The 97081-nt window shown below is 62.7% G+C and carries 69 protein-coding genes, 8 pseudogenes and 2 other annotated features; of the genes and pseudogenes, 28 read left to right on the forward strand and 49 right to left on the reverse strand.

The features are described 5' to 3' along the window. Nucleotides 1-9: 9 nt before the first annotated feature. From QE363_RS00005 to QE363_RS00035, 7 genes are all read right to left on the reverse strand, one after another. Complete coding sequence (locus QE363_RS00005; protein WP_309690479.1) at nucleotides 10-1959, reverse strand: hypothetical protein; 1950 nt, start codon at nucleotides 1957-1959, stop codon at nucleotides 10-12. Next, nucleotides 1956-2891, reverse strand: coding sequence for a rhamnan synthesis F family protein (locus QE363_RS00010; RefSeq protein WP_309690481.1), 936 nt, complete (start codon nucleotides 2889-2891; stop codon nucleotides 1956-1958). Before QE363_RS00010 ends, QE363_RS00005 begins: the two co-directional genes overlap by 4 nt. After that, nucleotides 2888-4201: an exopolysaccharide biosynthesis polyprenyl glycosylphosphotransferase gene (locus QE363_RS00015; protein WP_309690483.1), complete on the reverse strand. Its 1314-nt coding sequence runs from the start codon at nucleotides 4199-4201 to the stop codon at nucleotides 2888-2890. Before QE363_RS00015 ends, QE363_RS00010 begins: the two co-directional genes overlap by 4 nt. A gap of 453 nt (nucleotides 4202-4654) precedes the next feature. Beyond that, a complete protein-coding gene (locus tag QE363_RS00020; RefSeq protein ID WP_309690485.1) occupies nucleotides 4655-5917 on the reverse strand; it encodes a hypothetical protein in 1263 nt (420 codons plus the stop codon). Next, the gene (locus QE363_RS00025) at nucleotides 5871-8078 is read right to left on the reverse strand and encodes a polysaccharide biosynthesis tyrosine autokinase (RefSeq protein ID WP_309690488.1); all 2208 of its coding nucleotides are present in this window, start codon (nucleotides 8076-8078) and stop codon (nucleotides 5871-5873) included. Before QE363_RS00025 ends, QE363_RS00020 begins: the two co-directional genes overlap by 47 nt. 14 nt (nucleotides 8079-8092) lie before the next feature. Beyond that, a complete protein-coding gene (locus tag QE363_RS00030; RefSeq protein ID WP_309690491.1) occupies nucleotides 8093-8788 on the reverse strand; it encodes a polysaccharide biosynthesis/export family protein in 696 nt (231 codons plus the stop codon). 80 nt (nucleotides 8789-8868) lie between these two features. Beyond that, the gene (locus QE363_RS00035; RefSeq protein WP_309690494.1) at nucleotides 8869-10239 is read right to left on the reverse strand and encodes an O-antigen ligase family protein; all 1371 of its coding nucleotides are present in this window, start codon (nucleotides 10237-10239) and stop codon (nucleotides 8869-8871) included. A gap of 279 nt (nucleotides 10240-10518) precedes the next feature. On the opposite strand from QE363_RS00035, the gene QE363_RS00040 reads away from it, so the two are divergent. Both QE363_RS00040 and QE363_RS00045 read left to right on the forward strand, forming a co-directional pair. Then, the gene (locus tag QE363_RS00040; protein WP_309690499.1) at nucleotides 10519-11370 is read left to right on the forward strand and encodes a 2OG-Fe(II) oxygenase; all 852 of its coding nucleotides are present in this window, start codon (nucleotides 10519-10521) and stop codon (nucleotides 11368-11370) included. A gap of 478 nt (nucleotides 11371-11848) precedes the next feature. Continuing rightward, nucleotides 11849-13057, forward strand: a pseudogene (locus tag QE363_RS00045) (IS3 family transposase). Here the strand turns inward: QE363_RS00045 and QE363_RS00050 are convergent. Further along, nucleotides 13005-13795, reverse strand: a protein-coding gene (locus QE363_RS00050) for an IS5 family transposase (protein WP_405053154.1) whose coding sequence is annotated in 2 segments (ribosomal slippage) — nucleotides 13005-13477 and nucleotides 13477-13795 — 792 coding nt in all. Because the reading frame shifts where the segments join, the coding sequence is not laid out codon by codon here. The pseudogene QE363_RS00045 and the gene QE363_RS00050 sit on opposite strands and share 53 nt — an antisense overlap. Nucleotides 13796-14608: 813 nt before the next feature. Continuing rightward, nucleotides 14609-15166, reverse strand: a complete 558-nt coding sequence (locus tag QE363_RS00055) for a site-specific integrase (RefSeq protein ID WP_053058597.1) — start codon at nucleotides 15164-15166, stop codon at nucleotides 14609-14611. 237 nt (nucleotides 15167-15403) lie between these two features. Between QE363_RS00055 and QE363_RS00060 the strand changes: the two genes are divergently transcribed. Continuing rightward, nucleotides 15404-16189 (forward strand): EAL domain-containing protein, encoded by a 786-nt coding sequence (locus tag QE363_RS00060; RefSeq protein WP_309690504.1) that lies wholly within the window; start codon nucleotides 15404-15406, stop codon nucleotides 16187-16189. Nucleotides 16190-16205: 16 nt separating this feature from the next. Here the strand turns inward: QE363_RS00060 and QE363_RS00065 are convergent, their stop codons facing one another. The 3 genes from QE363_RS00065 to QE363_RS00075 form a co-directional block, all read right to left on the reverse strand. Then, nucleotides 16206-17741 carry a family 43 glycosylhydrolase gene (locus tag QE363_RS00065; RefSeq protein ID WP_309690507.1) on the reverse strand — a complete coding sequence of 512 codons (1536 nt, stop codon included), beginning with the start codon at nucleotides 17739-17741 and terminating at the stop codon, nucleotides 16206-16208. Between the two features lie 69 nt (nucleotides 17742-17810). Continuing rightward, complete coding sequence (locus tag QE363_RS00070; protein WP_309690510.1) at nucleotides 17811-19319, reverse strand: hypothetical protein; 1509 nt, start codon at nucleotides 19317-19319, stop codon at nucleotides 17811-17813. 331 nt (nucleotides 19320-19650) lie between these two features. Beyond that, nucleotides 19651-20109: an RES family NAD+ phosphorylase gene (locus tag QE363_RS00075; protein WP_309690512.1), complete on the reverse strand. Its 459-nt coding sequence runs from the start codon at nucleotides 20107-20109 to the stop codon at nucleotides 19651-19653. 219 nt (nucleotides 20110-20328) lie between these two features. On the opposite strand from QE363_RS00075, the gene QE363_RS00080 reads away from it, so the two are divergent. Continuing rightward, a complete protein-coding gene (locus tag QE363_RS00080; RefSeq protein ID WP_309690514.1) occupies nucleotides 20329-20508 on the forward strand; it encodes a DUF5808 domain-containing protein in 180 nt (59 codons plus the stop codon). A gap of 66 nt (nucleotides 20509-20574) precedes the next feature. Here the strand turns inward: QE363_RS00080 and QE363_RS00085 are convergent, their stop codons facing one another. Next, nucleotides 20575-20904 carry a hypothetical protein gene (locus tag QE363_RS00085; protein ID WP_309690516.1) on the reverse strand — a complete coding sequence of 110 codons (330 nt, stop codon included), beginning with the start codon at nucleotides 20902-20904 and terminating at the stop codon, nucleotides 20575-20577. A 259-nt stretch (nucleotides 20905-21163) separates the two neighbouring features. Beyond that, nucleotides 21164-21892, reverse strand: coding sequence for a ZIP family metal transporter (locus QE363_RS00090; protein ID WP_309690518.1), 729 nt, complete (start codon nucleotides 21890-21892; stop codon nucleotides 21164-21166). 203 nt (nucleotides 21893-22095) lie between these two features. Here QE363_RS00090 and QE363_RS00095 point away from each other — a divergent pair, with 203 nt between their 5' ends. The 3 genes from QE363_RS00095 to QE363_RS00105 all read left to right on the forward strand — a co-directional run bounded on the left by QE363_RS00095 (nucleotide 22096) and on the right by QE363_RS00105 (nucleotide 26911). Next, a complete protein-coding gene (locus QE363_RS00095) occupies nucleotides 22096-23268 on the forward strand; it encodes a glycosyltransferase (protein WP_309690524.1) in 1173 nt (390 codons plus the stop codon). Nucleotides 23269-23411: 143 nt separating this feature from the next. Further along, nucleotides 23412-26015, forward strand: coding sequence for a TonB-dependent receptor domain-containing protein (locus QE363_RS00100; protein ID WP_309690527.1), 2604 nt, complete (start codon nucleotides 23412-23414; stop codon nucleotides 26013-26015). A 26-nt stretch (nucleotides 26016-26041) separates the two neighbouring features. After that, entirely contained in the window at nucleotides 26042-26911 is an 870-nt protein-coding gene (locus QE363_RS00105; RefSeq protein ID WP_309690529.1) for a hypothetical protein, read from the forward strand. Between the two features lie 632 nt (nucleotides 26912-27543). Here QE363_RS00105 and QE363_RS00110 read toward each other — a convergent pair. The 5 genes from QE363_RS00110 to QE363_RS00130 all read right to left on the reverse strand — a co-directional run bounded on the left by QE363_RS00110 (nucleotide 27544) and on the right by QE363_RS00130 (nucleotide 36176). Next, nucleotides 27544-28710: a nucleotide sugar dehydrogenase gene (locus tag QE363_RS00110; RefSeq protein ID WP_309690531.1), complete on the reverse strand. Its 1167-nt coding sequence runs from the start codon at nucleotides 28708-28710 to the stop codon at nucleotides 27544-27546. A gap of 161 nt (nucleotides 28711-28871) precedes the next feature. Continuing rightward, on the reverse strand, nucleotides 28872-29888 hold the full coding sequence (locus tag QE363_RS00115) for a phytase (RefSeq protein ID WP_309690534.1): 1017 nt from the start codon (nucleotides 29886-29888) through the stop codon (nucleotides 28872-28874). Continuing rightward, nucleotides 29885-32680 carry a TonB-dependent receptor gene (locus tag QE363_RS00120; RefSeq protein ID WP_309690537.1) on the reverse strand — a complete coding sequence of 932 codons (2796 nt, stop codon included), beginning with the start codon at nucleotides 32678-32680 and terminating at the stop codon, nucleotides 29885-29887. Before QE363_RS00120 ends, QE363_RS00115 begins: the two co-directional genes overlap by 4 nt. Before the next feature lie 299 nt (nucleotides 32681-32979). Continuing rightward, nucleotides 32980-33819: a tyrosine-protein phosphatase gene (locus QE363_RS00125; RefSeq protein ID WP_309690539.1), complete on the reverse strand. Its 840-nt coding sequence runs from the start codon at nucleotides 33817-33819 to the stop codon at nucleotides 32980-32982. Further along, a complete protein-coding gene (locus QE363_RS00130; protein WP_309690541.1) occupies nucleotides 33819-36176 on the reverse strand; it encodes a TonB-dependent receptor in 2358 nt (785 codons plus the stop codon). The genes QE363_RS00125 and QE363_RS00130 overlap by 1 nt, the downstream gene beginning before the upstream one ends. Nucleotides 36177-36405: 229 nt before the next feature. On the opposite strand from QE363_RS00130, the gene QE363_RS00135 reads away from it, so the two are divergent. Then, nucleotides 36406-36933, forward strand: a complete 528-nt coding sequence (locus tag QE363_RS00135) for a hypothetical protein (protein WP_309690543.1) — start codon at nucleotides 36406-36408, stop codon at nucleotides 36931-36933. Nucleotides 36934-37161: 228 nt separating this feature from the next. On the opposite strand, the gene QE363_RS00140 is transcribed toward QE363_RS00135, so the two are convergent. The 8 genes from QE363_RS00140 to QE363_RS00175 form a co-directional block, all read right to left on the reverse strand. Continuing rightward, entirely contained in the window at nucleotides 37162-44514 is a 7353-nt protein-coding gene (locus QE363_RS00140; RefSeq protein ID WP_309690546.1) for an autotransporter outer membrane beta-barrel domain-containing protein, read from the reverse strand. A gap of 240 nt (nucleotides 44515-44754) precedes the next feature. Further along, on the reverse strand, nucleotides 44755-45243 hold the full coding sequence (locus tag QE363_RS00145; RefSeq protein WP_309690652.1) for an RES family NAD+ phosphorylase: 489 nt from the start codon (nucleotides 45241-45243) through the stop codon (nucleotides 44755-44757). Continuing rightward, on the reverse strand, nucleotides 45244-45759 hold the full coding sequence (locus QE363_RS00150) for a transposase (protein ID WP_309690550.1): 516 nt from the start codon (nucleotides 45757-45759) through the stop codon (nucleotides 45244-45246). A 199-nt stretch (nucleotides 45760-45958) separates the two neighbouring features. Further along, nucleotides 45959-46411 (reverse strand): hypothetical protein, encoded by a 453-nt coding sequence (locus QE363_RS00155; RefSeq protein WP_309690552.1) that lies wholly within the window; start codon nucleotides 46409-46411, stop codon nucleotides 45959-45961. A gap of 523 nt (nucleotides 46412-46934) precedes the next feature. Continuing rightward, entirely contained in the window at nucleotides 46935-48137 is a 1203-nt protein-coding gene (locus tag QE363_RS00160; protein ID WP_309690554.1) for a replication initiator protein A, read from the reverse strand. A 76-nt stretch (nucleotides 48138-48213) separates the two neighbouring features. Next, complete coding sequence (locus QE363_RS00165; protein ID WP_309690556.1) at nucleotides 48214-49263, reverse strand: ParB/RepB/Spo0J family partition protein; 1050 nt, start codon at nucleotides 49261-49263, stop codon at nucleotides 48214-48216. Nucleotides 49264-49322: 59 nt separating this feature from the next. After that, on the reverse strand, nucleotides 49323-50513 hold the full coding sequence (locus QE363_RS00170; RefSeq protein WP_056434743.1) for an AAA family ATPase: 1191 nt from the start codon (nucleotides 50511-50513) through the stop codon (nucleotides 49323-49325). A 238-nt stretch (nucleotides 50514-50751) separates the two neighbouring features. Next, nucleotides 50752-51492, reverse strand: coding sequence for a glutaredoxin family protein (locus QE363_RS00175; protein ID WP_309690564.1), 741 nt, complete (start codon nucleotides 51490-51492; stop codon nucleotides 50752-50754). A gap of 45 nt (nucleotides 51493-51537) precedes the next feature. Here QE363_RS00175 and QE363_RS00180 point away from each other — a divergent pair, with 45 nt between their 5' ends. The 4 genes from QE363_RS00180 to QE363_RS00195 all read left to right on the forward strand — a co-directional run bounded on the left by QE363_RS00180 (nucleotide 51538) and on the right by QE363_RS00195 (nucleotide 56149). Further along, nucleotides 51538-51963 (forward strand): MerR family DNA-binding protein, encoded by a 426-nt coding sequence (locus QE363_RS00180; protein WP_309690566.1) that lies wholly within the window; start codon nucleotides 51538-51540, stop codon nucleotides 51961-51963. A gap of 88 nt (nucleotides 51964-52051) precedes the next feature. After that, on the forward strand, nucleotides 52052-53272 hold the full coding sequence (locus QE363_RS00185; protein ID WP_309690568.1) for an SGNH/GDSL hydrolase family protein: 1221 nt from the start codon (nucleotides 52052-52054) through the stop codon (nucleotides 53270-53272). 203 nt (nucleotides 53273-53475) lie between these two features. Then, nucleotides 53476-54801, forward strand: coding sequence for a glycosyltransferase family 39 protein (locus tag QE363_RS00190; RefSeq protein ID WP_309690571.1), 1326 nt, complete (start codon nucleotides 53476-53478; stop codon nucleotides 54799-54801). Further along, the gene (locus tag QE363_RS00195; protein WP_309690574.1) at nucleotides 54791-56149 is read left to right on the forward strand and encodes an AarF/ABC1/UbiB kinase family protein; all 1359 of its coding nucleotides are present in this window, start codon (nucleotides 54791-54793) and stop codon (nucleotides 56147-56149) included. The genes QE363_RS00190 and QE363_RS00195 overlap by 11 nt, the downstream gene beginning before the upstream one ends. Before the next feature lie 69 nt (nucleotides 56150-56218). Here the strand turns inward: QE363_RS00195 and rfbH are convergent, their stop codons facing one another. The 5 genes and pseudogenes from rfbH to QE363_RS19660 all read right to left on the reverse strand — a co-directional run. Further along, nucleotides 56219-57532 carry a lipopolysaccharide biosynthesis protein RfbH gene (gene rfbH / locus QE363_RS00200; RefSeq protein WP_309690577.1) on the reverse strand — a complete coding sequence of 438 codons (1314 nt, stop codon included), beginning with the start codon at nucleotides 57530-57532 and terminating at the stop codon, nucleotides 56219-56221. A gap of 15 nt (nucleotides 57533-57547) precedes the next feature. Next, nucleotides 57548-58648, reverse strand: a complete 1101-nt coding sequence (gene rfbG / locus QE363_RS00205) for a CDP-glucose 4,6-dehydratase (protein WP_309690580.1) — start codon at nucleotides 58646-58648, stop codon at nucleotides 57548-57550. Next, the gene (gene rfbF / locus QE363_RS00210) at nucleotides 58633-59406 is read right to left on the reverse strand and encodes a glucose-1-phosphate cytidylyltransferase (protein WP_309690582.1); all 774 of its coding nucleotides are present in this window, start codon (nucleotides 59404-59406) and stop codon (nucleotides 58633-58635) included. The genes rfbG and rfbF overlap by 16 nt, the downstream gene beginning before the upstream one ends. 12 nt (nucleotides 59407-59418) lie before the next feature. Continuing rightward, a complete protein-coding gene (locus QE363_RS00215) occupies nucleotides 59419-60210 on the reverse strand; it encodes an FAD-binding oxidoreductase (RefSeq protein ID WP_309690585.1) in 792 nt (263 codons plus the stop codon). 30 nt (nucleotides 60211-60240) lie between these two features. After that, a pseudogene (locus QE363_RS19660) lies at nucleotides 60241-60408 on the reverse strand (2Fe-2S iron-sulfur cluster-binding protein); the annotation flags it as partial. Between the two features lie 382 nt (nucleotides 60409-60790). On the opposite strand from QE363_RS19660, the gene QE363_RS00220 reads away from it, so the two are divergent. The 8 genes from QE363_RS00220 (at nucleotide 60791) to QE363_RS00255 (ending at nucleotide 70180) form a co-directional block, all read left to right on the forward strand. Then, a complete protein-coding gene (locus tag QE363_RS00220) occupies nucleotides 60791-61594 on the forward strand; it encodes an aldolase/citrate lyase family protein (RefSeq protein ID WP_309690588.1) in 804 nt (267 codons plus the stop codon). Between the two features lie 4 nt (nucleotides 61595-61598). Then, nucleotides 61599-63455 carry a thiamine pyrophosphate-binding protein gene (locus tag QE363_RS00225; protein WP_309690591.1) on the forward strand — a complete coding sequence of 619 codons (1857 nt, stop codon included), beginning with the start codon at nucleotides 61599-61601 and terminating at the stop codon, nucleotides 63453-63455. After that, a complete protein-coding gene (locus QE363_RS00230) occupies nucleotides 63437-64144 on the forward strand; it encodes an HAD hydrolase-like protein (RefSeq protein WP_309690594.1) in 708 nt (235 codons plus the stop codon). Before QE363_RS00225 ends, QE363_RS00230 begins: the two co-directional genes overlap by 19 nt. After that, entirely contained in the window at nucleotides 64137-65078 is a 942-nt protein-coding gene (locus QE363_RS00235; protein WP_309690598.1) for an NAD(P)-dependent oxidoreductase, read from the forward strand. Before QE363_RS00230 ends, QE363_RS00235 begins: the two co-directional genes overlap by 8 nt. Nucleotides 65079-65222: 144 nt before the next feature. Then, nucleotides 65223-66176 carry a glycosyltransferase family 2 protein gene (locus QE363_RS00240; RefSeq protein WP_309690601.1) on the forward strand — a complete coding sequence of 318 codons (954 nt, stop codon included), beginning with the start codon at nucleotides 65223-65225 and terminating at the stop codon, nucleotides 66174-66176. Nucleotide 66177: 1 nt separating this feature from the next. Then, nucleotides 66178-66561, forward strand: coding sequence for a GtrA family protein (locus QE363_RS00245; protein WP_309690604.1), 384 nt, complete (start codon nucleotides 66178-66180; stop codon nucleotides 66559-66561). 305 nt (nucleotides 66562-66866) lie between these two features. Further along, nucleotides 66867-68546, forward strand: a complete 1680-nt coding sequence (locus QE363_RS00250; RefSeq protein ID WP_309690606.1) for a hypothetical protein — start codon at nucleotides 66867-66869, stop codon at nucleotides 68544-68546. Continuing rightward, the gene (locus QE363_RS00255) at nucleotides 68546-70180 is read left to right on the forward strand and encodes a glycosyltransferase family 39 protein (RefSeq protein WP_309690608.1); all 1635 of its coding nucleotides are present in this window, start codon (nucleotides 68546-68548) and stop codon (nucleotides 70178-70180) included. The genes QE363_RS00250 and QE363_RS00255 overlap by 1 nt, the downstream gene beginning before the upstream one ends. 378 nt (nucleotides 70181-70558) lie before the next feature. On the opposite strand, the gene QE363_RS00260 is transcribed toward QE363_RS00255, so the two are convergent. Next, nucleotides 70559-71790 (reverse strand): IS3 family transposase gene (locus QE363_RS00260; protein WP_309690612.1). Its coding sequence is split into 2 segments (ribosomal slippage): nucleotides 70559-71499 and nucleotides 71499-71790, totalling 1233 coding nucleotides; the frame shifts between segments, so codons are not numbered across the junction. Then, nucleotides 71390-71506, reverse strand: a sequence feature (AL1L pseudoknot). (Overlaps the previous gene by 117 nt.) A 180-nt stretch (nucleotides 71791-71970) precedes the next feature. Between QE363_RS00260 and QE363_RS00265 the strand changes: the two are divergent. Both QE363_RS00265 and QE363_RS00270 read left to right on the forward strand, forming a co-directional pair. Further along, nucleotides 71971-73179: pseudogene (locus tag QE363_RS00265) on the forward strand (IS3 family transposase). Between the two features lie 157 nt (nucleotides 73180-73336). Further along, nucleotides 73337-74459 (forward strand): annotated as a pseudogene (locus QE363_RS00270) (IS3 family transposase). A gap of 102 nt (nucleotides 74460-74561) precedes the next feature. Here the strand turns inward: QE363_RS00270 and QE363_RS00275 are convergent. Then, nucleotides 74562-75038, reverse strand: coding sequence for a cupin domain-containing protein (locus QE363_RS00275; protein ID WP_309690614.1), 477 nt, complete (start codon nucleotides 75036-75038; stop codon nucleotides 74562-74564). A gap of 77 nt (nucleotides 75039-75115) precedes the next feature. Here QE363_RS00275 and QE363_RS00280 point away from each other — a divergent pair. Next, nucleotides 75116-75876, forward strand: a protein-coding gene (locus QE363_RS00280) for an IS5 family transposase (RefSeq protein ID WP_309690616.1) whose coding sequence is annotated in 2 segments (ribosomal slippage) — nucleotides 75116-75449 and nucleotides 75449-75876 — 762 coding nt in all. Because the reading frame shifts where the segments join, the coding sequence is not laid out codon by codon here. On the opposite strand, the gene QE363_RS00285 is transcribed toward QE363_RS00280, so the two are convergent. Then, nucleotides 75870-76253, reverse strand: a complete 384-nt coding sequence (locus QE363_RS00285) for a hypothetical protein (protein WP_309690619.1) — start codon at nucleotides 76251-76253, stop codon at nucleotides 75870-75872. The genes QE363_RS00280 and QE363_RS00285 overlap by 7 nt on opposite strands. Before the next feature lie 522 nt (nucleotides 76254-76775). Between QE363_RS00285 and QE363_RS00290 the strand changes: the two are divergent. The 3 pseudogenes from QE363_RS00290 to QE363_RS00300 all read left to right on the forward strand — a co-directional run. Continuing rightward, nucleotides 76776-76892: pseudogene (locus QE363_RS00290) on the forward strand (IS630 family transposase); the annotation flags it as partial. Between the two features lie 25 nt (nucleotides 76893-76917). Next, nucleotides 76918-77175: pseudogene (locus tag QE363_RS00295) on the forward strand (recombinase family protein); the annotation flags it as partial. A gap of 154 nt (nucleotides 77176-77329) precedes the next feature. Further along, a pseudogene (locus QE363_RS00300) lies at nucleotides 77330-78444 on the forward strand (IS110 family transposase). A gap of 539 nt (nucleotides 78445-78983) precedes the next feature. On the opposite strand, the gene QE363_RS00305 reads toward QE363_RS00300, so the two are convergent. The 3 genes from QE363_RS00305 to QE363_RS00315 form a co-directional block, all read right to left on the reverse strand. Continuing rightward, the gene (locus tag QE363_RS00305; RefSeq protein WP_309690622.1) at nucleotides 78984-80249 is read right to left on the reverse strand and encodes a hypothetical protein; all 1266 of its coding nucleotides are present in this window, start codon (nucleotides 80247-80249) and stop codon (nucleotides 78984-78986) included. A 328-nt stretch (nucleotides 80250-80577) separates the two neighbouring features. Next, nucleotides 80578-81690, reverse strand: coding sequence for a capsule biosynthesis protein (locus QE363_RS00310; protein ID WP_309690625.1), 1113 nt, complete (start codon nucleotides 81688-81690; stop codon nucleotides 80578-80580). Then, a complete protein-coding gene (locus QE363_RS00315; RefSeq protein ID WP_309690628.1) occupies nucleotides 81687-83603 on the reverse strand; it encodes an SLBB domain-containing protein in 1917 nt (638 codons plus the stop codon). The genes QE363_RS00310 and QE363_RS00315 overlap by 4 nt, the downstream gene beginning before the upstream one ends. A 158-nt stretch (nucleotides 83604-83761) precedes the next feature. On the opposite strand from QE363_RS00315, the pseudogene QE363_RS19665 reads away from it, so the two are divergent. Beyond that, a pseudogene (locus QE363_RS19665) lies at nucleotides 83762-83887 on the forward strand (IS3 family transposase); the annotation flags it as partial. An 84-nt stretch (nucleotides 83888-83971) separates the two neighbouring features. Continuing rightward, nucleotides 83972-85203, forward strand: a protein-coding gene (locus tag QE363_RS00320; protein WP_309690612.1) for an IS3 family transposase whose coding sequence is annotated in 2 segments (ribosomal slippage) — nucleotides 83972-84263 and nucleotides 84263-85203 — 1233 coding nt in all. Because the reading frame shifts where the segments join, the coding sequence is not laid out codon by codon here. Next, nucleotides 84256-84372 (forward strand) — a sequence feature (AL1L pseudoknot). Its footprint overlaps the gene before it by 117 nt. Before the next feature lie 375 nt (nucleotides 85204-85578). On the opposite strand, the gene QE363_RS00325 is transcribed toward QE363_RS00320, so the two are convergent. The 11 genes from QE363_RS00325 to QE363_RS00375 all read right to left on the reverse strand — a co-directional run. Further along, nucleotides 85579-87042, reverse strand: coding sequence for an oligosaccharide flippase family protein (locus QE363_RS00325; protein ID WP_309690630.1), 1464 nt, complete (start codon nucleotides 87040-87042; stop codon nucleotides 85579-85581). Continuing rightward, a complete protein-coding gene (locus QE363_RS00330) occupies nucleotides 87043-88020 on the reverse strand; it encodes a rhamnan synthesis F family protein (protein WP_309690632.1) in 978 nt (325 codons plus the stop codon). It abuts the gene before it with no gap. A gap of 72 nt (nucleotides 88021-88092) precedes the next feature. Beyond that, nucleotides 88093-89337 (reverse strand): hypothetical protein, encoded by a 1245-nt coding sequence (locus QE363_RS00335; protein WP_309690634.1) that lies wholly within the window; start codon nucleotides 89335-89337, stop codon nucleotides 88093-88095. Nucleotides 89338-89433: 96 nt separating this feature from the next. Then, entirely contained in the window at nucleotides 89434-90303 is an 870-nt protein-coding gene (rfbA, locus tag QE363_RS00340; protein ID WP_309690637.1) for a glucose-1-phosphate thymidylyltransferase RfbA, read from the reverse strand. Next, on the reverse strand, nucleotides 90300-91187 hold the full coding sequence (rfbD, locus tag QE363_RS00345) for a dTDP-4-dehydrorhamnose reductase (protein ID WP_309690639.1): 888 nt from the start codon (nucleotides 91185-91187) through the stop codon (nucleotides 90300-90302). The genes rfbA and rfbD overlap by 4 nt, the downstream gene beginning before the upstream one ends. Beyond that, the gene (gene rfbB, locus QE363_RS00350) at nucleotides 91187-92236 is read right to left on the reverse strand and encodes a dTDP-glucose 4,6-dehydratase (protein WP_309690640.1); all 1050 of its coding nucleotides are present in this window, start codon (nucleotides 92234-92236) and stop codon (nucleotides 91187-91189) included. Before rfbB ends, rfbD begins: the two co-directional genes overlap by 1 nt. An 11-nt stretch (nucleotides 92237-92247) precedes the next feature. Further along, nucleotides 92248-92814, reverse strand: coding sequence for a dTDP-4-dehydrorhamnose 3,5-epimerase (gene rfbC / locus QE363_RS00355; RefSeq protein WP_309690642.1), 567 nt, complete (start codon nucleotides 92812-92814; stop codon nucleotides 92248-92250). 59 nt (nucleotides 92815-92873) lie between these two features. After that, nucleotides 92874-93704, reverse strand: coding sequence for a glycosyltransferase family 2 protein (locus QE363_RS00360; RefSeq protein WP_309690643.1), 831 nt, complete (start codon nucleotides 93702-93704; stop codon nucleotides 92874-92876). Continuing rightward, nucleotides 93701-94825, reverse strand: coding sequence for a glycosyltransferase family 1 protein (locus QE363_RS00365; protein WP_309690645.1), 1125 nt, complete (start codon nucleotides 94823-94825; stop codon nucleotides 93701-93703). The genes QE363_RS00360 and QE363_RS00365 overlap by 4 nt, the downstream gene beginning before the upstream one ends. Further along, complete coding sequence (locus QE363_RS00370) at nucleotides 94815-96041, reverse strand: hypothetical protein (protein ID WP_309690647.1); 1227 nt, start codon at nucleotides 96039-96041, stop codon at nucleotides 94815-94817. Before QE363_RS00370 ends, QE363_RS00365 begins: the two co-directional genes overlap by 11 nt. 126 nt (nucleotides 96042-96167) lie before the next feature. Then, the coding region (locus QE363_RS00375; RefSeq protein ID WP_309690649.1) for a glycosyltransferase family 2 protein at nucleotides 96168-97081 on the reverse strand (914 nt) is incomplete at its 5' end.

Consider the following 97081-nt stretch of genomic DNA (forward strand, 5'->3'; position numbering starts at 1 on the left):
GAGGAAGGGTCATACGGTTTTCCTCGCCGTCCCGTTGACATAGGCGAGCGCATCCTGGCGACGCTCGAATGCCATAATTTCATAACGGCCGATCTCCACCGTGGATTCGTCGTTACCCGCCCCTAACAGTTCGATATGCAATGCGCCGACTGGGGCGTCGCACCATGTCATGCCGGCGACGCTGCACAAAGTGGTGTGCTCGATGGGAAAGCCTGCAGAGACGCCACTCGTTCCGGTCACGGTCAGCGCCACCGGCGGTCCAGCGGCGAGCCGGCAGTCGATGATCCACGCGACCCAGCGATTGCGTGGGGCATTGCCTTGAGGGAGCAACTGGACATGTTCGCCAGCAGCAACGCATATAGCCTGGCTGGCCGATATCTGTCCTTCGATGATTGCCGAGGAGATGGTAGTGCCGCCCGTCGATGCGATCCGGCCATCGCGATGCGATAACAGCGTCTCCCCGTAGGTTTTGCGCACCGCGCGCCAGTTGCGCGGCGGCATGGCGAACGACAGCGCTCGATTGGGACCGAATTGATACGTGGCCGCGATACTGGCGACCAGTCCCTTGGGAGCAAAAGTGCCGAACCCCCGGGCATCATAATGGACCAGTGTCGACATTCGGTCGGCAGTGACCGATTTCAATAAATCCAATGCGCAGTCGCGCGTCACGACCGTAGCATTCGCCAGCTGCAGGTCGCCGATCGGGGTATCCTCGAACCGGACGAGGCCGGTATCCTTCAGATAGGCATAGACTGGTCGCTGCGGCCGGTCGATCGTGACGGATTCTGCTGTGGCATTCTGCTCGTTCCAACAAGACTGTACCAGCATCCCTGGCACGCCCTCGACACCGTTCAACGCGTTGATATAGAAGACGTAACCTGGATTTAGCTCCATGATGCAATGGTCAAGTGTGATCTGGCCGGTGCCGATAGCGGAGCTGTTCATGAAGAACACGGCCTTGGCTGCCCCCGCGAAGTGACAATCGCGAGCCACCAAATTGCCCGCGTGCATCGGCTCGCCCGGAGTCATCGTACCAACCGAATGAATGTGGTAATCGGCCGCTCCGAACACGCAATTCTGCAACCATAACCCAATCTGGCCATAGGGTCGGCTGATACATGTCTGTAGCCGGTCGAAGCGCACATTGCGGAACACGGTGCGGCCGGCAAATTCATCGAGCGGCTGTCGGGGCAGGTGTCCCGCCCGAAAGCCGATGCCTGTGCCGGTGCCAATGACCGACAGATTGGCGATCTCGACGAGCGACCAGGATCCGGAATTGTAGCCTGCCTCGAGTACCGGGCGATCCGCTGCGATGGGAGTCAGGATCGTCGCACCCATTCCTGCCCCCGCGATACGGACTGTTCGTGAAGTCAACGCCAGCGCGACGTGGTGCGTACCCGCCGCGAAGAACAAGGTACCGCCGCCACTGGCGGCCAACGCATCGTACATTTGTTGGACGCGCTGTGACGCACTGCCTGGAGCGACAATGGTGGTCGCTGGCGGAAAGGGGCCGGAGGGTTCGAAGGAAACTGTGGCGAGGCGGACGCCATCGCCTGTCGGCACGAAGACGAACTGAGCCGCACCGATCAATCCCCCGGTCACCTTCCGGGCTTCCGGTAGCAGGACGTCAACACGCTGCTCGTCGGGGTGTATCAGATACCCCCCCTCCACCAGCGTAAGCGGGACGCCCTTCAGTCGTGCCAGCAACGAGGTGCCGCGGGCATCGTTCAGTCCTGCGATGCTTGGTCTAGGTATGCCGAGATCATCAAGATAGTCCGGAAGTCGGCCCTGACGGATGGCATCAAGCAGAGCGCGTATCGGCACTGTGTAGCGTTGCGATGGCGCTGTGCCTTGCGCTGAGCAGCCGGAACTAAGTGCGGTCGAGCCTCCAATAATGAGCGCAGTGGCAAGGGCAGCACGGCGGTTGATAACACCTGATGTGTTGACCGTATCGTTCATGCCGTCTCCGCCATGTCGGACAGCGGATGGCCACGCTCCGCCAGAGCTTTTTGCAGCAACGTCGCGTCCTGTATCCCCCGGCTACGCCCAAATAGGGACTTTTTCAGGAACGGAAAACCCTGTGCCAGCAACTCGGGGGCGACATAGAGCGACGGATCCCCGCACACCGCGGCATCGGCATACCATAACGCCCCCACCGTCATATGTCGGGCCGCGATCCGCGCGAAGCGCGTCTCTTGCAGGTAAATCACCGAGCGATAGTCTTTGAAGGCCCAGCGACCTGGCATCACTGTGCGCAGCGCTCGCACACGTCGAGGCGTCACGTCGCGCATCTGGAAAGCATAGGACTGGATATGGTTCTCGATCAGCGAAAAAGCCGTGAACCCAGTCAGATCCCAAGGCGCATTAGCCAGCAGCGGCTCCAAATCGGTAAATGGCCCGTAGATGGAGTCGTTCAACACCAGCACGTCGGCATGCGGCGATGCAGTCGCGATCATTCCTAATCCAAGGCGATACGCCGAAAAATCATATCCGCCGAGCCCCTTCCAATACAGCGCATCAGCATAATCACGCAAGGCAAGCGGTACTTGATCGGGCTGAGGCGCAGCGCATATGACCATCAGTGGCTGCGCCATCGCACGCAGGCGTGCCAGGGTGAAGAGATGAGCCTCTGACAACCGGCCCTCAGGTGCGTAAACGAAATAGCAGGTCCAGCGCGGTGCGGGGAAGACTGGCACGATCGTAACGGATCGCGGGCGGCGTTGAAGACCGTTCAGCAGGGAGTATAGGCGGATCGCCTGCACACTGGCGGGCGCCCGACCGGACTTGAACGTCCAGCCCTGCTCCAGGCTATCGAGCGGCGCCTTTTCAAAAGTCTGCGGCGGCTTGCCCCGCCACCGCCTGAGGGCGGCCATCAATCCGATCCGCTTCACCGCGCGCCATAACCCGTCATCATCGTCTTGACTGTCTTGGCGATGATCAAGATGTCCATCCAAAGCGAGAAATTTTTGATGTAATAGAAGTCATAGTGCAGCTTGCTTTGCACGTCCGCCACGTCGGCAACATGGCCCTGCAGCACCTGCGCCCAACCGGTGATACCCGGACGCACGATATGGCGATAGCGATAAAAGGGAATTTGCTCTTCGTACCAGCGTGACAGGACTGCCGCTTCAGGGCGTGGTCCAATCCAGCTCATCTGTCCCTTCAAGATATTCAGGATCTGCGGCAACTCGTCGATCCGCGTGCGACGAAGAATCTTACCTAGCGACGTGATCCGTGCGTCTCCGCTACGCGTCATCGCAGTCTCCCGTTCAGACATCGCGCCACGTTCCGCCACCCGCATCGTGCGGAACTTATACACCATGAACGGTTCGCCTCGGAAACCGATGCGCTGCTGCTTGAACAGCGCGGGACCATTCGAGGTAAGCCGAATGGCGAGGGCGATCGCCAGCAACAGGGGCAGGAGCATAAGCCCCATGATCACGGCCACGATCCAATCTATCAGACGCTTGAGCATCAGAAACGACGTATTAGGGATTAGTGAGCCAAAGCTGTTTTCTGACAGGTGTTCGAGTTCGACGCGGCCGGTCAATGACTCTGCCAGATGCTTCACGTGATATACAGGAGTGCCGGCGAGGGCGAAATCGCTGAGCGTGCGCTCCCATTGATCAGGAAGGTCAATCCTCAGGTCGGCTGCAATCGCATCCAAGCGACCGATGATCGGATCGTGGTTGGAAGGACAGCCATCGGCAGGTAGTTCCACCCAGTTTATATGCGGCACCTGTGGCAGCTTGTCGAACGCTCCGAATGGCAGATAGCCGATGCGCAGCCATTGATGACGGTGCAAAGTGGAATGAACGAAATAAAACCACGCAACGCTCAAGACATAACCAGCAATTAATTGCGTGCGCGCATATTCAAAACGGCCGACTGTCAGCACAATTGCTATCGCGGTGAAGGAGACCGTAAAGGAGGGCAAAAGGAATGCGCTAGCCTCGACGCCTGGATAGATGCTGACGTTGCGGAACAGCCAGTTTCCCAGAATGACTGCACAAGCGCACCACAACAGCGTAAGGTGGAGTTGACGCATTCCAATTTCGTCGTTCGCCACCATCAGTCGCACGACATAAGGAACGAGCGTACTGACCAGCAGTCCGCCAATCGCTTGGTATCGCCATCGAGCCAATACTCCCGCAAGCGAATGAGGACGTGCGACACGGGTGTTGATGGGCGCAATCAACATTAAACGCCTGTGCCGTGCGCCGGAGTCAAAAGCGTCATTATAACCCTCGTCATTCGGTACATGCATCTGCAATCGGCACCGTGGTTCTGTTAGCGGTGCGCTGGAGGCCGCCTGCATGCTGCATGGCAGCGGTGTGATGCAACTCAAAAACGACTAGATACCCTACTGGGACGGCCGACAGCGGTTCTGGCGTCCTCATGTGCCTGTGCGGCCTCATTACCCTGCCCAAGCATGGTTAGCTTTTCACGCGTGATGCGCGTGTCTATCCGCGTCTCACGGCGTGATAAGATCCGTCCAGTCGATACGCGGCCGGTATTACTATTGTCTTGCTCGCTGATCGCTGTCTGCTGACCAAGAGTCGTGGTTTCCTGAGCCTGTCCCCCCTCCGAGGGATAGAATGGTCCCAAGGCGGCAAGGAGGAGCCATGTGGCATAACAAGTACTCATGCGAAACTTACCTCACCCGAACCAAGTCGATATCGCTGACAGCACCAGCAATCCCGTCGGGATCGTCTGTCGCCGCCAGCACCAACTCCAGCCACTGCGCCGGGCACCTGGTCACCGTGACCAGCGCCTGGACACGCTGCGGCGTTCCAGTGACCACAGGCAGCGGCAGTTCCCCTAGATCCTTATTCTGGCCGACGCAGCGCAACCGCCAGACTGGCGCACTATCGCCAGCATGGTTGTTCGACATCACCTTGCTCGACAACCGATAGGTGCCGGGGGGGAGAAGCAGCATCTGGCGGGCGACGACCCCGCCGGTGCCGACCGGCGCGTTATATCCGAGCCGGCGACCATTGCGGTCGTCGATCACGACGCCCGTCGCACTGCCATCGACGTCAAAGGACCAACCAAAGGCCAGGCCTTCGCTGACCATATCCTGAAAACGCGGATTGCGGATGGTATCGCGCCGTGCCGAAGGGAAGGCCGCAGCGAAAAGCGCCCAAGCATGTCTATAATCGCCAGCCTGGATCAACCTGCCCTCCAGCGATTGGATTGCCAAGGGCGTCACCGGATAGCCTGCCGCAAGCAATATCGCAATCAATCGAACCATGTTGCCGGGAGCATTGGAGGTCGACGCCGCCTGCAGAAGGAAGGTGTTGCCCCATGGTGGCTGCCGTACGATCGTTTGCGCAAGCGGCAAGATCAACGCTGGGTCGCTGGTTGCGGCGGTAAGCGGGCCAAACAGGATTTGCGGGGCACGCTTCGACGCGCGCAATGCTATGTCGTAATGCCTCAATGCCTCCGCGACGTCGCCCCGGTTGACGGCATCCTCGATCAGCCACAATTGCGTCTCGAAATCACGGCGCGACAATGCCGCGGCCTGACGCAACAACGGGCGTGCCCTGTTCGGGCCGCGCTCAGCCTCCGTTGCGAAACCGATCTGCCGTAAAGCCGCAGCGGACACGGGTTCGCGGAGATAGGCACGCCGTGCGAAGTCGGCAGAGCGCCGTACGCCTTCAGGTGTCAACGATGCCATCGCCTGCGTCGACATCCCCACCAGCGCTTCAGCATTGTTGGGCGCAATCTTCAGCGCGAATGACGGGGCGCTTCCCGCCGCGACAATGCCTAGGCCGACCCGCAGCACCGCGTAGCATAACGCCAGCAGCAACGCTCCCCAGCCCAGATACCAGATGGCGCCATGCGATGCGCCATCCGCATCTCCTCGATCAGGCCGGGTCGCTGAGCTTCTCGCCATAACCATATCCGTAATCATAGCCCTGGCCGTATTGCGCTTTGTCGGATTCAAACTTGGTCAGGACGACGCCTAATGTCCGGGCATGAGCAGCAGAGAGACGACCCAGCGCGATTTTGACCGTCGTAAAGCGGATTCCGTGGCTTTCGACCGTAAAGAGTACCGCCTGCGAACGGCTGGCGATCAGCGGTGCATCGGCCAGGCCGACTACCGGAGGGGAATCGATAACGATGTGATCGTACCGTTTGCCCAGCAACGATAGGACGTTGCTAAAGCGAGGTCCTGTTAGCAGTTCAGCGGCATTGGGCGGCACCGGTCCGGCAGTCAGCACGTCCATATCGAAAGATTCCGACCTTAGGATTGCGTCGAGCCCGGTTTCGTCGCCGGCAAGATAGTTGCTGAGTCCCTTCTTATTGGGCAGGTCCAGCACATGGTGGACCGACGGCGAACGCATATCCGCGTCGACCAGCAGCACGCGCTTGTCCGACCGTGCCAACAGTACCGCCAGCGACAATGCCGTGGTCGACTTACCCTCGGCAGGCCGCGTACTCGTGACTGCGATCGTCGCCGGCACGCCAGTATCGGTCGAGAAGGCCAGATTGGTCGCAACCGCAAGATAGGCGTCGACCAGTTCCGACTTGCGGTCGTTCAGCACCTGAACCGGGCGGCCATTCTTCAATTTCGGAATGACGCCCAGCAGCGGCATCCCAATCAACCGTTCGGCCTCCTCCGGATCGGTAATTGTCTCGTCGCTCTGCTCAAGGACATAGGCGATGCCTGCACCGATCAGCGCGCCAGCGATGACCGACAGGAGCAGATTGAGCAGCAGACGCGGACTGGAGGGGGCTTGTGGCACCTCTGCAGCATCCACCACCGATATATTGTTGACGCCTATACCGCTGGCAACGCCGATTTCCTTGTAGCGTGCGAGCAGGCCATCATAAAGCGAGCGATTGGTATCCACCTCTCGCTGATAAATATTATACTGGATGCTCCGACGGCGCAAATTCAACAGGCCGTCCTTAAGCGTATCGACCCGGCGACGCAGGCTGTCTTCGCGGCTCGCTGCGGTCCGCAATGCGGTGCCAAACGAATTGGAGACGCGGCGTTCCTCGCGTGCGATGGATTGATCGATATTTGCGATCTGCACCGCAATTTCGCGGGCGCTCGGATAGTCCGGTGTGAACTGGACCATGAGGCGCTGATAGTTTGCAGCGAGTTCCGCTCGGCGCTGCCGCAATGCGTTAATCGCGCCATTTGTCAGAGCCTCGGTAACGGCGCCATTCGCTTTGGAAGCTTCCTGGAACTGCGCCTGAGCTTGGATACGGCTCGCCGTCGCGCGATCAAGCTCTTGATTTAGATCGGCCAGATCCTGCGCAATCAGCGGTCGGCTGCCGGCTCCGCCACCCAGTCCTGGTAATTCGAGAATTTTCTCGCGAGAAGCGAAGGCGACCAGCGAGCGCTCCGAGTCTTCCAGCCGCTTACGCAGCTGGTTGAGGCGCTCTTCTAGGAAGCGTCGGGCATAGGAGCTGGCATCATAGCGCCGCTCAAGCGACAGGGCGATAAAGTTGGATGCCCAAGCATTAACGATCTTCGCCGAGAGTGTCGGATCTGGGCTGGAAAACGAAATCTTGACCAAGCGTGAGGCACGCGCCGGCACGACATCCAGATGCTTGAGCAATATGGCACCAGCCACACGTTGCCGTTGTGCCCGACCTGCCGCCGTAAAGCGACCGTTTGGACCTGTGACGGCGTCTGTGAGCTTGATCGAAAAGGTTTTGAAGAAAGTGGGATCGTCGACGATTCCGGTGCGGACCGCAACGCGCTCTGCGAGGGTGCGCGATTCCAACAAGCCGTATTGCGTCTGATAGAATTCCTGATCCCCTTCGCTCGCCTCTTGCTGGACGCCCTGGATATTCACGATCCGGTTGCTCTCGCGAGCAATCTCGAGCGTGGTTGCCGCCTTATACATCGGGGTCATCAAAAACGTGATAATCAGGCCGACGAGGACGCAAGCGACAATCGCACCTAGAATGTAGCGACGCCAGCGCATCGCGATGCGCAGATACTGACGGAAGATCGACGGCTGCACATCGGCAACGGCCGCCACTTCATGCTGCGGCCGCGTTGCTTCAAAGGTGGTGCCGGATCCGAACCCTAGGGCTGCCGGAATTTTGTTCATGGAGCGGCCTTAATTCAGCGGTTCAGAAGAGCGATAAGTGGCGCGGTGAGGAGAGGCGACACCGCGATCAAGTTACGGAACATGCGACGGGCCGGGGAGTCTCCGACCGTGATGATGTCATTGGCGTAAATCGGAGGATCGCCATATGCACCACGGCGGATCGCATCGAGATTATACAGCCCAGCCACCTTATGGCCGTTCACCATTCGCAGGATGACCACATCGTCCGTCTTCGCATATTCGGTGAGGCCCTTCGCGGATGCCAGCGCGCGCATCAGGGTCATCTGATTGGTGACAGGATACAAGCCGGGTTCGGTTACCTGTCCGTCGATCGTGACAACCTGACTGACCGAGCTGCGAATATTGACGGTCACTTGCGGGTTCCGAAGGTACTTGCCACGCAATGCGTCTTCGATCTTGGCGGCCAGTTCCTCGCGGGTCTTGCCGATGGCATCGATATTACCGACCAGCGGCATGGATATGCGGCCGCTGGCATCCACCTGCAGTTCGCGTGTCAATTCGGGCACGTTGAAAACGTCAACGAAAATCACGTCCAATGGCCCCACGAACGTCGCGCGATCCGGCGGAGTCAGGTCAGCACGCGTTGGCTCGGGCAGCGAAACCGCCTGGAGAACCGTAAGATCGGGAGAGCTTTCGATAGGCTCGCGGTGTACACAGGCCGCCAGCAATAACGCGCTGGCAACTGCCAAGCCAATTGAACGCATGATTAAGTTATCCTGATCTCAGGCTGATCCGAAGCCTATACCGGCTAGCTTCAGCGTGGTAAAGGTCAGCGAGTTAAAGCTGCGTCTTTCCCATTTTCCGGGCCCTGTCGAACACGCGGCTCGTGCAACCAAACCGCGAACAGGGCGAACAGGGCCGCCATCAAGGGGGTCCTCAATGGGTAATCCACGACGCTGGCGCCGAGCATCAGTATCATCAGAACCGATGCGAGGCGGGCGAGGCGTGTGGCGGTACGATTCGGCGGGGATCGCCAAGCAATGACCATCTGGAACGCCAGCCATCCTAGCGCGACGGCCAAAATCAGCGTGCCCAATAAACCACCCTCTAGAACGATCTGGACAAAATCGTCATGAGCTTGATTAAAATATGTAAGCTTGAGGTCATTCAAACCCTCAAAGCGGCGGAACGCCAGGTTGAAAGTTCCAAAGCCCGCCCCCGCCGGGAAAAAGGCTGAAGTCATCTCCACAACGCGAGGGAACAAGCGTGCGCGCGTATCACCGGCAATATCCATGGCCATCAATCGCTGCACGCTTTCAGCACGATTTAGGGTGGAAGTGAGGCCGATTAAGCCAATAAATCCAAATAGCATGCCCGCGACCAACAACTTGCGGGTACGGCGCCTTTTAACCTTCTGAAGGAGTCGCTTTGCCGTGTCCGATAGAAAGGTGAGGGCCATCACCAGTGCGGCAGCACCGAGCAACAAGCCCGTGCGCGAGCCAGTTGCCGGAATTAAGATGATCAGCAATAGGGCACCAGTGGCCGCCGCCCCCCATCTCAGCCAAGGCGTCATGCGCGACAGCTTGTGACCTGTAACCCATACCGCTAGCATCGGAAGTCCGATGACGAACAACAAAGCCTGGTGATTGCGGTTGGCGAAGATCCCGCTACCTCCGCCATCAGTCGATTGCCTCAATGCTATCCAACCACTACCCGACATCAGTCTTGCCAGTACGATAATTATGCTGAAGCCCACGACAGCCAATACCACTGAAAGAAATTCAGCCCGCTGGCGATAATGCATTTTTGTGAGCAGTGCGACCACTGAAATGGGCACGATAAGCGACAGCAGTGCGTTCCAGGTTTGATCGGGCGACAGCGTCAGCGGTCGCCATATCTTGCTCATGCCTATTAAAGAACCCTGTTGTGCATACAGTTCGCGCCCAGAAAGGGACGACCAAATCGAGAATGGCAAGGGAATAAGCTGGACGGCAACTAGGAAGGCCGCCGCGGCCAGACCGACCATGACGGGGCCGGTAGCGCGATCAAGTTTGGCGGGACGGCTGAATATGGCATACATCAATGCGAGGATTGCGCTCATTCGCACAATCACCTGGACGGGTTCGTCAGCTCGCGATGCGCCACCGAACAACATGAGAATGACGAACAGCGCGATCAGAATCAGTTGCTCGGCCGGCATCCATCGGATGCGAGGTGCGCGACGTCTCAACGGCGAAAATCCTTGCTCTTGGCCATATGCCGATTGGGCGAACGGGGGTATCTGCAACAGCGGAAAACGGGCAAATTATGGCGTATGGTGATTACCTTTGAGGGATTAGCATTGAGTCATAAGGTTGGCAACGCAAGCGCCAAGCTTGGCCACCCACAAACTTGCGCGGTACGATAGGCGCATCATATAGTAGCGATTTTGGCATTGGCCGGTATTTCGGGCATGTCGAATAGAATAGAGAGGTAGGTTGTGAGCGATATTACAGCTGAGATTGAGGGCCTAGTTAACCGTAACACGATGGCCGATTTTATCCTCGCACGCCTGGAGAACGAGAAAGATAGAATACAGGAGATGATAATTTCTTCATCTCATGGTATACCTTATTTCTATATTGATGACGTTTTGCCTTTGGAAGTCACAAGATCCATCGGCTTGGCGTTTCCTGCGCCCGAATCCATGCGCCTAAAAAAAACGATCAGAGAGTATAAATATATTGCCGCGCAGATGGATAATTACAATCCTATCCTGGAGGAGGCTGTTTATGCCTTCCAAGATAGTAGGATAGTGAAACTTATTGGAGAAATGATCGGCGCGAACACCCTTTTTCCTGATGAGCATCTGTATGCAGGTGGCATATCTCTAATGGGTGAGGGACAGTATCTTAATCCTCATATCGACAACTCGCATGACAAAGATAGAGAAAAATGGCGGATTCTCAATCTTCTGTTCTATGTTTCGGAAGATTGGAAAGAGGAAAATGGCGGAAATCTGGAGCTCTGGCCTGACGGCGTTGAAGGTAAGCAAATAACGATTTGGAGCAAGTTCAACCGCTTAGCCGTCATGGGGACTCATGATAAGTCTTGGCATTCGGTGAGCCCAATCCGCGTAAATAATTTTCGTCGTTGCGTTTCAAATTATTATTTCTCTGATAATCCTTTGAGAGATGATGACAACTTTCATGTTACGTCATTTCGTGGACGTCCGGAACAACCAGTGATTGATAAGATTCTTCAGGCGGATACAAAACTAAGAACGGGTATTCGTGGTATTTTGTCGCAAGGGATTGGCAATAAAACGCACGTCTACAGGAAAAGTGACTGATATTCTGGCTGGCTGCAGGTCTCCTGGGATTTATGCCCGGCCTGGAGCCAGCTCTGCGGTTCCGGAAATAAGACCTTGTGTTGCATGGCGGAGGGCAATTGTAATGATCATGCGAGAGCGATAGGCTGTCGTTCTCAGATCATGACGTTGAGGATGACGAGGAATTGTCGTGCGATGGCGATGCCAATTGCCTGTGGCGCCTTGGTCCTTGGCGCGCATCCCATTGCGCATGAAAGTGAGGGCGGGGAGCTTGCTCGCTAGAGCGAGCCGAAGTACGGGGAGTTTACCAATCAAGGCGGCCAGGATGGTGGGTTCGGCGCACGGGACGGCGTTCAGCAGGCGGGCCTGCTCGGTCAGGGTCAGATCTCGGGCGACGAAGTCTACAATTTAGGTCTTGTCTGCTGAGCTGGCCCCCATTTCGACCGGACGGATTCAAGCCTAAGAAGGAGGCTTGGGGCTATCCCCTAAGCATAGGCTTATGTCCGTGTCCGAGATCATCACCGACGGCGGTCGTCGCCGTCACTGGAGCACGCCTGAGAAGCTGAGGATTGTCGAGGAGACACTCGACGGTCGCGAGAGCATCTCGGTGGTGGCGCGCCGCAACGGCGTGGCGCCGAACCTGCTGTACCGCTGGCGGCGGCTGATGCTGGAGGGCGGGAGCGTCGCGGTGGCTGGCGACGACGACGTGACCAGCAATCGCCAGGTCCGCGAGATGGACAACCGCATCCGCGAACTGGAGCGCCAGCTCGGCCGCAAGACGCTGGAGGTCGAGATCCTGAAGGAGGCGCTGGAACGGTCGCGCCCAAAAAAAGCGAGCTTACTCATGCACTCGCCGCTGCCGGAGACTATCCGGTGAGCCTGGTCGCCAGCACGCTCGGGGTCGGGCGCTCGACGGTGTACGACCGCCTGACCGGCCGCACCCGGACGCGCGGGCCGTACGCCAAGGCCGGGGACGCGGACCTGCTGCCCCGTATCCGCCAGATCGCCGCGCAGCGGCCCACCTACGGCTACCGCCGCATCGCGGCGGTCCTCAATCGACAGCAACGCGCCGAAGGACTGGCGCCGGTCAATCACAAGCGCGTCTACCGCATCATGGCCGCGGACCGCCTGCTGCTGGCGCGGCGCTATACCGAGCGGGCCGACTATGGCCATGACGGCGTCGTGGTGGCGATCCGCTCGAACCTGCGCTGGTGCTCGGACGGCTTCGAGTTCACCTGCTGGAACGGCGAGGTCGTGCGCGGCGCCTTCATCATCGACGCCCATGACCGCGAGATCATCGCCTGGCGCGCGGTTGCCAATGCGGGCATCAGCGGCTCGGACGTGCGCGACATCATGCTGGAAGCCGTGGAAACCCGCTTCGGCGGTATGCGCGCGCCCGTGCCGGTCGAGATGCTGTCCGATAACGGCTCGACCTATACTGCCCGCGAAACACGCACCTTTGCCCGGCAGCTGGGCCTCAAACCCTGCTTCACGCCCGTCCGCAGCCCGCAGTCCAACGGCATCTCGGAGGCCTTCGTTCATACCCTCAAGCGCGATTACGTCCGCGTCTCGCCGCTGCCTGATGCTCCCACCGCGTTGACATCGCTGGCCAGATGGACCGAGGACTACAACGACAACCCCCCCCCATTCAGGGCTCAAAATGCGTTCACCGCGCGAACATCGCGCACTGGTTTCTGCAACCGCTTGAATCCGTCCGGTGAAACGGGGGCCAGATCATCTGCATTTATCGTATCCAGATCATGGCGCATGCGACGGAAGCGTTTAAGTTTGTTGAAGAAGCACTCGATCTGGTGGCGCTCTTTGTAGAGCCGCCAGTCGATTGCCGGCTTTCGGGTCCGGCTGGGATTAGCCTTGATCTGCGCCGTTGTGCCGAGATCATCGGCAATGAAGATGCGGAGCGGATCGGCACCGCAGGCAGCATCGGCGATGACATGACCGACGCCGCGCAGGCCTTTCAGCAGATCCAGCGCCTGGGGAGCGTCGCCACGTTGCCCCGGCGTCGGGTGAATACGGATCGGCAGTCCGATGGCGTCGACGGCCGCGTGTAGCTTGGTCGTCAGTCCGCCACGCGAACGGCCAATCGCGGCAGCTTCAGCCCCCCTTTTGCGCCGCTTGCATCGGCATGGACCTTCGAGATCGTGCTGTCGATCAGCACGTATTCGAAGTCCGGCGTGTCGGCCATCGCATGGAACAGCTTTTCCCAAACGCCAGCGTGCGACCAACGGCGGAACCGCGCATGGACCCCGCTCCATTTGCCGAACGCCTCCGGCAGATCACGCCAGCGTGCTGCATTGCCCGCCATCCACAAAATCGCATCCACAAACAGCCGATTATCGACCCCGCTGCGCCCACGCAGTCCATCCCGCCCAGGAAGATGTTCCGCAATCCGCTCCCATTGCTCGTCCGTCAGCGTTCGCCTGCTCATGATCTGGCTCGTTCGCCAGCCTTGAATCAGAACTTACCGGCAATGGGAATCCTCAAATGCAGACAGGGCCTAGGGGTCGAGCAGACTGGTCATGACCTTTATAGCTTGGGCAATTTCGAACTGCCCCACGCCCTAGTGATGCAGCTTTTTGGCGTTGCGCATGCGGGAGGGTCGGTCTTGTCAAGCGTACCGGTCGCGCAAATCACCTCGTGCGCCTGACGCGGATTAACGTGGGAGAAGGAATGTCCGTGGGGCGCCATTGAAGTCAAGCCAAACGGCAATGGCGGCCGGCATGTTAGCGATCAAGGGCTGCCGAAGTGCTCGATAATATTTGTTATGTAAAATAGATAATACGGTCAGCCTATTGAGCTTGTTGTTCCCAACACCGTGCACCTCAAAAAAAGAATCAAGGGAATATACCAACGTGGCCACAGCGCGAACCCAGTTTTGGGCCTCCCTGCAAGCAGCTGCGTCAAACTCCCGCGCCAGTTGCCCGTCGGTAACCCTATGACGCAGAGATCGTCCGTGGACGCCCCATACGAAACAGCGAATGAGGGCCCGAATATCCGACCAGGAACGGGACCCATCCGAACGTCGTGCTCGATCACCGACCGCCTGGCGCGGTTTGGGTTTTCTTTTTCGTAAGATTTTGTAAAGAAGCATGGCTAACGCAGGCGAAGCCATTGTTTTTCAATGGTTAACTGAGTTTCAAAATAGCCAAAACTGTAACATGCCGCAATATGATTGTGTAAGTCCTTGACCCTCCAAGGACTTGCCTGGCGCAGTCATGGGCGTCGATACGTCCCGCCTGCCTCAGACTCCGTGCCACATGCGTTTGGCGAGGTTTCGTTCTTCGTGCCCCGTGGCGTGGGTGTAGATCGCGGTCGTCTTGATGTCGGCATGGCCGAGCCAGCGCTGGACCATGTTCAGGGGCACGCCGGACTGCACGGCGTTGACGCCAAAGGCATGGCGCAAGCCTTTGGGGGTCGCATAGCTTCCCCGGATTCCAGCGGCTTGCATGACCTCGCATATGCGGCGATAGCCGGTCATCCGGCACCAGGGGAATAATCGTTCGGGCGGCAGCTGGCCCTTTTCCAGCCCGTGGCGCAACTTGCTGATGATCGATCGTTTGACCGGGACCGATCGGAACATGACTTTATCTCTCTTCTTCAGGCATTTGATGACGATGCACTGTTGATGGAAGTCGATATTGCTTTCCTCCAGCGCCAGCGCTTCGGATATCCGGCATCCGGTATAAGCAACGATCAGGCAGAATATTTCTATCTCGGGAGGATAGCATCGCGTCAGCTTGATGAACGATTGCAGCTCGTCCCGCGTCAGATACTTCCGCTGACCCTTCGCGTCGTACATCGACCAAGGCATGTTCGAAGCCTCTCCCCGGTTTGAAGGTCCCGAAGATAGCGGGATTATGGTTTGAATTCTGTTCAATGGCTGACGACCCGGTTGTTACAGTTTTGGCTATTGCGTCACCGGGCGGCGATCTGCGGCGGATCGCGACGACAGGGGGGGAAGGTGGCGCGACATTCCGACGACGGGCCATGGGCAGACCGCGAAGATACCGGGGCCGATCGCGGCGATGGAGGGGCTATGATGGCATGCCCGTCGGCATCGATGGCGCTGGTGTGGCAACCCGTCCGCGACGTCCGGCCGGGCGGCGCGATCCTGTATCACGAAGGGCTGGTGCGCTTCCCCGAGACCGATGGCTGGGACGCCGCGCCGCACGCGACGCTGGCGATGATCGAGCGTTGCGGCGGAAGCCTGTCCTTCGACCGGCTCATCGTCCGCCGCGTGATCGAAGCATTGCGATCCGATCCCGTCGCGGTCCTCGGCGTCAATCTGTCCGCCGCCAGCACCGATCCCGATGGCTGGAGCGATGTGGTGGCGATGCTGCGGAGCGATCGCGCGATCGCGCGCCGCCTGATCGTCGAGATCACCGAAACCGCGCCCTTTGCCGACATCGACAGGGCTGCCTCATTCTGCGCGCAGCTCCAGGCCGCCGGCGTGCGCGTCGCGCTGGACGATTTCGGGGCGGGGCATTCGTCCGTCGCCACCGCGCTGGCGTTGCAGCCCGCGATCATCAAGATCGACGGCGCGTTCGTGCAGCAGGCCGGGGCGAGCGCCACCGGCGCGGCGCTGTTCCGGCATTTGGTCGGCATCGCCCGGTCGATCGGCGCCCTGACCATCGTCGAAGGCATCGAGACCCGCGAACAGGCCGATATCGCCCAGGACGCGGGGAGCCTATGGCAGCAGGGCTATTTCCATGGCAGGCCGATGCGGCTGCGCCCCGCCAGGACCCAGGCCGATTTCATCGCGTGGAGCGACCCCGCGCATCGCGCCGGGGCGGGACTGTTCACCCCCATCTCCTGGCGATGATGGCGGCGCGGCCGCTTCACGCACCCGAACAGGCAGCAGGCGCGTCGGCCGGTCGCGGCGTGACCGGCGCGGGGCCGGGCGACAGCGCTTCCCATTCCTCCACCGCCAGCCCCGCATGGCGGTCCCCCGCCCCCGACGCGTCCATCACCGCGCGCAGGCAGCGGGTGGTGACGGGGGCGAAGCGCACCTCCTGGAATCGCTCCACCCCGGTCGGATAGGTTCCCGCGATCCGCCGCCAGCTCCCCTGCCCCCAATATTCCAGATGCCAGGCGGCGGGCGGGGCGACGCCTTCGTCCGCGCCGGCGGGATGGTCGGCGAAGAAGCGGATGCGCGCGCCGTTCAGCGTCACCGGCCGGGGCCAGCGATATTCGATCCAGGCGCTCGCCGGATTCTGCTTCGTCCAGTTGCCCCACATATCGGGCGGCAGCGGACTTGCCCGCACCACGCCGTCGTTCAGTGCGGCGATCCAATATTGCACCGGGCCGGGCGCGTTGGAGGCGGTGGCCCAGGCGCTCAGTGCCCGGTTGCGCGTCGGCGGGGGCGGCGGGGCGGGCGCCCTGCTCGGCTTTACGGGGCGGATCGCGGGCGGCGAGACGCTGTCGTCCCACGCCATCGGATCGAGCGCGACCGAGCGGCGGAAATGCCCCCCGCCCTTCGCATCGGCGGTGTGATAGGCCAGATACCAGCGTCCCTTGAACGGGACGGCCCCCGCATGCGAGGTGGTCGACGACACCGGGGGCAGCACCACCCCGCGATAGGTCCAGGGCCCCATCGGGCTCGGCGCCGAGGCATAGGCCTGGCACGCATGATAGAGCGTCGGCGTACAGGCGCTGCCCGGCCCGGTCGTGTTGGCGGCGTAGAGCAGATAATAGGTGCCGCGCCGCTTCATGATCCAGGGCGCCTCGAAGAAGCCGGTCGCGCCGGTCACGACCTGCTCGGGGCCCTTGGGGGTGACCATGTCGGGGGCCAGCTCCATCGCGCGCAGCCGCCCGAACGTGCCCCAATAGATATAGATACGGCCGTCATCGTCGATCAGCACGGTCGGGTCGATATTCTGGATGTCGTTGGCCACCGGCACCGTTTGCGAGATGATCGGGCCCGAGGGGTGCGCGTCGCGCCACGGCCCGGTCGGGCGGTCGGCCACCGCCACGCCGATCGCGAACCGGTCCTTCGCCCCGCCGTCCCGCTGGAGCACCGGCGCATAGAGATAGAAGCGCCCGTCCCGCCCCTTCACGATCTGCCCGGCATAAGCGCGGCCCGGCTCGGCCCAAGCGAAGACGCGCTCGGGCCGGGCGATGGCGGGATAGTGCCGCCACACGCCGCTGGCGGGGTCTTTCGTGGAGAGCAGCTGCCACTCGTTCATGATGAAGTCGTTGACGCCGCTGGGCGCCTCGTCGCGCCCCGCCAGGATCCACAGCGTGTCGCCATCGACCAGCGGCGCGGGGTCGGTGGAATAGTAACGCCCATCGGCGAGGATCGGATTGCCCCGGCTGTGGATGGTCTCGGAGGCGAGCTGGGCGGCGAGGAGGATCAGCGGGATCATGGCGGGCATAGTGGCCGAGCCTGTCGCGTCTGTCGATATAGTATACGGTTTTATCTACCTCGGGAGGGGGAGAAACGGCTATCGATTCAGCAACGCCGCACCCGGACACCCCGCCGCCCCCGCCCCCGCGCCCGGCCGATAGACCAGCCGCACCCGGCTCGGCCCCGTGGGCACGCAGGCGGCCAGGTGATAGTCGCGCGCCAGCACCTCGCGCAGCACCGCGCGGGTCGCCGGGTTGCCGAAGGCGAAGCGCGGATAATCGTCGACGATCGCGCCGGGCCGCGCGGCCAGGATGCGGCGGACCTCGGCGACGGGATCGACGCCGATCGCGGCCGCGCTCGCCTCGTCCCGGGTGGCGAGATGCCCCGGAAACACCCATTTCGACGGCAGGCAGCTATGCGTCAGCAGGTAAAGCGCCGGATAGCCGTCATAGACATAGAGACAGCCGCGCGTCGGCATCGCGGCAACGGCGACGGCCTGCGCCTCGGCCGCGCCGCCCTTGGTCCGCTCGCTGAGGTGCAGCACGATCTGCCCCGCCGCGCCGATCGCCAGCAGGAAGGCCGCGATCCCGGCGCGGCGCCAGCGGGCCAGCGCGGGGGCGGCGACCAGCGTGGCGGGCAGGACGATGGGCAGCGCATAATGCGGGCTGCCGAACCGGCCATAGAGCAGGACCGCCGCGCCCGCGACCGCCAGCCAGACGAGCAGCAGGCGAAAGCCCTCGCGCCGCTCCGCCGGGACATGGCGCCAGGGCCGCCCGAAACCGATCGCCAGCCCCAGCGGCGACAGGATGCCGACACAGGCGGCCAGCCCCTCCAGCTCGTCGGCCAGCGGCCGCGCCGCCTGTCCGCCGAGCGAGACGATATTGGCGAAGAGCCAGGCCTGCCCCTGCCCCATCGCGGCATAGCTGCCCAGGGCGACCAGCGTCGGCAACAGCGCCAGCGCGACCCAGACCAAGGCCATCCCCGCCAGCCGCCCCAGCGGCACCCGCTCACGCCAGCCCTGCCAGAGCAGGATGCAGCCGAACGCGAACCCCTCGGGCAGCACCGAATATTTGACCTGGAGCGCCAGCCCCACCGCCGCCATCGCGACCGCGCCGCAGGAAAACAGCCGCCCCCGCCCCTCGACCGCGCGCAGCACCGCGCTCGCGGCGACCAGCATCGCCGCATTGTAGAAGACCGGGGACTGGCCCCCTTCCCCCTCCATCAGGTTCAGCCAGAGGATATAGAGGATCGCCGCCACGACCGCCGCCCCCGGCCCCGCAAAGCCCCGCGCGACGCGCTGGATACCGAAGGCGGTGGCGATGACGAAGCCGGTCGCGACCAGCTTATAGGCGAGGAACCCGTCCCCCCCCAGCCACCGCGCCCCCGCATAGAGGAGGAACAGCCCGATCGGCTTGCGGTCGAAGATATCGACATAGGGCATCGCGCCATGGAGCATCCGGTCGCCGACCAGCAGATAATATTGCTCGTCGAACCCGATCACCGGATTCCCGAACGTCCGCGCCCGCACCACCAGCGCGACCAGCGTCAGCAGCAGCAGGACTAAAGCCTGCCCCCGCCACCCGCTTTGCCCCTGTCCCTTGCTCATGAAACGCGCGGGTGGGTCGCTTTGCGGGCAAAGGCAAGGATAAAGAGGGCCATGTCGAACGGCCCCGCCCCCGTTTGACGAAGGAAAGGGCATCGATCAGCATCGCGCCATGTCATCCCTCCTCTCGCGATTGAGTCGCGCAGCGATGCGCAAGCCACGGTGGCGAACACCATGGAATATCGCCGCAACAGGACTGGCCTGGCTGTTGAGCCGGTTGTCAGGCTTGAGCCGATGGCCTCTGAACCGCCATGATTGTCTTGTCGCCGCTGCGTTTCTGAGCGCGGGCCTGGCGGTGGATATAGGGGGTTTGCGGTCCGAGAGGCGGTAAGCGTCAGCCTGCGGTGTATCGTTCCAACATCGGCGGTCGATGCAGACACTCCGAGAAGCGGAAAGGTCGGGTGGACAGAGGGGCTATGTCGGCCGCGTCGGCGTGCAGCGGGTTCATCAAAATTATGTCGGCTTCGGGCAGGACGGCGGACTGGACGGCAATGGCGAGCGACCGCCGCTGCTTTGCCCAGGCGTCGACGAAAGCGACCTTTGCCTCGCTGCCCAATGCGTGGGGAACCCGCTCGACATCACAATCGATGGTCGTCCAACCCAAAACGAAATCGTCGTCGGAGAATGCCGGGGTGGCCTGGACATAGCGCAGTGCTACCAAGACCGCTAATCCCGGCTCACTTGCGAAGTTGACCAATGGGACGCCGGGCGATGAATAGCGCCCACCCGATTTCGCCGCACCCGCCCCATCGAGGGCGACATATTGTGGTCGCGTAAGCCGCCATAGTTTCATTCCATCGCGTTTATCAGGTCCGGCGCGATTGTCTCAACACACCAGCCTTGCCGATCGGAAACGACGAGCGAGACGCTGTGGGCGCTCCCGGAATCGATCGGGAAAGGAGAATGCGTGCGGCTTCTCCAAACCCGCGGCGGATAGGGAAATGCGAACTATCGACGCACCGTGATCGTCTGCGATATATGGAACATCCGGTATCGAGACGGGGGTTGCACGGTGAGCAAGGGGTATGATCTACTCGGGCTTTATCATGATGCCGACGATCCCCGCGTGATTGTTCCAAAGCGCGTCAAGGCGCTTGGTTGGACGATCAATGTCGGCCATCAAAGGGGCCGATTGGCTCTTGCCAGTGTCGGCGTGGCGATCCTGATAGCTGCCGCCTTGCAGTACGGATGAAAGCACCTGCCGCGCAGGATCTAATCCCTATCGGGATCGAATATCAGGAACGACCGAGTTCGGTGGTTAGCTGCCGATCCGGTAATCAATTCCCGCTTCGATCTCGCGCCAACGCCTGACAAGATTAAACGGCAACAGGATTAGCAATGCCCAAGGTGGCGTTAGCAAAAGGCCAAAAACGGCGGTAAAGCCGAAGAACGCTGTGGCATCGAAAACGCGGGTGTCCAGGACGGTAAAAACATTCGCAGCCAGTGAAAGCAAGAACGGTAACCCGGCCCATATTACCAAGAGGGTGGTGCGTGCTTTTGACTTCGCCAGAAAGCCGAGGCCGATCCCTACTGCCACTGCGGCAGCGGCGAGGCCGACCAACGTCGAAATAGGCAATTCATCCCACACGGAGCTAGATTAGTTTCATGCCGGAGTGCCTGCTACTGGGTGTTAGCGGAATGTCTGCTCGTGGTAGCTTCCAGCCATTCTCGTTTGGGAATGGCCGCACGGGACGGCGTTGCTCGATGGGCCTGAGCACGCCTGCCTCCGCCGCTGGCGTCTCGCAATCCGGTCCCAATGGCTCTTCCCCGAAATGGTGCCGGATCGACGGGGAAACGGGACGCAACTGCCGTCGTCCACCCCCCAATCGCAACGATGACGCGCAAATTCAGTCCACGACCGCGATCAGCGCCATCAGTGCAAAGCCGAACCAGGGCATGACCCATCGCGCCCTGCCGGACGTGGGCGCGCGGGCGCGATGGCGTTGCAGGCCGAAATGCAGGAAGGTGCCCGCGCCCAGCGCCAGGATGGTCGGCTTGGCCAGGGGCCAGGCCCGTTCCTGCCGTATCGCCACCGCCCCCAGCGCGACGCCGAGCGGCAGCGCGGCGATGAACATGTTCTGCATCGTCAGGGCCCTGCGGCGGGAGAGCGGGCTTTCGGTGAGCACCTGCGCCAGCGAAAACGACGCCGCCCCCTTGTGCGCGATCAGCGCGAGGAACAGCGCCAGGACCGCGGCTTCGCGCGACGTGGCGCCCAGGGCCGCCCCGGCCAGGAAGCTGTGCGCCGCCAGCGCGATGGCGGCCGCGAGCGCGGGGACGGCGGAACGGCCGCTGCCCAAGGCCAGATGCTCGAGCAGGGCAAGGCCCAGGATCGTCGCGCCGCAGATGACGAAGGGCCAGGGATAGCCGGTGCCATAAGCGGCATAGCCCTGCGCCGCGTCCGGCAGCATGTGGATCAGGCCTGCGCCCAGAAAGATACCGGCGGCCAGCGCATCGCCCGTCGCGGCGATCGGCGACCCGTGCAACGGGCGGCTCGTGCGGAACCAGGGTATCGCCGCGACCACCGCCACGACGACCAATGTCCCGGTCAGCAGGATCAGGAGAAGCTCCCGGTTCACGCTGTCACGCCTCCCATCGCCTGCGCATCATGGATCGATGGCGATGTGATGGTGTATCATTGGGGATCGGTCAACATGGCCCGCGTCCGACCGCCGCCCCCCTCATCACGAATACGTCACGACAAGGTATCGTTTTTGCCGTCAGTCATGCTATCGGCCGGAAATATGGGCGGGCTTTCGGTGGATCCTCTGCGGCGATCGGGGTGGACGGCGTTTTGCGCGTCCTGACCTTCCTTCACAGTTTCGAGCCGGGCGGGGTCGAGCGGATCGCGTTGCGGCTCGTCCGGCGCTGGCGGGACAGCGGTGTCGATGCGCCGCTGTTCCTGGGGCGGACCGACGGCGCGATGGCGCGGGATGTCGGGGCGGGGCTGGACTTCGTCACGCCCCGGCGCCGCTGGCCGGGCATCGCGCATTGGGAGACGATCTGGATGGTCGCCACCCTGCCGCGCGCGGTGCGGACGATGCGGCCGGACATGCTGTTCTGCGCGGGCAACACCTATGCCTTTGTCGCGGTGATGCTGAAGCTGATCCTGGGACGCAACTGCCCGCCGATCGTCGCCAAGATCAGCAACAATCTCGATCGCACCGACGCGTCCTGGTTCTACCGGTTCTTCTACCGCATCTGGCTGCGCATCCAGGGGCTGGCGATCGACCATTTCGTCGGCATGGAAAAACCGATGCGCGCCGAGATCGTGCAATGCGTCGGCGTGTCGCCCGCCCGCGTCGCGATCATCCCCGACCCGGCGCTGTCCGAGGCGCAGATCATGGCGCTTCGGACGCCGGTGGCCGCGCGGACGCCTGTGGCGGGGCGGCGCTTCGTCACCATCGCGCGGCTCGCGCCGCAGAAGAATCTCGCGCTGATGCTGCGCGGCTTCGCGGCGGGCAGCGATCCCGCCGACACGCTGACCCTGTTCGGCGAGGGGCCCGAGCGGCCCGCGCTGGAGGCGCTGGCGGCCACGCTCGGCGTCGCGGACCGGGTCGATTTTCGCGGCTATGTCACCGATCCGGCGGGGCGACTGGGGGAGTATGACATGCTGTTGCTGTCCTCCGACTATGAAGGCGTGCCCGCGGTGATCCTGGAGGGGCTGGCCGCCAATATCGGCATCATCGCCACCGATTGCAGCCGGTCGATGGCCGCGCTGTTGCAGCAGGGGACGCTCGGGACGCTGGTGCCGGTCGGCGACGCGGCGGGCTTTGCCGCGGCGATCGCGCGGGCCCGGCCGGGAGCGCAGGACGCGCACCGCACGCTGCACCAGGCGCGGCGCTTCGCCATCGAACAGGGCGCGGACCATTATCTGCGCGTGATGCACGGCGTCCTGCGGCGTCGCGCCGCGCCCGCCCCGCTCTGCGGCGAACCGGTCCTGCCGCTCCTGTAAGTGGCTTCGATCAGGGGGGAATTCCGGACCGGGCGAGAGGCCCCGCCGGATAAGTCAACCCTCCCGAAGAAATTCGCCTTAATTGTGACATCATCGCCACAGTATGAAGGGCCCATCACGTCGGCGATGGGAGTGGCTGGACGATGTTCTACAAGGGGAGCGCGCGGCCCGGGTGTCGCGCGGGATGGTCGACGATCGCGCTGGCCTGGGGCCTGGCGACACCGCTCCAAGCGCAGACCGCGCCGCCCCCCGCCACCACCGACATCCCCCCACCCGAAGTCACCGTCACCGGCAAGCGCATCCCCGGCTCGGTCGTCGGCGCGGTCGAGCCGGTCGCGGTCCTCGATGCGCAGGCGCTCGACGCGCTGGGGGTCAGCAGCCTGAGCGACCTGTTGAAGAAGGTGAAGGCGCTGGCCAGCTCGTCGGGCGGGGGCGATCCGGTCATGCTGCTCAACGGGCGGCGCGTGTCGGGCTTTTCCGAATTCCAGTCGCTGCCCTATGAGGCGATCGAGAAGGTCGAGGTGCTGCCCGAGCAGGAGGCGGCGCGCTTCGGCTATCCGCCCAATGTCCGGGTGATGAACTTCATCACCAAGAAGAAATTCCGCGCGGTCACCGTCCATGTGCTGCCCGGCATCACCACCGAGGGCGGGGGCGGCACCAAATACACCGAAGTTACCTCCGCCCGGATCGACGGGCCGCGCCGCCTGACCTTCAACGTGTCGCATCTGCGCCAGGACCCGGTGCTCCAGAGCCAGCGCGACATCGTCCCCGATCCCGAGACGCTCTATGCGACGACCGGCAATGTGACGGGCGTCGACGGCGCCAGCCTGGACCCCCGGCTCGATACGCTGGCGGGGCGGGCGGTGACGATGGCGGGGGTGCCGGTCGATCCGGCCGCGCGGGGGTCGCTGGCCGCCTATGCGAACAGCCCGGCCGGGGTTACCGACCTGGGCCCCTATCGCACGCTCCAGCCGCTGAGCGACACCATCCATAGCGAGGCCAGCCTGGCCGCGCCGCTCGGCAAGACCATGTCGGGCTCGCTGATCCTGTCGATGGAGGCGGTCCAGTCCAAGGGGCTCAACGGGCTGGCCCCCGCCCTGCTGCGCGTGCCGGGCGGCGCGGGGAGTTTTCCCTTTGCCAACGACACGCTGCTCTATCGCTATCTGCCCGGCAGCGTGCTGCACCAGCGGACGACCAGCATGGCGCTGCATGGCGGGGGCACGCTGACCGGCGATGTCCGGCGCTGGAGCTGGGCGATCACCGGCAATTACGACCGGATGGTGTCGCGCGGCACCTCGGAGACGGGGGTGCCGCTGGGCGCGCTCCAGGCGTCGATCGATGCCGGGGGCGATCCGATGGCGGCGATCGATCCCGCCCTCGCCACCGAGCGCAACCTCAACCGCAGCCGCGCGGTGTCGGACACGCTGGGGGTCAAGGCGACCGCCAACGGCCCGGTCGCCCGCCTGCCCGCGGGCGAGGCGATGCTGACCGTCACCACCGACTATGCGCGGGTCGACAGCGATGCGCGCACCGATCTGGCGCTGCCCGCCGACGGCATCGGGCGCACCACGCGCGGGGCCAGCGTCAATGCCAGCGTGCCGCTCGCCTCGGCGCGCGAAGGCTCGCTGGGCTTTCTGGGCGAATTGCAGCTCAGCGGCATGGCGGGCGTGTCGCAGGTGTCGGGCTTCGGGCGGCTCGGCACCTCCAATCTGGGGCTGAACTGGACGCCGTTCCGCCCCGTGCAGCTCAACGCCTCGGTCAATGTCGCGCAGGCCGCGCCCGCCGTGACCCAGCTGGTCGCGCCGGTCGTGGCGACGCCCAACACGCCCTTTTTCGATTTCGTCACCGGGCGCAGCACGCTGGTCACCACGATCATGGGCGGCAATCCGAACCTGGCCCCCGAAAAGCGGCGGGTGACGACGCTGGGCCTGGCGGTGCAGCCGATCAAGGACAAGGAGATCCGGCTCAGCCTGGACTATCTCGACACGCGGATCGACAACCAGGCCGCCTCGCTGGGCGGGGCGACCCCGGCGTTCCAGCGCGTCTTTCCCGACCTGTTCGCACGCGACGCGCTGGGCGCGCTGACCCGCGTCGACCTGCGCCCGGTCAATCTGGCGTTCGAGCGCGAGCGCAAGCTGCGGCTGACCTTCGACGTGCAGACCCAGCTGGGCAAGAGCCCCCCGCCCCCCGCCGCGCCTCCCGCCCCGGATGCCGCCAAGACCGCGCCCCCGCCCCCGCCCGCGCAAGCAGCCCGGTTTCCTGATGGTGTCGGCGACGACCAGTTACCGGCTGGAGGACCGGCTGACCCTGCGCGACGGCGGGCCGGTGCTCGACCTGCTCGACGGGGCGACGCTGAACGGCACGGGCGGGCGGCCGCGCTGGGATGTCGAGCTGAACGCCCATGTCTCGAAGGGGGTCGCCAATCTGGGCGTGTTCGGCCGCATCCAGGGCCCGACCCGCATCCGCAGCGACATCGCCGCCTCGGACCTGCATTTCTCGGGGCGGACCTGGCTGGTCCTCTACAGCTTCATCAGGGTCGAGAGGATCGTCGACAAGCCCTGGGCCAAGGGGTTGAACGTCAGCATGGCGGTCGAGAATCTGCTCAACGACCGGATCAACGTCACCGACCGCGACGGCCAGACCCCCAACCGCTTCCAGCCCGCCTATCTCGACCCGATCGGCCGCTCGATCCGGATCGGGGTGCGGAAATTGTTCTGAGGGGGCATTGCGGGAAAGGTTTCAGATAAAAGCAAAAATCGGATAGATCGTCGCGATGCTTCTACGTCTCGTCTTCATGGGGCTGACCTTCGCGACCGCGACGGCGGCCATCGCGCAGCCCCCTGCCCCGGACAGTCGATTGCTGCGCGCGTCGGGCCGCTTCGTCGATACGACGGTCGGCTTCTGGGAAATGCACAGTCAGCCGGAATTCGCCAAGGAACCGACGCTTGCCGAGCTGACCCGCGCGGCGCCTCGCGAGGCGGCCGTCGACTTCAGCCTGTCGTTCAATTGCGCCGTCAGGACGAACGGCAGCCTGTCCGATTGCCGGCCGATCTACCTGTCCCCCGAGTCCATCGACAAGGCCGCGTTGGTGCGTGCGCTTACACCGCTATACCGGCTGAGCCGGGCGAGCGCCGCGCTGGCCCATGACCAGGCCTATCGCCTGACGATCGATGTCGCGCTCGACGCCGTCGACAGCTATGGCATGCCGAAGGAATGCCACCCGCCTTTCTGCATGATCGAGGGCGCCACGCCTCCCCCGCCGCCACCGCCCATCCACGACCCGGTGCTGGCCGCTGCCCTGGCACGCACACGGGCCTGTTTCGACCCGGCATGGGAGCGATCGGGAACGCTGAGATTCGCGGCGGAAAAGGCATTGCGGGATCGGTCGGGGCGACCGGCGACCGACGAAGATCGACGGCTGGCGCTCGATTATGTCCATAGCAGGCATGCGATCGTCGCCTGTATCGCGGACCTTCGTGCGACGGCCCGGCTCTTGCCCCTCAATGCCACCGACAGCAAGTCCGTCCAAGGCGCCATCGACGGGATGACCAGCGGCTATGAGGGCCAGACCCGCTATGAACTGGCGATTCTGATCGGCTTGCTGGACCCTGCGGCCGCCAAAGTCGAGGCGTCCATTCAGTGAGTCCTGACGCCCCCCCGCTTTGATCGGGACACCCCGCCTGGCGATGTCACCGCAGTCGCACGCGAGGTGGCGACGGAGCGCGCCTGAGGCGTGCCCGCGTCTCCAACCCGACATTCCTGAACGCCAGAGAACAACCGCGTTCAGCCTCGCGAAGCACGGCGCGTGATACGTCCGTGCCATGCCCGGTGATGGGCATGGAGGGACCAGTCATGAAGGTGACGCGTATCATTGTCGCCGGCCTCGCGATCGCAACGCTGGGGCTCAGTGCAAATGCCAGTGCGCAGGAATGGGGACCGCCCCCGCCTCCGCCGCCTCCGGGCTGGGGTCCCCCACCCCCGCCCCCTCCGCCGCCTCCGCCCCCGCATTGGGGTGGCTATGACGGGGGTTATGGCTGGCGCGATGCGGGCTATGGCTACCGGCCCTATCGGCCGTATCGCCCCTATCATCGCTGCTGGACCGAATATCGCGGCTGGGAGCGGGTGCGGATCTGCCGGTGATTGAATTCCTCCCCTGCAAGGGGAGGGGGACCATGCGCAGCATGGTGGAGGGGTGTCCCGCTCGCGAGAGGGTGACACCCCTCCGTCAGGCCTTCGGCCTGCCACCTCCCCTTGCAGGGGAGGAATGGGGGGCGATCAGTCCGAGCCGAAGATGTCCCGCGTGAACAGCTTGTCCGCGACATCGGCCAGTTCGGGGTCGTTGCGATTGGCGATGATGACGTCGCAATCGGCCTTGAACGCGGCCAGGTCGCGGACCACTCGCGAGCCGAAGAACGCGTCTTCGTGCAGGGACGGCTCGTACACCACGACCTCGATCCCCTTGGCCTTGATCCGCTTCATGATGCCCTGGATCGAGGATTGGCGGAAATTGTCCGACCCCGCCTTCATCGTCAGGCGGAAGATGCCGACGCGGCCGGGCTTCCTGGCGATGATCTGGTCGGCCAGGAAATCCTTGCGGGTGCGGTTGGCGTCGACGATCGCGCGGATCAGGTTCTGCGGCACGCTGGTATAGTTTGCCAGCAGCTGCTTGGTGTCCTTGGGCAGGCAATAGCCGCCATAGCCGAAGCTGGGATTGTTATAGTGCGTGCCGATGCGCGGGTCGAGGCCGACGCCCTCGATGATCTGGCGCGTGTCCATGTCGCCCGCGATCGCATAGCTGTCGAGCTCGTTGAAGAAGGCGACGCGCATCGCAAGATAGGTGTTGGCGAACAGCTTGATCGCCTCGGCCTCGCGGGTGCCGGTGAACAGGACCGGGATGTCGGCCTTCTCGGCGCCCTGGACCAGCAGCTCGGCGAAGATCCGCGCCCGCTCCGACTGTTCGCCGACGATGATCCGCGACGGGTGGAGATTGTCGTGCAGCGCGCGCCCCTCGCGCAGGAATTCGGGGCTGAAGATGACCTGTGTCGTATCCAGCCGCGCGCGGACATCGTCGACGAAGCCGACCGGGATGGTCGACTTGACCACCACGGTGGCCTCCGGTGCATGGGTCTTGGCCAGGGTGATGACCGCCTCGACCGAGTGGGTGTTGAAGCTGTTGGTGTCGATGTCGTAATTGGTCGGCGTCGCGACGATGACGTAATCGGCGCCCGCCAGCGCCTCGGCCGCGTCGGTCGTGGCGGACAGGTCCAGGTCGCGGCCGGTCAGGAAGTCCTGCAACTCGGCATCGATGATCGGCGAGGTCCGCGCATTCACCATCGCGACCCGCTCGGCCGAGATGTCGACCGCGACGACCCGGTTGTGCTGGGCCAGCAGCACGGCATTGGACAGTCCGACATAGCCCAGGCCGAAAACGGCAATCTTCATTTCAACATCCCCAGACGGGGCGGGCCATCGGTCCGTCCGTCAGCTTGCGTTGCACCTTGTCCCGCGTGCCATGCATGAGCGGTCCCGCAATCGCAAATGCCGTGGCGAAGGAATGGCCCCCCCTTTTCTCCCCTTACGGGGGAGGAATGCTGCGCCTTCCCCTACAACCCCAGCGCCTTCCGCACCTTGTCCCAGCCGACATATTTGAAATTCTGGGTATCGGGCGCATTGTCGCCGTCCTGCGCGACGAACAGGCCCTTGGGGTAAGCGGGGCCGAAATCGCCCAGCGCCAGCTCGATCCCGTCGGTGTCGCTGGTCCCGTCGATCGCCCCTCCGCCGATGCGGAAGCGCCCGGCATAGATCACGCCGGGCAGGCGATAGAGCGTATAGGCATTGTCGCCCTGGCTGGAGACGACCAGATAGCCGCCCTTCGCGCCCCGGGGTGCCAGCGCCAGCCCCTCGGCATCGGCGACGAGGGTGCGGCCGTCGACCCGCGCGATCGGGGTGGCGGTGCCGGGTGCGGCGGGGTCGGCCGCGAAGCGCCACAGCCCGACATCCTCCTCCGCCACATAGAGCAGCCCGGTCCGGTCATCGACCACGCACCCCTCGGCCTGGCTGCCCAGCTTCATGCTGCGCACGGTCTCGACGCGCGGGGCCGCCCCGGACAGGTCGATGCGGACCTGATCGATCCGCCCGTCCTTCAGCACGACAAAGCCGAACAGCGCCTTGTCACTGGCGCGGGTCCACAGGCACATGCCATACGCCTCGCCCGCCCCCACCGGATAGCGGCCCATCGGCACCAGCCGACGCGCCACGGTGTCGAGGGTGAACAGCGCGACATGCGCCTGCGCCTTGTCCGCGCGGTCGCTGGCCGCGACGATCACCCGCCCCCCCGTCTCGCGCAGATCGACATTGTTCAGCCGCGCGGCCGGGGTGAAGGACAGCCGCCTGCCCGCCAGGTCATAGACATGGATGCCCGCCTGCTTGTCGGTGCCGATCACCAGGCTCGCGGCCGGATTGGCGGCGTTGCGCCAGATGGCGGGATCGTCGGCCGCATCGGAGGTGCTGTCGACCGGATCGGTCTCGGCGCTGGCCGCCACGGTCGGCGCGGCGATCGGCGTCGCGCCGGGCACGCTGGCGCACCCGGCGAGCAGCAGCGCCGTCAGCGCCGCCCTCACAGCTTCACCCGCACGCCACCGAACACGGTGTAGCCGAACTTCTCATATTCATAGGTCCGGTAACGCTGCCCGAAATAGCGGACGCCCGGCGTGTTGGTCAGGTTCTTGCCCTCGGCGAACAGGTTGATGCCGCGTGACAGCTGCACGCTGCCCGTCACGTCGAGCTGGCCGCGCCCTTCCCAATACAGATCCAGCGCGGGATTGTCGGCGTTGATCTCGTCCAGATAGTCGCTGCGCTTGGTATAGGCGACGCGCAGGTTCACCGGCCCGCGCTCGTAGAAGACGCTGGCATTCCACATATGCGTCGACTGGCCCGGCAGCGCGAAGCGGCTGCGCCCGGCATAGGTCCCGTCGAAGCGCGCGCTCCCCTTGGTATAGGTGTAATTGGCGAACACGCCCAACCCGCCCAGCATGCCGGGCAGGAAGCTCAGCTGCTGCTGCCAGTTCAGCTCGACGCCGTACAGCTCGCCACGCCGCGCATTGACCGGACGGCTGAGGATCGCGCCGCCCACGCCATTGTAAACGCCCGTGCTGGTCAGCGTGTAGCGATAGTCGGACAGGTCCTTGTAGAAGCCGTTGACCGAAATCACCCCCAGCGGCCGGATGTAATATTCCAGGCCCGCATCGACATTGTTCGACAAGGTGGGCTTCAGGTCGGGATTGCCGAACTCGACCCGGACCGTGTTGCCCTCGGTCGTCTCCAGCACGCGCGGGGCGATCTGCGGGAAATTGGGGCGGTTGATCGCGCGGCTGAGCGCGGTGCGCAGGATCAGGTTGGGGGTGAAGGCCTGGCGCAGCGTCAAATTGGGGAAGACATCGGCATAGCCATTATGCCCCCGCGCGGTCGTCACCGCCCCGGTGCGCGAGACGCTGGGCGCGCTGCTCTCGAAATCGGTGGTCTCGACGCGAAGCCCGGCGATCAGGGTCGTGCCGTCCTTCACATATTTGGCCATGCCGAACAGGCCGAGGATCTTCTCCTCGGCGGTATAGTCGGCGGTCAGCGATTGCGGCAGGCGACGCTCCGAGGCCGCCTTGGTCGCGTCGAAATAGGCATCGACCAGCCCGGTGTCGAAGCGCTGGCCCAGGTCATAGCCGAAATTGCGCGACTCCTGGTCGGACAACAGCCCCGCCAGGCTCCGGCTCGGTGCGGCGGACGAACGGCGATCGCGGAACCGCTCCTCATCGGCATTGATATGCCGCGCGCGATATTTGCCCCCGGTCGAGAAGGTCACGAGATCGCCGACCGGCAGGTCGGAGCGGACGGCGACGGTGAATTCGTCATTCTTCGTCGTGTTCGACCGATAGGCATTTTCGCGGAAGCTATAGGTGCCGAGCTGGAGATGCTCCTTCGAGGTGAACAGCGAATAGCCGGGCAGGTCGGAATCGCTGAAATCATAGGACAAGGTCGGCCGCAGCGACGATCGGAACAGCAGTTCGTCGCGACGCGGATAGGTCTGCGAGCTTTCGCTATACGCCACGTCGGCGCGGATCGTGCCTTCGCCCAGCCGCTGCTCGATCCCGGCGGTCGCCGACCAGATCTCGTTGACCTGCTTGCGGTGGCGGACCTGCTTTTCGATGCGGGTGTTGCGGTAGGTCGCGGCGCGGTCGGTCGATCCCGACAGGAGCGTGCCCTCGCTCCACAATATGCCGATACGGTCGCGATATTCGTCATCCTCGAACCGGGCATAGGTGCCGCGCACCCAGGCATGCGTCGCGTCGGTCGGGCGCCATTCGAACGCGCCGGTGCCCGCGATACGCTGGCGCTTGGTGTCGTAATCCTTGAACAGCGTCTCGGTGACGCGCAAGCCGGCGGGCGTCTGGCTCCAGGTATTTTCGACATTGTCGGGCCGGCGATGGGTCATCGAATAGCTGCCCGAGAGCAGCAGGCCGAACTGGCGATCCGGGCCGAAGGTGTCGCTGACCGAGGCCGACCCGCGATAGTCGCTACCCTTGCCATATTGGTTGTAGCTGGCGCCCGCCATGCCGGTCAGCGCAAAGCCCTTGCGGTCGAAGGGCGAGCGGGTGGTGATGTTGACCGCGCCCGCGATCGAATCCGCATCCTGATAGGGGAGCAGCGACTTGGTGACTTCGAGGTTCGCGACGATGTCCGAGGGCAGCGTGTCGAGGTCGACGGCGCGCGTCGTCGGATCGACCGAGGGGATCTGGATGCCGTCGACCGAGACGGCGGACCATTCGCTCGGCGCGCCGCGCACGTTGATATAGCGGCCCTCGCCCTGGTCGCGCTCGATCCCGACGCCGGGCGCGCGCTGGAGCGCCTCGGCGATGTTGGGATCGGGGAAGCGGCCGATCGCGTCCGACGAGATGATGGTGACGGTGTTGTCGGCGGTCCGCTGCTGGTTGAGTGCGCGCGCGGTATTGTCGAGCAGCGAGGCGCCGGTGACGACGACCTCATGGTCCGGGCCAGCGGCGGGCGGCATGGTCAGCACCACCGGGCGTCCGCGATCGGCCGCGGGTACGACATGGGTCACCGACGCGCGGCCGAGATAGTCGATGCGCAGCGTGACGTCGCCCGCCTCGTCGGGGGTGACGATGCTGAACGCGCCCTGGAGATTGGTGGTCGCCTGCGCCTCCGTTCCCTCGACGGTGACGCGCGCACCGGGCAGCGCGACGCCGGTCGCGTCATAGAGGCGGCCCGACAGGATCGGCCCCGACGCAGGAACGCCCGCCGGCGCTCCGCCAGGAGCCTTGGCCAGAACGGGCGAGGCGGCAAAGCCCAATGCGATGAGCGAGGCCCCCGCGAAACCGCGGATGCCGAAACGGATGGCGTGCATGATGCTTCCCCTGGGCGCTTGGTCATGCCGACACCCCCCGGCGCCGGTCGTTCCCGCCCCCGTGGCGGGGGTTTGTTACGAAGCGATGTGAAAGGGATGACGATTGGGTGACGCGGGCGTCACGCAATCGTTTTTCGAGGCGCATTCGCCAAAAGCTTATTCCTCCCCTGCAAGGGGAGGGGGACCGGCAAAGCTGGTGGAGGGGTGTCACCCGCCGTGAGGTGTCCCGACCTCTCCGACCGGGACACCCCTCCGTCGCGCTGCGCGCGCCACCTCCCCTTGCAGGGGAGGAATGACGGTCACCCCCGCGTCAGGTACAGCGCGCGCAGCTTCGCGATCTTGGCCGCGTCCAGCCCCAGCTCGTCCTTGAGATACCCCATCGTCCCGCCCGGATGGCGGTCGGTCATCGCGAACACCGCGTCGATATAGCGGCGGTCGACCCCGGCAAAGGCGCGCGCCGCCTCGGGCGAGAGTTTCGCCCAGAAGCCGGTCGGGTGGGCGGGCGGCGGGGCCATGTGCTGGTTGGAGAGTAGGTAATCCTCGACGATCGTCGCCCTCGGCACGCCAAGCGCGGTCAGCAGGAGGGCGGCCGCGACGCCCGTCCGGTCCTTGCCCGCCGTGCAGTGAAAGGCCAGCGGCACGTCGCCCGCCAGCAGCTCGGCGAACATGCGGGCATACTGGCCGCGAAACTGGTCGAGCAGCTTTGGATAGGTCGCGGTCATCGCCGTGACCACCTGCTCATGCGTCCAAGTCGACGGATCGCCGGGCAGCATCATGCCGCTCATGTCGAGCGCATAATCGTCGCTCAGCAGCTTGGGCTTGCGACCCGCAGGCCAGAGCGTCGGCTCGCCCGCCCGCTCGCGCGTGTCGCGAAAGTCGCAGACGGTGCGGATGCCCAGCCTTTGCAGATAGGCATAGTCCGCCGGGGTCAGGTCGTGCATCTGCCCCGAGCGATAGAGCAGCCCCCATTTCACCATCCGCCCGTCGGCGGTGCGATAGCCGCCCAGATCGCGGAAATTGCGGCCGCCCTGAAGCGGCAGCACGCGCCGGTGCACCGCCCCCGCCACCGGGGCGGGCGCCGAAGCCCCCACCCCCGCCGGGACCGACAGCAGCATCGCCAGGGCGACCGCGCGGCGCATCAGAACTTCACCGTCGCTTCCAGGCCATAGGTGCGCGCCTCGTTGAAGAAGCCCGACACGCCGGTCGCGGTGTTCAGCGTCTTGTAGAACAGATGCTGCTCGTTCAGCAGGTTGCGCGCCCAGGCCGACACGCTCAGCCGCGCGCCGGTGTCGTTCAGCGCGATGTCGGTCACGCCGATCCGGCCGTTGACGATGAAGCCCGGATCGCCCTTGGGCTGGTTCACCCCCGGCGCGGGGTCGTTGTAATTGGCATAGAAGCCGCTGTCGTAATTGGCGTCGAGATGCGCGACCAGGCTGTAATCGCCCATCGGCCGCTCATAATCGATCGCGCCGCTGGCGGCGTGCGCGGGGGTATAGACCGGATAGATCTTGATCGGCGTGGCGACGACCGTGCCGTTCACCCCCTGCGGGAAGGGGTTCACCGTCGCCGGGATGGTCAGGTCGTTATAGGAATAGCTGGCGGTCAGCGTCAGGCCCGCCATCGGCGCGACGGTCAGCTCCGCCTCGATCCCCTTGGCGCGGCCGGTGCCGGGCGCATTGGTCGTCTCGATCGTGGTGCGGGTGGTCTCCAGCAGCTTGCCGTTCGCGTCGAACTGCAGATAATTGGCCTGGAAATCGATCTGGATCGACTTGTAGGCGCCGGTATAGGCGGCCAGGTTCAGCCGGACGCGGCGGTCGAGGAACTCGCTCTTGGCGCCGATCTCGAACATCGACAGCGTTTCCGGGTTGAACGGCGCATAGGTCAGCGAGCGCGAATTGGCGCCGCCCGACTTATACCCCTCCGACCATTTGCCATAGACATGCACCGCCTGGGTCACGTCATAGGCCAGCGTCACCAGCGGATCGACCCGCGACCAGGCCGCGTCCAGCGCGCGCGGCGCGACCACGCCGTTGACGCTGGGGGTCTTGCCGTTGACGATGAACAACTCGCCCCGCTTCATGTCGCGGGTATAGCGCGCGCCCGCGGTCAGGTGCAGCCGGTCGTCGGCGATTCCCGGAGTCCAGGTCGCTTGGCCGAACGCGCCGATGCTGCGCGTCGTGATCCGGCTGGCGCGGTCATAGGGGACGGTGGCGATATTATAGGTGGCGACCGTGGCGGCGGTGCCGTCGGCGTTCCACAGCATCGAGTTGAACGCCTGGGCATTGTCCTCGGTATGCTCGCGGTACGCCATTGCGCCCAGCACATATTTCAGGCGCGGCGTGTCGCCGATCAGCTGGATTTCCTGGCTGAACTGGTTCTGCGCGAACCCGGCCAGGCTGTAGCGGCTGAACGCGCCGTTCGGCTTGTAGGTCGAGCTGTTCTGCCCGCCATTGTCATATTGGCTCTGGTTCAGCTCGCGATAGGCGGTGATCGACTTGAGCTGAAGCCCCGGCGCGATGTCCAGGCCCAGGGTCAGGCGGTGGCCATGGGTGCGCCCGATGCTCTCCTGCTGCGGCACGCCGATGCTGGCGGTGCGGACGCGGTCGGGCTGGAGCGGCAAGGCGGGCGCGCGGGCCAGCGTTCCGGCCGTGATCGCCTGGAGATAGAGCGGGGTCGAGGCGTCATAGGATGTGTCGAAGGCATAGTCGGCACTGACGCCGCTTTCGGGCTTCCACAGTATCTCGACATGCGCGCCGTGCCGGTCGAAGCCGTTGAAGTCCGACTGGCCGGGCAGCGGGTTGGCGACCAGGCCGTCGCGCTTGGTGACGATGCCGTCCAGCTTGACGCTGAAATTATGCCATTCGGGCAGGTTGAGATGCGCCTCGGCCTTGTGGCTGCCGAAATTGCCGATGCCCGCGGTCGCGGTGAGGCCGAACTGACCGGTGGGCTTTTTGGTCACGATGCTGACCGCGCCGCCCTCGGTATTGCGGCCGAACAGCGTGCCCTGCGGACCCTTCAGCACCTCGATGCTCTCGATATCATAGAGCGCGGTGCCCAGCCCCTGGGCGCGGCCCAGATACACGCCGTCGATATAGACGCCCACGCCCTGGTCGCGCGCGGGCTGGTTGCTGTCGGCCAGCACGCCGATGCCGCGGATGTTCATGATGAGCGCCGAGTTGCGCGAATAGAAGGGCGCGACGCGAAGCGAAGGGATTGCGCCGTCCTGAAGGTCGACCAGCGACTGGACGTGGCGGTTCTGGAGATCCTCGGCGGACAGGACCGAGATCGCGATCGGGGTCTTCTGCAGGCTCTGGGGGCGCTTCTCGGCGGTGACGATGACCTCGTTGAGCGAACCGTCGGCATTGGTCTTCTGGTCGTCGGGCGCGGCGGTCTTGGCCGGTTCGGGCTCGGCCGCAAAGGCGGGCGTGGCAAGCAGAAGAGCCAGCGCGCTGGACGCAAAGAGCCGCCCCGCGAAACGCAGGTTGAACGAGGTCATGATATGGATTCCCCCCAAAGGATTATGCGGCCGTCCCTTGGTGCCGGATCATTGCGGCTTGATGACGTTTTGGGGGAATGCGGCGGTTTTTATGATGACAATGGCGTCATCTGGGGTGGCGAACCGCCATCCGCGCCAACTTGAAATCGAGGGGCGCGACCTTCAGAATGTGCGATGACCATGCACGGCCCTTTATCTGCCTTGCACGACAAAGCGTATGATCGGCAACATGGACGAGATCGAAGTCGATGGCGTTTTAAGAGATCTGCGGCATCTTCGCAGTTTTGTGGTCACCCTGCCCGGCAAGGGTAAGGATGGGGCGGATCTGCGGATCCGTATTTGCCTCGGGTTGCATACCATTTCGCAAGGGTGTGAGCGAGGCGAGCACCATCTGGAAGATGAGAACGGCAAGCCACGGCGATTCTGCGAGGATCGCTACGCCTTTTCGCTTGGACTACCCGAACTGTCGAAGCGAATGGTTGAGCAGAATTATTTTTGTTGGGATTCCGTCGATCGCAACCGGGCGATGAATTATGCAATTATCGATATCGCGCCCGGCCGTGTTCGCGAACTGACGGACGGAGAGCATCAGGTAGTATTCTTCTATCTATACCCCGGCAAGGGGCACGAAGCCGATGTGAACCTGATGATTACGAGCTGTTACGTACGCAAGGTGATCTTCAGGCACGTCAAGCGACGCTATAACCTGCACATGCTCTTACGCACCTGCCTGTATAAAGGAAAGAGACTGCCATAACCAGAAAGGGCCCCCGCTTTAGGCGGAGGCCCTTCAAAGGTGCGGGTGTGCCTTACCGTGGTGTACCGGCCCTATAGGCGCACATGCTGCGGCGACCGTGTTACCGGAAGCCCCGCTGTCCGTAGCTGATCCTTCAATGCCACAAGGTGGTAAAAGGTTCAATGAAAAGTTGGGGCACAACCGAGGAGCAAGGGGTGGAGCAACATGGCCCGCTCCACCCCCGGTCGATCAGAAGCGCAGGCGCAGGCCCGCCGCGATCGTTTCCTGATGATCGTCGCGGCCGGTCTGCGCGCTGCCGGTCGCATAGAGGTCGATCCCGTTGCGGAAGCGATAGGCGACCCCGCCCGTGGCCGTGCCGACCAGCGGCGCGCGCGCGGCGCCCAGCGCGACCAGGCCCAGGCCGCCCCCGGCATAGCCGCCCAGCGCGACCGCGCGGTTGCCCTCGATCTGGTAGCGCGCGCCCAGCGTCACGAACGGGCGGAACGGCGCGTCCGACGCATCGCTGCGCCCGACCGTGATCCCGGCATCGGCAAAGCCCGCGACCAGATCGCGCCGCGCGACGGTGAGCGCGAAGGGGCTGCCCCCCGTCTCGCCCACGCCTGCCCGGCGGGTGCGCAGATAGGTGATCCCGGCGCGCGGGGTCAGCGCCCAGCCCTCCGGCATCTCGGCGGCATAATGGACCGACAGATCGCTGGTCCAGGTGTGCAAGTCATAGCGGCCGAAGCCGGAAGCCGTGCCCGGCAGCGCGCGGGTGGTCCGCGCCTGCGCACCGTCATAGACGATCGACGCGCCGAAGCCGAAGCCGTTCGGCATCGCATAGCGGCCATGCACGCCCGCGACCACGCCATCGGCCCTGGTCGAGGCGGCGAGCGGGGCGATCGACTGACGCGTGTCGAGCCAGCCGCCGAACGCGCCGATCATCCACTGGCGATCGCCGTAACCGACCCCGCCCAGGAAGCCATAGCCGCGCGTCTGCGCCGTGCTGGTCCCCTGCGCCCGGTCGGCGCCCAGCGTGTGCCACTGGCCGAGCGTCTGGGCGAAGGTGAAGACGCCCGCATCCTCACGCGTGGTGGCGAAGGCGGGCCCGCGCGCCGCCTGGACCAGCCCCAGCGCATTGTCGACGCCAATCTGCGCTGCCGAGGCATAGGCCTCCGGCGTGATCTGCGCGAACCCGCGCGGATTGGACGCGCCCGAGGCGGTCAGCAACGACGGGAGCGCGGCGAACAGCGTGCTGGTCGCGGGCTGCTTGGCCAGGGTCGCATTGGCATAGTCGATGCTGCGCGCCACCTGCGGGCTGAACCCGGCATCGCCCAGGAACTGGCCGAGCAGCTGGATGCGGTCGGCGCGCTGGACGATGAAGCCGAACAGGTCGGCGGGCTTCAGCACATTGGCATAGCTGCCCGAGATTCCGCCGCTGGCGACGATCAGGTCGTAGGAGGTGCCGGGGCGCAGCGCGCCGCTGGAGACGATCTGCAACGTCGATCCGCTGCCGATCGTCATCGCGCCGTTGACGATCAGCTTGTCCGACACGGTCGGGGTCAGCTCGAAATAGGACAGCGAGCCGCTGGCCAGCGTGACGTTGCCGTTGACCGTCATCGTGCCGGGCGACGCGCCGGGGCTGAGGATGCCCGCGACCGTCACATTGCCGTTGACCGTCCCCGCCGAACCGAAGGTCGCGCCCTGGCGGACCAGGAACTGCGCGGCGCTCATCGTCGACCCGGCGAAACCGACCAGGCGACCGCTCGTCATATCGACCGAGCCGAAGGCGGCGTTGCCCGACACGGTGGCATAGCCGCCGGTCATCGCCAGCGCCTCGACATTGGCGACGTTGGTGAAGGCGACCGGCGCGGCAGCGGTGCCGCCCGACAGCGCGATCGTGTCGGTGCCCGCCCCGCCATCGACCGCGCCCGCAAAGGTGCCCGCGATGGTGAAGCGCTGGTTTCCGCCGGTGAAGGCGACCTGGCCCGCGGTCAGGCTGCTGCCCGAGGCGATGGTCAGGTCGATCGCGGCGTTGACCTGGGCATAGCTTTGCGCGCCCGTCAGGGTCAGCGCGCCGGTCCCTTCGGTCGCCAGCGTCTCGAACCCGGTCAGCGTGCCCGCCGCCAGCATCTGGTTGCCCGCCAGCTCCAGCGTGGCGGTGTCGTTGCCCGCGCCGCCCGCGACGCTGCCGATCAGGACCGAACCCGCCGCCAGACGGAAGCTGTCATTGCCCGCGCCCAGGTCGATGACCCCGGCCAGCGTGCCGCCCTTGGCGACGGTCAGCGCCGTATCGCCGTCACCGAAGCCGAGCGGCGCACCCTGCGACCCCAGCGAACCGGTGACGGTCAGCGCGTTGCCGGTCAGCGACACAGTCTCGAATCCGGTCGCCACCCCGCTCAGCACCACCGGCGCATTGGCGGCGAAGCGCAAGCTGTCGGTGCCCGCGCCGCCATCGTAACGGCCCGCCGCATTGGTCGTGCCCAGCGCCAGCAGGTCGTCGCCCGCGCCCAGCGAAACGCTGGCGATGTCGCCATCGACGCGCAGCTGCTCGGCCGCGTCCGAGCCCGTGACCGATCCGATCCGGTTGCCCGCCAGCGCGACGTTCAGCCCGGTGCCCGCCAGCGCGACCGTGTCGAAGCTCTGGTCGAGCGTCAGCGACAGCGTGCCGGTGCCGGTTACCGCCAGCTGCTGGAAATTGCTGCGCTGGCCGATGCCGCTGCGGTCGCCCGCCAGCAGCACGCCGTACAGGTTGGTGCCCGTGCCGCCATCGAGAGTGCCCAGGACGCGCGAATTGGGCCCCTCGACGAAGCTGTCATTCCCGCCGCCCAGCGCGACCGAACCGGCGATGATGCCGGAATTGACGACCGTCTCGTTCGCATCGGTGCCGGTGATGGTGACCGGGCCGGTGCTGGTCAGCGTCTGGCCCGCCGCGACGGTCACCGTTCCGCCCGCGACCCCGATCGTGTCGAAGCGGAAAGTGCCGGCATAGGTGACATTGCCCTGCCCGACCTGGTTGAAGCGCTGGAAATTGACGAACTGGTCGCCATTGACCGTCCCGCCCCCGGTCGCGTCGACGATCAGGCTGTTCGTGCCCGTGCCGCCATCGACCGTCCCGACCAGCGTCGCGCTGGCGCGGTGCAGGAAGGTGTCGTCGCCCGCGCCGAGGAACACATTGCCCTCGATCCGGCCGTAATTCTCGATCCGGTCATTGCCGTCGCCCAGCGCGATCGATCCGAAGATGCTGCCGGTGTTGACGATCCTGTCGTCGGTCGCGCCGATGCTGTGGATCGCCCCCGCCAGATAGGGACTGCCGATCTGGCGGACGAGGGTGTCATTGGCGGCCAGCGTGGTGCCCGCCCCGCCGCGAATGGTCCCGGCATTGGTCAGGTCGAGCGCGGCGCCGTTGGTCCTGACCGCGACGGACAGCGGCCCGGTCGCCTCGATCGTGGCGGTCGCGGCGTTGGTGATCGTGGCGGTCGCGGTGCCGTTGCCGAAGACCGACACGGCCGCGGCGATATAGGTGGTGGGTGCGGTGGGATCCTTCGGGACGCTGGCGCCCGCATAGGGATCGGTGATCGTCACCCCGCCGCCATTGGCGCGGATCGTGCCGCTGTTCGTGATGGCGATGCTCTGCGCGCCGGTGGTGGCGGTGCCGGAGCCGTTGAAACCGGCGCGGACGCCATAGGCCGAGGTTCCGCTGGCGTCGATCGTGCCGCTATTGTCGAGGCGGATCGAACCGCCCGTGCCCCGGTAATCGTCGATCGTCAGCAGGGCGGCCGACCGGCCCTGCCCGGTCGCGGTGATCGATCCGCTGTTGGTGACGGCGATCGCATAGGAGCGCGCGGCGTCCGATACCGGCGTGCCGTAATAGCTGTAGCGGCCCGCATAGGCGTTGACGCCCTGGGTGACCGTGCCGCTGTTGTCGAACTGGATCGACCCGCCCAGATCATTGTTCATCTGAAGCAGGACGCCCGATCGACCCTCGTCGGTGGAGGCGATGGTGCCGCTGTTGGTCAGCGCGATCTTCTGCGGCTGCGGCGCGTCCGGAGGCGTCGTACCGTAATAGCTGTAATCGCTGGCAAAGGCGTTGAACCCCTGGGCGATCGAGCCGCTGTTGGTGGCGGTGATCGCCCCCCCATTGACCGACAGGTTGACGCCGCGACGGCTGGCGTCGTTCAGGATGCTGCCCGAATTGGCGAAGCTCAGGTCGCCGACCGCATAGACGGAAACGGCGGTGCGCTTCAGCGCCGCATCGCCGACCGTGCCGGTGTTGGTGAAGCGCGAAACCTGGCCCGAAATGGCGCCCTTGACGACAGCCTGGTTGGTCAACGCCGCCAGCATGGCCTGCGGCTGCGCCTGGTAGTAGTAATAATTGGCGTCGCCGATGGTGACGTCGCCATCGACATTGGCGGTGTTGACGATCTGGCCATCGCCCCGGAGGCCGAGCGACGTCAGCGTAGCATCGGCTCCGATGGTCACGACCGTATCGGCGCCGATCGCCTGGACGTCTTCGCGCTCGAAATTGATGGCGGTCAGCTTGCCCAGTGCTGCGCTCGCCGATTTGGTGAAGGCGTGACGGTACGTGTCCGTCCCGCCGCCCCCATCGATTGTCCCGGTCACGCCGGTCTGGCCGTCCGTCTCGACGAACAGGTCATCGCCGTCGCCGAAGCGCAGATTGCCGGTCAGCGTGCCCCCATTACCGGTATAGACCGCGCTGGCGTAGGAACGACCGCCATAGGTGGTGTAGCCCAGATCAACGTCGCCGGTGATCGTACCGGCATTGACGATCTGGCCGCCCGCCACTTGGATCGCAGACCGGCCCGTCGCTCCCGCGATCGTGCCACCGGCCAGATTGCGGATCGTGATGCCGTAACCGGAATTATAGCTCTGGGCGATCGCGACGCCGCCCGTACTGGCGATCCGACCACTATTCTCGATCACCGTGGCATAGCCGCTGTAATCGAGCAGGACGACCGAGCCTCCCACCTCGATCGTGCCGCTGTTGACCAGCGTGCCGATGCCGGTGACGCCGGTTGCCGCGCGGCCATTCGTGGCCTGGACGATGCGCCCGCTGTTCGTAAGGCTCTGCACGCCCTGGGCACCGACCGCGCCGTCGAGCGTGATCGTGCCCTGGTTGGTCACGGTCTTGCCGCCCGAGATCGCCGCGATCGGGTTATAGCCGTTGGTGGCCCGCCCGCTGGCCGCGATGGTGCCGATATTGGTGAAGATATCGGTGCTGCCGAGCAGGACGACCCCGCCCAGATAGAGATTGGTGTTGGCCGGGACCAGCGACAACGTGCCGCGGCTGATGATGGTCAGGGCGTTGGCGGCATAGCTCTCGCCAGGTGCCGTCGTGCGCGAGAGGGTGGAGATCGCCGCCCCCATGGTGGTGGCGATATCGGCGGTGACGTCCACCGTCCCCTGCCCGGCCAGGGTCAGCGCCCGACCCGAGGGTGTGCCGGTCAGGGTCAGCGTTGCCTTGTCGAACAGCTCATAGCCGACTTTGGCGAATGTGGTGGAGGTCGGCAGCGTCGTGCTCGTGTCGTTGCGAACACGCAGGCGCAACCCCGCCCCCGAACCCGACACCGTGCCGTTGATCCCCGCAAAGCGGTCGCCGCTGGTTCCCGCCAGTTCGGCGACCAGCAGGTCGCTGTTCGACAGCGTCAGATCGCCGTTCAGGATACCGCCGGGCAGCGCGTAATAGATGTTGGTGCCGTAGAAATAGTCCGACGACGTCCCGCCGAAGGTCACGCTGCCGTTGATCGTGCCCGCATTGGCGATCTCGGCGCTGAACACGGTGAAATTGCCGTTCGGCCCGATACCGCGCGTGCCCCCGGTGACGACGCCGCCCGCCTGGTTGTTGAGCCGGCCATAGGCGTTGATGAACAGACCGGTTCCGGTCGCGGTGATCGTGCCGCTGTTGTTCAGGCTGCTCGACAGCTGGACCCCGGCGGTCGCCCCCTCGATCCGGCCGCTATTGGTCTGGGTGGCCCCCGACGAGGCCGACAATATCGCACCGATCCCGCCGGTCGAGCGGATCGTGCCCGAATTGGTGAAGCTTCCGATCAGCGACACGGCGGTCCCGCCTGCCGTGATCGTACCCGAATTGACGGCCGTACCTTGCGAAGAGAACGAAAGGCCGCCCATGGTCGCGGTGATCGTGCCGCTATTCTCGAAGCTTTTCACCGAACCCAGCGATACGGCAAAGCTGTCGACCTGCGATCCCGTGCCGCTGATGCTACCGGCATTCTTCACGATGGCCGCGCTGTACGAGGCATATTCGTCGGCCAGGACCGTGCCGGTGCCGCTGAGCGCGGTATTGTTGACCAGCGTGCCGTCGCCGCCCACGCGCAAGGTCCCCGTCGTTGCAAAGCCGCCGGCCAGCGTGGCGGTCATCTTCGCATCGGTAACCAGGGTCAGCTGTTCGAAATTGGTCGGCAGTGTCAGCGCGGAGGACAGGCTGGTGTCGCTCGTCAGGCGAACGCGCAGCGTGTCCGTGCCCGCCCCACCGTCGATAGCGCCGCTGATTCCGGTACGGATCGCGCCGTTCGCATAGCCGACGGTCAGCGTGTCGTTGCCGGAGCCCAGGCGAAGATCGCCCGTGATCGTGCCGAGCGTGTTGTCGACCGTGCTGGTATCATAGCCATATTGGTTGGCGGTCGTCGTGATGCCACCGACGATCGTGCCGCTGTTGACCAGATTGACCCCGCCACTACCCTGAATGGCGATGGTGCCAGCGGTGGTGATCTGACCACCGGTCTGGTTGACGAGCGACACGCCGATGCCGGTGATGGCCGCGCCCGTGCCCGTATTGGCGATCGTGCCGCTGTTGGTCAGCGTCGAGGTACGGACATTGGCCAGCGTCGCTGTGGTGCTGGCGCTGCGGATCGCGCCACTGTTGGTCCAGTTGAAACCATAGACTACAGAACTGTAGGTCGCCCCCACATCGATCGCGCTGCGGCTGCCGCCATCGATGGTGCCGGCATTGGTCAGCGTGCCGACGGGGCCGCTGATCGCGCCGATCGTGCCGCCTGCGCGGTTGGTGATCGTCTGGAAGCCCGCATAGGTCGGGTTGCTCGACAGCAGCGCATAGCCGTCCGAGCCGGTCCCCGTGCCGCTGATCGTGCCGCTATTGTCGATCGACGCGGTCGTGCTGCCATAGCCGTTGCCGGTCTGGCCGATGACGATGCCGTTCGCGCCGCTGATGCTGCCGCCCGCGCGCACCGTCACCGACAGCTGGCCGCTGGAATAGCTGTTGGCGGTGGTCTGGCGGACGAACTGCACGCCGGTCTGGCCTGCGCCATCGACCCGGCCGCCCACGGTCAGCACCCCATAGGGATAGCTGGTGGCCGAGGTCGGGATCGCGAAGGCGATGGCGGGCGCGCCGCTGTTCGTCACCGTCGCCCCGGTCGCCACATCGACCGTGGTGCCCGAGGTCGTGACGGTCAGGCCATTGCTGTCGGTGCCGCTGCACGTCGTGGTGGTGTTGGCCTGGGTCGGATCGGGGGTGCATTGGGCAAAGGCCGGGCCCGCCACCATCACCGCAAGCAGAATGGCACTCGATTCCAGAGCGCGCGCCTTCACCTGCCGAGCGCGCGACATTGCCTTCACCATTTTTCGAAACCCCCAATTGTCGGACGATTCCTATGATGAAGCCGAGGTCATGTCACGTGAAATCATGACATAATCGTCATGACGAAATAAAGTCATTTCTCTTTTCTTGGTGCGACCGGGGTTACCGAATTTCCATCATTGACGGCTCGGGGGTCGCAAAGGATCGGGCGATCCGATCACTTGCGCGGCCAGTTGCCGATCGACGGCACCGAAGCAAATCGGCGCCGCTCAGGGATGCGGCGTCAGTACATGGTCCGGATCGAGCAGTTCCAGCGCCGCGCCCTCCCTCGATTCGTCGGCCCCCATTTCGTCCGCACGGTGCCAACGCCACAGGATCAGCGCGGTGCCGCCCGGATTTTGCGCGGAGGGGACCAGCGCGCCTTCCGCGCCGCTCGCGATCAGTTCCTGCGCCAGCGCCCAGCTCGGCGGGAGGCCGCCTTCGATTCCGGCGATGGCCTTCCAGGGTGCGGCCATAGCCCGGGCGATCCGCTCGTCGGCCGCGCGGCCCTGTCCGTCGGTCAGGTCGGCGATCGCGGTCGCGTCCAGCCGATAGGGGGCAAGGGTGCCGGGCTTGGCGATCTTGCGACGACAGAGCGTGCCGAGTTCGGGAAGTTCACCGAGCAGGGTGGCGAGGACGGTGGGTCCGATGCCGGGGGCGGCGTTCAGCAGCCGCGCCTGTTCGGACAGGAGCTGGTCCTGGGCGATGAAGCCTGCGATCTATCGGTCGAGCTCGGCAATCTGCTGGCCGAGCAGGTCGATCATGGCCTCGATGGCTTGCGCGATATCGGGCTGACCTGTGCTGTGGCGATGCAGCTTTTCGGCTTTTCGCATGTCGACCAACTGCCTGCGACGGCGTACGAAATCGGCTAGGCGAGAACGCGTCGGGCTGAGCGGGATGGTAGCCGGCAGGTCGAGCGCCGCGCCCATCTGCGCGAGCACCCGGGCATCGACGCGGTCGGTCTTGGCGAGCGTGCCGGTGGCTCTGGCGAACTCGCGCGCCTGACGCGGATTGACGCGCGAGAAGGGATGGCTGCGGGTCGCCAGCGCGGCGATCAGGTCGCCGCCGCAGCCGCTGGTGGCTTCGAAGACGACACGGACATCATGGTCGAGCGTGTCGAGCCAGGCGTCGATGGCATCCGGTGTATTGGCGATCTGCCCGATCCGGCCGGATGGCAGCTCGCAAATGTCGATGAGAGCACGCGAAAGGTCGCAGCCGATGACGGCTTGTGGCATGGTATAGGCTCCTGTCCATGTCGTGCGGGATCAGCAGTCCCAAGCAACGGTTCAGGGTTGTGACCAACGCGGAAGGGACCCTTGCTCCCTATCGGGCTCCAGACCTTCGGGGGGGGACGGGCTCCCTTCCGCAACACCGTCAGACCAGCATCACATCAGACAAGGGGGGGCATTGCCTTTTGGAAGGCTCGCTGCCCGCTCAGACAAAAAGATCGCGAATGGCGCTTCCCCGGAACCGGTTGCGCAGCCGCCGCCTGCGATGCTCCCCCGCGTCATGGCGCATGTGACAGGCCTGGCACAGCGCCGCCAGGTTGCGCGGCCGGTTGTCGCCGGGGTCGTGGTTCAGGTGCGCGCTGGCCAGGATCACGCGGGTTCGGCGGAACGGTAGGGGCGGGGCGATGCCGGCCAGGCCCGGTTGCGCGCGGATCATGGCGGTGGGGCTGGGCAGCGCCCTTACCCCCCTGCCCCGGCCGTCGCGCCAGCGGGCGCGGGTGTCGTCCCACCAGGTTCCGTCGCCCAGATGCACGATGTCGCGTCCGTGCGGCCGCCCGCAATGCTCGCACCGCCCCTTGGCGCGGTCGAAGCGGATCAGCGCGGACAGCTCGCGCCAGTCGATCGGGTAGAGCCAGCGATGTTCGCGTGCGATCGGCATGGCCCTTTGTGAATCGATGGGCCGCAAACCCAAAGCGAAAAGGCGACTGATTCAGAAAACTCATCAAGCTCTTCAAAAAAGCTCAAAAAAACATATCCGGAAGGGTTAGAGCGTTAGAAGGGATTTAAAGGGTTAAGCCGTGTTTTCCACAGGCTAAAATGCCGGATTCGCTCGCTTTTTTAGGTCTCTCGCGTTCCCGACATATCGAGTGTCCGTTCCCGGAGTATCGTTATGGGCGTTCCCGATGTATCGCCCGACCGTTCCGGGAGTATCGTTGCCCGTTCCCGATATATCGAAAAGGCGTGACGGACGCCGTTGGAGCGGGTCGGATTGAATCAGTTTTCGACCGATCCCGCGTGGTGAGGTTCAAAGTGGCGACCCGCCGGGACACGCGATCGTAGCGACGATCGAACACGCGATATTTCGGGAACGCGTTTGCGCTGCGCATCCCTCCTGCGTCCCAATTCCAGCGGCTGAAATGGTGGGAAGGGAGCGCCATTGCCGCGCCCCCCCTCCCCTCTCGTCAGCGCAGCAGGTGCCGGTTCTTCGCGTCGAAGCGGCGCACATAGCCGATAAAGGCGTTCTGATAGCTGACCGGCGTGCGGGCCGGATCGCCCTCGACCCAGGCTTTGAATTCGGCGTGCAGGGTCTGATAATCCCAGCCCGGACATTCGGATCGCAGCAGGGCCAGGGTCGCGTCGGTGATTTCTCCGAAGGTCGAGCGGGTCGACAGGCTCTTGACGCTGCGACGGATCAGCCCGCTGGCATCCATGTGCTGGTCAGAGGGGGGCGGCGGAGTGTCCTCCGGCGTCGGTGGCTTGGGTGCTGGCGCGGCAGCGGCCCGGGACTTTCTCGGGGGCGCAGGGACGGCTGGGCCAGCCCCCTCCCCTTCCGCCCGCCGACGCATCCTGAGGCTCGGCTCGCGCTTGCCCTCCGCCTGCTCGAGCGTCAGGGTATAGCCGGGCAGTTCGTTGCGCTCGGCGATCTTGGCGATCTCGAACTTGAAGCGGCGATATTGCCCCTCGGCCCCCGATTTCTCGAACAGGGTCGGCATGGAGATGGCGAAGCCCCCCTCCCCTGCCCCGCCGGCATGTTTGCGCGCGACCTTGTACAGCCAGCGTTCGCGGCCGCCCGAAATGTCGAAATAGGCGCGGTCGATCGACAGCACGCCGCCCGTCATCATCACGCCTTCATAGAACCAGCTCGACAGCTCGATCGTCATGCCGCGCGAGCGTTCGGTCTTTTCGTCGACCAGCTGCGTCCAGCCGTCGAGCCAGCTGAACGTCGCCTCGCGCCTATTCTCGGCGCGGATATTGGTCTTGACCGTGGTCGACACCAGCCGGTCGAGCGCCTGGCCGAGCAGCTCATAGGCACGCCCCGTCGGCTGGCGCCCGATCGCGCGCAGCAGGTCGTACGGCATCAGGTGCAGCTTGCGCGGCACGTCGTTGATCCCCCGCCGTGCCATGTCGGCCAGCATCGAGGCGCAATAGATCAGGATGTCGGCATCCCAGATCGTCGCCATGCCATAATCGGGATTGCCCGAGACATGGACCCACAGCTTGCCGTCGGGCGAGCGATAGTCGATCGGCTTGACCCGTTTCGACTTGGCCAGGCTGAAGAAAGGCCGCTCCATCATCTCGCGCTGGTCGCGCAGCGGCAGGTCGGCGAGATAGGGCAGGAACAGTTCGAACTGTTCGGCCGATCCGTCCTTGGGCTTGGTGCTCATGCGCGCATGTCCCGGCGCATGTTTCCCCGGGGAAACATGCGAGGTGAGCGGGCAAGCGTGTTTCCCCGGGGAAACATCAGGGTTGAAGCCCCCTGCCCGTCTGCTCGAGATGCGCCAAAGCACCACGCAGCGCCGTCACGATTTCCTCGACATCCGCACCCGAACCGGCATGAAGCCGCACCGTCACGCCCTGGCGATTGGCCGACTGGACCGACAGCACGGGGCGGCCATAGCGGTTGTGATAGCTGTAGCGCTCCGGCTCGCCATCCTCGCCCAGCATCATCTTGCGCGCGGTCAGCAGGCGGTGGAGCACCTCGCTGGCCGGGATGGGCGGCTGCCCCGCCTCGCGCCGCTCGGCCTGTTGGCGCGTGATATACTGGGCCACGCTCATGATGGCCGACGCCTCGCCCTTGTCCTGCATCGCCTGCGCCAGCGCATAGCCGGGCTTGAGCTGCACCTCATGCGGCGAGGCGAAGGCGGCGATCACTTCGTCGGGCAGCGCGGCGACCTTCAGCATCTTGGACAGCCAGCCCTTGGACAGCTTCAGCCGCTCGGCCATGCGGGTCTGGTGGTTGCCATAATGGGTGGTCAGCGCGGCCAGGTAGTTGCGCGCCCGCTCATAGTCCGAGACATCGGCGCGCGCCCGGTTCTCCAGATCGGCGAGGCGGAACGCGGCCTCGTCGTCCAGCTGCGCGACCTGCGCCACGAAGACCATGTCGGGATAGCTGTTGGCGCGCAGCCAGCTGATCGACCAGTGGCGCCGCGTGCCCGCGATCACCTCATAGTCGTGATCGGGATCGCCCTCGATCCGGCGGACCACGGCGGGGACCTTCTGCCCCCCCTCGGCGATGATCGAGTCGATCAGCTCGCGGCAATGCGCCTCGGTCAGCAGGTCGTAATTGCGGGCATTGCCGGGCCAAATCTTCACCCGCGCCGGATCGAGCAGCAGCTGCGTGACCTGTCGCACCTCGCCGCTGGCGACGCGGGCGAGCGCGGACTCGCGGCCGAGCAGGGTCGTGCCCCGGCTGCGTTCCGCCACGGGCTCGCGGGCCGGGCTGGGGGAGGGGGCGTCGCCCTCTTCCTCCGCCAGCAGGGCCGCGAGATAATCGGATTGTTTACGCGCCATCTTATGCCTCCGGCCCGGAACATAGGCAGAACATTGTCGTGTAGGAAAGAGGAAGCCGATCAAGCCGCGGCATGGATCACCGCTTCCTCGCTCAGCGGTTCGACCCGGCCCCAGCTCTGGCGGACCAGCTGCTCGACCTGGCGCATCGCCTCGTCCAGATTGGCGCGGCAGCGCTTGTGCGTCTTGGGCGTGCCGATCGGTTTTTCCAGCTCATAGACGGTCATCATCCGCATCGCGGCATGGCTGATCTCGGCCGATTCGAGGATGGGGACGGGGAGGAGCGCGGGGCCGAAGCTCTGCTCCATGATCGCGCGGACCATGGCGTGGCTGGGGTCGTTGCCGTCGAACTTGGAACAGATCAGCCGGACGAACTGGTAATCGACCTCGATGCCCGCCCCGGTCAGCTGGTTGAGGACCTGGTCCATCATCGACAGGAACTGGACGGTCGAACAGAAATCGGGCGTGGTCGCGGCCATCGGCACCAGCAGCGCATTGGCCGCCTGCATCACCGCCAGGCTGATCGTGCCCAGGGCAGGGGGCGGATCGAGCAGCACCACGTCGTAATTGCGCGCCAGATCGGCCAGGCCCCGCTTCAGCTTGCGGAACCGCGCGGCCAGCACCGATCCGCCATCGCTGCCCGCCGCGGCCAGCTCATATTCCACGTCGAACAGCTCGAGATTGGACGGGATCAGGTCGACATTGGGCCAGGGGGTGGGCTTGACCGCATAGGCCAGGTCGGTCTGGGTCGGGTCGATCGACAGATAGGGGTAGAGTGTTTCTTCGCGCGTGACGTTGAAATGCGGGTTGAAGCCGAACAAAGTCGTCGTCGTCGCCTGGCTGTCGCAATCGACGACCAGCACGCGGTAGCCCTGCACGGCGAAATAATGGGCGAGATGGGTGGTGACGGTCGACTTGCCGACGCCGCCCTTGAAATTCTGGACCGCGATGATCGCCGGAATGTCGAGCGGCGCGCGCGCCGGGGAGGCGCCCAGCACCTCGCGCATGTGGAGCAGTTCCTCGACCGTATAGCCCTGGCGACGGCCATTGTCGGTCGTGGGAGCAGGGGGGAGGCGGCCATCCTCCTCGGCCATGCGGATGCGGTTGGTCGAACAGCCGAGCAGCTGCGCGGCCTCGGCGATCCCGAAGCGGACGTGCAGGCCCTTGCGGCTCTCGGGCAGGAACGCCTTGCGCCGCAGCCGCTCGATCATCCGCTCGCCCGCGCTGGCCAAATCCCCGATCTGGGACAGCATTGCATGATCTTCCGCCACTCGCGCACCCCTTGAAGCTTTTGGGGTTGGTTAATGGCAAAGTTCATTCAATCGGGCAAGGTGGGGGAGGGGGGAAGGATGTTTCCCCGGGGAAACTTCCATTCCTCCCCTGCAAGGGGAGGTGGCAGCGCGCAGCGCTGACGGAGGGGTGTCGCGCTATCGAGAGGGGGACACCCCTCCGACGCGCTACGCGCGCCACCTCCCCTTGCAGGGGAGGATTCTACCCGCCCACCACCATCCACACCGCCATCCCGATCATCATCAGATTCTCGGTCAGCGACAGGAAGCCCAGCGGCACGTTGCTCGATCCGCCGACACAGGCGCATTTGAGTTCGCGTCGGTCGATATAGACCGCCTTCACCACAGACACCGCGCCGATGCCCCCGATGAACAGCGCGATCGGGACGGACAGCCAGGTCAGCACCCCTGCGATCATCAGCACCCCGGCCAGCCCCTCGGCAAAGGGGTAGATATAGGAATAGGGGACCCAGCGCTTGGCGAGCAGGTCGTAGTTCAGGAACATGGTCGCGAAGCTCTCGACATTCTGGAGCTTCAGAAGCGCGAGCACCGCCATGCTGAACGCGATGAACCATTCGGCCGCGCGGGTCGTGAAGGGGGTGGCATAGACCGCCTGCGATGTGGCCAGCGCCATCAGCGCGGTCATCGCGAAGAGCGCGGCGACCGGGCGATAGCTGGTCGCCTTGGGATCGGCGACCCGCTTGCCGAAGAAGCGGCGCAGATCGTCATAGCCGCCCACCCGCTCGCCCCCGACGAAGATTTGCGGGGTGGTCTTCACGCCATGCTGGGCCTTGAAGGCGTCGGTCTCCTCGCGGGTGCGCAAGTGATGGTCCTCGACCTCGTAACCCTGGCGGCGGAGCAGGTCCTTCGCCTTCAGGCCGTAAGGGCAGGTGTGGGTCGGCATCACCATGCGGTAGAGAATGGCTTTGCGGGTGGCGGTCATGGTCCTTCTCCGACTGGGGTCCATGCGCCATATGGCATCCGTACCATGGTACGGAGTCAAGACGTGTCGGAATGGACCATCGCCGGATTGGCGCGCGAAGGCGGGGTGGGGGTGGAGACGATCCGCTATTACCAGCGGCGCGGGCTGCTCGACACGCCCGAACGCCCCGCCGGGGCGAGCGCGGGGGGGCGGGTCCGGCGCTATGGCGCGGAGGATCTGGGGCGGCTGCGCTTCATCCGCTCGGGCCAGGCGGCGGGCTTCACGCTGGAACAGATCGGCGAGCTGCTGGCGCTCGACGCGACCGACGACCGGGCGCGGGTGCGCCAGCTCGCGCGGGAGCGGATCGTCGCGCTGGATGCGCAGATCGCCGCGCTCGAACAGGCGCGCGCCTTGCTCCACGCGCTGGCCGAGCGGTGCGCGGGCGAGGGGGCGGGGCCGTGCCCCATCCTCCGGTCGTTCGAGGGGGCATGACGCGGGAATGAAATTCCGCGTCACATTTAATCTATATTGATGGTTAATGGCGCAGGGCCGCCCCGCTCCCCCCGCCATGAGTTGATCCGTGACCGATACGCCCTTTCCGAGCCGACGCCGCTTCCTGACCGGCACCGCCTGTACGATCGCATTGCCGCTGATCCCCGGTTGTGCCGACGACAAGGCGCCGTCGGACCTGATCATCCCGACGCCCACCCCGACCCCGCAACCCAGCCCGACGCCCACCCCCACACCGACTCCCACCCCCACACCGACACCGACACCGACACCCGCGCGGCCGACCACGCTGGCGGCCGACCGGTTGACCATCGCCTTCGCCGGGTCGAGCAGCAGCGCGCAATATCTGTCGAATTATGACGGCCCGGCGACCAGTTCGGCGGTCGTGTCGACCGGCGACGGGATCAGCTTCGCGCCGCTCGGCCGAGGGGCGTTCGGCAAGACGGCGGGGCTGGCGATCAACGCGGCGACCGGGCGGACGGTGCGCTATGTCCGCGGCGGGGTGGGCAGCACGACGCTGATCCAATGGGCCGCGACCCACTCGACGATGCGCGCCGATCTGGTCCGCGCGATCGTCGCGGCGGGCGGGGTCGATGCGGTGCTGTTGCAGGTCGGGCGCAACGACGTCGCGGACCGGCTGACCGGCGATCTCGCCACCCAGCTGGGGCTGATCCGCACGCTGATCGCCGCGCTGCGCAGCGAGACGCGGCTGCCCGACCTGACCGTCTTCATCGGCGGGTCGCAGAATATCGGGGGCAGCGACGCTGGCCTGCACCGGATGCAGGCGATCCAGCGCCAGGCGGAGATGACCGTCGCGCTGGGCGACCCCCATGTCCGCTATGGCTTCACCACCTATGACCTGCCGGTGGTCGACGGCATCCACCAGAGCGAACAGGGGCAGATCCGGTCGGGCCAGCGCTTCGCCGCGCAGGTCCTGGCCTGGTTGCAGGGGCAGCCGGGCCCGCGCGGACCGCGCCTGGCCTCGGCGCGCGCGGTCGGGGCGAGCCAGACCGAGGTGACGCTGGCGCTGGCGGACGGCGTCGACTTCACCCCGACCAGCGCGATCTTGGGCTTTCAGGTCACCGACAGTGGACAGGCCGTGCCGATCACCGCCGCGGTGCGGACCAGCCGGACGACGATCCTGCTGTCGCACGGCGCGATCGGGACCGGCGCGCGCGGCGTCTCCTATGGCCTGGCCACCGATCCCGACGATCTGAACGGCGTGCATGACGGCAGCGCCGACCGGCTGCCGATGGAGCCGTCATTGGGGATCGTCGCCGTCACCGGCTGACGAACCGGGCGCGGTCGGCCATCCCGCCCCGGCACAGCGCCCCGAAGCCGTCCCCTTGTCCCCGGCGCCCCCGCCATCCTAAGCCGGATCGCCGTTCCGATCCGCGGCCGCCCTCGCCTGTCCCGTGGGGGAGGCTTGGGGGAGGCATCCGGGGGAAGCGGGGGACGGCGATGGGGACAGGGTCGTCACGGGGGGATCACGCCATGCCATATCCTGCGCGCGCGCCGTCCGGCCTTTGGCACGGCTTCGCCACCTCGCGCCGGGTGATCCCCGCGATCCTGCTGATCGCCATCGCGTTACGCCTGGGGCTGATCCTCGCCTTTCCGATCGCGCCGCGCGGCGACTCGCTCTGGTATCTGATCCGGGGGCGCGAGATCGCGCAAGGGCTGGGCTATCAGGAAGGGGGCTTTCCCACCGCCTTCTGGCCGGTCGGCTATCCCGCGCTGCTGGGGCTGGCGACCGCGCTGTTCGGGCCGTCGCTGGTCGGCCCGATCCTGGTCAACCTGATCGCGCAGGCCGCCACGCTGGCGCTGATCCTGTGGTTCGCGCGGCATCTGGGGGCAGGGGAGGGGGCGGCGCGGCTCGCGGCGCTGCTCTATGCCGTCTATCCCGCGCATATCGCCTATAGCGGCGACACCGCGGCCGAACCCAGCTCGACCGCGATCGTCATGGCGGGGACCGCGCTGATGCTGAAGGCGCGGGGGCGGATCGGTCCTGCGCTGCTCGCCGGGCTGGTGCTGGGGGCGGGGGCGTTGATGCGGCCGCAGATGATGCTGTTCCCGGTGCTGCTGGCGCTGGTCCTGCCGATGGCGTGGCGCGGCCACGGCGTGCGGCGGGCGGGGCTGACGCTGGCGCTGGTGCTGGCGGGCATGGCGGCGGTCCTGCTGCCCTGGAGCTGGCGCAACCAGGCGATGCTCGGCGCGCCGGTGCTGGTGTCGAGCAATGGCGGCGTCGCGCTGCACGCCGGGGCCAACGACCTGGCCGATGGCGGCTATTTCCAGGTCGAGCGGTCGCCGCTGTGGGATCAGGTCGGCATCCCCTTTGCCCAGCGGGTCGAGCGCCAGATGGAGATGGAGCGCCGGTTGAAGACGCTGGCGATCGACTGGATCGCCGCGCATCCGCTGCGCTGGGGGCTGCTCGGCCTGCGCAAGATGGGGCTGCTCTGGTGGAAGGACAGCGACGGCTTCTGGCCGCTCGACGCCAGCCATCCCGCGCGGCGCGGGCTGTGGCGCGCGATGCAGGGGGGGAACCAGCTCTTCTATCTGGCGGTGCTGGCGCTGGGCCTGGTCGGCACCGGCCGGGCGGCGCGCGCGGCGTGGCGGGGGGCGCCCGGCGCGGCGATGCTGATCCCCGCCGCCATGCCGGTCTTCTGCACCGTCCTGGCCTTCGGCTTCACCGGCCAGACCCGCTATCACTATCCCGCCATGCCCTTCGTCATGATCCTGGCGGGCTGGGTCGCGGCAAGCGTGATCGCCGGGGCGACGGAACCAAGCCGCCCGCCCGCCGCTATCCCGGATCATGGCCGATGACGACAGCAATCCCCCATCCCAGCCCGGGCAGGAGCCCCGGCACCGCGCCGTCCCCAGCGGCCGCTTCGCACGCGCGGGCGCGTTCGGGCGGCTGGCGGGCGGGGTCGCGGGCGGGATGCTGGCCGAGGGCGCGCGGCGACTGGCCAGCGGCGAGCGGCCCAGGCTCGGCGACCTGATCCTCACCCCCGGCAACGCCGCGCGGGTCGCCGACCGGCTGTCGCATTTGCGCGGCGCGGCGATGAAGCTGGGCCAGATGATCTCGATGGACGCGGGCGACCTGTTGCCGCCCGAGCTCCAGGCCATCCTCGCGCGGCTTCGCGACCAGGCGTACCGGATGCCGCCCGCGCAGCTCGACAAGGTGCTCCGGGCCGAATGGGGCCCCGACTGGCGACGCCGCTTCCGCCATTTCGAGGCGGCCCCCATGGCCGCCGCCTCGATCGGGCAGGTCCACCGCGCGACCCTGCCCGACGGCCGGGTGCTGGCGATCAAGGTGCAATATCCCGGCGTGCAGGGCAGCATCGGGTCGGATGTCGACAATGTCGCGACGCTGCTGCGCGTGTCGAACCTGATCCCGCCCTCGGTCGACCTGAAGCCGCTGCTGGAGGAGGCCAAGCGGCAACTGGCCGAGGAGGCCGATTACCGGCGCGAGGCCGATCGGATGCGTAGCTTTGGCGAGCGGCTGGCGGGCGATCCGCGCTATGTCGTGCCCGCGCCCGAGCCGTCGCTGACCACGTCGCTGGTGCTGGCGATGGACTATCTCCCCGGCCAGCCGATCGAGACGCTGGTCGAGGCCGACCAGGCCACCCGCGACGGCGCGATGACCGCGCTGATCCAGCTGGTCCTGCGCGAGCTGTTCGAGTTCGGCATGATGCAGACCGATCCGAACTTCGCCAATTACCGCTGGCAGGCGGAGACCGGGCGTCTGGTCCTCCTCGACTTCGGCGCGGCGCGCGACGTGCCGCCCGAGACCGTCGCCTCCTATCGCCGGTTGATCGAGGCGGGGCTGGCGCATGACCGCGACCGCATCCGCGAGATCGCGGTCGAGACGGGTTTCCTGGGCGAAAGGGCGGTGGCCGCGCACCGCCCGGCGGTCGACCGGATCATCGCCGCGATCGACGACACCATGGCGAAGGCAGGCCCCTTCGACTTTGGCGACCGCGCCTTCGTGCCGGTGGTGCGCGAGGAGACACGCGCCATGATCGCCGACCGCGACACCTGGCACGTGCCCCATGTCGAGACGCTGTTCGTCCAGCGCAAGATCAGCGGCACGGCGTTGCTGTGCGCCCGGCTGAAGGCGCGGGTCGATATACGCGGGCTGGCGGCGCAGGCGATTGGGGCGGTGAAGTAGGGTTCAACCCCTGCGGGCCATTCGAGGCCTCATCATGCCGCCACGTACATGATGAGGCCCCTCGGGATTTTAGAAGTTCAGGCCGAAGAATTCTTCGAGCTTTTCGCCGACAAAGTCGAAATGGGTTTCGCCCAGCGCCGGGAAGACGCCCAGCCAGAAGGTGTCGTTCATGACCCGGTCGGTCCGGGTCAGGTCGCCCTCGACACGGTAGTTCACATGCTGGAAATAGGGCTGACGGGTCAGATTTCCGGCGAACAGCAGCCGCGTCCCGATCTTGTTCTGGTCAAGGAAGCGCGTGACGTCGACGCGCTTGGCATCCACGCCTTCGCGCAGCATGACCGGATAGCCGAACCAGGACGGGTCCGAATTCGGCGTCGCCTCCGGCAGGATCAACACTTCCTCGAGGCTCTTCAGGCGTTCGGTCAGCAACCGGAAATTGCGCCGGCGTGCCTCGATGAAATCCTGTGCGCGGTCGAGCTGCGCCAGGCCGCATGCCGCCTGCATGTCGGTGATCTTAAGATTGTAACCGAGATGCGAATAGACATATTTGTGGTCGTAACCATAGGGCAGCGAACCGTGCTGCTGCGAGAAGCGCGAGCCGCAGGTATTGTCGCAACCCGGCTGGCAATAGCAGTCGCGACCCCAGTCGCGGATGCTCTCGATGATCGGCTTGAGTTCCGCCGAACGCGTGAAGACCGCACCGCCTTCACCCATGGTCAGATGATGCGCCGGATAGAAGGACAGGGTGGCGACGTCGCCGAACGTGCCCACCCACTTGCCGTCATAGGTCGAGCCGAGCGCGTCGCAGCAATCCTCGACCAGCCACAGGTCATGCTCGTCGCAGATACGCCGGACCTCGGCGAGGTTGAACGGGTTCCCCAGCGTATGGGCGAGCATGATCGCACCGGTCTTTTCGGTGATCGCTGCTTCGATCAGGCTGGCGTCGATATTGTAGGTCGGAATGTCGACATCGACGAAGACCGGCACCAGGCCATGCTGGATCGACGGGTTGACCGTGGTCGGAAAGCCGGCCGCGACGGTGATCACTTCGTCCCCCGGCTTCAAGCGGCGGTCGCCGAGCTTGTGGCTGGTGAGGCACGACAGCGCCAGGAGATTGGCCGACGATCCCGAGGTCGTGGTCAGGACATGCGGCACGCCCAGCATCTTCGCCAGACCGGCCTCGAACAGCGAATTGAAGCGGCCGGTGGTCAGCCAGCCGTCAAGCGACGCCTCGACCATCAGCTCGATCTCGGGCGCGCCGATCACCTTGCCGGCGGGCGGAATGACGCTTTCGCCGGGTACGAACGGCTTGGGGGCGAACTGGGCCTCGGCATATTGGCCGACAAGCTGGCGGATTTGCTTGCGGAGATCATCAGCGGTCATAGAAAATCGATCCTGTCAGGAAGAATGGGGAGCGCTGGCGAAGCGTTCCAGTTCGGAAAGGCAATAGGCGCGCATGTCCGCACCGGACAGCCAGGCGCGGTGCCATGCGACGATGCGCTCCAGCGCCTCGGCCAATGTCCAGCGCGGCCGCCAGCGGAGCCGGTCCTGCGCCTTGGAGATGTCGAGCTTGAGGTAGCGTGCTTCATGAGGCTGGACGCTTTCGTCCCGCACCCAGTCGGCACCGTCGCCCCAGGCGGCACACATATGCTCGACGATCCATTGGACGGGACGGGCATCCTCGTCGCGCGGACCGAAATTCCAGGCCTGGGCGGCCGAGGGATCATCCCACAGGGCCTGTGCCAGGACGAGATAGCCGGATACGGGCTCGAGGACGTGCTGCCACGGGCGGATTGCCAGGGGGTTGCGGATCAGCACCGGATCGTTCGCGGCGATCGCCCGCAAAATGTCGGGGACCAGCCGGTCGACCGCCCAGTCGCCCCCGCCAATGACATTGCCTGCCCGGCCGGAGGCGATCGCCGTCTTGCATTCGCCATCGAAGAACGAACGCCGATAGGCGGAGGTGACGAGCTCGGCGCATCCCTTGGAGTTGGAATAGGGGTCATGACCGCCCATCGCTTCGTCTTCGCGATAGCCCCAGACCCACTCCCGGTTTTCATAGCATTTGTCGGTCGTCACCACGACACAGGCGCGGACATGGCCCGCCCGGCGTACCGCCTCGAGCAGATGTACCGTGCCCATGACGTTGGTGGCATAGGTGCCGACCGGATCGTCATAGCTGGCCCGCACGAGGGGCTGGGCGGCCATATGGATCACGATCTCCGGATCGGCCGCCACCAGCGCCTGTTCGAGCACGTCGCGATCGCGAATGTCGCCGATGATCGAGGTGATGCCGTCCGATACGCGCGCCACGTCGAACAAGGCGGGTTCGGTAGGAGGAGCGAGCGCGAAGCCCGTCACGTCCGCGCCCATCTGCTGGAGCCACAGCGCCATCCAGCTGCCCTTGAATCCGGTATGCCCGGTCAGGAAGACGCGCTTGCCCGCCCAGAAGGCGGGGTCGACCATGCCGCGCCGATCGGCGCTCATCGCCAGACGCACCACGGAGCCTTGCCGCTTTCCCAAAGCGTATTGAGCATCTGCTTCTCGCGCAGCGTGTCCATCGGCTGCCAGAAACCATGATGCTCGAAGGCCATCAGTTCGCCGTCGCTGGCCAGGTTGCGCAGCGGTTCCTGCTCCCAAAGCGTATGGTCGCCCTCGATATAGTCCAGCACCTTGGGCGACAGAACAAAGAAGCCGCCATTGATCAGGCCACCGTCGCCCTGGGGTTTTTCGAGGAAATTGGCGACCCGGCCCTCCTCGATCTGCAGCGCGCCGAAACGGCCTGGCGGATAGGTCGCGGTCAGGGTCGCCGCCTTGCCATGACTGCGGTGGAATTCCATCGTCGCGGTGATGTCGATGTCGCCGACACCATCGCCATAGGTGAAGAAGAACAGTTCTTCATCCTTCACATGCTCGGCCACGCGCTTGAGCCGTCCGCCGGTCTGGGATTCGTCGCCCGTATCGATCAGCGTCACCCGCCACGGTTCGGCGCGGCGTTCGTGGACGATCATCTCATTGGCCTTCATGTCGAAGGTCACGTCCGACATGTGCAAGAAGTAATTGGCGAAATACTCCTTGATCACATAGCCCTTGTAGCCGCAGCAGATCACGAAATCGGTAACGCCATGCGCCGCGTAGATCTTCATGATGTGCCACAGGATCGGACGCCCCCCGATCTCGATCATCGGCTTGGGCCGAAGGCTGGTTTCTTCGGCAAAGCGCGTGCCAAGCCCACCGGCCAGAATGACTGCCTTCATGAATGAAAAACCTCAGTTCGAGCTGACGAATGCGTCGGAAAAAAAGCGCCGGGTCGGTAGGCCCAGCGCAAGAAGAGCGTTGCGGGCCGAGGCGATCATGCTCTGCGAGCCGCAGGCATAGACCACCGTGTCGCCGGCATCGATGCCAGCGGCGATCGCCGCATCCTGAACATAGCCGCGCTTGCCTGGCCAAGCCGCCTGGCGATCGGACAGAAGATGGTGAACGCCGATATCCAGCCCCAGGCCGACGGGATCCCAGCAGAAGCTCTCGGCCGCCCGATTGCCCCAGAACACGCTGATTCGATGGCGCGCGGCGCGTGCCGGGTCGGCTGCCAGTTCTTCAAGCAGCGCCTTGACCGGCGCGATCCCCGTCCCCGTCGCCAGGAACAGGATGTTGGTCGGTGCCTCGTCGCGCAGGAAGAAGGTGCCGAACGGGCCTTCGATACGGATCAGGTCGTTGGGCTTGGCCCGCTCGAACCAATAGTCGCTCAGCCGGCCACCCGGATAGCGCTTGATGATCAGTTCGAGCAGGGCGTTTTCACGCGGCGCGTTGGCCAGCGAATAGCTGCGCCGGACGCCGTCTGCGAGGACGTCGATATATTGGCCGGGCAGGAAGCGCATCGGCGAGGCGGGCGGCGTCTTCAGGATGACCTTGACGATGTCCGGCGCCAGCCGGTCGATCGTGACGATCCGGCTGGGCATGGTGCGGATCTCAAGCCCTGCGACCCGGTCGAGCGGCTCGATGTCGAGGCTGACATCGTCGGTAGCAGACCGACAACAAGTAAGGATAAGTCCTTGCGCCACTTCATCGCCCGTGAGGCTTTCGTCTTCCGAGCGGAGTATGAGCGTCTCACCATTCAGAACGAGCGATTTGCAGATACCACAACGTCCTGTCCGGCAGCTATACTCGAGCGCGACGCCAGCAGCGCGAGCTGAGTCAAGGATAGACGTCGCGGAATCCGCTTCAAAGGAACGTCCATTGCTAAGGCGTATGATAGGCATGGGCGCTACGCTGATACTTGTTTATGCGTACTAGTCCAGCACATAAAATGACGAACGCCGCCCTATTCGCGGTGGTCGGGCATTGACACGGCTTGCCAAAGCCGAGCAAGGGATTTTTTAAAGTGAGACCATGCATGGCTGGCTTTTCCATCTTGCTCGAGGGATGTGTTGGTTGATATGTCGGTGTCGACTGCGAATGCCTCGCATCTTAAAAATCGCCTCTGCAAGGCGGACAGATTAATCGCCTTCATCCTGCCTCTTTGCCTAAGGTGAGAACAGCCGTGGTCGAGTTTGCCTTAAGCAGGGCGGCAGTCGCTCAATTGCCTGAACGACAACATTCCTAAATCCATCAACAACCTAACGGATCATCGGGGGACCCGACGTGAATCAGTACGAAAAGCGGATGCAGGCCATCCTTGAAGAAGGTAAGGCGAAGTACGGCATTCTCGCGGTCAAGGCGGAATTCGAGGCCGAAGGAACGCGGGTCGACGAGTTGCTCCGGCTTCTTGAGATTGCCCGACGTGCAGGGGTGAAGGTCGCGATCAAGATCGGCGGATGCGAGGCCATTCGCGACCTGATCGAATGCCGTCTGTACGGCGTCGACTATATCATCGCTCCGATGGTCGAAACCCCTTACGCGCTCAGCAAATATGTCGCGGCCAAGGACAAGGTCTATCCGCGCGAAGAGCAGGCCGACGTAAGCTTCTTGTTCAACGTCGAAACCTATCAGACTTATGAGCAACTCGACGCCTTGGCCAAGGTCGCGCAGGAAGGCCGCGTCGGCATGGTGTTCGGCCGCGTCGATTTCGCCGGTTCGATGGGCCACAGCCGCGATTTCGTGAATTCCGACGAGATGCGCGGTTACGTCGCGAAGGTCGGTGAAGCCGCGCGTGACGCCGATGTCGAACTGGTTGTTGGTGGCGCCGTCAGCCCGGATTCCATCCCGTTCCTGGCGCATGTCCATGAACGCCGACTGGACCGGTTCGAGACGCGCAAGGTCATCTTCGACGGTGCGATCGCCAACACGCCCGACGCGGCGCGCGCCGGCATGGAGCTGGCAATCGAGTTCGAACTGTTGTGGCTCAAGAACAAGCGCGATTACTACAAGACGATCGCGGCCGAAGACGAAGCCCGTATCGCCATGATGGAGAAGCGCCAGCAGACCACGATCAAGGCGGCTGCCTGATCCCATGGCCAAGATGCGCGTTGCCGACCTGATCGCTCGCCTGCTCGTGGAGCAGGGCGTTACCGACGTCTTCATGCTCACCGGCGGTGGGGCCATGCATCTCAACGATGCGCTTGGCCGGGCGAAGGGCCTGAAGAAGGTCTTTGTCCATCACGAGCAGGCAGCATCGATCGCGGCGGAAAGCTATGCCCGGCTATGCGGGCGGCCTGCGGCGGTCAATGTCACCACCGGACCGGGTGGGGTCAACGCGCTGAATGGCGTCTATGGTGCCTATGTGGACTCGATCCCGATGATCGTCGTCTCGGGACAGGTGAAGCGCGAAACCTGCGCCTTCAACTATCCCCTGCCCCTGCGCCAGCTGGGCGATCAGGAGGTCGACATCGTCGGGATGGTCCGCGGCATCACCAAATATGCAGTGGTGCTCGACGATCCCAAGGACGCGAGGCGCGTGGTGGAGAAAGCGATCCATCTCGCACGGCGGGGGCGGCCGGGGCCGGTCTGGATCGATGTGCCGATCGACGTGCAGGCAGCGCCGGTCGATTTCGACACGCTTGCGCCTTATGATCCGTCCCAGGACGATGACGCGCATGAAGCCGCCAATACCCGGGCGGAAACGGGCGCGCTGACGGGCACGCCACTCGATCAGGAGGTCGCGGCGACGCTGGCCGAACTGTGCGCGGCGGAGCGCCCGGTGGTTCTGGCGGGGGCGGGCGTACGCCTGTCCGGGCAGCATCAGGCATTCCTCGATTTCGTCGAGCGATTGGGCGTGCCGGTCGTCACCGGCTGGAACGCGCATGACGCGATCCCCAACACCCATCCGCTATATGTCGGACGCCCGGGTTCGGTCGGCGATCGCGGCGGAAATTTTGCCGTGCAGACGGCGGATTATGTGCTGGTGCTGGGCTCGCGGCTCAACATTCGTCAGATCAGCTACAATTGGAAGAGCTTCGCACGCAATGCGCGGGTCGCGATGGTCGACATCGATCGGAGCGAGCTGGAAAAGCCGACCCTATCGCTGCACCGTCCCATCCACGCCGATCTGGCCGACTTCTTTGCGGCTGCGGCCCGTGCCACCCTGCCCGAGGGCGATCGGCACGAGGCACGCGCCGATTTCCTGAAGCGCAGCGTCGAGCGCGCCGCGCGCTATCCCGTCGTGCTACCCGAATATCGATCGGTAGAAAGCCCGATCAATCCTTATGTTTTCGGCGAGGCGCTGTTCGCCGAGCTGGAAGAAGGCGATATCATCGTGACCGGCGACGGTACGGCCTGCGTCACCATCTTCCAGGCGGCCTATCTAAAGCCCGGTCAGCGGCTCTATACCAATTCCGGCTGCGCCTCGATGGGCTATGACCTGCCGGCCGCGATCGGTGCCTATTATGCGGGCGGCGGCCGGCGCATCATCTGCCTCGCCGGGGACGGCAGCATCATGATGAACCTGCAGGAACTTCAGACCATCGTCGGTCAGAAGCTGCCGGTGAAGGTCTTCGTCCTCAACAATGACGGCTATCACTCGATCCGCCAGTCCCAGCAGAACCACTTCCCCGACAATATCGTTGGCTGCGGTCCCGACAGCGGGCTGAGCTTCCCCGAATTCGCGCGGCTTGCGGAAGGGTTTGGGTTGCCCGCATCGAAGGTGGACAGTCACGCGGGTCTTTCCACGGCGATCCGTGCGACGTTGGACAGCGACGGTCCTCAGCTTTGCGAGGTCATGATCGACAAGCGGCAGGAATTCGCGCCCAAGCTCAGTTCGCGCCGCCTGGAGGACGGCACCATGGTTTCGCCGACCCTGGAGGACCTGTCCCCCTTCCTTCCGCGCGAGGAACTGGCGGAGGCCATGGCACCGTGCGTCACGAACGACTGAGCCCGGTCGGTTCTGATAGCCCGCCGATCGCCCATGTCATCTTCGACCTGGACGGCACGCTGGTCGACAGCTGTGCCGTCTGCATCGATATCCTGTCCGAAATCCTCGTCGAGCGTGGTTCGGTACAGGCAATCGATCCGGTCGGAGCGCGGGCTTATATGAGCCGTGGCGGGCTCGACATGGTGTCGGGTTTGCTTGGCGACGCATGTCGCGATCCGGCAGCGGATCTGGCTGAGTTCCGGGCGCGCTATCAACTGCGTCAGACGCCGGTCGAAACGTTGTTTCCTGGCGTATCGGACGGCTTGGCGCGTCTACGTGAAGGGGGATTGACCTTATCGATCTGCTCGAACAAGCCGCAGATCCTTTGCGAGAAGGTGCTGGCCGATACAGGCTTGGCGGATCATTTCGCCGTCGTGGTCGGCGGACAGCCTGGCATGCGCCCAAAGCCTGCTTTGGATTTGCTTCATGCCGTGTTGAACCGCGTGGACGATCCAGCCGAAGCGTGTCTGTTCGTCGGCGACAGCGAACTAGACCACGCGGTCGCAGCCGCAGCGAACATACCATTTCACTTCATGACCTATGGCTATGCCGAACCCGGCTGGGCGCTGCAGCAAGGCGTCGCCTTCGACTGTTTTCAAACCATGGCCAGTGCGATCCTGGCGCGCACATCAACCTCGCCCCATGCCTGAGGCTTCCATCGGCCATGACCTGGCCTCCAGCGATCGCCACATCGCGATAACCGGCGCAAGCGGTTGGATCGGTCTGGCGACACTTGATCTGCTGGAGCGAACGCTCGGACCAGATTTCTCATCACGGGTAAGTTGCTACGGCTCCACCGCTCGCCTTCTTGATTTAGGGGGGGGGAGGACGGTGCAACAGCGCGCCTTGACCGATCTAGAGACACTCAAAGCGAAGCGGATATCAGTCCTCCATTTCGCCTTCCAGACGAAGGACCGGGCGGAATTGATGAGCGAAGCGGATTACCGCAGCGCCAATCGTGCCATTGCCGATACCGTGCTGATCGCTTTGGATAAGATCGATGCGGAGCGCCTATTCATAGCTTCATCTGGCGCCGCGACCAAAATTGATGATCCCACCGCCAGTCCGGCGATGCGACTATACGGGCAGTTGAAGTACGATGACGAAAACCGTTTTTCGGACTGGGCTGATTTGCGTGCAAGGCGTGCAGTCATAGGGCGGATTTTCAATATTACTGGGCCTTACATCAACAAACATCAGGCCTATGCCATGGCCAGCTTTATTCTTGATGCCCTAGCCCGCCGACCAATTACGGTAAAAGCACCGCGTGAAGTCATCCGCGGCTATGTCGCCATTCGAGAACTGATGGCTTTAATATGGGCGTTGCTCAATGAGGCAGCCGACGGGGTGGCCAGGTTCGATAGCGGAGGTGAGGCGCAGGAGCTTGGTGAAGTCGCCATGGTTGTTGATCAGGCCCTGGGAGGCAACGGCGTGATGCGGGCTGCAATTACTGAATCTGTAGCCGATCATTATGTTGGGAACGGAGTGCATTATGCAGAGCTTTTGTCCAAGCATTCCATTGCCCCCATTCCGCTTGTCCAACAGATTAATGAAACTGCTGCTTATCTTCGTCGGCAAAACTGACATATTCAAAAGTATATATTGCTAATGAGATGTTCCGCATTGCTAAATATATCGTCAATTATTGGAAATTGATCAATTAGCAATAAATTTTATCTATTGAGGCTCTATTGAGCTTTTTTCTTTCCAAAGAGCGCTGGTGTGACTATGATTGAGATTCAAAGCCAGCGACCTGATATTTCGGTCGTGATCCCTTGTTACAACGAAGAAGACAATGTCCAGGCGATCTGCGCTGCGGTTATCGCGCAGCTTGAACCGCTTGGTATATCGTTCGACGTCATCTTCATTGATAATGACTCGACGGATCGCACTGTCGATCTCGTCCGTGGCCTGTGCGCGGCAGATGCTCGAGTCCGGCTGATCGTCAATACCCGCAATTACGGGCAGATGCGGTCGCCGACCCATGGTATCTATCAGGCGCGGGGACGTGCGGTCATCGGCATGTGCGCCGATTTCCAAGACCCGCCCGAATTATTGCCTGAATTCGTACGCCGTTGGCAATCGGGAGTGGATATCGTTCTGGCTCTCCGCAAGTCGGAGACCAAGAACGGGCCGATGCTGCGCATGATGCGTGGTTTATCCTATTGGCTGGCAAGGAATTTCGGCGACTATCCGATCTTGCCTGATGCTACTGGCTTTGGCTTGTACGATGCACGGGTCGTGCAAGCGACGCGTCTTCTGTCCGAGCCCGAACCATTTTTCCGCGGTATGCTGGTTGAAACTGGCTACAAACTAGAAACCATTGCATTTTTACGCCCACCCCGGGCTGGCGGAAAGTCCAAGAACAATTTCTTTGCGCTGCTGGATTTTGCCATGTCTGCACTGGCAGGATCATCCAAGCGCCTTTTACGTGTACCTCTGTATATTGGCGTCTTTGGAGCATTGATGACGTTGGTCATGCTGCTGGGAGGGACGCTGGCCTTTTTCCTCGACAAGCCAATTGCCGGCTGGTTCATTGCGGCAATTGTACAGGCTGAGCTGGCGTTGCTGTTCGGTTTCTTGGGCCTTCTTGGCGATAATGTCCGCATCATTTCCGAGCGAACGCGTGGCACGCCTTTGGTTTTGGAGCGTGAGCGTGTCAACTTCCCGTCGGATTATTGATATGAAGTTTTCACGCGAACGCGTTCGCGAATTATGGCGCTATTATCAAGCAGGCGTAGTCAACACAATTTTTGGCTTGGGGGCATATTCAGCGCTTGTATGGCTTGGACTTGGTATGTTCATGGCGCAATTCATTGCCCATGCAATGGGTGTTGCATTCAACTATCTTACCTATAGTCGTCATGTATTTCGCGATGCGAACCCATCCCCAGGCCGGTTTCTGCTATCCTATGTGGTCAATTATCTGATCGGACTGATCACGTTGGCACTCGTATCGCAATTTATCATTTCTCCTTACGGCACGGGGATCGTGTCTGCCGGCGCTGTATCGGTAGTCAACTATTTTATCCTGAAGCGTTTTGTGTTTTTGACTGGAGCGACTTAATCGGTTGTGATTGGCAGAAATCCGGCAAGGAAGCACTGCGGATTTCTGATGGCGGTGACGGCTATCGATGCCAATCTGACGATGGTGCAGATTTCGTATCGGCTACGCATGCGTGTCTCGACGGTTTTCTGGTTGGCACAAAACTATCCGGCCATGTCACTCATGGGAGCATACATGGCCCCGCATCGACCGATCTTTTGGCTTTTTGGCACTATCCGTACGATTGGCTAGTGATACCGGGTGGTTTGATCTTCAACCAATGCCACGGCAGGACGAGAAACCATGCTGGTTATGAAAGGCCTACGTTGAAGCATGACATTTCACGCCGTGCGCTGCTGCCCGTAGCGACTGGTATAGGATGGGGAGCAGTCGGGCTATTTGCTGGTAGCGCGCCTGCACAAGCCAACCCGCAATCGCTAACCGACACACCTCCAACCGTACTCACGCCTGGTGTCCACCGCGTTGACATCAATCTAACGATCCGTGGCGACCTCATGGTCCCGTCTGGCACGACGATCGAGATCGCGGAAGGCCGGACCCTTACCCTTCTGGGCAGCTTCATGGCACCGCTCGCTCATGTTTTTACCGGAACTGGCACGGTGGATCTCAATCGCAGTCGGATGGTCGAAGCCCATCCCGAGTGGTGGGGTGCCGCCCCAGGCGATAGTAGGCGAGATAGCCTGGCTGCGCTGAAAGCATGCTTGGCCGCGCATCCTGTCATGCGACTGCTCGCAGCGGACTACTTCATATCGGCTACGTTTGCAGTTGAACGCTCCTTCTGTCGGATCATCGGCAGCGGTTTCCGGGGAACGGAACCGGGGCAGGGGACGCGCCTGATCATGACAGGGGGACGTGCCGACGTTCTACGCGTCGGGCCTGCCAGTCGCCCGAAGACGGTCAATGATTTCCTCCAGAATGTTGACGTTCGCGGCATCGCGCTGGCGCGCACGGTCGCACCCGATACCAGCGGGGAGGCCCAACCAGCGGGCCTGCGGGCACAATTCCTTTTGTTTGGTCGCATTGACGACGTCAGCGCTGCTGAGCACGCGGTTGGTTTCGTGGCGCGTGGGCTGGTGCGAACGACTTTTACGAACTGTGTCGCTTTTCGTTCCATGCGAGGAAAGCAAGACAACCAATATTGGCGTGGCTTTTTGCTGGACGGGTCCGTCGACATTGGCTTGGCAGGCGGCAATGCTTCGCTGTCGCTCATCGAATGCAATGCATCGATTGGAGGAGACCCCAAGATTGGGGATGGCGTTGGGCTGTTGCTCGATGGCGCTTTTGCCGACAGTTTCATTCTTGGCTTCGAGACGACGGGCATTGCCACCGGCATCCGTGTGGATGGCCGCGCCGATGCCCTTGCTGCGCGTGGCCGTAACGGTCATGTCAATCTTCACCTGACGATGCCCATCATCGATCAATGCGGGACGATAGGGATCGAAATCCGCAATACCTCCACCCATGCAATGATCGATATCACCGAACCCTACGTCGCCGTCGCCCCTTCTGCCACAGCGGCCCTGCGGTTCGATCGGATGAGAGGCGCGGCGACCCTGACAGGTGGCCAGTGTGTCGGCAACATGGATATGGCTGCAGGGGGCCATGCTGCGGGACTGGAAGCGCTGGATAGTCATGGCTTGCAAACGACTGGGCTCAAGATTTTGGAGCATTCACGCCCAGTGGTCGTGACGAGATGCAACGGCTTGTCACTCCGTTTGCTGATTGCGAATCCCTCCTCGCGGCCTGGGGGCGATGCTATCAGCGTCAGCAACTGCACGGCCGGAACGATCGCTCCCCTGATTTCGGGACAGGACGGTGCGTTTGCCACGGGCGTACGATTCGTTGGAGGGTCGGTGCAGATGCACGTCGATGCTAGCGGGATAATGCCCGCCGCGCTGGACGGAAATGGCCCGCGCGTCATGAACGGCGATCGGCCGTTTTCGCTACCATCCCGTGAAGCATACATCACGGTCGACGGCATCTGATGAACGCCTTGGGCAAACGTCATGGCTGGTATCTCCCAGCCATATTGATGGCGGCGCTGATGATGCGACTGGCAACCATCAGGTTCGGCTTGCCCGGACTCAATGATCCCGACGAATTGATGTTCGAGATGGGTGCGATCCGGATGCTTACGGGACCGACGCTCAATCCAGGCTGGTTCGGCCACCCGGCAACGACCACCATCTATTTGCTCGCCGTCATCAACATAATGGTTTTTGGCGGTGGCTGGCTGAGTGGCCTGTTCGCATCTCCCGACGCCTTCACGAAGGCCGTCTATACCGACCCTAGCTGGATTATCCTGCCCGGCCGGATCGCGATGATGTTTTTCGGAATCGCCACGATCTGGCTCACCGCACGGTTGGCAGCGCGTCTGTTCGGCAACCGCACGGGCGTAATTGCAGCATTGCTCTTGGCTTTCAATCCGGTTCACATGGCATGGTCGCAAATCATTCGGTCCGACATGATGGCCTGCCTCTTCATGCTGATGTGCTTGGGAGCGGCCATAGACATCGCTGAACAAGGACGCTGGCGCGATTATGTTCGTGCCGCCTTGTGGCTGGGTCTGGCGATCGCAACCAAATGGCCCTTTGCCCTATCGGCCATCGGCATCGTATCTGGAACATGGCTCGCCATTCGTTCGGGTGTGCTGAGCAGGCGACAGGGAATGATCCGGCTAGCTGCAGCGGGGTTGATGGCTATCGGCTTCCTGTTCGTAATCTCGCCCTACCTGCTGCTCGCCTATCCCACCGTCATCGCTAATCTGCAGGGCGAGGGACAGGCTCATCATCTGGGCGCTACCGGAGGTGGGTTCCTGGCGAACCTATGGTGGTATATCCGGGTGCCCCTGCTGTCCGGTTTCGGCTTGGTCGGCCTAGGACTGTTTCTTTTGGGCTGGCTGCGTCTGCCGCGCCAGCGCCAGGCTTTTGTGATGCTGGCGCCGATGGCCGCCGGTTTCTTGATCGTTCTGTGTAGTCAAAGGCTGATCTGGGAGCGGTGGGCCTTACCACTGATGATGATTGGCGCCATGGTGGCGGCGCATGGGCTTACGATCCTAACGGCGTGGTTGCGCCAGCACATCGGCACGGACAGAGCGCGTCACGCATCTGTTGGATTATTAGGTCTAACCTTGGCAATATCAGGCCAACGGGCTTGGGCTGATGGGAAAGCCCGAACCCACGACACGCGCCAAATCGCAGCGGCATGGTCCCGCAGCCACATCCCGCCCGGCAGTATCGTATTGGTTGAGCACTTCGCTTTTGATCTGCTGAATCAGCCATGGCATTTTCTGTTCCCGATGGGTAATGCGGGGTGCGTCGATGCTGGCGCGATGCTGCACGGACGTATTCGTTACGCCACGATTGAACGCGCAAGACGTGGCCGTTCAAATGTGGACTATGGGACAGTCTCATCCCATATGCGCACTACCTGTACTGCCGATTTTGCCATTTTGACCCAGGCTGAACGCTATCACGCCGAGCGTAATCTATTTTCCCGCGAAGACGAGGCTTATCAACGTCTAGAGCAACATGGGCGCGTGGTTGCGACGTTCCGGCCGCTGTCGGGCAAAATCGGGGGGCCAACAGTAACCATAATAGACTTCAGGCAAAGGCGGTAAAAGGACAGCAGTTTTCGGACAAAGGTGACTGAGTATCCCGTTTGTCCGTCTACCTGCTCGAACGGCGGGTGCCGGTCGCGACCGGATGCCTTGGCCTTGGCTCAGAATCTGTATTTGCGTCTGATCGGGGGTGGTCCCTTGAGGATCTCAAGTATTTGTCTGCATCGCAAGGGTCGGTGCTGCCGTATCGAGCCTCACGGCGCTGGAGATGACGTGATGTGTTGGACGGCCCCTGCACCAGCGTAGCTGTGCAATGATGTGGTCGTTGAGCCACGTCTAGGAGTCGATCTGGCGAAGAACGTGTTTCAGGTCCACGCGATTGGTGCTGATGGAAAGGTGTGAACCGCGCCGGGTTTGCCGGAGGCCGTTGGATGTGAGTCACGCTGACATATCGACGATGTTCGCGGCAGCATAGTATTGCTCTTCGGCCTCGGCGGGCGGAATGTTGCCGATAGGCTCGAGCAGCCGGCGATGATTGAACCAGTCCACCCATTCCAGCGTGGCGTACTCGACCGCCTCGAAGCTTCGCCACGGCCCGCGGCGGTAGATCACCTCGGCCTTGTAGAGGCCGTTGATGGTTTCCGCCAAAGCGTTGTCATAGCTGTCGCCGACGCTGCCGACTGACGGCTCGATGCCCGCTTCGGCCAGGCGCTCGGTGTACTTGATGGACACGTACTGGCTGCCGCGGTCGGAATGGTGGACGAGGCCGCCACCCCGCATCGGCCGTCGGTCATGTAGCGCCTGCTCGAGCGCATCCAAGACGAAGCCGGCATGTGCGCTCCGACTGGCGCGCCAGCCAACGATCCGGCGGGCGTAGGTGTCGATGACGAACGCCACGTAGACGAACCCCGCCCAGGTCGCGACGTAGGTGAAGTCCGATACCCACAGCATGTTCGGTGCTGGCGCGCGGAACTGCCGGTTCACCCGGTCGAGCGGGCATAGGGCCGTCCTGTCGCCGACAGTGGTGCGCACCGGCTTGCCGCGCATCACGCCGGCCAGACCCATCGCCCGCATCAGGCGGGCAACAGTGCAGCGAGCGACGTCGAACCCTTCGCGTCGCAGTTGCCGCCAGACCTTGCGCACGCCGTAGACGCGGAAGTTCTCCTCGAACACGCGGCGCACCTCCGGTCCGAGCGCATCGTCACGCCGAACCCGAGCCGACCGTCTGGTCGGCTCAATCCTCCTGGCTGCATGAGCATGATAGGTGGACGGGGCGATCGGCAGGACCCGGCAGATCGGCTCGACCCCGTACGCCTTGCGATGCGCGTCGATGAACGACACCATCACTTCACTCGGCGGTCGAGCTCCGCCATCGCAAAATACGCCGACGCCTTACGCAGGATCTCGTTGGCCTGGCGCAGCTCGCGGTTCTCGCGTTCCAGCGCCTTCATCCGGGCGGCAACATCGCTCGGCACCCCGGCGCGGGCGCCACTGTCGATCTCGGCCTTCTTCACCCACTCGTGCAGCGTCTGGCCTGCACATCCGATCTTCGCCGCGATCGATACCACCGCTGCCCAGCGCGACGGGTGATCCTTCTCATGGTCCAGCACCATCCGCACCGCACGCGCGCGCACCTCAGGCGAAAACTTGTTCGTCGTCTTGCTCGTCATAGCCCCTTCCTCTCAGGAGTTGGGGCCTCCGACAAACCCGGCGCGGTTCAGTCAGTAGGTGCGTGACGTCATGCTATCTCCCTTAAAAATACAACCATCGGTGCTGAGCTGGCCCCCATTTCGACCGGACGGATTCAAGCCTAAGAAGGAGGCTTGGGGCTATCCCCTAAGCATAGGCTTATGTCCGTGTCCGAGATCATCACCGACGGCGGTCGTCGCCGTCACTGGAGCACGCCTGAGAAGCTGAGGATTGTCGAGGAGACACTCGACGGTCGCGAGAGCATCTCGGTGGTGGCGCGCCGCAACGGCGTGGCGCCGAACCTGCTGTACCGCTGGCGGCGGCTGATGCTGGAGGGCGGGAGCGTCGCGGTGGCTGGCGACGACGACGTGACCAGCAATCGCCAGGTCCGCGAGATGGACAACCGCATCCGCGAACTGGAGCGCCAGCTCGGCCGCAAGACGCTGGAGGTCGAGATCCTGAAGGAGGCGCTGGAACGGTCGCGCCCAAAAAAAGCGAGCTTACTCATGCACTCGCCGCTGCCGGAGACTATCCGGTGAGCCTGGTCGCCAGCACGCTCGGGGTCGGGCGCTCGACGGTGTACGACCGCCTGACCGGCCGCACCCGGACGCGCGGGCCGTACGCCAAGGCCGGGGACGCGGACCTGCTGCCCCGTATCCGCCAGATCGCCGCGCAGCGGCCCACCTACGGCTACCGCCGCATCGCGGCGGTCCTCAATCGACAGCAACGCGCCGAAGGACTGGCGCCGGTCAATCACAAGCGCGTCTACCGCATCATGGCCGCGGACCGCCTGCTGCTGGCGCGGCGCTATACCGAGCGGGCCGACTATGGCCATGACGGCGTCGTGGTGGCGATCCGCTCGAACCTGCGCTGGTGCTCGGACGGCTTCGAGTTCACCTGCTGGAACGGCGAGGTCGTGCGCGGCGCCTTCATCATCGACGCCCATGACCGCGAGATCATCGCCTGGCGCGCGGTTGCCAATGCGGGCATCAGCGGCTCGGACGTGCGCGACATCATGCTGGAAGCCGTGGAAACCCGCTTCGGCGGTATGCGCGCGCCCGTGCCGGTCGAGATGCTGTCCGATAACGGCTCGACCTATACTGCCCGCGAAACACGCACCTTTGCCCGGCAGCTGGGCCTCAAACCCTGCTTCACGCCCGTCCGCAGCCCGCAGTCCAACGGCATCTCGGAGGCCTTCGTTCATACCCTCAAGCGCGATTACGTCCGCGTCTCGCCGCTGCCTGATGCTCCCACCGCGTTGACATCGCTGGCCAGATGGACCGAGGACTACAACGACAACCCCCCCCCATTCAGGGCTCAAAATGCGTTCACCGCGCGAACATCGCGCACTGGTTTCTGCAACCGCTTGAATCCGTCCGGTGAAACGGGGGCCAGATCAGGTGACAAGTTCGCAATCGCTGATGACCTGTGCGGTTGGACGGTGTGACCTGAGCCCTCCGGATTGGTCCATTCTTTGTGAGAAATTCCCGGTTAGGTTTGGCAGGTGCCGGACTAGGGAATCCGCCGATGAAGAAGTCGAGGTTCAGCGAGCAGCAGATAGCGTTCATCCTCAAGCAGGTCGAGGATGGAACAAGCGTCGAGGAGGTTTGCCGGAAGGCGGGCATTTCCATCCAGACCCCGGCCTACGCCGGGGCAGGCTCTACTACCGATGGCGCAGCAAGTACGGAGGTCTGATGCCGTCGGAGATGAAGCGCTTGAAGGTGCTGGAGGAGGAGAACGTCCGGCTGAAGCGGCTGGTGGCGAACCTCAGCTTAGACAAGGAGATGCTGCAGGACGACATCCGCCGAAAAATGTAGGGCCTGGTCGAGCCCGGGAGATCGTCGGCTATTTGCAGGCGAGCTACCAGGTCAGCGAACGGCGAGCCTGCGGTACCTTTCCGATCAATCGATCGACCCAGCGCTATCAGTCCCGCCGCCTTCGATCAGGCCGGCCTTAAGATGCGGATCAAGGAGTTGGCTGCGACCCGTGTTCGCTACGGGTATCGACGCATCCACGTGCTGCTCCGGCGGGAGGGCTGGGAGATCAATCACAAGCGCACCCATCGCCTGTATCGCGAACTCGGTCTGCAACTGCGCAACAAGACACCCAAACGCAAAGTGAAGGCGAAGCTGCGCGATGACCGGACACCGGCGACGGCCCCCAACGAGTGCTGGTCGATGGATTTCTTGTCGGACCAGCTGTTCGACGGGCGCAAGATCCGCGTGCTGTCGATCGTCGACAACTTCACGCGCGTGTCGCCAGCGCTCGACGTACGGATGAGCTACCGCGGCTCTGACGTGGTCGAGACGCTCGAGCGCGTTGCCGCGGTACACGGTCGTCCGCAGCGCATTCGCTCGGATAATGGCCCGGAGTTCATCTCGAAGGATCTCGATCTGTGGGCCTATCAGCATGATGTAGTGCTCGACTTCAGCAGGCCTGGAAAGCCGACTGACAATGCGTTCGCGGAGGCGTTCAACGGCGGGTGCGGGCCGAATGCCTCAACGCATACTGGTTCTTGAGCCTGGACGACGCACGGGTAAAATGTGAGGCGTGGCGGCGCGATTACAACGAGCACCGTCCGCATAGCTCCCTCGGCAACCAGGCCCCGATGGAGCGCGCTTTTTCGTCAGGGCAGGCATGCCTGCCCTGACGAACAGAGAGCCGGTTTTCTCATAAAGACCGAACCAAAGACAGGGTGAGGCTCAACACCGGTCGGTCTCTGGTCGCCGCTGGATGAAAGATTGGGGTCACGTCAAGCGTTTGCAATCAGCCAGAACTTCTTGGCAAAGGGCGCTTTCGACGACCATGTGATCTTGGCGCCACTTGGTATTGCGAGGATGTCGCCGCCCTTGAGTTCATGTGTCTCGCCGGTGGCTTCGTCGACGACTTGGAAATGGCCTTCGAGCAGCAGCTCGATCTCGTCGCCGAGCGGCGAAGTATAGGTAACGATCGTCGATCCGTCAGGCTCGCAACCGGCTATGCCGACGCCCGCGCGCCACAGGCCGCAGAGCAAGGTTCCGGTGCTTCCCGTCGCGCGCAGTTTGAACAATTCGCCGCATATCATGGAGCCATGCTCGGGCTCGTCCCATGCAAATGGCTCCCAATTGTCGGGATTATCGCTGATATGACCGACGTAGACATCGTCCTCCTTGACGCCGGGCAACGGCGAATCCCACAGGATCCAGAATTTCTTCAGGAAGGGCGCATCGATGTCCCAGGTGAGCACCACGTCCTTAGGCTCAGGACCTATTAAATAGCTTGCGTGAGTGGTGACGGGTTGATTCATTGTCGGTGGAGGTGCCGCCGATGAGTGAACTGTTCTGGCTGACGGACAAGCAGATGCAGCGGATTGAGCCGTATTTTCCGTTATCGCATGGCGTGCCGCGCGTGGATGACCGGCGGATCGTCAGCGGCATCATCTTCGTGATCCGCAACGGCCTGCGCTGGCGGGATGCGCCAGCGGCTTATGGTCCGCCCAAGACGATCTACAACCGGTTCATCCGCTGGAGCCGGATGGGGGTATTCAACCGCATCTTTGCCGGACTGGCAGCCGATGGCGGACCACCGGATCAGCTGATGATCGACGCCACGCATCTGAAGGCGCACCGGACGGCAGCCAGCCTGCTCAAAAAGGGGCTCTTTCCCGATGTATCGGGCGCACCAGGGGCGGCCTGAACTCCAAGCTGCACGCCGTCTGCGACGATCGTGGACGCCCGCGTGTCATGCTGCTCACCGAAGGGCAGATGAGCGACTACAAGGGCGCAGCCCTCATGTTCGACGCGATGCCGCCCGCTACGGTGCTGCTCGCCGATCGCGGCTATGACGCCGACTGGTTCCGCCAAGCGCTTGCTGCCCGTGGAACCGCCGCCTGCATCCCGTCACGCAAAGGCCGCAAGGCACCGATCCCGCATGATGCTGCACTCTACCGCCGTCGTCACAGGATCGAGAACATGTTCGGCCGCCTCAAAGACTGGCGACGCATCCATACCCGCTACGACCTATGTGCTCACGCCTTCATGTCGGCCATCGCACTCGCCGCTTCCGTCATCTTCTGGATCAATCAATGAGTCCTGAGCCTAGGGTGGCTGATGATCGTGCCTGCCTCAAGGCGATATTGTTTGCCGGTCGCCGCGATCGTGACGGTCGCGGTTCCTTCGAGGATGACCATGGTCTCGTCGCCAAGCGGCGCCGAATAGTCGACATGGCACGATCCGTCTTCATTGCATCCTGCGATGCCTTTGCCGGTTCGCCAGAGACCAAGTTGCAGCGATCCGCTTGTTGGCTCGAAAGCGATCGGCGCGACTTCGCCCTTGACCTGGGGACCGAAGACGGGATCGTCCCAGGCGAAGGGCGTCCACTGAGCCGGGTTGCTGTTGCGATTGCCGATACTGATGGACCGGGCTTTGGGTGCCGTGTCGCGCTGGACAATGGGTTCGCTGGCCATCAGAAATCTCCTTGCTCGCGTTGCCTCCCCAGGGCCTTCCCACTCGCGAACTATGGCTGTAGCGTGCGGGGCCGACATGCTGGATCGACCTCGCGAGCCTATGATGAGGGCCAATGCCGCCCTAGGGCCTGAGTGACCATTTCTGCTGGTGCCAGATCGCTGTGACTCCCCCCTGCCTGAGAGCGCAGTCGTCGCGGCGCTGCGCGCTGCCGCGTTCGAGAGGATCTCAATGGTGAGGCGGATCTGGTGAAGCCGTCTGCGACCGTGACGCCCATCGCGACATGCTCGAATGGCCCGCGGCAGCGCCGTATCCACGACCATCCGGTGAGAAGCGGGTCATAGCGCGCGATGCCGATGTCACCGCCTATTGCCGCGACGGTCGCCAGTCCAGCAAATCGGGACAACCGGGCGGTCGCGTTCGTCCGCGATGAACGCCTCCCACTCATGCCACTCGTCATCGGTCTCGACGATGACCGGACAATAGCGCCGGAAAGGAAGCGTCGATCCGACGACGATGCGGCGCGCGACGCCATCGAAGCGGCTGGCGCCAAGCTGCTCTTCCTTCCGCTCTCCAACCCCGACTTCAACTCGATCGAGCAGGTATTCTCCAAGCTCAAGGCACTTCTGCGAAAGGGTGCTGTAGGCGGAGGATGGCAGCCATGTCATCGACCTCCAGCGCGACGACCGGCCGGGGCTGGATGCGTGCATCAAGGCGCTGCGTCATGGCGATACGCTGGTCGTGTGGAAGCTCGACCGGTTGGGGCGCGACCTGCGCCATCTCGCCAACCTAGTCGGCGACCTGACGAAGCGCGGCATCGCGCTCAAGGTGCTCGCTGGCGAGGGCGCGGCGATCGACACCACCACCGCCAACGGTCGCCCCGTCTTCGCGATCTTCGCCGGGCTGGCCGAGTTCGGGCGTGAGCGACGGCCGTATCCTACCAATCACGCTGCAGGAGTTTTACTGACGTGCCTTCCTATCGCAACGCCGATCAGCCCTTAGACCCAATGACTGCGGGAGCCTCTGCGGCTCGAATCTGAGATGCTGACGAAGGATTTGTCAGCAACGGAGACGAGTCATGAGGGAGGCAGTGAAGTACGTCGGTCTGGACGTTCATAAGGAAACCATCGCGGTCGCGGTTGCCGATGGAAAGCGCGGAGGTGAGGTGCGTTTCTTCGGCACGGTCGCCAACGAGGATGATGCGATCAGGAAGCTGATCAAGTGGCTGACCGCGCCGGGCGTGACGTTGAACCTCTGTTACGAGGCTGGCCCTTGCGGCTATGGACTCCATCGGCTGCTGACGAAGCTGGGGCAGGCCTGCATCGTCATCGCCCCCTCGATGATGCCACGGCGACCGGTCGACCATGTAAAACGGACGGGCGTGACGCGATGACGCTGGCGCGGCTGCTACGTGCCGGCGAACTCACCGCGATCTGGGTGCCGGACGAAGCGCACGAGGCGGTCCGTGACCTGATCCACGCCCGACGCAGCGCGAAGGAGAATGCGACCGGAGCCAAGCAGACGGTGCGCAGCTTTCTTCTTCGCCACGACCGGAGGTTTCCTGGTCGTGCGGCGTGGAGCAAGACGTACAGGCGTTGGCTGGCGGAACAGCGGTTCGACTTTCCCCACCAGCAGCTGGCGTTTGAGGAAACGCAAAAGCGGGTACTGGAGGCACAGGCGCGCGTCGGCCGGCTCGAGGCGGCGCTCGCCGAGGCGGTGGAAGGTTGGCGGTTCGCGCCGGTCGTTCGCAATCTCCAGGCGTTGCGCGGTGTTCAGCTTGTCAGCGCTGCAACGTTGGTCGCCGAGGTCGGCGATCTCACCCGGTTCGACACCCCCAAGCAGCTAATGGCGTATGTCGGCCTGGTGCCGTCCGAACATTCCAGCGGCGCCCGTACCCAGCGCGGTCGCATTACCCGTGCGGGTAATGGGCAGGCGCGAACCATGCTGATCGAGGCGGGCTGGGCCTACCGGCTGCCAGCCCGGGAAGCGCAGCACTCTCGGCAGCGCGTGAAGGATCTGCCCGATGATGTGCAGGCGATCGGATGGAAGGCGCAGGTCCGCCTGTGCCAGCGCTTCCGCCGTCTGGTGGCCACGGGCAAGCCTCAGCCCAAGGTGACCACCGCGATTGCGCGGGAACTGGTCGGCTATGCCTGGGACATCGCCAGGCATGTATCGCCGATCGTTGCCGGCTGACCCTTTTCGAGTTGCAGCAACGAGAGGAGGTGCCAGCACACCAACTGCATAGCCTTGGCCGGCGTGCCGCGGGCACTCGACTGTGATGGGCAATCCACGGCGTAGTTGGGGCAGGCATCGCCGACGCCCGATCTTAGACGGAGGACAGGGCCAGCGACGGATACGGGTAGTGCGGTAACCAACCCGCGGATGAGAGCGTGATCAATCGTCGTCGATCAGGCGCCCGCGGCACACCCGCCAAGGTCAATGCGACCGCTGGCCTCGTGGCCAGCGAAGGAGTAAACTCCGCCAGCGTCTCGGATGGCAGTCATGAGAGCGTACGCTCGGAGACACATTCTGCGATGACCCCGTTCTGCACCCGCGCCAATGCCGCGCCCATCAAGCCGCCGCTCGACGCGCACATATTCTATAAAGAACGCAACTATAATGCTAAGCCTCAAACCGTAAGCTGGCGTCGTCCTATTGCTCGGGGCTGCATGCCATCGAATAATGGGAGAAGCCGGGAGACCGCCCGGGCCCATACCGGTCATTGCTACTGTCTACGACTGCAGAACGCGCGGATGCGGATCAATTGTTGGTCGTTGAAAGCGGTGCGCCGCTATGATTTGCGCCAGGCTATCGAGTGCTATTCCCCATAGCATAAAGCACATTAATCCTGGTCGGAGGAAAATTCCAAGCGAGATGCCGATTTCCTCGGTGACGGGGCGTTGAGATAGCCAAGCCGGACTGGATATCTCGATGAATGTCGAAAGTACGTTATCGTAAGGAATGCAAGACACATAAGCAGCTACAATCGCGATTATTGGGCCCGGCCGACGCCACGGCTCCAAGAATACTAAGAAAACTATGAAAGTTGCAGTGTAGCCACCAGGAGATGAACCGACAAGATAGGTGCTCAAAAGAATTAGCGCGATCCGCCGTTCATTTACAATACCCGGCTGCAAAAAACTCCCTATTATGGTAACGATGCTGATCAATCGGCTTACGTTGATAATAATAGGAATAGCCGTCATGATAAGGTCAACTGTACGTGACGGTAAAAAGTCTCGTGTTGGGAAACGATACGTATCAAAGCCGAGAAATGGCGCGTAACTCGTAGAGTAGAAGACGCTTTCCCAAACTTGGTTTCCAGTGAGCTTGATAAAGGCCGCAGCGCCAGCGATGAGTTGGCCCAAGGTGCCGTCACCCAGTAACGCTACCGTGAGTAGATATAGGCCAAGCGTCGCAAAGCCAGCTAATTCCAGGTTACGCCATCGGCGATTTATTGCAGTCGCGACAACAGGAACGAGCAAGTATGGCTTGAAATTGATCAAAAAGGCGCTTGCTATCGCACGAGTCCAATTTGACCGAGCGATCCCGCCAAATGCAAACGCAAAAAATATAAAGCAGACAAGGATGAGGTTGCCACGCTCTAGCGTAAACAGCCATGGCAGTCCGAAAGTAAAACCAACGCCGCGGAACAATGCCGTACGCGGATCCGCCTTCCAAAAAGCATAGGTTGCCACCGCACTACCGATTGCCCAGCAGGACAGGATGGCAATACGACCGTAAACGTCACAATCGCGCGCAGCAAAAGCATCGCTGACGTAACATGATGGATCGCCAGCCAGCTTGAGAAATACGAATGACAGTGGAGGATAGACCGTCTTCCACACGTCGAAAGCGCCACGGTGGTGGGCCCAGTAAGCCGTGTTGAACCAGTCCATGAATGTGTCATTGGGATCGAAAACGAATGGCTGCGGAAGCCGTCCATATACCGAAAAATAATTGACGCACCAAGCCAACCCAGCGAGCACCGACAGCATCAAAAACAGTTCGGGGATACGTCGGCGGGACTCACCGAGTACGCGCGAGGGTTTCACTTAAGCAGACCCGGCTAGATGAATGGAAGCACAATGCAACAAGGCGCCTTTGATTGCTAATAAGCAACTACATCCTTCTGCACTCGATAGTTGCACCTGATATATCCTTTCACTTATTACCCAGAACCGTCCATCAACCAAGCGAAATCAATATTTATAGTACAATCTGCAGGGAGAACATTGACCGGGGAATATCTAATGGGGACTGCATCAAGCGCAATTTCCTCAAGCATAGTTCGATTGGTAAAAATATCAGTTCATAAGCCGCGTTTTAGGTATTATTATGCTCGCGACTAAAAATATGTTTCCACTCCAAACCGGTAAGCGGCGCATAAAGCTCAGTAAAAACTGCCATTAAAATTGTCAGGATAAGCAACGCAACGGCGGATACATTATAATGACGCTCCGCATCAACATTCACGGGTTCGATGGTTTGGATGTAACTAGCACTCTCTGCAGAAAGATTTTCAACTTCTACTTGCTCCGTCGCTCGAGAATAAACCTCATACAGCGCTTCAGCAAAACGATAGTCGCGGTAGAGATCAAGATAGCGGCTGGATACGGCCCCCAATCCTGCAACATTGGGACCGCTGGCGCCGCTCGTAGGTCGACCCGTGCTGGCAACTTGCCCCTGTAACGCCGCAACCTGCGCACGCACTGCGGCAAGCTGCGGGTTTTCGGGACCTGCGACCTGTTCGACGGATCGAAGCTCTACCTGTTTGGCTGCGAGTTGAGCCTGAAGCGACGCCCTTAAAGCGATTGCGCTACCTAATTCCTGTTCCGGCGAAGCGAGATGGTTCGCCCGCCGGAACGCATCCAGTGCTTGCTCCGCCCTTACAACACGCTCACCCGCCTCACGGAAGCGCTGGTGCACGATCTTGCTCTTGTGAGCGATCGTGTTGCGGGTCAATGCCGCGATACGATCGCTAATCGCATCCACATAGGCCGTTGTAATGCGCATCGACGTATCGGCGTCGTATGTACGCGTCTCTACTTCCAATACACCGCCAAGCAGCAGGTGAATGTCAACCTCCTTGGCAAGTGCGATACGCGCATCGCGCACCGTGGCATATTGGCGGTCCGGACCGACGAGCTTCAACGAATTGATCACGCGATCCGTGACCGCCATGCTACGCCCGATGACGACATAAAGGTCGTTGGGTGGCTTCCCCCCCGAGAATAGGTTCGCAAAAGTCGCCAACTGACCACCAAGCGAATTGAGCACCTGCCCTAGACCCGCACTATTGGCATCCTGTGGCAGTAGTTTGGCACGCGCGACCCATGGTCGCGGTACGACACACAGCACGGCAAGCACGAGCGCGATTGCAAGATAGCCAATCCGGCGCCAGCGCGGTTCCAGAATCCAGCGATGCACAGCGGTCACTTTGACACCGTGGCAATGGTAGCTGCCGTCAGCCCTGCAGTAAGCAAGCCCTGCGTGACTTCACGCAATTTTGCCCAAGTTTCACCGCGCGATCCGTTGATCGGCACGAAAATGAGATCACCCGGAAGCGCATCCGCCTTCAGGGCTCCCTGACCTTGTTCGATCACGCTACCATTTGCTCGTATGACAAATACGTGACGGCGATCACCGATCTTCTGCACACCGCCCGCCTGCTCGATATAATCTCGGATTTTGCGCCCTGGGGTGAAGCGAAAATTAGCAGGGCTGGGGACCGAACCAAAAACGCCCACTGCCACGGGCACAGGCGGGATATAGAGGGCGTCGTTGTTCTCCAACGTTACGTTAGCCGGGAGCTGAGCGGCATCAGGCGTTATGTCAAGTACCAGTCGCCCATCAGGCTTGCGCTGCCTGAGTTCCGAGATGACTCTGTTCAGGGCCGTCGCTCGCTGGACGGCGTCAGTGCTAGGGCGCAAAGCTGACGTCAATGCCTCGGCCGTCAACGTCACCGAGGTATCGGTCAGGGCGCGGTCGAAGCTCACACGTTGCTGGATGCGCAAACGTTCACGCGTGAATACAGTACCAAACACATAGGATTGTGGTGTCAGCCCGCCAGCCAAAGCCATCACCTCGCCCAACGAGGTACCAGGCTGAACATAGTATCGACCCGGTTTGGTCACCTCTCCGTTCACCGTAACGAGGACCGGCTGCTGCATCAGTGGTCGAGCTATACCGATAGCGGACAATACACGGATCACCTGGGCACGGCGCGCCACCGTCCCGCGCACGTCCTGCGCGCTCAGCTCCTGCCAACCGCTATCGGGCTTAAGAGGATCGAGCAGCAGCAGTCGTTGATCGTCAGCAACCGTATTGACCCCGCCCGCATAGAGCAAAACATCTTCTAGCGTATCGTTCGCCCGTGTCTCGAAAATCGACTGATTGTTCACGCTGCCGATGACTGCAACCTGGGCACCGACGGGAGCGATGTAAAGGACATCACCGTTTTCGAGTACAGCGTCGGCCCGCTTGTCGCCCTTAAGCAAAAGATCGTAGAGGTCGAAATCGGCGATCAATTGCCCACCGCGGCGCAACTGGATCGAACGGAAGCTACCTCCAGCAGAGGGGCCACCTGCTGCCAATACGGCGTTTACCAGCGTGGAAAGGCTACTGACCGAGTAGGAGCCTGGCACTTGCGCAAAACCGGTAACGTAGACGGTGATGCCATGCAGCCTCGCAGTTGACACCGAGACCCGAAAATCGCGGTATTGCCGCGAAACTTGCCCTGCTATCACCTGCTGGATGTCGCCATAGCGCACCCCACCAACCGAAATCGCACCCACGCGAGGCACAAAAATCCGGCCATTGCTGTCTACGGTGAGCAGCATGTTACTCGATTGGATCGAGCCAGTCAGGCCAACGGCCAACTCATCGCCGGGATTGATCTTGTAGTCTGGCGGAACGGTGGTGGTCGGGGGCGCGGTGAAATCACGCGCCGTCGGTATCAGGAGGTTACTGCCGAATCGTCGCAACGGTGCGTCAACGATATCCGACGCGAACTGCTCGAACTCGCTTGGCGGCGAAGCCCGGCGAGTAACTGCCTGCTCCCCTGATACGGCATTAGCATTTGACCTGTCATCTCTGACAGAGTTGATCTCACCACGCTCTGTAGAGACACTGATTTGATCAGGTACATAACGAGCGGATTCGGCGGCCCTGTTCTGGCTCGCTGCGGCTAGGCGACTTGAATTAGCCTGATCCTGCGAAAGTTGCTGCAATGCGCGATCCTGCTGATCGCTAGCTTGCGCGGCTGCTTCGATCGGCACCGTCAGCGCGACGGTTGCAAGCAGGCATGGCGAAATGCCGCATGTCGTCAAAAGGAAAAATACAGGCTTCACTAGCTATCGGCTCCCGTACGGCGTTATGCAGCCCAGCCCTCATCAAAGCGCAGAGGGAGGCAATGCTGAGCCGGATCAAACAATGGCTTGTTAGCCAAAATCGCGAGCTGAGGAAACTGCCATCTCACCGGATATCAAGCTGGCTGACAGTGAGCCTCACCCCCTTTCGCATCCTACAGTCCAACGGCATTTCGGAGGCCTTCGAGCATACCCTTAAACGCGATTTAGTCTGCGTTTGGTCGTTAGCCGATGATTTCACCGCGCGAGCATCGTGCATTGGTTTCTACAACCGCTTAATCCCTCCGGTGAAACGGGGGCTGAACCGCGCCGGGTTTGTCGGAGGCCCCAACTCCTGAGAGGAAGGGGCTATGACGAGCAAGACGACGAACAAGTTTTCGCCTGAGGTGCGCGCGCGTGCGGTGCGGATGGTGCTGGACCATGAGAAGGATCACCCGTCGCGCTGGGCAGCGGTGGTATCGATCGCGGCGAAGATCGGATGTGCAGGCCAGACGCTGCACGAGTGGGTGAAGAAGGCCGAGATCGACAGTGGCGCCCGCGCCGGGGTGCCGAGCGATGTTGCCGCCCGGATGAAGGCGCTGGAACGCGAGAACCGCGAGCTGCGCCAGGCCAACGAGATCCTGCGTAAGGCGTCGGCGTATTTTGCGATGGCGGAGCTCGACCGCCGAGTGAAGTGATGGTGTCGTTCATCGACGCGCATCGCAAGGCGTACGGGGTCGAGCCGATCTGCCGGGTCCTGCCGATCGCCCCGTCCACCTATCATGCTCATGCAGCCAGGAGGATTGAGCCGACCAGACGGTCGGCTCGGGTTCGGCGTGACGATGCGCTCGGACCGGAGGTGCGCCGCGTGTTCGAGGAGAACTTCCGCGTCTACGGCGTGCGCAAGGTCTGGCGGCAACTGCGACGCGAAGGGTTCGACGTCGCTCGCTGCACTGTTGCCCGCCTGATGCGGGCGATGGGTCTGGCCGGCGTGATGCGCGGCAAGCCGGTGCGCACCACTGTCGGCGACAGGACGGCCCTATGCCCGCTCGACCGGGTGAACCGGCAGTTCCGCGCGCCAGCACCGAACATGCTGTGGGTATCGGACTTCACCTACGTCGCGACCTGGGCGGGGTTCGTCTACGTGGCGTTCGTCATCGACACCTACGCCCGCCGGATCGTTGGCTGGCGCGCCAGTCGGAGCGCACATGCCGGCTTCGTCTTGGATGCGCTCGAGCAGGCGCTACATGACCGACGGCCGATGCGGGGTGGCGGCCTCGTCCACCATTCCGACCGCGGCAGCCAGTACGTGTCCATCAAGTACACCGAGCGCCTGGCCGAAGCGGGCATCGAGCCGTCAGTCGGCAGCGTCGGCGACAGCTATGACAACGCTTTGGCGGAAACCATCAACGGCCTCTACAAGGCCGAGGTGATCTACCGCCGCGGGCCGTGGCGAAGCTTCGAGGCGGTCGAGTACGCCACGCTGGAATGGGTGGACTGGTTCAATCATCGCCGGCTGCTCGAGCCTATCGGCAACATTCCGCCCGCCGAGGCCGAAGAGCAATACTATGCTGCCGCGAACATCGTCGATATGTCAGCGTGACTCACATCCAACGGCCTCCGGCAAACCCGGCGCGGTTCAGACTAACCGTTCCCGAAGTTCCTGTGACAACTCCTACGGCATCCACGCCGACCTCCTGAGCCGGTACAGAGCCTGGATCGGAAAATTGGACCCGTGTAAGTTCTCAACGATTCAGAAGGGGCGGAAACTGCTCCAAGCTTATTCCGATACCAGCGCAGCCGTTACCCGCCTGAGTCAATCAACTCTGTACAGCGGAACTCAGCCGCTGCCTGCTTCCGTACCAGACGCCAAATTCTTCAATACAATTGCCGGGAACAGACCATAGGCTATGACAAAGTCAAATTTGTGCCAATTCGATGCCCATGCCCTTGCAGGCAGATCAGGGTGATGCCGTCATCAACTCGATTGACCGGTCTCGGAAGCAGAACGCCCGCACAGGCGAGCTACAGTTATTAGAATCTCACTGGCAATAGGGTGCCGTTTATATCGCAGCAACAGAAGCCACCCGATGACGCCCAATATGATAGAAAATATAACCAAGATCAACGGAACATGAGGTGACCATTTCCACCACCCCATCAATAAGATCGAAGGGGCAATCGCCACGGCAGTGAGCTGCAAGCTTTCACTATAGACACGATCGATCTCTCCAGGCTCCGTTCCGGCCAAGCGATCGATATGCGGTCGATAGAGAACATAGCCCACGATGGCCTCGCCAATGCGACCTACCGCAGCGGCAGCCAAACCAAATAGGCATCCGACTGAAAAAATTGCAGTTCCTATAATAGCCCGAGACATCTCGATCCGCATTTGCTGGCTTGTTTCTTTACGCAGGACGAACAATTCCCAGTTCATGCCAAATCCGAGTACGATAAACTGGGCTATCATCAACAATGCCAAGGGAGTAGCTGCAGGAAGCCACTTTGCACCATATAATATCAGAACCAATGGACCTGCCAACGTAGCGATACCCAGCAGGATCGGCCACATGGCTCCTGTAATCATCCGCAATGCTCGGATGAAGGTTGTATGAAATTCGCCCTTCTCGCGCAGATCGCGTGAAAGCTGAACAAATATAACACCGGTCGCCAAACCGTAGACGTTGATAAAAACTAGCGTAGCGAGGCCAGATGCGCGAGAATAAAGGCCGAGTGCAAACAATCCCAACATGTTGCCGAGAATGATATCGGAACTCCGTGCCGCCAATTGGGCCACACCACTGATCGTTAGCATCTGGAAACCAAAGACCAGTATCTCTCGAAATCGGTATAAACCTGGCCGAAAAATGAGATCATGACGGCGGGCCATCATATAGAAGAGGGCGCAGACGAGATTCGCGAACACCGGCCCAACTGCCAAGCCAGGCGCACCCGCACCTCGCCAAAGACAAGTCAACGTCACTACAGCTGTAATGACCGCGCGCAATATGTTGACCGCAGAAATAGTGGAATACCGCATTTCCCGCATGCACAATGCCGCGGGCACGAACTCGAGCGCGGAGAACAAAGGCCCGGCCACCATGATTAGCAATACGGCCGATATCTCGTTATCGTGGCGAACAAACATGCTGAACAGGCCAGCGCATAGGAGACATAGCGCTAAAAGGCCGCTTAGGGCTAAATTTACCGTAAACGCAGACCTAAGGGTTTGCAAGTCGATTGTCTTTTCCCGGACGAGAAAAGCCTGTGTGCCAAAGGCAAGAAAAACGCTCAATACACCCGATATCGCCAGGGCAAGAGCATAGATACCCATTTCGCGTGGTGAAATCAGGCGTGCAACTATGACCGATGTTGAAAAAGTAATGGCTAGCGTGATCAGCTGGCTACCATATGACCAGAACAAGGAACGACGTACTGACATCTAGCTCGCTTTCCGCGATTCCTTTCGCGAGAGAATACGAGAATGCATTCGCCTCGGCACGACAGCGAACGCCACCAAAATGCGCAGCGCCACGAGATGCAATGAGTCCCTCCAATCCCCTCGCTTTGAAGATGATCGATAATCAGACAAGACCGTTCTTCGCAACTCAGGCCAGTAAATGAATGGCCAAGCGCTCATAGCACCGAAGCGGGGCAAGGGCTCCACCCCGCGATGGTCTAGGTCCTGTTGAATCATTGATGCAAGGAGTGGATCACGAGACGCAACGACACTCCGCCACTTAACTGCATCTACTACGCGCATACGATTAAGGCGAAGTAGTTCTACTTTTAAAAAAGGAACACCAGTCTCTATTACTTCACGCCAAAGTATATGAGCAGGATTATAAGGATGGCGCCGGGCGATAACCTGCTGCTCATCAAATGAAAAAGCAGCGTAGTAACGCAGTCCAGCAGAAACAAGTGCTTGACTTAGGCCAATCTCATACTTCAAGACAAGCGCAAGCTTGTTTGACATGGCCTGCATCGGCGTGCACATCAAGGCTGAAAAGGCCGATGAGCGATACGCCTCTGGGCGTAATAATATAAACCAACTTTGCAGATGCGGCGCAATTTCAAGAGATTCGACAGCCCCGTAGAAATCTGCATCATGGGACAGCAAGTGATCGATGAAAGAAGATAGATTAGTCAGCGGCCCATAAACGCTATCATTGGCGAGCAGAAGAAGTTGCGCTTTAATAGGAAAGAAGCGTATGCAGGCTTCGATCCACCCTCCAAAATCCATTCCCGTGTTTTCGCGGAGAATGACCTCGGCACCTACTGCCCGCAAATCGTTCAGCGCATCCGGTCTAAGCTTCGCCGTTGACAATACCACGGTTACAAAGCCAGCGTTGCGCAGTGCCCGTAGGTAATGAAGCGTATGCGCAGCAACCCATCCGTCCTGATGGTAGTGCGCGAACAAGCAAAGCCTAGCCGCATCACGGATTCGACGCTCGTCAATTGTAGATATAGAAATGGATGGTGCCCCCATCTGCTAGGACCGCGAAAAGTCAACCAGCGACGCTAAGACGGGCGCGAAAGAGGTCGCCCAATCCCGGTTCAAGCGAGCCGAGGCATGCGCGGCTTTACGCGTGGCATCATCGGCTACACGAGCGACACCTTGCCGCAAGCCATCGAATAACGCATCGATATCCAGCGGTTTGTACAAAATGTTTTCGCTGTAGTGCGCATCTTTTCCCTTGGGGCCGAAGACGTTGGTCACAACCACGGCTCCACTTGCCGCAAGATCTAGCGGGGGATAGCTCGGATGGGGAGTATACATCAGCGAGAAACCAAGATCCGCTTGACGGATAAGTGAGGCATAATCCGACCAGGATAAGCCATTATGATATTGAACCGGCCGCCCTGGAAAAATCATCTTCTGAATATTGATGCCGAAGAAATGAACATTCCATTCGTCAACCGGAAACAGGCCTGCGGCAAAGGCCTTGTCCAACACGGCGACTCCCCGGAGGAACAGGTTCCGGGGATGATCAGGACGGGCGTAGAAGACAAGGTTACGCCGCCCTTCATGGGAATCGGGGTGATAGATGGTTGTCGGGAAAGCTGGCTCGAAGGCGATGCCCCGCTGTGCTGGACCAGCCGTGTCCGTCGCTTGGAAGTGCGTCAACAACAGTTGACTGTTGACCACATAGCGGATGCTAGTGTCGTTGAGGGTTTCGTCGCACAGCAACTGCTGGTCGCCACCAGCATAAAACATTCGTTCGTCTTCCTGCAGCAGATAGACGATTTGATGGGCTGGAACGGTCTGTCTTACTGACCAAGTTCCCCACCACGACGTAGTAAGAACCAAATCGTCCGGTCCTAGCGGAACACCAGGATCGCTCTCCGAGCCATCCGAGAAAATCAGGTCGATTTCCCCGTTATAGGATAATCCCTGAAGTTCAAGCAGTGCACGAAGCGCGGTGTCGTTACAAGGGAGTTCGCGGGTTACGATACGCAGTGAACGCCGTTGAGCTTGTGCGATACTGACAGCGAGTAATACCGCGGTACCGACACCTCCCATTAATTGGCCTGGAGCGACACTGTCCGTAATCATCGTCACATGGTGATGGCCGGATTCAGGTCGAATCTTCAACGGGCGCAGGTTGTGGAACGCCTGCTGCATCAATGCAGCGACCGATCGGGGCTGGGCGGCTTTCCAGCGTGCGACTTTTTGCCGCATTGCCCGGCGCCAGTGCGGTGGCGGGAATGCGGCAAGAGAATGTAGGTTGATCATAGTTGTACTGACCGCTCCTACCGCTGCAACAACGCGGTTTCGATCATCCTCGCCAAGCACCGCTGCGCACGTTCCACCGGATCGGTATGCGAATCATCAACGACCACTTACCGCATTCAGAATTGCACGACCATAATGGGTCTTTTTGAACCGTTCTCCTGCAGCACGCGCCATGTCGGCATCGATAAAGCCCATTTCGAACGCGATCTCTTCAAGACAGGCGATCTGGATACCTTGGCGATGTTGAAGCGTGCGGACAAACTCTCCTGCCTCCAGTAGGCTATCATGAGTGCCGGTGTCGAGCCATGCATAACCGCGCCCCATCTGCTCTACATAGAGGTCGCCTGTTTCCATGTAGAGACGGTTTAGGTCGGTAATCTCCAATTCGCCCCGGGCCGACGGCTTCAGGTCACGCGCCAATTGCACAACGCGATTGTCGTAAAAATACAGGCCAGTGACGGCGTGATTCGACTTGGGTTGAACAGGCTTTTCTTCCAGGCTGATGGCCTTACCGTCCGAACCCAACTCAACGACGCCGTAGCGTTCCGGGTCGTCAACGCGGTAGCTGAACACCGTCGCGCCTTGCGTCCGCGCGACCGCACGTGCCAGCAGGTCCGTCAGATGCGCGCCAAAGAAGATATTGTCGCCCAGTACTAGTGCAACATTATCGTCGCCGATAAAATCCGCGCCGATCGTGAATGCCTGCGCCAGCCCTTCGGGGCGGGGCTGCTCGGCATAGGACAGGGACAGGCCGATCGCGCTGCCGTCGCCGAACAGTCGCTGGTAGTTGCCGAGATATTCGGGACTGGAAATGATGAGCACGTCGCGGATTCCGGCCAGCATCAATACCGACAGCGGATAATAGATCATCGGCTTGTCATAGACCGGCAGCAGTTGCTTGTTGACGGCAAGCGTCGCTGGATGAAGACGGGTGCCCGATCCGCCTGCCAGGATGATACCTTTCACTTCTTGGCTCCGATCAGTTCGTCGAGGATGTCGCCCAGTGCGTCGTGCCACGCCCGGGGGGTAATGCCATAGGCGCGTTCTATCGCTTCATGGGCCAGCAGCGAATTGGCTGGACGCCGCGCGGGCGTCGGATATTGGGCGGTCGTGATCCCTTCGACCTGCGCGACAACGCCGCCACGCGCGCCGGACTGGCGGAAGATTTCCTCCGCGAACCCCGCCCAGGTCGTCGCGCCGGCATTACTGAAATGGAAGGTGCCGGTCGGCGCGTCGGCATCGTCGGCCAACCGTACCGCGATGTGCACCAGTATGTCGGCAAGGTCCGCTGCGCTGGTCGGGCTGCCTTGCTGATCCGCAACGACGCGCAGTATCTCGCGCTCCGCACCGACGCGCAGCATCGTCTTCACGAAGTTATGGCCATGCGCCGATACCACCCAGGCGGTTCGGACAATCGCATGGCGCACGCCGCTGGTACGCACCGCCAGCTCACCGGCCAGCTTCGATGCGCCATAGACGCCAAGTGGTGCTACCGGGTCGTCGACATCCCAGGCGCCGTCACGGTCGCCGGGGAAGACATAGTCGGTCGACACTTGCACTAAGGGCACATTTGCAGCCGCACAGGCCGAAGCGAAGGCAGCGGGTGCCAGCGCGTTGACCTGCCACGCCGCAACCTGATCATGCTCCGCCTTATCGACCGCAGTGTACGCTGCGCCGTTGATGACGGCTGCCCAAGGGCGTTCCGCCACCTTTGCCGCGATCGCTGCCGGGTCGGTCAGGTCAAGCGCGCTACGGTCCAGTGCCACCACCCGCCAGCCTCTGGGCATGTTCACGCGTTGTAGCTCGCGTCCGAGCTGCCCGTTCGCGCCGGTGATCAGCAATTCCCGCATCACGCGATTCCGCGCCGCTCGGATGCCTTCGCCGCGACCAACGGCCGCCACCAATCCTCGTTATCGAGATACCAGATCACCGTCTTTTCAATTCCGGTCTCGAACGTTTCCTGAGGATGCCAGCCGAGTTCGTTGCCGATCCGCGCGGCGTCGATAGCATAGCGCTTGTCATGGCCAGGACGGTCGGCAACCGAGGTAATCTGCTCGGCGTAGCTCACCCCATCGGCACGCGGGCGCAGACGATCGAGGATCGTGCAGACGGTACTCACTACCTCGATATTCTGCTTCTCGTTATGCCCGCCGACATTGTATGTTCGCCCTACCTGCCCGCGCTCGAACACTGCTTGCAGCGCACGGACATGGTCCTCTACGAACAGCCAGTCGCGCACTTGGTCGCCTGCGCCGTATACCGGTAGCGGCTCGCCAGCGAGGGCCTTGACGATCATCAGCGGGATCAATTTCTCGGGGAAGTGATAGGGTCCGTAATTGTTAGAGCAATTGGTAATGAGAACAGGAAGCCCATAGGTATGGCCCCAGGCAGATACCAGATGGTCCGACCCCGCTTTCGACGCCGAGTAGGGCGATCGCGGGTCGTAGGACGTTTCCTCGGTAAACAGCCCGGTATCGCCCAGCGAGCCGTACACCTCGTCGGTCGAGATATGGTGGAAGCGGAACGCCGCCTTACCGGCCTCGTCAAGCGACAGCCAGTAGCTGCGCGCCTCAGCCAGCATGACATAGGTGCCGACGACATTGGTCTGAACGAACGCGCCTGGTCCGTCGATCGATCGGTCGACATGGCTCTCGGCCGCCAAGTGCGTGATGACATCGGGGCGAAAATCCGCGATCGCGGCGCGTACGGCCTCCGCGTCGCAGATGTCGCCCTGGACAAAGCGATAGCGGTTCGACGACGCGACACGCTCGACCGTCGACAACGTGCCCGCATAAGTCAACTTATCGTAGTTGAGCACCTCATGCTCGGTATGTTCGATCAGGTGACGGACCAAAGCCGAGCCGATGAACCCGGCCCCGCCGGTGACGAAGATGCGCATGTAATCGTTCCTCAGGCGAGCGGCGTCAGAGGACGGCCGTCATAGGCGAATGGACTATCGAACTCGGCCAGCGTCGGCTGCACCTTGTCCTTATCGCTCAGTTCGGGAGCGATGCCCGTCGGTATCGGCCAGTCAATGGCGACACTGTCCCATCGTATGCCACCGTCATGAGCGGGAGCATAGGTGTCTGAGCATTTGTAGGTCACCTCGCACTCCGGCTCCAGTGTGACAAAGCCGTGTGCGAAACCGATGGGAATGAAAAGTTGGTGCCCATTTTCAGCGGACAGTTCCGCGCCGACCCACTGACCATAGGTAGGCGATCCTGCCCGGACATCGACTGCGACGTCGAAAATCCGTCCGCGTATGCAGCGGACCAGCTTATCCTGTCCCCGCGTTGGCGTCTGAAAATGCAGGCCGCGCAGCGTAAAGGCGGGGCCGGACAGGGAATGATTGTCCTGCACGAAAGGGCAATAAATGCCTAGCGCAGCGAAAGTCGGCACCGAATACACTTCGGTGAACCAGCCGCGGGCATCACCGAAACGGCGCGGGCGGACAAGCTGGACGGGGGAGGCTACCATGTGTGCTCGATAGACAGGAAGAGGCAGCATGGCAATCCGCCATGATCTGGTACGAGTGATCAGGATCGCGCGTGGTTGATCGCCATTAGCGTTTCAGCGTTGACACGCTTTCGATGAGCATCGAAAAGCCAACCCCATTTTGAGAAATAGCGCAAACCGCTTATTATCAGGTATCTTGTCAGATTTTTGTTCTTAGAGATCTTCGACCTATATAAATGTGTAATGTTAGAATCGGGAACAAATAGGGTTTTATAACGACTATTTATTCTTCTTGAAAGATCTAGATCTTCAAAATACATAAAATAGCGCTCATCGAACCCGCCAACCTCTTCGAGGACATCATGGCTAGAAAGTAAGAAGCAACCAGAAAGGAACGGGATATTTGCCTCTGAAGCATAATTCCAGCTCTTCAGTTCATATTCATCGTTTCGACGGCGTCCCCAGGAGCACCAGCCGAAGAAACGTTTACCGATAAGGTCGGCCGGACGAGGCAAGAGCCGGCAAAGATATTGTAACTTTCCATCAGGATACACGACGCGCGGTGCGACCATTCCGATATCGTTCGATCGCTTCAACCGATCCACCAGGGTAAGGACGGCGCCACCGTCAAAAAGGACGTCCGTGTTGGCGATCAGATGGATGTCGGCGGTTCCGCGCGCCAGGCGGATCGCGATATTATGCGCTCGGCCATAGCCGAGATTGGCGCCAGTGACGATGGTCGTGACATCGCCTTCTGTTGAAATTCCGGGCCTCAAACCGGGACTGTTGTCCACTAAGTACAGATGGGTGCGCAACGGAATGGCTGCTACCTGCTCGCGCATCATCGCGACTTCGGCAGGATCGGTTTTGTACAGCACGCAGCTGACGGTCAGGTCGACAGATAGGCTCATACAATCTCGTCGAAGATCGTCATGGTTTCCCTAGCCACCCGCCCCCAAGACATGGAAGCGGCATTGCGGTACCCGCGCTCGCGCAAAGAGTCGCGTAGCATGGGCTCATCTAGGAGTCGCATCAGGTGTGACGCCAATTGATCGGGAGCCTTGGGGTCGTAGAACAGCGCACCATCCGTCCCGGCAGCCTCGACCAGCGCAGGGTGATGCGAACTTATCAATGGTGCGCCCATGGCCTGGGCTTCGACCGCGGGCAGCCCGAACCCCTCGTACAGCGAAGCGTTCACGACCGCGACCGCATCACGATAAAGGCCTGCCAGTGCGGCGTCACTCACTTTGCCCAGCGCGACGACCGGGGCGAATCCATCGTCGCGCCAACGGGCTAAACGATCGTCGGGATCCCGACCGACATGTACGAGCTTCAGGTCGTAGCCAGCGTGCCGTACCGCTTGCAGCGCGGCCAGGATCGTTTCGACATTCTTGTTGGCGGTCAGATTGGCCACCATCAAGATATATGGACCGACGATCGTCGCCGGCTCGATGGCTTGACCGGGCTGCATTCGACTGGCCAGCTTCGTCACGCGTACCTTGCCGGTCGCGGCAGGCAATATTCGTTCCAGGTCCTGTCGCGTTTGCGTCGACACGGCAATCAGCCGCTGGCAGCGACGGACCGTTAGTGGAATGAACATTTGCCAGTACCGGCGCTGGCGTGGATCGATCAGATCCGGGATGACCGCGTAATACATGTCATGGATGCAGGCGGCGTAGTGACGGCTGCCCCACATCGGCGAAATGAAGCCGGGGCTGAACAGCAGGTCAACACCGGCACGACGGGTCAGCAGCGGTAGCCGTAATTGCTCCCACGCCACGCGCGCCACCCGCCCACCCGGCAGATCGTCAACGACGTGTAGCGCTTCGTGGAGGTGAGCAGGGAAATGCACCAGTGCGCAACGCTGGACGAAGCCCAGCAGTCCGCGATTCGAGCGGGCGGCGACGATCGGGTGCAGTTCGGTAAACAACTGCACCGCGTAATAACCAGGTCCGGTCAGGGGAGTTCCATCGAGGAAGCCCAGATTGAAGGCGATTAGACGCCGATCGTTAGGCAACGCATCAGCAGACATGGGAGAGAGCCGATGGCTGCGAGTTGCGTACGCGCGGGAGGAACTTGACGACGGCAACGACTCCTAGTGATGCGCAGGCCATGGTGAAGGTCCCGCTGAAATATCCAATTCCGCGTACGAACAGTTCGACGAAGAACGACACATAGACGCAGAAGGCGAAGGTCACCGCAACCGGGGCCAGCGCCCTGCGCCCTGCGACCAGCCGTAGGTCGATGACGACCCCGACGAGCTTGACGAGATAGATCAGGAGGATTGCCAACCCAAGGATGCCGAACTCAGCGCCGAATTTGACTGCAAGGAAACTGCCATCGGCCAGGTTCTGCTCACCTCCTCCAACCCGACGGATCATCTCCGTCGCCAGGACATTCGTGGGAGCAAAACCAAGTTGCTGGAAGGCGATTCCCCAACCATGCGTCTTTTCCAGCGCTTCTTGGATCAGCTCGGTACCCTGGAGGTAGACAAGCGCCGAAAGGTTGGTGCTGGTGTAGCTGATATCGAGCCGTTGGGTGTAGTAGGATAGATCGATAAACTGCAGCCCCACTATCCCTGCGATCAGAAAGGCAATCAGTTCGGCAGGCCCTAGCGAACAAATGGCCATGATGACCAACCCGACGGACAGCGAGAGGCTTTTCAGCAGTAGCACGATCAACGCCACCACCCCCAACCATGCCCAGCGCATGATCCGCGAAGAGCGCACTGCGGCATCAATGAAGAACGGCATTGCGGTCAGCGCGAAGTGCGATGGCTCTGTAAAGGGCCAGACCGGACGTTCGGAGGCAAGTGGGCCGGGCGGCTGATAGTTCAGGATCGACAACACTACCATAATGAGAAGCGTCACTCGCACGATATGGAGTGTGTCCGACAGCACCGCATCGTCCGCACAGAAGATCGTGTAGAATATGATCGGCGCGGCCGTCGCCATCAATGCGAGCGCCCCCAGCGAAAAGGTAGCGCGGCTCATGTCGACGGGGAATTGAAACAGCGACAAACCCAGATGGATTGCGATCCCGCTCAATGCCAGGAGGCCCAGCAGCCAGCCTAAATTGAGCACCCGCAATGGAATCCGCCCGAATATGCCAATCGGACCCAATATCGTTATCATCAGGCAGCCAGCGAGCACGCCTGGTGCATAGGACGAGAAATTGAGGTGGTAACGGAGTGCGGATGGAACAAAGAGAATTAGGGCCAGCACCGTCAGGCAGCGTAGCACTGCCAAAAGATGGCGCTCCCTCTGCCGGAGCTGTGCCACCGTTGTGACAGGGGGTGGGGTGATCATAACGCTTTGCCCGACATTCTATGGAAGGCTGATGGCACAGGGCGTCGGCGAAGCCAATGGCCTGTGTCAGCAGCGGCCGACGTGGGAGGAGGGCAGGAGCGGCGGGGCGGAGGCTCCGTCCCACATTCCTTGCAGCTTTGCCTTCGTCATACTCGGTGGATCGAGCCGCAAGAGTGCCCGAACCGCGATCCGGGCGAGGGACGACGCGGCGGTCAGCGCGACGGTTCCTACTCCAAAATGCTTGCGTGCGAACCGCAATTGGTTCTTGTGATATTGGCGGTTGGAATAGATGGACCCGAACCCACCGGACGACTGGCTGACCTTATGGACGATCGTCGTGGTCGCATCCACCCAGATACCGTAGCCGGCTCGCCGAAGCCGCCACATATAGTCAGCGTCCTCCCAATAGGCAAAATATCCCTTATCGATTTCTCCCACCGCCTCGATCGCTGCACGGTCGAAAAGCACGAAGGTAGTCGGCGCATAGTCGGTGGGATAGACTGGCAGAGCCGGCCGGTCGCCCGCCGCGACGTGCAGGCATCGCACCCCGAAGCGCGTCGTGATCTCTCCGCGTTCAAACCACATAGCCGTGCGGTCCTCCTCAAATGCCATGAGGGGGGTCAGTGCGCCAAGCGGCAAGGCATGCTTGGCTCTCGCAAGATCCCGCAAAACATCAGGTCCGAACAGGATATCGTTGTTGCACAAGACGATATGATCCTGCGTGTTGCGCAGGGCGTGGCGCAATCCGATATTGTTGCCCTCGGCCGCGCCGGTGTTCTCGGTACAACGGATCACGGTGACCCGCTGATCCCGCTCAATCGTTGCCAGCTTATCGAGCGTGCCGTCGACACTGGCGTTGTCGACAATGACCAGCGACCAGTCGACACCGTGTTGCGCCTCCAGCGAGGTCCAGAAATCATCCAACACACTGGCAGCGTTATACGTCACCGTGATCAGCGTCAGCTGCGGCAGGGAGGAAG

Source organism: Sphingomonas sp. SORGH_AS_0870, from assembly GCF_031453175.1.
GTDB lineage: Bacteria > Pseudomonadota > Alphaproteobacteria > Sphingomonadales > Sphingomonadaceae > Sphingomonas.

What these genes read in the sequence shown, in the direction of transcription:
- QE363_RS00005 (WP_309690479.1), bottom strand. Translation starts at nt 1,959, where the DNA reads ATGAACGATACGGTCAACACATCAGGTGTTATCAACCGCCGTGCTGCC.
- QE363_RS00015 (WP_309690483.1), bottom strand. Translation starts at nt 4,201, where the DNA reads ATGTTGATTGCGCCCATCAACACCCGTGTCGCACGTCCTCATTCGCTT.
- QE363_RS00020 (WP_309690485.1), bottom strand. Translation starts at nt 5,917, where the DNA reads ATGATTACGGATATGGTTATGGCGAGAAGCTCAGCGACCCGGCCTGAT.
- QE363_RS00025 (WP_309690488.1), bottom strand. Translation starts at nt 8,078, where the DNA reads ATGAACAAAATTCCGGCAGCCCTAGGGTTCGGATCCGGCACCACCTTT.
- QE363_RS00035 (WP_309690494.1), bottom strand. Translation starts at nt 10,239, where the DNA reads ATGCCGGCCGAGCAACTGATTCTGATCGCGCTGTTCGTCATTCTCATG.
- QE363_RS00055 (WP_053058597.1), bottom strand. Translation starts at nt 15,166, where the DNA reads ATGTACGACGCGAAGGGTCAGCGGAAGTATCTGACGCGGGACGAGCTG.
- QE363_RS00060 (WP_309690504.1), top strand. Translation starts at nt 15,404, where the DNA reads ATGATGGCATGCCCGTCGGCATCGATGGCGCTGGTGTGGCAACCCGTC.
- QE363_RS00065 (WP_309690507.1), bottom strand. Translation starts at nt 17,741, where the DNA reads ATGCCCGCCATGATCCCGCTGATCCTCCTCGCCGCCCAGCTCGCCTCC.
- QE363_RS00070 (WP_309690510.1), bottom strand. Translation starts at nt 19,319, where the DNA reads ATGAGCAAGGGACAGGGGCAAAGCGGGTGGCGGGGGCAGGCTTTAGTC.
- QE363_RS00075 (WP_309690512.1), bottom strand. Translation starts at nt 20,109, where the DNA reads ATGAAACTATGGCGGCTTACGCGACCACAATATGTCGCCCTCGATGGG.
- QE363_RS00100 (WP_309690527.1), top strand. Translation starts at nt 23,412, where the DNA reads ATGTTCTACAAGGGGAGCGCGCGGCCCGGGTGTCGCGCGGGATGGTCG.
- QE363_RS00105 (WP_309690529.1), top strand. Translation starts at nt 26,042, where the DNA reads ATGCTTCTACGTCTCGTCTTCATGGGGCTGACCTTCGCGACCGCGACG.
- QE363_RS00110 (WP_309690531.1), bottom strand. Translation starts at nt 28,710, where the DNA reads ATGAAGATTGCCGTTTTCGGCCTGGGCTATGTCGGACTGTCCAATGCC.
- QE363_RS00120 (WP_309690537.1), bottom strand. Translation starts at nt 32,680, where the DNA reads ATGCACGCCATCCGTTTCGGCATCCGCGGTTTCGCGGGGGCCTCGCTC.
- QE363_RS00125 (WP_309690539.1), bottom strand. Translation starts at nt 33,819, where the DNA reads ATGCGCCGCGCGGTCGCCCTGGCGATGCTGCTGTCGGTCCCGGCGGGG.
- QE363_RS00130 (WP_309690541.1), bottom strand. Translation starts at nt 36,176, where the DNA reads ATGACCTCGTTCAACCTGCGTTTCGCGGGGCGGCTCTTTGCGTCCAGC.
- QE363_RS00135 (WP_309690543.1), top strand. Translation starts at nt 36,406, where the DNA reads ATGGACGAGATCGAAGTCGATGGCGTTTTAAGAGATCTGCGGCATCTT.
- QE363_RS00140 (WP_309690546.1), bottom strand. Translation starts at nt 44,514, where the DNA reads ATGTCGCGCGCTCGGCAGGTGAAGGCGCGCGCTCTGGAATCGAGTGCC.
- QE363_RS00150 (WP_309690550.1), bottom strand. Translation starts at nt 45,759, where the DNA reads ATGCCACAAGCCGTCATCGGCTGCGACCTTTCGCGTGCTCTCATCGAC.
- QE363_RS00155 (WP_309690552.1), bottom strand. Translation starts at nt 46,411, where the DNA reads ATGCCGATCGCACGCGAACATCGCTGGCTCTACCCGATCGACTGGCGC.
- QE363_RS00160 (WP_309690554.1), bottom strand. Translation starts at nt 48,137, where the DNA reads ATGAGCACCAAGCCCAAGGACGGATCGGCCGAACAGTTCGAACTGTTC.
- QE363_RS00165 (WP_309690556.1), bottom strand. Translation starts at nt 49,263, where the DNA reads ATGGCGCGTAAACAATCCGATTATCTCGCGGCCCTGCTGGCGGAGGAA.
- QE363_RS00170 (WP_056434743.1), bottom strand. Translation starts at nt 50,513, where the DNA reads ATGCTGTCCCAGATCGGGGATTTGGCCAGCGCGGGCGAGCGGATGATC.
- QE363_RS00175 (WP_309690564.1), bottom strand. Translation starts at nt 51,492, where the DNA reads ATGACCGCCACCCGCAAAGCCATTCTCTACCGCATGGTGATGCCGACC.
- QE363_RS00180 (WP_309690566.1), top strand. Translation starts at nt 51,538, where the DNA reads ATGGTACGGAGTCAAGACGTGTCGGAATGGACCATCGCCGGATTGGCG.
- QE363_RS00190 (WP_309690571.1), top strand. Translation starts at nt 53,476, where the DNA reads ATGCCATATCCTGCGCGCGCGCCGTCCGGCCTTTGGCACGGCTTCGCC.
- QE363_RS00195 (WP_309690574.1), top strand. Translation starts at nt 54,791, where the DNA reads ATGGCCGATGACGACAGCAATCCCCCATCCCAGCCCGGGCAGGAGCCC.
- rfbH (WP_309690577.1), bottom strand. Translation starts at nt 57,532, where the DNA reads ATGACCGCTGATGATCTCCGCAAGCAAATCCGCCAGCTTGTCGGCCAA.
- rfbF (WP_309690582.1), bottom strand. Translation starts at nt 59,406, where the DNA reads ATGAAGGCAGTCATTCTGGCCGGTGGGCTTGGCACGCGCTTTGCCGAA.
- QE363_RS00225 (WP_309690591.1), top strand. Translation starts at nt 61,599, where the DNA reads ATGGCCAAGATGCGCGTTGCCGACCTGATCGCTCGCCTGCTCGTGGAG.
- QE363_RS00235 (WP_309690598.1), top strand. Translation starts at nt 64,137, where the DNA reads ATGCCTGAGGCTTCCATCGGCCATGACCTGGCCTCCAGCGATCGCCAC.
- QE363_RS00240 (WP_309690601.1), top strand. Translation starts at nt 65,223, where the DNA reads ATGATTGAGATTCAAAGCCAGCGACCTGATATTTCGGTCGTGATCCCT.
- QE363_RS00245 (WP_309690604.1), top strand. Translation starts at nt 66,178, where the DNA reads ATGAAGTTTTCACGCGAACGCGTTCGCGAATTATGGCGCTATTATCAA.
- QE363_RS00255 (WP_309690608.1), top strand. Translation starts at nt 68,546, where the DNA reads ATGAACGCCTTGGGCAAACGTCATGGCTGGTATCTCCCAGCCATATTG.
- QE363_RS00285 (WP_309690619.1), bottom strand. Translation starts at nt 76,253, where the DNA reads ATGGCCAGCGAACCCATTGTCCAGCGCGACACGGCACCCAAAGCCCGG.
- QE363_RS00305 (WP_309690622.1), bottom strand. Translation starts at nt 80,249, where the DNA reads ATGCTGTCGGTGCTCGCTGGGTTGGCTTGGTGCGTCAATTATTTTTCG.
- QE363_RS00325 (WP_309690630.1), bottom strand. Translation starts at nt 87,042, where the DNA reads ATGTCAGTACGTCGTTCCTTGTTCTGGTCATATGGTAGCCAGCTGATC.
- QE363_RS00335 (WP_309690634.1), bottom strand. Translation starts at nt 89,337, where the DNA reads ATGATCAACCTACATTCTCTTGCCGCATTCCCGCCACCGCACTGGCGC.
- rfbD (WP_309690639.1), bottom strand. Translation starts at nt 91,187, where the DNA reads ATGCGGGAATTGCTGATCACCGGCGCGAACGGGCAGCTCGGACGCGAG.
- rfbB (WP_309690640.1), bottom strand. Translation starts at nt 92,236, where the DNA reads ATGCGCATCTTCGTCACCGGCGGGGCCGGGTTCATCGGCTCGGCTTTG.
- rfbC (WP_309690642.1), bottom strand. Translation starts at nt 92,814, where the DNA reads ATGGTAGCCTCCCCCGTCCAGCTTGTCCGCCCGCGCCGTTTCGGTGAT.
- QE363_RS00360 (WP_309690643.1), bottom strand. Translation starts at nt 93,704, where the DNA reads ATGAGCCTATCTGTCGACCTGACCGTCAGCTGCGTGCTGTACAAAACC.
- QE363_RS00365 (WP_309690645.1), bottom strand. Translation starts at nt 94,825, where the DNA reads ATGTCTGCTGATGCGTTGCCTAACGATCGGCGTCTAATCGCCTTCAAT.